Here is a 114,726-nt window from a genome sequence, read left to right as displayed (position 1 = left end):
TTTTTCAACTATTCCAACCATTATTTTTTCAGCCGCAATGTCTCGGCGACAGCGTTGGACCGCGAAAAACTGATCGCGCTGTGCAAGGCATGCCGGCAAATCGAACGGGGCAGCCGATGAGTCTGGGCGTGGAATCGCCGTGGCTGCTGACCGCTTTGCCGCTGGCCCTGCTGCCGCTGATCAATAAGGGCATGCGCGACCATGCGCATCCGGGCTTGCTGCTGCTGCCGTCGGACCCGCTGTCGGACCTGTTGTCCTGGCTGCTGCGTGTTTTCGCGATGCTGGCGATGGCCGGGCTGATATCGGGCATGGCGGGGCTCCACCTGCAAGGACAAAGCGTCGAACGCATCGGCCACGGCGCCGAAATCGTCCTGCTCCTGGACCGCAGCAACAGCATGGACAACAGCTTCGCCGGGCGCGCGCCGAACGGCAATAACGGCGAAGAATCCAAAGCCGCCGCCGCACGGCGTTTGCTGACCGATTTCGTGAACCAGCGCGAACACGATCTGATCGGCGTTGCCGAATACAGCACCGCGCCGTTGTATGTGATGCCGATGACCGAAAACAAGGCGGCGGTCAAATCCGCGATAGCGGCGACCTCGACGCCGGCGCTGGCCTATACCCATGTCAGCAAGGGCTTAGGCATGGCGCTGTCTTTTTTTCAGCAACCTGTCGTCACAGGATCGCGGCTGATCGTCCTGGTCTCCGACGGCGCGGCGGCGATCGATCATGACAGCGAGCAGAAGCTCAGGCAGTGGTTCAAGGAAAAACAGGTGCGTCTATACTGGCTGTTTTTGCGCACGGCCAACAGCCCGGGCATTTACGACCCGCCGGCCGATCCGCGCGACGACAACGCGCAGGCGATGCCGGAACGCTATCTGCACCAGTTCTTCACCAGCCTGAACATCCCTTATCAGGCCTATCAGGCGGAGAGCCCCGACGCGATGAAGCAGGCCATCGCCGACATCAGCCGGCTCGAAAATCTGCCGATCCATTATTTCGAACGGATCCCCCGGCGGGACCTTACCGGCACCTGCTATCTGGCGTCCGCTATCCTGCTGCTGTTGCTGCTGGCCGCCAAAGGCGCCGAAGTAAAACCGGAAGCATAACCATGAACACGAGACCCTTATTGCATCCCCTGCTCTGGCTGACATTGGCGTCAGGCCTCTCTGCCACGCTGTACGGCGCAGCCGATTGGTACCGGATTCATGCCGGCAATGCGTTGATCGCCAAGCTCGTCTCGGGCCGCGATGTCGAGCTCGATCGGGTGATCGGCGGCCCCTTCGAGCTGCGGCTGGCAAGAGCCTATTATCTGAAGAACAAGCATCGCTATGACGAGGCGCTGGCGACCTTGAGCCTGGTCATCGACCAGGGCGACACCGCGCGGCAGGCCAGAAACCGCTACAACCTCGGCAATCTGTATCTCGAACAGGCGATAGCCCAGGCCGAAGCGATGAACATCAATGCGGCCATGCCGCTGGCCGGCCTGGCCAAACAGGCGTACCGGCAGTCGCTGGCATTGGACAGCAACCAATGGGACGCCAAATACAATCTCGAAGCCGCGATGCGCCTGTTGCCGGAAATGGACCGGATTTCGCCCGAGGACGAAGAGGAACCCGTGCAGCAAAAGACCCAATTATGGACGACCGTGCCGGGATTTCCGCGCGGTTTGCCTTAGGCCCGGTGAAATGATGCGCTTTTCGTTGCAAGACTACCGAACCGTGTGCCTGCTGCTGGCGGTTTCAGCGATGGCCGTATTGTTCATACGGCCTGTCGAACAGCAAAAACAGCCAGTTTACAACCTGACCTTCATCGTCGATATCACTCGCAGCATGAATGTGGCGGACTACGCCGAAGGCGACCGCGCCGTCAGCCGGCTGGAATTCGTCAAACGGACCTTGCGCGAATTGCTGGTCAGGCTGCCCTGCCAATCCAAAGTCGGCCTGGGCCTGTTCACCGAGCGCCGCTCGACCTTGCTGTTCGAACCGCTGGAGGTGTGCGGTTCCTATGCGGAGATCGACGCCGCGATCAGTCAAATCGATTGGCGCATGGCCTGGGCGGCCGACAGCAATATCGCCCAGGGCCTTAAGAGCACGCTGGAAATGCTGCAAAACCGGGACGGCGCCGTCGTTTTCATGACCGACGGCCATGAAGCGCCGCCGCCGAATCCGCGCTACCGGAGCGATTTTTCCGCGCTGAAGGACAAGGTCAAGGGCATCATCGTCGGCGTCGGCGGCTTGACGGCCATGCCGATTCCGAAGTTCGACAACCGCGGCGAACCTGCCGGCTATTATTCGGCGGACGATGTGCCGCAGCGCTCCTCGTTCGGCGAATCGAATCTGGACCCGTCGCAGATCGAAGGCTACAACGCGCGCAATGCCCCGTTCGGCAGCGCCAAAGCCGGCGGCAGCGAGCACCTGAGCGCGCTGCACGAGAGCTACCTGGAAGAACTGGCGCTCGAGGCGGGACTGAAGTACGCGCGCTTGAGCGATGCCGAGACCCTGGCTGCGGCGGTTCAGCGTCCCGAACTCGCGCTGACGAAAAAGGTTGCCGCCGACGTGCGCTGGCAACCGGCCTGGCTGGCGTTGCTGATGACGGCTGCCGTGTACTGGCCGTTTAGCCTGAGCCGGGTCAAAAGTGCTTTAGGGTTTTTGCGGAAAAAGCCGTGAGCAAAGTTATCTTTTAATCAACCCCTTCGAGATGAGACATGATCAAAAACATCCCACTGACCCCGCATCGTTTATTTGCCGGATTGCTGGCGTTGTCGCTACTGGGCGCTTACATCACCCACAACGCCCAGAAAAACTGCCACTATTACTGGCTGTTCATGTTGCTTATTCTGGGCCTTGCCTCGATTGCGCCGATCTACCTGCAAACCCCAAGCGATCGCAAAAGTCTGCAAAACCGCTTGCTGCACTGGGCCGGCTGCGTGTTCGCGACCGTGGTGATCTATGCCTACCATAATGCCGGCAGGCTGTATCATGAGGAAACCGGCCTGTTGATCCTGCTGGTGCTGGCCATCGGCGCTTACACCGACGGCCTGAAAAACAGCCTCCGATTCATGCTGCTCGGCATCTTTCTGGGCCTGATCGCGATGTCCGCCGCCTACGTCGATGCCTACCTGTGGCCGCTGGCGATACTCGCAAGCGCTGCCGGGGCATGGAGTTATTATGAAGAGGTTTCGGCGGCTTAGACGGACACTAAAAAGACCTGGCGCCGGCTTCGATAAAAAATTTCCCATTTTGTTTTGGGATAATTTCTTGCCGCACGCTTTAACATTTTTCCTGCCTTTCGTGTTTTTCGTGGACAATGCGTAAAACAGCCAAAAGCAAGCTCGGGCAATGCCAAAGCGCACAATTTAGGAATTTTTCCTATGGATTTTGCCGCCGATAACCGACATCATGCGCGCTTCATTGGGAGGGCGAGCATGTCCAAAAGAATCAACGTGTTATTGGTCGATGATCATGCGGTCGTCAGGGCCGGTTATAAAGCCTATCTCTCCCTGTGCGAGAGCATCGGCACGGTCCATGAAGCCGACCGCGGCGAAAGCGCCTGTCAGCTGTATGACCGGGAGCGGCCGGACGTGGTGGTGCTGGATATTTCGATGCCCGGCATCGGCGGTTTCGAAACGATCCGCCGGCTGATCCTGCGCGATCCGCGCTGCAAGATCCTGGTATTCAGCATCCATGACGAGCCGATCTACGCCACGCGCGCGCTGAAGGCCGGGGCGAAGGGCTACATCATCAAATCCAACGTTCCGGACACTCTGGTCACCGCGGTCTTTACGCTCGCGGAAGGCGGGACCTTCATCGCCCCGGAACTGGCGCAAAGAGTCGCGATGTCGATGCTATACGCGCAGGACGAAGCCAACGTGATCAAGCAATTGTCGCCGCGCGAATTCGACATTTTCTGTTTGCTCGCGAACGGCCTGGCGCCGCGTGAAATCGCCGAAAAGCTGTGCCTGAGTTACAAGACGGTGTGCAATCACAGCACCGCGATCAAGGACAAGCTCGAAGTAAAGACGATGGCCGAAATGACCCTGCTGGCCAGCCGCCACGGCTTGATTCAATCGCCTTATGCAGGGATTGCGGAGCATTTGCAGCCGATCGGTCGCCTTGGTAAAACTATGGTGCGCCTCATCGACCACCACACCGATTCGAAAACCGGCGTCGCGCAGTTCCGGGATGAACTCGTCCAGCGCCAGCGATAAATCGCCGCTGCTGCGCAGTTTGCGGGTTTCCGCATTGCGCGCCCAGGTTGTGACAAACACATCCCCTCTCTCGGCCGAATACGCCTTGCGGTCAGAGCTCAAATCGCGGATTTTCAGACCGTTAAAATCCCGCTTTAACGCACTTTTGGCTTGCTCCACCAGCCCAGCAAACGGCGTAAACCAGAACCAAACGATCTTGGCATTATCACGGTGATCGGTCCGGGCAAAACTTTCGGCAATCAAGCCTGCCATCAGGGTTTTACCAGCTCCGGTCGGTGCTTCCAACAATACGCAGCCGTTATAGGCGCTAATCGCCCGTTGGCTGTCACTATCATCAACCTGCTGTAATTGATTTTCCGCATAACGAAAAATCTCCAAGGCGTTTTTGACCGCTTCGTCCTGATACGGCTTCGGCGCGATTGTGCTCATTTATCTGGCATCCTCATTGATAAATCTCCCCCGACCCTTCTTTTGCAAAGAGGGGGTAGACATGCTGGTCATTTTTCTAGGTTTCATCGACTGGAGAAGACCCATTCCCCCTTTGAAAAAGGGGAAATGGGTGATTTTTCAAATACTCGAAGGGAGAAAATCCATCCCTTCTTTGAAACTGGCATAAATCTCCCCCGGCCCCTCTTTTGCAAAGAGGGGTGACGTTTTGTTCATTTTTCTAGGTTTCATCGTCTGGAGAAGACCCATCCCCCCTTTGAAAAAGGGGGTTAGGGGGATTTTTCAAATACTCTAAACGCTCCCGGACCACAACAAAAATCTTCTCCATCACACCGTCGATATTCTGCAATACATCCAAATTAGTAAAACGCAGCACCATCAATCCTTGCTGCTGTAAAAACTCGGTTCGCCGCTGATCATAATCTTGTTGCTCCGCTTCAAAATGTTGTCCTCCATCCAATTCGATTACCAGAGAGGCTTTTGGCGCATAAAAATCCACGATGTAACCGCCAAGCGGCTTTTGCCGATAAAACTGCACGTCCAATATCTGCTTGCGCCGCACCCGCGTCCAAAGCCGCTGTTCGGCATCGGTCATGTTGCTGCGTAGAGTTCGAGCTTTGGGTTTTAGTTTGGCGTCGTAATTTAGCATGGATCAATGACCATTATTGATAAATCCCCAGCCCCTCGGCAACCGCTCCCGGCGACGCTCTATCTCCTGCATCCATGCAGTCGCCTTTTTCAAAGGGAGAGAGACCTCTGTTATTTTTCAGCATTTATCAGTAATCGATCTCGTACCGGCATCCCTATAACAAAGCGAGAAGCCTACTTCCCCCTTTGAAAAAAGGGGATTGAGGGGGACTTTAAAAATGACTCCCACCAAACCGATCCACCAGAAATTGAGGAATCGGCAAAAAACTCAACCGTTCATCCTGAAAATGCTGCCGCAACAAGCCCGGTTGCCAAGCGTAGACTATCAGTGTCAAATCGGCGGCAATCAGCGTATTCAATGCCTGCAATACCGCCTCGTTGATTTTCGGCAAGTACAGCACCTTGCTGTTCTCCAACTCGGTTTGCTGAATCAGCGCATCGGCTGCAAATGGCGACAAGCTTTCGCCATGAATCAACTGCAACGCTGTCCAGATGGCTTCATGTTGAATGCTGCTAAACAAGGTTTCGGCGGGCAAGCGGTGGGTGCGCAGATAGGCAAAACTGCCGCCCAATCCGGCAACGGCTTCACCTTTTTTATTGCTATAACTTTGCATCACCCGTCGTACCCGTTCGGCGCAAACATCGCGGCAGAGATTTTTATCGGAAATCCCCCCCGTCCCCCCTTTTTCAAAGGGGGGGGGAATCAACTTCGACTGCTGCAAGAGCAACGCCGGGAGCGGTTGCCGAGGGGCTGGGGGAGATTTGCGCTTCGGTGCTGGACACCAGAATAAAACGGCGATTGCCGCCATCTTCGGCGTTCAGTTTCATTACCGCATGGGCGGTGGTGCCACTGCCGGCGAAGAAATCCAGCACGATGTCGTCGGGTTTGGTCGCGATGCGGAGAATGCGTTCGATCAGACGAATAGGTTTTGGTGTAGAAAATACTGAAGCAGCATCTTCAAATTGCATGACTTCCTGCACTTCTTTCTTTGCATCCTGTGTATGCCCAACTTCTTCATATTTCCAAAGAGTTTGAGGGACCACACCTTGTTTAACTTCTGAAAGAAATCTTTTTAGCCGAGGAACTCCATTTCCATCTTTACCCCACCAAATTCGACCATCTTCATTAAGTTCATCAAATCTCTTCTTTGAGAAACGCCAATAATTGCCTGGAGGTGGACCCGCAATAATACGCCCCGAAGGGCTAGTTATCGAATATGTGCCTTCACTATAAAAATTTCTTGCCGAACAATCGCCAGATGTCCAAACGCCACGAGGATCGTTATCCGGGTTTTTATATGCCTTATCTTGAGCCGCCGATCGGGGTATCGCGTTTGGTCTCCAAACATCGCGGTTGATTGCATAAACCAGCACATATTCGTGGTCGTCAGAAAAGTGCATTGCAGTGTTTTTAGGTGAAAACACTTTCTGCCAAATCACCGTGGCAATAAAATTTCGCTCGCCAAACACCTGATTCATCAACGGCGCAAGATTAAACACCTCATTATCGTCAATCGATACAAAAATCACCCCGTCCTCGGCCAGTAATTCCCGCGCCAATTGCAGGCGCCTGTACATGAATTCCAGCCACTTGGAATGCCGGTATGCATCATCCTTATCGACAAAACGGTCGTTGTAGATGAAGTCGCGATTGCCGGTATTATAAGGGGGATCGATATAGATGCATTTGATCTTGCCGGCATGGGTCATGCGCAGGTAGCGCAAGGCATCGAAGTTGTCGCCTTCGATGATCAGGTTACGGTAGGGCGCTTCGCCACAGGACAGCGCGGGATCGAAATCCAGGGCGACGAAATCGTCGTTCACCGCTTTTTCGTGCTCGACTTCCTTGCGTTCCCACACCAAACCAAAGCGGGGCCGCCTGTCGCGCAAGCGGAGCTCGCGAATCAATTCTTCGCGGCTGTAATCGTCGTAATTGTCGGCCATGTTTATGCTGTTAATGCGTAGAAACGCAGTATTTTCGGGGTCGTAGCGGCGATTTCTGCAAGCCGTCGCCATCCTTTGCACCAGTGGATGATCCATTATTTCATGCGGTATCAAGTGGCCTGATTTTACGCCGCGAAGCAACACTTCAGCGGGTTCTTTTTCTCGTTCTCACGAGGCTAGCGGGAACCATATTAAGAGGGGCATTGTAGCTTAAGCGGCTTAAATTAGCACCGGGCTTTATCGCTGCCATGGTAGGATTCCGCCCTTAGCGCAAATTTCTATTACAAGGCGAACACAAGGCGAAAAGGTTTCCTTTGCGCATACTTGCCTGTAAAATCTCCATCTTTTTGTTTTCAATGGAGCAACGACCCAATGGGTAGAGCCTATCAAAACCGTAAAGTGTCCATGGCCAAAACGGCTGACGCCAAGACCAAGGTCTACAGCAAATACGGGCGCGAAATTTACGTATGCGCTAAATCGGGGGGCATCGACCCGTCTGGAAACCTGACCTTACGGGGGTTGATTGATCGTGCCAAGAAAGATCAAGTACCCGGCCACGTGATTGAAAAAGCCCTCGACAAAGCGAAAGGCGGCGGCGGCGAAGATTTCGCGCCGGCGCGCTATGAAGGCTTTGGCCCCGGCGGCTGCATGGTGATTGTCGATTGTCTGACCGACAACCCTAACCGGACTTTCGGCGATGTCCGTCTGTGTTTTACCAAGACAAAATGCAAGATCGGCACCCCCGGCACGGTCAGCCACATGTTCGACCATGCCGCCATCCTGGCATTCAAGAGCGCTGACGAGGACGCCGTTCTCGAAGCCTTGCTGACGGCCGATGTGGATGTGACCGATATTGAAAACGAAGAGGGTAAAATCACCGTGTTCGCGCCGCAGGCCGACTACGCCAAGGCCAAGCAAGCCTTGACCGATTTGTTGGGTGAGATTGATTTCGAGGCGGACGAAATTCAATTCGTGCCAAGAGGCGCCACGAAGATCAGCGGCGACGATATTGCTTTATTTGAAAAGTTTTTGGATATGTTGAACGAGCTGGACGATGTGCAGAACGTTTTTCATGATGCCGAGTATTGAAGCCGGCCGATAGGGAGGCTGAGCGGGATGGGTCCGCGCAGCCCCTAGAAACTGCGATAGGCGGCGAAAACCAACATCGAGTGATCATCGCAACAGGTATGCAAGCGATATTGTCTGCATACCTTGCATGAATGCGAAATGCCATCCGCCAGCCAAGCTTTAGATCTTCTTCACAAATTCCGACTTCAGCTTCATCGCGCCAATGCCGTCGATTTTGCAGTCGATGTCATGATCGCCGTCAACCAGACGGATGTTTTTGACCTTGGTGCCGACCTTCACGACCAGCGACGAACCTTTGACTTTGAGGTCCTTGATCACAGTCACGCTGTCGCCGTCCTGCAATACGTTGCCGTTTGCATCCTTGATCACGCGAACATCGCCGCTGTCTTCGGTCGTTGCGGCGGCTGACCATTCATGCGCGCATTCGGGGCAAATGAAGAGACCGTTGTCTTCGTAGGTGAATTCAGAGCCGCATGCCGGGCATGGGGGAAGATTACTCATTGCTTTTCCTTCAGGGTGATTGATCAGAGCCTTGACATACAAGGCAAATTGGGCGTTCATCATGCCAGATTTGGGCGCGATTTGTCCAATATCTAACCCATAAAATAGTCTGCTTATCGAGCCGCCGTTCGCCTCGCCGCCTGATCAATTGCCTGTGCCCTCCCCTTCATCCAAGCGGAGTATGCTAGAATCCCCATATTTAATCCGCTGCGGGAGTCTATGTTACCGCCAAACGAAAAGACAGTCGGCTGGATCGAAGCGGCGCATGGGCCGGTGGTCGACGTGCACTGCAATTATTTGCCGCCAATCGGCCAGGCGCTCGATGTGGTCGACGGCGGCGGACGCTATGTGCTGGTCGTCTATCAGCACCTCACCCCCGAATTGATCCGCGCGATTGCGTTGCATCCGGTGTCCGGCCTGTACCGGGGCATGCCGGTATTCGACCGCGGCGCGCCGCTGCATGTGCCGGTCGATCCCTCCTGCCTCGGGCGCATGCTGAACGTGTTCGGCGAAGCCTTGGACGGCGGCCCTGCCCTGCCTTCTGCGACCTACCGCAATATCCTGTCCTCGCCGCCCTTGCTCTCGGAGACCCTGCCGGCCAGCCGTATCCTGGAAACCGGCATCAAGGTGATCGACCTCTTGTGCCCGTTCGTGCGCGGCGGCAAAACCGGCCTGTTCGGCGGCGCCGGCGTCGGCAAGACCGTCTTGATGATGGAGTTCATGCATGCGGTCAGCAGCGCGATGCAGGGCGTCTCGGTCTATGCCGGCGTCGGCGAGCGCATGCGCGAGGGCCATGAACTCTGGAAGGAGATGGGCGAGGCCGGTGTGCTGGAGCGGGCCTTACTGGTCTTCGGCCAGATGGACGAGTCGCCCGGCGTGCGCTTCCATGTCGGCTATACCGCGCTCGCCTATGCCGAATACCTGCGCGATACGCTGGAGACGGAGGTGCTATTCCTGATGGACAATATCTTCCGCTTCGTGCAGGCCGGCAGCGAAATTTCGGGGCTTCTCGGGCGCATGCCGGCGACCGTCGGCTATCAGCCGACCCTGTTGACTGAAGTCGCCTCGCTCGAAGAACGCATCGTCTCGACCCGGTCCGGTTCGATCACCTCGGTACAGGCGGTGTATGTGCCGGCCGATGACATGTCAGACCCGGCCGTCGCGACGATTTTGGGCCACTTGGATAGCGTGGTGATCCTGTCCCGCCAGCAGGCCGCCAAGGGCATTTATCCCGCGGTCGACCCGTTGCGCTCGAGCAGCCGGATGATGGATCACCGGATTCTCGGCGACCGCCATTATCAGGTCGCCCGCGCGGTACGCGAACACTTGTCGCGCTATCACGAACTCGAAGACATCATCGCGATGCTCGGCATCGAGGAGTTGTCCAAGGAAGACCGCCTGATCGTCGAGCGCGCCCGGCGCTTGCAGCGCTACCTGACGCAGCCTTTCAACACGGTTGCCGACCATACCGGCATCCCCGGCGTGCGCGTGCCGCTCGAACAGACAATCGGCGATTGCGAGGCCTTCATCGATGGCAAATTCGATCATTTCAGCGAGGCCAACTGTTATATGAAAGGCGCGATGCCGGCATGAAGACGTTTGCTCTGACTTTGATCGACACCCTGGAGCTGACCCGCTTCGAGAAGGTCGGCCAGTTCATCGCAGCCGATGAAGGCGGCAGTTTCGGCATCCTGGCCGGCCATGCGCATACGGTCGCGCTGTTGCGTTACGGACTCGCGCGCTTCTGTGACGACAGCGGCGTCTGGCGTTATCTCGCGATGCCGGGTGGCGTCTTGCGTTTTGCCGACAACCGCTTGACGGTCACGACGGTGCGCTACTTTCTCGGCATCGACCCGGACGCGATTTGCGCCGATCTGGAAGCGGCGATGCAGCAGACCGACTCCGAAGTGCACCGCTCGCGCGCCGCGCTCTCCGAAATCGAACATTCGCTGGTCAAACGGCTGGCCGAGTTAAGCAATCAACGCCGCGGGAGTTAAGCCTGATGCCCTATCGAGACAAATTGTCCAAACACACCCGGCGCGACATCGAGCGCCTGAAAAACAAGGCCTTCAGGCCCGCAACCTGGATCGGCATTCTGCTGTACGGCGGGACCTTGGGTTTGTTGTTCGTCGTGCCGATCGTGGCCGGCGCCTATCTCGGCCGCTGGCTCGATACCCTGGCTTCCGGCTATTCGGTACGCTGGACCGTCAGCCTGATCGTGCTCGGCATCACGGTCGGCGGCTATAACGTCTTCCGCTTTTTGAGGGACCGCACATGAATCATTCGGAACTCGGCGCCGAGATCGTCTGGCAAATCGGTCCCTTCGGCATCACCAGCACGGTCGTGACGACCTGGGGCATCATGCTGGTGTTTACGCTGCTGGCGCTCCTCGGGCATCTGACCTTGCGCGCCGCCCCCGGCCGCCTGCAAACCGCGATCGAGGCGGTTCTGATCGCGATCGAGGGCGCGCTGACGGAAGTGTTGCCGCCAACTGCTGTGCGCCAGGTGTTGCCTTTTGTCGGCACGTTGTGGCTGTTCGTGCTGGCCGCGAATCTGACCGGGCTGATTCCGGGCCTGCATGCGCCGACCCGTGATCTGTCCGCAACCGCGGCGCTGGCAGTGTTGGTGTTTCTGGCAAGCCACTGGTACGGCATTCGCGGACGCGGCCTCAAAAACCACTTGCGGCATTACACCGAACCGAGCGTGATCCTGCTGCCCTTCCATATCATCAGCGAAATCACCCGCACCCTGGCGCTGGCGATCCGTCTGTTCGGCAACATGATGAGCCTGGAGATGGCGGCCCTCCTGGTGCTGTTGATCGCGGGCTTCCTGGTGCCGGTGCCGCTGTTGATGCTGCATGTGATCGAGGCGGTCGTGCAGGCCTACATTTTCGGCATGCTGGCCCTGATCTATATTGCCGGCGCGCTGGAGCCCGGCGAATCCGAAACGAATTCACCATCTTCCGAGGAAAAATCATGAACGACCTGCATTTATTCAGCACGCTGTCGACCGCCGTCGCCGGCATCGTCATCGCGCTCGGCACCATGCTGCCCGCGATTGCGATGGGCCGTGCGATCGCCAGCGCGCTGGAAGCCCTGGCGCGCCAGCCCGAAGCCGAAAAAACGATCACCCGCACCCTGTTCATCGGCCTCGCGATGATCGAATCGCTGGCGATCTACTGTCTGGTCATTGCGCTGATCATCCTGTTCCGCAATCCTTTGCTCGAATATTTCCTGAAATAAGCGGCTGGGACTGACGATGCAACTCGACTGGACGACATTCATCCTCGAAATCCTGAACTTCCTGGTCTTGATTTGGATTCTGCAACGTTTCCTCTATCGGCCGGTGCTGGACTTGCTCGTCGCCCGTCAGCAAAAAATCGGCGAGCAAAGCGCGCAAGCCCAGGCGATGCGCGACGAAGCCGAGACGCTGCGCCGGCAATATGAATCGCGTCTGGCCGACTGGCGTCAGGAATGCGAAAACAGCCGCCGGCAATTGACCGAAGAATTGGCGCTGCTGAAAACCCAGGAAATGGCCAACATCAAACAAGCCTTGGCCGGCGAAGAAGAAAAAATGCAGGTGCGCAATGCGACCTTGCTGGCCGCGCGTGAAGCGGAATTACTGCGCTCGGCGACCGGCCAGGCCTACGACGAGGCGGCGGCGATGCTGAAGCGCCTGGCATCTAAAGAGCTGACCGAGCGCATCGCCGGCTTGTTTCTGGAAGATTTGGCGGCGCTGCCGGAAAACGAGCGCGGCGCGCTGAGCAAAGCCGGCAAAGCGCTGCCGGAAAACGCTTCGATGACGGTCGTTTCGGCGCATCCTTTAGATCCAACGCTCCGCGCCGCGATCGAAACCGGACTGAGCGCGGCCGCAGGGAAAACCTTACAGGCGGCCTTTACGGAAGATCCTATGTTGATCGCGGGCCTGTGCGCGATCGTCGGCGAATGCCAGCTGCATGTGAATCTGGCCGATGAACTGGCGTTTTTTAAACGGCAAACCGATCATGCCCGATAAATTAGCCGCCGTGAACTTACAGGATTACCGCTTCGGCCTGAGGCTCAGCGAAAGAGGCAGCGTTGCCGGCATCGGCGACGGCATCGCCTTGATTCGCGGCCTGCCGACCGCGCGGCTCGACGAGCTGATCAGCTTCGACGACGGCAGCACCGGCCTGGTGTTCCAACTCGCCAAGGACATGCTCGGCGCGATTCTGCTGTCGCAGTCGCAGGGCGTCACCGCCGGCATGTCGGTACAGCATACGGGCCGAAAGCTCGAAATCGGCGTCGGCGAAGTCTTATTGGGCCGTGTGGTCGATCCCTTGGGGAAACCGTTGGACGGCTTGCCCGATCCCGACTTCAGTCAGTTCAATCCGCTCGAAGCCGCCGCCCCGCCGATCATCGAACGCGATTTCGTAAAAGACCCTTTATATACCGGCAACAAAATCGTCGATGCGCTGATACCGATCGGCAAAGGCCAGCGCCAGCTGATCATCGGCGACGACGGCACCGGCAAAAGCACGCTCGCGCTCGATGCGGTGATCAATCAGAAGGGCCGCGACGTACGCTGCATATTCGTGCTGATCGGGCAGCCCCGCTCCTCGGTCGCCGGCACGATCGAGACCCTGCGCGCGGCCGGCGCGCTCGACTATACCGTCGTGGTGGTCGCCGAAGCGAACGCGCTGCCCGGTTTCCGCTATTTGGCCCCGTTCGCCGGTTGCGCGATCGCCGAACACTGGATGCGCCTCGGCCGCGATACGCTGGTCGTTTACGACGATCTGACCCGCCATGCGCAATCGTACCGCGAACTGTCGCTGCTGCTGCAACGGCCGCCCGGACGCGAGGCCTATCCCGGCGATATTTTTTACCTGCATTCGCGCCTGCTCGAACGCTCGACCGTGCTGGGCCTGTCTTCCGGCGGCGGCAGCATGACCGCGCTGCCGATCATCGAAACCCGGCAGGGGGAACTGTCCGCCTACATTCCGACCAATTTAATTTCGATCACCGACGGCCAGATTTATTTCGAAAGCAAACTGTTCGCAGCCGGCTTCCTGCCCGCGATCGACATCGGCCGCTCGGTGTCGCGGATCGGCGGCAAAGCGCAGCATGAGGCGATCAAGGCGGCATCCGCGCGGATTCGCCTGGATTATCTGCAATTTCTGGAACTCGAATTGTTTGCCCGTTTCGGTGCCAGACTCGAAGCCGGCGTCGAGGAAAAACTCCGGCACGGACGCCTGCTGCGCGAAATATTGAAACAGGACCGGCTCGAACCGTTGTCCGAACAGGCGCATCTGGCCTGGCTGTTGGCCTACGGCGAAGGCTTGCTGAATGGGATCCCGCCGGAACAGGCCGCCAAACGCTTGCATCGGGTCTTCGAACAATTGCCGGATTCCGGTCTGAAGCTCGAAACCCCCAAACCGAAATGGCTGGTCAAACTGAAATCCTGGTTGAGCGAAGCGCATGAGCCAGCGGCGTGAAATAGAAACCCGCCTGGCCTTGTATGAAGACCTGTCGGGTATCCTCGGCGCGATGCGCAGTTTTGCGCTGGCCGAATTGCGCAAGGTCGGCAAACGCGAGGCCACCCAGCAGCAGCTCGTGCAAAATCTGAGCGCAGCGCTGAACGATGTCACGTTCGCCCTGCCCCCGCGTGAAAAACCTGATTACGACGTCTGGCTGCTGTTCGGTTCGGTGCGGGGATTTTGCGGCAGTTTCAACGAAGATGTGCTGCGCTGCTGGCAGGAAAACGCGGATCAACAGCAGCCCGTGATCCTGATCGGCGAACGTCTCTACGATTTGCTGCCGGTAAACCCGATGATCGAACGCGTGGCAGGTGCGAATGGCGGGCTCGATGCCGCCGCCACGATCGAGAGGATACTGCCGGCGATCGCCGAGTTGCGGCAACAACACCGAGGCGCGCCGGGATTGATCGCCTGTTTTCGCGACGAACACGGCGCGCGCAGCCAGCGCCTGTTGCCGGCGGCAAACGAGCGTCCTGCCGCAGCCGGCTACCCGCCCGATATTTTCGCCTCGCCCGTCGAAACTGCCGCCGGCATCGCCGAGCATTATTTATTCCACCAGCTGCTGGCGATCTTGTTGCGCTCGATCCGTGTCGAAAATCACATGCGTCTGATGCAAATGGAGAATGCGCTCAGCCATCTCGACGAAGGCGGCGACGAATTGATGCGGCAGCGCAACCGCTTGCGCCAGGAAGAAATCGTCGAAGAGATTGAATTGATGACCAGCGGCAAAACGATAGCCCTATGACCGTTGTCCCCTTTGGCGAGCCGGCTTTTCGCCAAGCTCGCTAAAAGGGCCAGTGACAAGCAAAGGGTTCCAAACAGTCACCACTAAAACCACCCCGGCTTTACACCTGCTGCATCAGTTTCCGATACGTCGTGGCATGATGCTGCAGCAGAAAATCGACTTCTCCCGGCTGCGCCGGGGGATAAAGATCGCCGCCATCGAAAACACCGAAGAGCGGAACCAAAGTCCCGCACACCGAATAATTCAACGAATTGACCGGCGTATCGGCAATCGGCGGCAAATCATCGAAATAATGCGTATCGATCTGGTCCATCTCGTGTTGATGGTACAGTTTCGCAGTCTTGTTTCCGACCCATTCGGCAATTTGATTGCGCGTCTTGAAGATGACACGCGAGAGGCCTCCCAGCCCTTTGATCACCGCCCTCTTGGCGCCCATCCCCTGCATCGCGCTTTCTGCGAGCGTATCATAAACCGCCTCGGCTAAGGTCTGGTTCGTTAACGGCACCTTCGTGACCGGATCGAGATGGTTGTTGATCACGAAAGCCGCGCCCCGGCTGCCTGCGATACGCGCAAAGTCGATCCCGAATTGGGCATTGCCCGGCTTGGGCTGAGCGAAAAGATACGATTTCAGTTGCAGCGCTTTCGCATTCAGACCGTACCTGTCGCTAGGGTCGGTGAGCGCGTAATGCAAAAACGCGTGCACCAGGGTTGCGATCGCCGCGCCCTGGCTGTGTCCGGTTATCGTCAAGTGCACGCCCGCCGGCACGTTGTCCGACAACTGCTTCAGGATGCCTCTTTGCTTGTCGAACAGCAGCGTGAATGCCGCATAGGCGAAACCCAGATGCACTTCCGCGCCCGGCGTCGCCGCGAAAGTGACCGGCAATATCCTGTTTTTAGGAAACTCGATGCCGGCATTGGCCGCTATCGTCGTCGCCAAGACATCGTCCAGAATGCTCTTGGCCTGGCCTATCGTGCCGCGAATCGCCAGCACATAATGCCCCGGATTCGCCGTGTATTTATACAAAAGCCAGGCATTCTCGAAAACCCCGAAGCCGTTGTCGTTCGGATTCTCGCCGAGGCCGTCGCGGCTGTCATAGACCTTTGCGCAACCGTCAAGGTTGGCGATGAACTCGGGGTTACCGGCATTTCTGGGATCGATTCTGCTGTCCTGATCGTTCAGTTCGATGCAGAATTCGATCATCTTTTTTGCCTCCTCGTCATTAAAGCCGCTGTTCGCGGGTTGATGGGTCAAGCTGTCGCGTTGTTTTGCCAGGATAGGATGGATTTGAGTCATGATGGGCGCCTTATCGTTATGTTTGTTGAACCCTGCTCGATTGAAAACCTTCACCGGCACGTATTTGGCGCGCTCGGCACTCCGGAAGGTCTGTGTATGCACACAGGACTAGAGCTTATCATTCGCTGCCTGAGGCCGCAAGTATTCGCCGTCGCCGAAATTGACGGCACCCGTTATACTACCGTGAACAACCGGAATACGCCTGACTGACGCCGATGAAGTCCCTGTTTTTACTGCTGACTTGCTTGAGCCTTTCTAGCACCGCCGCCGAGGTCGCACTCGACATCGGTCATTCAAGAAGCCACCCCGGCACGATCAGCGCCGGCGGCGTGCCCGAGTGGGAACTGAACCGGCGGCTCGCGGAAGCAGTCGCCGCTCACCTTCGACGGCTCGGCATCGGTTATCGCCTGATCGGCGCGGACGGCGAGATGGAGGTTCTGACCGAACGTACGGCGCTGGCCGCAAAAGACAGGCTGTTTATTTCGCTGCATCACGACTCGGTACAGCCGGACTGGTTCGCCCAGGCTGAACACTACCGCGGCTATTCGCTGTTTGTTTCGCGAAAAAATCAGCGAATCGATCAAAGCCTGGCCTGCGCGAAGCTAATCGGCGACCGGCTGATCGGCGCCGGCTTTCAGCCTTCGCTCTATCATGCCACACCGGTCAAGGGTGAAAATCGGCCGTTTGCGGATCAAGGCCGCGGCATCCATTACTATGACGGGCTGGCAGTGCTGCGTACCGCCCGGCAGGCGGCCGTCCTGGTCGAGGCCGGCGTGGTCGCCAATCCTCGGGACGAAATGAACGTGACCGGCAAGGAAGGCCGAGACCGGGTGGCCCGGGCCATCGCCGAGGCCGTTGTGGACTGTTTACAGGCGATGCAGCCGTATTCCTTGCACTAGAGCGATCAACGACGGGCAATCCTCAGCGCACCGCTGCCTGCATCTTCGCCAGCAACGCGGCTTTCTTCTCCCGCGCCCGCGCCGCTTTTTCGGCTTCATCGCGCGCCTTGCGAAGGCCCCGCAGCTCATAGCGGCTTTTGGCCAGTTCCGCGCGCAGCGGTTTCAGCGCCCCGGCCAGCGCCGGACTCTCGGCCGGCGTTTCCTGCATCACGATGCAATCGACCGGACACGGCGCGATGCACAGCTCGCAGCCGGTGCACTCCGAGGCGATCACCGTATGCATCTGCTTCGCCGAACCGATGATCGCATCGACAGGACAGGCCGAGAGGCACTTCACGCAGCCGATACAGTCGGCCTCGATAATCACCGCAACGGCCCTGGCTTTATGCTCGCCGCACCCGGGATCAAGCGGCTTCGGCTCGACGCCCATAAAATTCGCCAGCGCCAGTATGCCTTCCTCGCCGCCAGGCGGACAGCGGTTGATGTCGGCGGCGCCCGCCGCCATCGCCTCCGCATAAGGCCTACAGCCCTGATAGCCGCATTTGCCGCACTGGGTCTGCGGCAGCAAGGCATTGATTTGATCGATCACTTTCGGTCCTGAACTGAATTTGCAAAAGGCAAATTATACTCCAGAGCGCCGCACTCCGATCAAAACACGAAAATTGGAACCGATCGTTTATGATTGATTTGCCGGCAGCGCTCGGCTAATATCGGCTCCTCTATGCACAAGCCACCTCCCCTTCGATGAATCACCAACCCGATCAATGCCTGACGCTATAAACCTGCCGAACCACTGGCTCGAAGGGCTCGACAGCCGCTCGTCCTTTGCGGCCCTGCTCGAAATTTGTCAATCCCTCGCGTTTTACATCGTCGACCGGGAGCAGAACTTGCTGTATTGGAGCCCCGGCGCGGAACGGCTCACCGGCAGCCATCCGGGGGAAACCTGTCCGCCGGAATTCAGGATTCATGCGGACGCGATGCGAACCATCCATACGCCGCCGCAGGACGGGGTCATGATGGCCCTGCACCAATCCGCCCGCCTGCTCTATGACCGGCATGGCGCTCCTTCAGGCGGCATCGCTCTCTTAACCCCGGCCGATGCGGTCGAAAAGCCGCGAACGGCTTCGGAGCGCGAGCAAAACTTTCAAGGCATCATCAGCCGTTCGCCGGCGATGCGCAATGTCTTTCAGATCATCCGGAATGCGGCCGAGACCGAAGCGACCGTGCTGGTCCGGGGCGAGAGCGGCTCGGGTAAGGAGCTGGTCGCAAAAGCGATTCACGATCTCAGCGCGCGCCGAAACGCGCCGTTTCTGGCGATCAATTGCGCGGCGCTGTCCGCCAACTTGCTCGAAAGCGAATTGTTCGGGCATGTGCGCGGGGCGTTTACCGGCGCGATCAAGGATCATAAAGGCGTGTTTCAACGCGCCGAGGGCGGCACGCTGTTTCTGGACGAGGTGGCCGAACTGCCGCTGGAATTGCAGGCCAAACTGCTCAGGGTGATTCAGGAAAGAAATTTCATGCCGGTCGGCGGCGACCGCCTGCTCGACGCGGATGTGCGCATCGTTGCGGCGACGCACCGCTCGCTCAGGGAAGAGGTCAAAACCGGCCATTTTCGCGAAGATTTGATGTACCGGCTGCGCGTCGTGCCGATTTTCATTCCGCCGCTCAGGGAGCGGCGCGAGGACATCAGCCTGTTGATCTGGCATTTCATCGCCCGGCACAATGCGCGCAAATTCAGAAAAATCGACAAGATCGACCCACAGGCAATGCGCCTGTTGCTCGATTATCACTGGCCCGGCAATGTCCGGGAATTGCAGAATGTGATCGAGTATGCGTTCGCGGTCGGACGCGGCGCGACCTTACGCCAATCGGAACTGCCGCCCGAATTCAGCGAACCGAAAACGATCGCGCCTGCCGCCAATGCCCTGCCGCTGCAGAGCCCTGAGCAGGAAAAACAGGCGATCGGCGAGGCGCTGCGGCAAAGCCACGGCCGAGTCACCGAAGCGGCCCGGCTCGCCGGCATGAGCCGCGCGACGTTCTGGCGCAAACGCAAGCATTATGGCCTGTGAGCGTTGATCATTGGCCCGTCTCGGGGTGAGCATGATTGTGCTGATGGCTAGGGTCATGAGCATGGTCATGATTATGCGTATGTTCAGCACTAGGGGCATGCGTATGCGCGGGCTCGGCTTCATGGTCATGAGTTGGCTCTGACACGGGCGCCGGCTCATGATTATGGCCATGCGTTTCCTCGGGCACTGTCCCGAGCTCATGCTCATGCTCATGCTCATGGTCATGAAGTTCCTCCCCGTCATGGTGGTGCATCAAGGCCTCTTCGCTGACCGGCACCGCCGACACCGCCACGCCGTAATGGTAAACCATCAAACCGCCCAAATCGGCGCCTAATACCATTAGGCCGCACATGACCGCGGCCAGGATCAGAAACAGCGTGTTCGCGACGCCTTCAATCACGCCGCCTTTCAGCGCGCGCCAGCCGGCCAGCGACAGCGCGAAAATGACCACCGCGATGCCGAAGTGCTCATGATTCTCCATGACTTGATGCACGTTTCCGCCGTGCGGGACCGAATCGGCCGCGATAAAGCCGGCGGTCGCGGTAAAAATCGAAGCGACGGCGCCGAGGTACAACAAGCCGCTCGCGACCGCGCGCCAGTTCGGTTTTTTGGCCAGGCTTCCGATCAGATCGAGCGCGAAAAAGGCCGACAAGAACGCGATCGGAAAATGCACCAGCAGCGGATGGATGTTCTGCATCGTGGCGATGCCGGGCAGCACAGTCGAAAATATTTCCGGCGGTCCCATGCCCGCCAGTTTTTCAAGAAAACTGAGCAGGCCGCCAATCGCCGCCGCTATCCCGCCGCCGTGATCGGCGCCGCCATGGACCATGAAAGTTAAAGAGTTGAACATAGTGATGATGATGGATTGATATTGAAGTCCGAACAATCTGCCCGATACGGGCAAAAAGCCAATTATCCCCCAAAGGCGTTAGGAGGAGCAGAAAAACCTATTTCTTACAAAGTGTCGCCGGATCAAACAGCAGAGAAGGCTTGCCGACATAATAGCCCTGCGCATAATCGACACCCAAAGCCTTCAATTTCTCCAATTGCTCGGCATTTTCGACATACTCGGCGATCGTTTCCTTATTGAACAACTTGGCCGCTGTGCTAATAAAGTTGACCACCAGTTCGGAATAAGGGCACTGCAGGATATTTTGCATGAACAGACCGTCGATCTTGAAATAATCGACATTGAATTTGGACAGATTCGCCAGATTGCTCGAGCCGATGCCGATGTCGTCCAGCGACAGCAAACACCCCAAATTGTCTTTCAACAGGCGCATGAACTCGCTGGCCTGCTGATAGTCATGATCGGCGACCGTTTCGGTGATTTCGAAACAGACTCGGCTCGAATCGACCCCGTAATATTTGAAATTCTTTTCGACTTTCTCGACAAAGCCCGGATAACGGATCGTGCTGCCGGAAATATTCAGCGAATACATCACAGACTGCGGATATTCGGCGAGATAGCGGCATAACTGCTGCACCACATAGAGGTCGACTTCCCGGCTGATATGGAACAGTTCGGCGGCCCTGAGCAAGCGTCTTTGCGTCTGGCTGTCGCCGCAGTCGTTTTTATAACGCAACAGCACTTCGGCCTTTTTTTCGACATTCGCGGCGTTGATCGGCAAGATCGGCTGCGCAAACAACACGAACGCATGATTGGTCAAGCCTTCCCTGAGTTCCGGCAACAGCTTCAACAGGTCATAATACTCATGCAAGACCGGATCGTCGTGTTCGATCAGCTTGACCACGCTGTTGCCGGCGCGTTTGGCCTGAAACAACGCTTCGTCGACCGCGGCCAGAATGCGTTCAGGGGTTTTGTATTCGGGCGACAGCGAGGTTACGCCGATGATCAGCTTCGGATAATACGCAATGTCGGCCACGATGATGCATTGCTGATCGATCAGATTCGCCAGTTGTTCGGCAAATTCCAGGCTTTCCGGCACCGGCAATTTCAGCAGGATGCCGAAGCGGTTGCGCTCCAGTTTGCCGATGCTCGCGCCCGCGATCGATGCGACTTTGCCGATGATCAGCGCCTGAATCCGGGTAAAAAGCTCTTCCGCCGCCGCGGTGCCTTGAGTCAGACTGGCGATTTGCAGGGTATGATTGATCTCCGCATACAGCAACGTATGTTGCTGGTGGCTGGTTTCGGCAATTCGCCCAATTTCTTCGATAAAAGCAATCCGGCTCAACAAATTCATCAGTCGATCGCAGCCCTGCCCTGGAAATCAAAGAGAGATCGGAAAACCGCTACCGCACAATGAACGGCCCACACGATGAACTTTATGTTTCTCATCGCTATCAACGCCTATATACACAACGGCATTGCCGTTTCACCAACGCCAGCCGGAGGGGGGTGCTGGATTTTGTCTGCAGGATACGGCGGCATCCATCGAGGGGAAGCAGGGAAAACGGCATGAATAAAGCAAACAGGGTTAACATGAGCGCATTGTACAATAAAACACTGTCAGGATTCTTCCGGTTATTCGACCGATCCTTGATCAATTTGAGGGAATAAAACGATGACGACCTTACAAATCCGGCTGCTTGCGATCATCGCCATCGCAATCGGCGCCTTTTTTCTTTTCGATCTCGATCAATGGCTGACGCTCGAACGCGTCAAGGCCGAATCCGCCCGCCTGGCGGCCTACCGCGACGCCCATCCGCTGCTGGCTACGCTGGCCTACGCGGCAGTTTATATCGCGGTGACCGGCTTGTCGCTGCCCGGCGCGACGGTGCTGACGCTGGCCGGCGGCGCCCTGTTCGGGCTGCTGTGGGGCACGCTGATCGTGTCGTTTGCATCGAGCATCGGCGCGACGCTGGCCTTTCTGGCCGCCCGCTTCCTGTTCCGGGACACGGTCGCGGCCAGATTCGGCGACCGTCTTGCCGCGATCGACGCGGGCCTCGCGAAGGACGGCCCCTATTATCTGTTCACGCTGCGCCTGGTGCCGCTGTTTCCGTTCTTCGTGATTAATCTCGCGATGGGACTAACTTCGATCAAGACCGTGACCTTTTACTGGGTCAGTCAGGCCGGCATGCTGGCCGGAACGTTGGTTTATGTGAATGCAGGCACGCAATTGACCAAGATCGATTCGTTGTCCGGCATTCTCTCGCCGCCCCTGGTCGGCGCCTTTGCGTTATTGGGTCTGTTTCCGCTGGCCGCGAAAAAATTGGTGGAGATACTGCCCCGATGAAACCGGAATCTGCCCGCAAAATGAAGCCTCCGAAAAAATTCGACTACAACCTCGCGGTGATCGGCGCTGGCTCGGCCGGCCTCGTCACTTCGTATATCGCCGCCGCGGTCAAGGCCAAGGTGCTCCTGATCGAAAAACACAAGATGGGCGGCGACTGCCTGAACACCGGCTGCGTGCCGTCCAAGGCTCTGATCCGCACGACCCGCCTGCTCGCGCTCGGCAGGCGTGCCGCCGAATTCGGCATTAAACAAATGCAGGCCGAATTCACTTTCGGCGAGATCATGGAGCGCGTGCAAACGGTCGTTAAAACGGTCGCTCCGCACGACTCGATCGAGCGCTACACCGGCCTCGGCGTCGAGGTCGCGACCGGCAGCGCCCGCTTGACCTCGCCCTGGACCATCGAGATTGCCGGCGCAACCGGCACACGCACCCTCAGCGCGCGCGCTATCGTGATCGCCGCCGGCGCCCGCCCCCTGGTGCCGCCGATTCCGGGCCTCGACCAGATCGGCTATCTAACCTCGGACAGCGTCTGGAACCTCCGCACCGCGCCGAAGCACCTATTGGTGCTCGGCGGCGGCCCGATCGGCTGCGAACTGGCGCAATGCTTTGCGCGCCTCAATATTCAGGTCACCCTGATCGAAATGGCGCCGCGCCTGTTGCTGCGCGAAGATCCGGAGGTCTCGGCGCTGGTCGAGGAGAGGTTTCGGAGCGAAGGCATCGACTTGAAACTGGGCCATACCGCCAAACAGTTCAAAAACGAAAACGGCGAAAAAATGCTGGTCGCCGAACACGCGGGCAGCACCGTCACGATCGCTTTCGACGAAGTCTTGGTCGCGTTGGGGCGCGCGGCCAATGTCAAAGGCTACGGGCTCGAAGAACTCGGCGTGGAACTGTCGCCGAACAAGACGATTCGGATCGATGCGTTTCAGGCGACCAACTACCCGCACCTCTTCGCCTGCGGCGACGTCTCCGGCCCCTATCAATTCACCCACACCGCCGCGCACCAGGCCTGGTATGCGGCGGTCAACGCGCTGTTCGGCGGCATCAAAAAATTCCGCACCGACTATTCGGTGATTCCCTGGGCCACCTTTACCGAACCGGAAGTCGCGCGCGTCGGATTGAACGAACAGGATGCGAAAGCCCAAGGCATTCCCTATGAAACCAGTTTTTACGATCTGGCCGACCTGGACCGGGCGATCACGGACGGCGAAGCGCACGGCTTCGTAAAAGTTTTAACCGTGCCGGGCAAGGACAAGATACTCGGCGTCACGATCGCGGGCGAACACGCCGGCGACCTGCTCGCCGAATTCATCCTCGCGATGAAACACCATATCGGCCTGAACAAAATCCTCGGCACGATTCATATCTACCCGACGCTGGCCGAAGCGAACAAATATGCGGCAGGCGTCTGGAAACGCGCTCATCAGCCGGAGACCTTGCTGAAATGGCTGGCGAGGTTTCATGCCTGGCGGCGGGGGTAATCGCCATCCTTATCCGCAAAATTTTATGCACAAAATCTGTGGATAACTTTGTGGATAGATTGTTTTTGAGAGCGCAAAAGTACCGTTTTTATTACAGTTTGGTTAATTTGTATAAAAACGAACCAATCCGCTGACACAATAAAAAATCAATGACTTACATGCGATTTCGCGGTTTTGCAAAGCGCCTATTGACACGCTGTAAGTCATTGATTTGTGCTGTGCATAAACGCGGTTGCTACGAAAGAATTTGTCAACACCCCAAGGCGTTTTTTCCAATTCATGGCGCCGCCTGGATGACCCGGCACCGAGCAGTTTTTTCATTCATGCAAATTTTTGTGTGCGCCGTATTCGCTCGAAATCAAAATTACCTGAAAGCGACGGGAATGCGCTTGGGTTTGTAGTCAACTTGGGTCGCTATCCGAAAGCAACGGTTGAACGGATTGGGCTATGAAATTTTTCGTGCCTTTCGTGTTTTTCGTGGAAAATGCATCACATCAGTTATTCACAAATCCTGTGGATAACTTTGTGGATAGCTTGTTTTTGAGCGTCCAAAAGTACCGTTTTTATTACACTTAAGTCAGTTTGTATAAAAACGAATCAATCCCCTCATGCATTAAAAAATCAATGACTTACGCGCGTTTTTAAGTTTTTTTCCGGTAGCGCTTGACACGCGGTAAGTCATTGATTTGTGCTGTGCATAAATGCTATTGAATCAAAATCATTTGGCTCGGCTAATCAAATTTCAGATCAGCTTCTTTCATCCCAGGCTTTCTCCAAGCGTTTCGCGGACACAGGATAGGCGGTCTTCAATTGCTGCGCATACTGCGACACCCTGAACTCTTCGAGCGCCCAGCGGAAAGGGTCCTGCTCGGGGATGATCGCTTCCTTTTTCGATTTTTTCTCGATGTCCTGCCAGAAGCGGATCGAATAGCGCTGAATTTCCTGATTTTTTTGCGGGTCGTTGCCGAGCTTGTCGAGCCGGTACAGAGCCGCTTTCAGATAGCGCGGGATCGCCTTGAGCTGGTCGTGCGGGGTATGCCGGATGAAGCCTGCGTATATCAACAGATTGAGTTGCTGGTTGACATCCTTGGCCAAGGGATCGTTAGCATTCAGGCGTTGCAAGCGGGTTTTGATCTCCGCATACTGCTGCATGATTTCCAAAACGATCTTGCCGGTCTCGTTCGCGGCGGAGATCAGGTTCGGCTTCGACTGCTGCAAATTGCGTTCGAACGCCTCCTTGCCGCGGATCGTCCGTCCGTCGATAAACACATGACTCAGAACGCAGAACAGCAGATCCTCCTTGAACGAGCCGGACGGCTGATACTGGATGATCGGATGCTTCGGCAGGCGTTGATAGGCCAGCTCGGCCGCAGCCGACTGCGGCGCGTTTTTCTGGATATAGGTGCATTCCTTGCGCAGCTGCAACTGATACAGGCGCATCAAGCCGGCCTGATGCTGCTGCGCGGCCTTGCGTTCGGTGTCGAACAGGCGCACGCCGACCGCGTCGCCCTCATCGACGATCGCCGGATAGCCGATAAACGCCTGACCGCGCTGCATGAACTGCCGGGTGTCCGGCAGATCGTCGAAAGCCCATTGGATGCAGCCGGTGTAATTCAGTTCGTCCGCCGCGAGCTGGTCGAAGCTGTCGCCGGCCACGACCCCATGCTTGGCCTGGAGTTTTTTCAGATCGCGTCCGTAATCGAGCAGCTTGCCCTGGTCGTCGATGACCCGGAAATTCATTTTCAAATGCTCGGGCAATTGCTCGGCATTCCAGGCATTCAACGGGATCGCCTCGCCGGTCAGCTTGCGCAGCCGGTTGCCGAGCCATTCATACAAGGAGCCCTTGAACTCCGGCTCGATTTCGAGACACTGTTTGACCGTCTCCGGCACCGGCACGAAATGCTTACGGATCGGCTTCGGCAGCGACTTGATCAAGGCGATGCATTTCTCTTCGAGCAGCCCCGGCACCAGCCAGTCGAACGGAATTTGCGAGACCTGGTTCAACTGATGCACCGGGATAATCGCGGTCACACCGTCCTCGTCGTGACCGGGCTCGAAACGGTATTGCAATGCAATCGTCAGATTGCCGATTTTCTTGCTGTCCGGATAATCCCATTCGTTGACCACATGATCCTGCTCGCGGGTCAGGTCTTCCTTGGTCAGAAACAGGATTTTCGGATTGTCGCGCTCGGTTTTTTTACGCCATTGGTCGAGTGCGATACCACTGACGATTTCGGCCGGCAATTTCTTATCGTAGAACTGATACAGCCATTCCTCGTCCTCGACCAGATCGACACGGCGGCCCTTGTGCTGAATGTAGCCGACCTCTTCGAGCAGTTTCTGGTTTGCAACGTAGAACGGCGCGTTGCTGTGATAGTCGTGATCGACCAGCGCGGAGCGGATGAAGATTTCGCGCGCGGCCTTCGGATCGACGTGTTCATACGGTACTTTACGGCCCGCCTGCAAGGTCAGGCCATAAAGCAAGGTGCGTTCGTACACCGCGCTGCGCCCGGCTTTCTTTTCCCAGTGCGGATCGTAATAGTTGCGCTTGACCAGATGCTCGGCGCATTGCTCGATCCATTCCGGTTCGATCTTCGCGACCGTGCGCGCATAGACCTTGCTGGTCTCGACCTGCTCGCCCGCCATGATCCATTTCGGCCGCGCCTTGTGCTGGCCGGAGCCCGGAAAAATGAAGAATTTCAGCCCGCGCGCGCCGAGATATTCGTATGGCTCGTGCCGGAAGCCGATATTCGACAGCAGGCCCGGCAGCAACGCCCGATGGATTTCCACATAACTGGCTTCGACCATATTCATCTTCAGGTTCAGGTCACCCTTGATCACCTGCATGATCTGCGCATGGATGTCATACCATTCGCGCATCCGGATATAGGACAGGAAATGGTCGCTGCAATATTTACGTAGCTTGCTGTTCGACAGATGCTTCTTCTGCTCCTCGAACTGATTCCAGAGATTCAGCAAGGTCAGAAAATCCGAATCCTCATGCCGGAATACCGCCTGTTTCGCCTCGGCCTGCGCCAGCTTGTCGGACGGCTTCTCGCGCGGGTCCTGAATGCTCAGCGCGGCGACGATGATCGCGACCTCGGTCAGGCAATGCTGCTTTTCTGCCGCGATCAGCATCCGCGCCAGTTTCGGATCGGTCGGAAATTTGACCAGTTGCTTGCCGATGTCGGTCAGCTTGCCCTGCTTGTCGAGCGCATTGACTTCCTGCAGGACCGTCTTGCCGTCGCGGATCATCTTGTCCTCGGGCGGCTCGATGAACGGAAAATCCTCGATGTCGCCGAGATTCAGCGCGGTCATCTGCAAGATGACCGCCGACAGGTTCGTGCGCAGGATTTCCGGTTCGGTAAACTCGGGCCGGGCCTGATAATCTTCCGGCGAATACAGCCGGATGCAGATGCCTTCGGCGACCCGGCCGCAGCGCCCTGCCCGCTGGTTTGCGCTCGACTGCGAGATGCGCTCGATCGGCAGCCGCTGAATCTTGCTGCGGTGGCTGTAACGGCTGATCCGGGCATGGCCGGTGTCGATCACGCCGCGGATGCCGGGCACGGTCAACGAGGTTTCGGCGACGTTGGTCGCGAGCACGATCCGAATCTTGCCGCCTTTCGGCTTGAAAACACGCTCCTGCTCGCTCGCACTCAGCTTCGCGTACAAGGGCAGGATCTCGTATTGGGACGGATGATGTTTTTTCAGCGACTCGGTGGTTTCCTTGATCTCGCGCTCGCCGCTCATGAAGATCAGGATGTCGCCGCGCAAATCGCGCGTCAGTTCGTCGACCGCCTCCAGAATCGCCTGTTGCAGGTTGTCGCTGGTTTCGTCGTTGGCCGCGTTCTTGCCGTCCTCGTCTTTCTCCGGTTCCTCGACCGGCCGGTAGCGAACCTCGACCGGATAGGTGCGGCCCGACACTTCGATGATCGGCGCGTCGAAGAAATGCCGCGAAAAGCGCTCCGGATCGATCGTCGCGGAGGTGATGATCAGCTTCAGATCGGGCCGCTTCGGCAGCAGCCATCTCAGGTAGCCGAGCAAAAAGTCGATGTTCAGGCTGCGCTCGTGCGCCTCGTCGATGATGATCGTATCGTATTGATTCAGGTAAGGATCGTTCTGCGTCTCGGCGAGCAGGATGCCGTCGGTCATCAGTTTGACCAGCGAGCCGGCATGAGTCTTGTCGCTGAAACGCACCTTGAAACCGACCGACTTGCCGAGCGGCTCGCCGAGTTCCTCCGCGATCCGGTCCGCGACCGTGCGCGCGGCGATCCGCCGCGGCTGGGTGTGGCCGATGAAGCCGGCGGAGCCTAGGCCGATCGACAGGCAGATCTTCGGCAACTGCGTGGTCTTGCCGGAGCCGGTCTCGCCGCAGACGATAACCACTTGATTATTCCTGATCAGTTCGCCGATCTCGTCCTTTTTGCCGGTGACCGGCAAATCGGGAAAGTTCAGCGCCGGCACACTGGCCAGGCGTTGATTGCGCTTCGCAACGGATTGTTCGATGCGGTTTTGCAGCGTAGCAACCTGAGCGTCCGGCTGCTTGCCTTTCTGATAATCGCTGCGCAAGCGGTCGAGTTGGCGTTTAAAGCCGTTCCGGTCCTGGTTTAAACACTGCGGTAATTGGCGGGAGAGTTGCTTGAGGGTTTCGCTAAGGGACATCAAAACAGCCGGTAAAATGCGGCTATTATACGACAAACCGAGGGCATTCCGGCATTGCCCGGAAAACCTGGCAGGTCTCTAAGTTAGAATCAATAATCGGTCGGCAGGCGCGCGGCCAAGTCGTCCCATTGGATCACGATCTCCGGCAGGATGCCGACCGCGGTTTCACCTTTCAATTCGGATATGTCCGGCTTGCCGTATTCGCCCCCCTGCAAGCGGTAAACCGTCAGTACGCGATCGATCGGATGCACCAGCCAATATTCGCGGACGCCGTGGCGTTCATAAAGCTGGCGTTTCTTGATTTGATCATGCCCCGCGGTCGATGGCGACAACACTTCGACGATCCAGTCCGGCGCGCCGCGGATACCGCGGCGATCGAGTTTGTTGGAATCGCAGACAACCAGCACGTCGGGCTGAACGACAGTGTCGATTTTGTCGTCCGCTTCAGAATGCTTGGGAAGACGCACATCCACCGGCGCAATGAAAGCACGGCAGGATTTCCCCTGTAATGCCTGCCGTGCCTGAAAATAAATTTCCCCCGCCACGTCTTGATGGGGCAAATCCGGCGCCGGAGCCATCCTATAAGCCACGCCATCGATCAACTCATAGCGCACATCGTCAGGCCAGGTCAGATAATCGCCGTAGCAATGGAATAAAGTATCTTTTAAAGCCAGCCCCATGACTTGCTCCTCTTTGTTTAGGCTAATCTACGGCAGAATTCGAGCTATATTTTTAAGCGCTCGACGATCCGGTCATTGAGCAAATGCTCCTGGATGATCTGATCAATATCCTGCTGATTCTGAAACGTGTACCAGACCGCTTCGGGGTAGACCACCAGCACCGGCCCCTTGTTGCAGCGGTCCATGCAACCGGCGTTATTGATCCGGCATTTGCCGGGCCCGTTCAGTTTGAGCTTTTTGACCTGCTCCTTGGCATAATCGCATAAGGACTGCGCGTCACGATCCGCGCAGCAACTTCTGCCGTCTTCGCGCTGGTTGGTGCAAATAAAGACATGGTGCTTGTAATAACTCATCACAAAAATTAAGCTGGTTTCGATGTGCGAGATTATACCCGAAAGCGCAAACCCATCACCTTACCGATCCGGCTAACTTTTAGCCTAAGCCTGATTGGCTTTCCATGCGCCGGAACTTTCCGAGCCCATTTACTGTCTTTTAAAACGTTCATTTCAATTGATCTTCACAACACACCCAAGGACATCGACATGAAACCCATAAAAATAACATCCGCCGCGCTTTTTCTCCTACTGCCTCTCAGCATGGCAAGCCACGCCGAAACCCCGGCGGAGTCGCCGGCTGCCCCCGGTGAACCGATGGACATGCCTGGAGGCATGCCCATGCATCGCGGCATGGGTATGCGGGGCCATATGTCCGAGGCAGAGCGGGACCAGCACATGCGTATGTATCAAGACCATATGCTCAAGATGCATGATCTTTCTAACCGGATTTTGGCCGAACCCGACGCCAAGAAAAAAGAACAACTGAAAAACGAACAATTCGAACTGATGAAGGCGCATCAGGCGCAAATGATGACGCATCGAATGGAAAAGATGCAAAAACTTCAAAAAACCGAAAAACCAGCCCCCGCCCCCAAGACCACCAAATAAGCTTCGGCCCCATTTCTCTTCCGTTGCATCATTTCCGGACCTTTCGCTAAGAAAGGCCGGAAATTTGTCTTTTTTGAATGCTCTCGGTTTATGCATGGCATGCATTGCTTGAATATCAAAAAAAATACTGTCTATAATGAAGGCAGTTATTTTTCATGAATCAGCTAATGAAATGCCAAAACTGACCGTTTATTTTAAAGATAAAGAAATCGAATCCTTCTCGTTTGGTGAAGGCATGATACGCATCGGCCGGGACGAAACCAACGATGTCACGATAGACAGTCTGGCGATTGCACCGGTTCACGCCGTGATTACGCTGCGTAACGGCATCGCCACGATCAGGCCGTTACAGGATGAATTTCCGATTACGATCAACGGCGAAAAGACCCAGGAAGGCGTTCTGAACAATAACGACATGCTTGCCCTGGGCAAACATCATGTGCTTTTCAGCGATAGCGTTGCGGACGGCATGTTCAAGCCGTTTGCCGAAGCTTTAAACGGCGAACCCTCGCCAGCCGCGCCGCTGTTCGGCATCGAACCCGAGTTGCCGAACGGTAATTTTCAGATCATGGATGGCGAAAATATCGGCAAAATCATCCCGATCAAAAAAAATATGGTGCAATTGGGACGCCCAGGCCAAGGCATTGTGGTAGTGACCCGGAAAAAAGATGGCTATTTTGTCTCGACGCTCGAAAACAAAGGCTCGCTGACCGTCAACGGCGAAGCGATCGATAATAAAATCATCAAGTTGACCAATAACGACGTGCTCAGCATCAATGACAAGTCGCTGCAATTTTTTCTGAGCTGATCATCAGAAGCGCGGCTTACAAATCGGCCAGAATATCCAGCGCATCCGCCAGCGTCGCGACCGGATACACGGTCAAGCCGTCGATCGCTTTCTTGGGCGCATTCGCTTTCGGTATCACCGCCTTTTTAAAGCCATGCTTGGCCGCATCGTTCAGCCGGGCGTAACCATTCGCCACCGGCCTGATTTCGCCGCTCAAGCCCAACTCCCCGAAAAAAAACGCGTCATGCGGGACAATTCGATCCCGTAAACTCGATACGATGCCGATGATGATCGCCAGATCCGAACTGGTTTCGGTCACCTTGATACCGCCGACCACGTTCGCGTAAATCTCGTCGTTCGCGGTAAAAATGCCGCCATGCCGCGACAACACCGCAAGCAGCATCGCGAGCCGGTTTTGATCGAAGCCGACCGCCAGCCGTCTCGGATTGCCGTATTGGCATTCGGTCACCAAGGCCTGAATTTCGACCAGCAAGGGCCTCGTGCCTTCCCACAGCACCGTCACCACGCTGCCCGAAGACGGCTTGTCAGGCCGGTTCAAAAACATCGCGGACGGATTTTTGACTTCCTTCAGACCCGCGCTGTCCATTGCAAAAAACCCAAGTTCGCCGACGCTGCCGAAGCGGTTTTTATCGGCCCTGAGCACGCGAAAGCGGGCATCATCGGTCGCCGCCAAAATCACCTGACTATCGACGATATGACTCAGGGTCATCGGGCCTGCCAAAGACTGATCCTTGGTCACATGGCCGACCAAAAACAGCGCGACGTTATTTTTTTTCGCATACTGGGTCAGATAGCTGGCCGACTCCCTGACCTGGGACACCGAACCGGGCGCCGATTCGGACTGTTCGCTATAAACGACCTGGATCGAATCGATCACCGCGACTTGCGGCTTGACCTCATCCATCACATCGGCAATGCGCTGAACCGACGTTTCGGCCAGCATCAGAATTTTGTCCGAAGGCAGCTTCAGCCGGCGCGCCCGGTCGGCAATTTGGCGCAGCGATTCCTCGCCGGAAACGTACAGCACATCGACGCCCTGCTGCGCGATATGCGCAATGATCTGCAGCAGAATCGTGCTTTTGCCGGCGCCCGGCGCGCCGCCGATCAGCACCACGCTGCCTTTGACCAGGCCGCCGCCGAGCACGCGATCGAACTCCGCCATGCCGGTCTGGATTCTTTCCTCGCGCACCAGCGCGACATCGGATAACAGTTGGACCTCGGATTTGCCGCCCGCATAGCCGTCCCGGCGCTGAATGCGGCCGGCAGAAGCCGCCCCCAGGCGCACCTCCTTGATCGTATTCCACGCGCCGCAACTGGTGCATTGGCCGTTCCAGCGCGGATAATCGGCACCGCATTCCGCGCACACAAAGGCGGTTTTGTCTTTTTTGCTCATTGTAAAAAAATCGTATCTTCCTTGCGGATCGAGTTGTTCGATGTCGACTGTGTTAGCGGCCGTGATGGCCAAGTTGCCCCTTCTCCGACTTGATGTCGGCATCGATGTTCACTTTTCGTTGACGGTGCGCAGCAGGACATCCGCCGGCTTGTGTTTTTCCAGCCTAAAGGGGCGGACGCTCCGGGCAGTATTTATATATTCAGGGCATGCCTTGCTCAGTTCTTTATTATTGATCTGCACAAATAGCATAGGCTTGCAAAGAAAAACTCTCATCAACCATATTATCTTGTGTTCTAAGCTTTCCACTGGCGATCCAGGTAGTGTCGCTACTTGGATAGCTTGATGTGATGATAATCTTCGCAACATCACTCACGTTTAATGTCGCATACCCTCCGCTAACAATCTGTTTTCCTTCCGGACAAGACGCAGTAACCGATTTATCACTCTCATTATCAGGCGATGAAGCCCCCACAACCCGCTCCCAACCTATCAGTCCTGCAGCTCCGGTAGCACCGACTGGCCCGACGGCGCCGGTAGGTCCGATTGGTCCGATTGGTCCGATTGGTCCGATTGGTCCGATTGGTCCGATTGGTCCGGTGGCTCCTATAGGTCCAATTGGCCCGATTGGTCCAACGGCTCCTGTAGGTCCGATTGGCCCTGCGGCCCCTGTAGCGCCCACTTGTCCGGCGGCTCCTACAGTCCCCCCCCATACGATGTCCAATGTCGGTTCATGCCCGGTGGTTTTGTTTTCTTTACTATCGATTTTAATGTTCAAACCATTACTACCGCGCAAAGCAAATCCAATAGCCTTAGAATTGGCAGCTAGTGCCTCCGAAACATAATTGGTTACGTCAAATTCTACCCAATTGTTCGAAGTAGAGTTGGCCGATCCGATAACATCTCCAACAACAGGGGCGGCAGAAGCGGTAATTTGAAGTTCATTCCAATCCGCCGTTGTCTCGTGGATATTTAAATTCCCGCCTAACCCTTTCTTTTGAGATACATAGACTCTTAATGTGGCATGTGTAATAGTGCCTGGGACTGAAGATGATGCATTTAAGTCAAATTTCAGATAACCCTCCCGCATGGACTGGACTACATGAATCGTAGTTTGTTTACCAAAATTTTTTGTCGGCGACGATAAAGATACAAAACTATCGCCTAGCAATGTCACATCGGCGAATGCAGCCGGTGCTAAAGTTAACGCAGCCAATGAGCTGATTAAGGCTAATGAATGAATTGCATGGTGGCTCGCCTGGGGTATCATTGGGAATTTATTTTTTTTCATATTGGCATCCAAATTAGTCAGGTGTATTTTGCGCCTCTATGCACGACTAAACATTGAACTATCGCCTAAGTCATTAATTTTAATATCAATAATTATATAACCCGATAACATATAATTAAATTGCTTACGGCATAATTTTAAAAATTGACGTATACAGAGATTTCGAGCGCTAAAAATTTAAGAAATCCATGTCAGCTTAAGCTCCCTCCTAGTCGAAAAGAATACCACAGCACCAACATAAAACAAGCCTCAAGACATCCTTACCATCAATTTATCATAACCCTAATAATTACTTAAGGATATGACTAAAAATAACTCCCTAAAATGCAACTTGATAATCCACATTCAGAGCAAGGGAGTTATCAGAGAAGTTATTATTTGCCAATCTATTAACAACAAATCGCCCACTATATAAAATTTAAAGATATTACAAGATAACTAAGAATTAAGGAATGAGATTTGCACAGCTCGAATTGAGCGAAACATCTTTCCGAAGCCATTTTTTATGTCTCATCAATCGGCTGATTTTCGGCTCTGCCGGATTGCCCAGGCGACATCGGCCGCCTGCCGGTTTTCCTTCACATCGTGCACGCGAAACAGTTTGACGCCGGCCATCACGCCGAGCGCGGTCGTGACTGCGGTTGCAGTGACTAGTTCGGCCGGCTCTTCGACATGGCACAACGAGCCCATGAAACGCTTGCGGCTGGTGCCCAGCAGCACCGGAAATCCGAGGCCGGCAAAGGCATCGAGATGCGCGAGCAAATCGATATTATCCTGTCTGCGCTTGCCGAAGCCGATGCCCGGGTCGATGATGATCCTTTCTTTTTTGATGCCCGCCGCTAAAGCCGCCTCGACGCGCTCCCGCAAAACCGCTACGACCTCGCCGACCACATCGTCATAATACGGATTGTCCTGCATCGTTTTCGGCGTGCCCTGGTTGTGCATCAGCACGATCGGCACGTCCAGACGCGCGGCCAGCGTCAGCATCTTTGCATCCCCGGTGCCGCCCGAAACGTCATTGATTAGATCGGCGCCCGCTCCTATGGCGGCTTCGGCGACTTCGGCCAGGGTTGTATCAATGCTGACCAAGAGGCTGGATGACAAGCCTTTGATCGCCTCGATCACCGGCACGACCCGGCGGATTTGCTCCAAAGCCGGCACCGGCTCCGAACCCGGACGCGTCGACTCGCCGCCGATGTCGATGATGTCGGCGCCGTCGGCCAGCATCTTCTCGGCCTGGGTCACCGCCGCCTTCACCGTGCTATATTTTCCGCCGTCGGAAAAACTGTCCGGCGTCACGTTCAATATTCCCATGATCAGCGGTTTCTCGAAAGCTCTAAACAAAATCCAAACTCCTCTGTACAAACTGCGGTCAAAGCTTCGAGTATAATACCGGGACCTACTCCACCCCAAACAAATAATTGATGGATAAACCGCGCTTAGCCTGGGCCATTACCGGCTCCGGCCACTATATCAAAGAGTGTCTGGATTTTTTGTTGACCCTCGATCATGTCGATTTATACATCAGCCAGGCCGGCGAAGAGGTGCTTAGAATGTACGGCTATGACCTGAAAGAAATCCGCGAGAAGATGCCGGTTTACCGCGACAAGGCCGCCTCGTCGCCGCCGGTCGGCCTGTTCTACAAGGGCTACTACCATACCTTCGTGATGGCCCCGGCCACCTCGAACACGGTCGCCAAATGCGTGCTCGGCATCGCCGACTCGCTGGTCACCAATCTGTATGCGCAGGCCGGCAAATGCAAGGTGCAAAGCATCGTCTTCGCCTGCGATACCGCGCCGGAAATGGAAACGACCGCGCCGGGCGGCATGGTGATGGTGTATCCGCGCAGAATCGATCTCGAAGGCACCGAAAAACTGCGCGAATTCGAATACACGACCGTCGTCGACACGGTCGAAGACTTGATCGTGAAGGTCAAAGAGCGCTTAAAGGCGGTCGGATGAGCGAACACATTCTGTTTCTGACCGGCAAGCTGGCGGAAAAACAGCTGCGGGCGATCCTCGAAAAGATGCAGCCGAAGTTCCGCTATACGGTGCATCAGCTCGGCATTAAGGTCGCAGCCCTCATGACCGCGGACATGATCGGACGCCGGCTGACCGACACCTTCGGCGCCGACCGCATCATCGTGCCGGGCCGCTGCCGGGGCGACCTCGACAAGCTGTCCGAGGACAAGGGCCTGCCGATCGAACGCGGCCCCGACGAACTGAAGGATTTGCCGCAGTTTTTCGGCCAGGCCGCGCACAAGCCCGATCTGAGCCAGTATCAGGTCAAGATCTTTGCCGAGATCGTCGATGCGCCGAATCTAAGCATCGAGGCGGCGGTCGAGCGCGCGCGCTATTACCAAAGAAACGGCGCCGATGTGATCGACATCGGCTGCCTGCCGAGCACGCCGTTCCCGCTAATGGAAGAGATGATCCGCACGCTGAAGCAGGAAGGCTTCAAGGTCAGCATCGACTCGTTGAATGCGGACGACCTGCTCAAAGGCGCAAAGGCCGGCGCCGATTTCATGCTCAGCCTGCACGAAAGCACCCTGTGGATTGCGGATGAGGTCGAGGCGACGCCGATCCTGATCCCGGAAACACATGAAGACCTCGCCTCGCTCGACCGCAGCATCGCGGCGCTGCAGGCCAAAAACCGCGCCTTCATCGTCGATCCGATCCTCGACCCGCTGCATTTCGGCTTCACCGAATCGATCGTGCGCTATCACGAAGTCAGGAAGCGCCATCCCGACATCGAGATCATGATGGGCGTCGGCAATATCACCGAACTGACGCATGCGGACACTGTGGGGATGAACACGCTGCTGCTCGGCATCTGCTCGGAACTGAACATCAACCACATCTTGGCCACCGAAGTCAGCAAACACGCCTGCCGCGCGATCAAGGAAGCCGACCTGGCCCGGCGCATCATGCACGCGGCCAAGGAGCACAACACCCTGCCGAAGCATATCGATCCGGGCCTGATGGCGCTGCACGAAACCTCTCCTTTCCCCTATTCTTTCGCCGAGATCAGCGAACTGGCCGGCGAAATCAAGGACCCGAGCTACCGGGTTCAGATCAGCCCCGAAGGCGTGCATATTTTCAACCGGGACGGCCTCTACAGCGCCGCCGATCCGTTCGACCTGTTTCCGAAACTCGGCGTCGAAACCGACGGCGGCCATGCCTTCTACCTCGGCGTCGAACTGGCCCGCGCCGAGATCGCCTGGCGGCTCGGCAAGCGCTACAACCAGGACGAGGCGTTATCCTGGGGCTGCGCGACCGATCAGGGCGAATCAACGGTCGATCTGCACACCTTCAAGCCCGCCGGCACGACGCTGCAAAAGAAAGAACCCCATTAAGCTAGGTACGGCTTGTCCGCTCATTGTATAATTACGGAGTTTAAGATTTACAGCGTTCCCATGCTTTGCGCCGGGAATGCAAACCGAACCGCCCGGCGGTTCGGGACGCAGAGCGTGGAAACCCTAAGCCAAATTTTTATTGCCAACATTTAAAGTATCAATCCAACAATGACTGTCGAAAAACCTTCCATACGCCGCCGCGGTATCTATTTGTTACCCAACTTGTTTACGACGGGAGCGCTGTTTTCGGGTTTTTACGCGATCACTTCCGCGATGAACGGACACTTCGAAACCGCGGTGATCGCTATCTTCATCGCGATGGTGCTGGACGGGCTCGACGGCCGCGTCGCGCGCCTGACCAATACGCAAAGCGAATTCGGCGTGCAGTACGACAGCCTGTCTGACATGGTGTCATTCGGTGTCGCGCCGGCGTTGGTGATGTATCTGTGGGCGTTTTCCGGCCTCGGCAAATTGGGCCTGTTCGCGGCCTTCGTACACACGGCCGGCGGCGCCCTGCGCCTGGCGCGCTTCAACACCCAGGTCGAAACCGCCGACAAGCGCTATTTCCAAGGCTTGGCGAGCCCTGCCGCCGCCGCGATTCTGGCCGGCTTCATCTGGTTTGCGCTCGAATACCAATACGATGTGGACTATCTGAAATATCCCGCGCTGATTTTGACCACCGCGACCGGCCTCTTGATGGTCAGCAATTTCCGCTATCTCAGCTTCAAGGGCATCGACTGGAAAGGCAAGGTGCCGTTCGTGGTTGCGATCGTCGCGATGCTGATCATTGGCTTCGTGATGACACAACCGCAATCGATGCTGTTCTTTTTGTCGCTGATCTATGCGGCATCCGGTCCGGTTCTGACGCTGGTGTTGCTGAAACGCCGCCGGCTGCACGCAAGAAAATCAGAAAAATCCGCTTGAGGCTGCCCATTCATTAGCGTATAGTCGCATTATGTCCACACCATACACCTTCATTCATGACTCTGCACCGGCCGCTCGCGGGGCCGCTTCCTTGCTGTTGCCTGCACTTTCTCTGCTGCTGAGACTACTGCCCTAAGGGGCACATAACTCAACTCTCACAGAATCGCTTTATACACCCATTTTTTAAATCCTCGGCAAGGCACGCGTGGATGGTTCTCCATGCAGGGAATTTTTTATGAAAGACAAATTAATCATTTTTGATACGACGATGCGCGACGGCGAGCAGAGCCCCGGCGCCTCGATGACCCGCGAAGAAAAAATCCGCATCGGCCGGGCGCTGGAGCGCCTCAGAGTCGATGTGATCGAAGCCGGCTTCCCGGCCGCCAGCCCCGGCGATTTCGAATCGGTGCAGGCGGTTGCGAATGTGATCAAGGACAGCACCGTTTGCGGCTTGGCGCGCGCCTTGGACAAGGACATCGACCGCGCCGGCGAAGCGTTGAAAGGCGCAAGCCGCGCCCGTATCCATACCTTCATCGCGACCTCGCCGATTCATATGCAAATGAAATTGCAGATGACGCCGGAACAGGTGATCGAATACGCGGTGCGCGCGGTCAAACGCGCCCGCCAATATACCGACGATGTCGAATTTTCGCCCGAAGATGCGGGCCGTTCGGAAGAAGACTTTTTGTGCCGGATTCTCGAAGCGGTGATCGATGCAGGCGCCCGCACGCTGAATATTCCGGATACGGTCGGTTACTCGATCCCGCAGCAATTCGGCACGACGATCGCGAATCTGATCCAGCGCATCCCGAATTCCGATAAAGCCGTCTTCTCGGTGCATTGCCATAACGATCTGGGCCTCGCGGTCGCGAACTCCTTATCGGCGGTCATGAACGGCGCCCGCCAGATCGAGTGCACGATCAACGGTCTCGGCGAACGCGCCGGCAACGCCTCGCTCGAAGAAGTCGTGATGGCGGTACGCACGCGCCAGGACGTCTTCACCTGCGATACCGGCATCGACACCCGCGAAATTTTGACCTGTTCGAAACTGGTGTCATCGATTACCGGCTTCCCGGTGCAGCCGAACAAGGCGATCGTCGGCGCGAACGCGTTCGCGCATGAAGCCGGCATCCATCAGGACGGCGTGCTGAAGAGCCGCGAAACCTACGAAATCATGCGTGCCGAGGACGTCGGCTGGAGCGCGAACCGGATGGTGCTCGGCAAGCATTCGGGCCGCAACGCCTTCAAGAGCCGGATGACCGAATTGGGGCTGGTGTTCGAATCGGAAGAAGAGCTGAATGATGTGTTCATGCGCTTCAAGCAACTGGCCGACAAGAAGCACGACATTTTCGACGAAGATTTGCAGGCCCTGGTCTCCGAGGCGAGCTTCGAAGCCGAAGACGAATTCATCAAGCTGATTGCGCTGAAAGTCTGCTCCGAAACCGGCGAAGTGCCGGTCGCGAAGGTGACCCTGCGCATCGACAATCAGGAAGTGACCGGCGAAGCGACCGGCGGCGGCGCGGTCGACGCCAGTCTGAAGGCGATCGAAGACCTGGTGCAATCGAAATCCAGCCTGGAGTTGTATTCGGTCAACAGCATCACGACCGGCACCGACTCGCAGGGCGAAGTGACCGTGCGTCTCGAAAAAGCCGGCCGCATCGTGAACGGCATGGGCGCCGACACCGACATCGTGATCGCTTCCGCGAAGGCTTATGTGAATGCGGTAAACAAATTGCAGACCGGCGACCTGCGCCAGCATCCGCAAAAAGGAAATGTCTAACCGCGACACCCTTCATTACGGGCAAGGCGCGGGGCAATCCGCCCTGCCCTTGCCTTCGATTGACGGCGCCTGATCGTGGATAACGCCACCCGCCTGCTTTATCTCGAAGCGATGGGCATCACCGTATGGCGCCCCAAATCGCCAGGCGTATCCACGCCCACGGCAGGCGACCCTACGGCGTCAGAGCCGCTCGGTCTAGCCCACGAAAACAATTCCCTCGACACGCATTCCCACGCGCTGCGTGGGAATGCGGTCAGCACCGCGCCAGCGGTGCGTGGCGATGAATTCAGCAGCGGTGCAGAGCTATCTCACCTGACATCAATCGACGCAGAAACACGCGATAGCGAATCCTATCGCGAAGACGACTCCCCCACCCCAGCCAACCCCGCAATGCACAGCGAGGCCGCAAGCCCCTCCGCCGTCGATCAACTCGACTGGGGCACACTGCAAGCCACCGTCGCCGCCTGCACCCAATGCGACCTCTGCAAGACCCGCACCCAAACCGTCTTCGGCAGCGGCAACCCACATGCCGACTGGATGCTGATCGGCGAAGCCCCCGGCCAGCAGGAAGACTTACAGGGCGCGCCCTTCGTCGGCCCGGCCGGACAACTCTTAACCGAAATGTTGCGCGCGATCTGTCTCAGCCGCGATGAAGTCTATATTGCGAATATCCTGAAATGCCGGCCACCCGGCAACCGGGACCCGCAGCCCGAAGAGGCGGAAAATTGCCGCCCCTATCTGGAACGCCAGATCGCGCTGATTCAGCCGAAAATCATTCTGGCGGTCGGACGCATCGCCGCGCAAACTCTCTTGGGCACCGATGCGCCGGTCTCCAAACTGCGCGGCAAGGTTCACACTTTAAATCAGACGCCGCTTGTTGTAGTCTATCACCCTTCCTATTTGTTACGCTCGATGCTCGAAAAGAAAAAAGCCTGGCTCGATTTACAACTGGCACTCAACACCTATCAAAATAACAAGAATAAAGGTTAACCATGCGCGGACTCCTGGACAAAATCAAAAACTATGTCGTTTATGACGCCGATAAGGAATTCTATGCGAAAGTGTTTCCGGACTCGGTCCCGCGCATCGACCTGCTTAGAATGCGCACGATGACGCATGGCGATCTGCCCAGCGTGCTCGCGATCGAAACGCAAAATTACGAGTTTCCCTGGGGCGAGGATATCTTCATCGACTGCTTCAAGGCAGACTACGAGTGCCATGTCTGCGAAGAAATGGACAAGGTGCTGGGCTACTGCATTCTCTCGTACGGCCCCGGCGAGGCGCACGTCTTGAATATCAGCGTCGATCCGAACGCGCAGAAACAAGGCATCGGCCGCAAGATGCTCGAATTCCTGATCGAACTGGCCAGAGACAGGGCCGAGACGATTTTTCTGGAAGTGCGGCCGAGCAATACCATTGCGCTCGGGCTGTACAAAAAAATCGGTTTCAATGAGATCGGCATCCGCAAGGGTTATTACCCTGCCGCGGAAGGGCGGGAAGATGCGTTGATGTTGGCTATGGAGTTGTTCTGATTTACAGATTATCGAGCGGACTCTTCACGCCTCTGCCGCCCTTGTTGAGCACATGCGTATAGATCATCGTCGTCGACACATCCGCATGGCCTAGCAACTCCTGCACCGTGCGGATGTCGTAGCCGCCCTCCAGCAAATGTGTCGCAAAGGAATGCCGGAAGGTATGCGGCGTCGCCGCCTTGGTCAAATCCGCGGCTCGCACCGCCTGCTTCACCGCGCGCTGAATCGCCTGTTCCTGCACATGATGACGGCGGACTGCTCCGCTCCTGGGATCGGTCGATAATTTACCAGCAGGAAATACATACTGCCAACACCATTCCCTCGCCGCGTTCGGATATTTCCGCTCCAGCGCATGCGGCAAATACACAGCGCCATAACCCGCCGCCAAATCGCTCTCGTGCAATTCGCGCACATTGGTCAAATGCGCCTGCAACGGCTGAACCAAAGCAATCGGCAGCATCGTCACCCTGTCTTTCGCGCCCTTGCCGTCGCGTATCAAAATCTCCTTCCGTTTCATATCCACGTCCTGCACCCTGAGTCGCAAGCATTCCATGATCCGCATGCCAGTGCCATATAAAAGGCTGGCGATCAGCCAATGCGTCCCAGTCAGCCGCGACAAAATTGCCTGCATTTCATCCCGATTCAACACCACCGGCAAACGTTTGGGCGCCTTCGCCTGCCCCACATTGTCCAGCCACGGCAGTTCCACGCCGAGCACTTCCTTGTAGAGAAACAGCAAGGCGCAACGCGCCTGATTTTGCGTAGAAGCCGCCACTTGACCGTTGACCGCCAAATGTGTCAAAAACCGCTCGACCTCGGGCGCGCCCATCTCGCGGGGATGTTTCTTGCCGAAATACAGAATGAAGCGCTTGATCCAGTCCGTATAAGCCTGCTCGGTGCGGATGCTGTAATGCTTCAGGCGAATTTTGTCCCTGACCTGATCGAGCAACTTGGGCGGCTTACCAGAAAAATTTGCTGACGGGGATTGCATTTTATTTAGGATGTGATAATTTCGCACACATCAATGAATATAAAACAATTTTATGATTTTACAAATATTTAGGCAGCCTTATGACGCAATTTTTTACGTCTGTTAGGATGCCTAATTGTAGTTAGGCGTTCTATGCATCCAGACATTCAAAAATTGGTGGCGTTACTGGAGGCAGCTCAATCATTATTAGCTCAATACGGCGAAAAACACTGGAGTAGCTGGTTGGAAAAGGACGCGCGCTTAATTAGAAACCTAGACCTATATGGTGTGGAGCATTTACTCACTGCATATGGCGGCATGGGCAGCATAAATGATTTAGTAATTCACCCGACAAACGGGCACAAAATTAAAGATTCTGATGTTGCTTCTGCCAATGAAAAGTTTGAGATATTGCGTACCAAAATTTATTCACTAGCTAAAAGGTTGGCTATGGAGGAAGCAAATGTACGTCGTAACGCCTAACCCTGCGCTCGAGAGGGACGCGGTGAACGACGTGGTTTTCTCTTCCACGTTTTGCGCGCCGCGCCCCTCAGCTTCACGTTAGGGTCGAAATCAACACGTCTTCTACCCAACCAACTTAAAAAACCGTTGTTAATAACGAACCATAAAATAAATCTGTGGAACATCTCGTATGGATCAGTCATCGTTGCCTCCTGTAATATCGTGGTTATTTGAAAGTGTAGGATCTATACCAACATGGCTATTCAGTATTCTTGCCGCCCTGATAACCGTATGTGGCAATCTATACGCTAACAAGCGTAACAGAATCGCCCAGGCCGCAGTTCCTTTTCGATCTGCCATAGACCCTAACGCGATTGACGGCTTGCAAGGCCATACCTTGCACGGAGCGCTTCTCGGCGTAGCTGCCGGGAATGGGCAGCGTATCGAAGGCGTATTCCACAAACATAAAAGGGCATACGTTGAGTTTCGGCGTTATCTTTACGGTAGCGACCTTAATCGCCTAGATACCGCTTGGTACGAATACGTTGGGAATAACGAAGAAAGCCCCGATTTCTTTGTTATGTATTGCGGTTCCGAGGATAAATCTCGCTCTCTTAAAAACAGGCTCGAAACCTTGCGGGATGCTGGTAGCCATACATAACGAACGTCTCAGCCTAACGGATAAGGTTAGATTGTGTGAGCGAAGCGAACCACAATCTGAACCGGTTGTTGGACAAGCCCGGTAATCACGGATCTGACTTTAATATAAGAAAATATCTTTTTGGCGTTTGTGGGAGGCGATGGCTTGTCTGACGCGTAAGGTTCAAAAACAAGCCGGACGGATCGGCAGGACGGCACCACAATCCGGAAATGGGCAATTTTCGACGCATTATGCTCCGGATTTGGACCGAGCATAACCCTCGGCGCAAAAGTGCCGATTCAGGCTGGGCCGGAATGACTGATGGGTTTACATAATCTGTTCCTTTCCGGTTGCGTTATCCTGTTGTTGGCACTGCCAGCCTTAGGGAGGACGGCGGCATCTGTGTTTTGATAATGCGCATGTCACCGCCGCAGCACCGGCACTTGAGAGGTGGCCGTTTTCTCAGCCAGGCCAGCGCCCGGTTCGGATTCACGCCGAGCAGGACTTGCAGCAGTTGAATCAGCCGTTTGCTGTTGGGGTGCAAAAAGCCGAAATTGCGCGCGCGCCGGAAGCCCTTGGGCAAGACATGACGGAGGATCAGCCATAGGAATTGGGCGCCGGGCAGCGTTCGGGTGCGCATCTGTCGGGTTTTGCTGTCCTGATAACGAAAAGTCACCTGACCGTCCCGGCAGGCGACAATGTCCTTTTCCTGGATGACGCCTTTATAAAGATAACGCCCAAGATAAACCAGCGCCTTGTCGCCGCGGCCGACCGACTTGACGTCGACGACCCATTTTTCGGGGTAACGGCCCGGAAGTGCCAGTTCTTCTTGTGTCATCGCCTCGAGCAGTTTGGCGCGAAAGACTTTGGCGAGCGCCTTGTGATTGAACAGGTAGCCGGTTGGGTTCTTGCTGCCGCGCTTGGTGCGCCACAGGCGTTTGTCCGCATCGATGGCCGCCGCCGGCATCACCAGATGCACATGCGGGTGATAATCGAGGCGGCGGGAATGGGTGTGCAGCACCGTGATGGCGCCGGCTTTTCCCTGAAGTTGTCGGTCGTTTTGCGCAAAGGTTTTGACCGTCTCCCAGCTACAACGAATCATCAGGTCATACAGCGTGCGTTGCTGCTGCCAGGCCAGCGCTCTGAGCTCTTTAGGCAGCGTGAAGGTCAACAGAAAATACGCGGCGGGCACCTGCCTTTGCAGTTGCCGCTCCAGCCATTGCTGACTTTCGTGTTGTTGGCAGTGGGGACAGTTGCGATGGCCGCAGGAATGCGGCACGAAACTTTGGCTATCGCAGTCAGCGCATTGCGCCAGCATCACAGGACTTTGCGAAGTGCGGCAGTGCTTCATGGCGGCCAGCGCTTGGCGCTGGCTGGGCAGAAGCCGGCTCTGATACGCCGCCAGAAATTCGGTTTCGAAGGTTTGAATGATAGCGGAGAGCAGGATCATTTGACCTTCCCCCAGTCCAGGGCAAAGCCATTCATCAAGGCATTGATCACCTGGTTGGCATTCTGATTCGTGCCGTCAGTCAGATGGGTATAGCGGGCGGTGGTGAGGATACTGTGGTGGCCGAGGATTTTCTGCACTTCCAGCAGATCGACACCGGCTTCGATCAGATGGGTGGCGTAGCTATGCCGCAGACTGTGTGGGGAAATCTTTTTTTTAGGCCGCAGTCTTGGGCCACCTGGCGCAGAGTCGTTTGTACGCCGCCGCGATCCAGCGGCGTAGTCGCATGCTGCGCTCCTTTTAAGCCACCGTGACGATTGGGAAACAGCAGTACCGGATTGCGGTGAACCTGCCAGAAGCGACGCAGCAAGGCCAATGTTGCCGCCGGCAGGGGCACCAGGCGATCCTTGTTGCCTTTCGCATCGCGAATATGCACGCGCTGGCGTTCGGCATCGATATCGCCCACCTGCAATCGCAAGCCTTCACCGAGACGCAGACCCAGACTATAGAGGGTGAAAAAGAAGACCCGATAACTGAGGGTGTGGGTTGCCAGGAATAAACGCTGGGCTTCATCCACGCTGACAATATCCGGCAAGCGTTGCGCCTTGGGCGGCTTGATCAGATGGGGCGCCACCCAGGGTTTGCGCAACACATGGGTATAATAGAACTTGAGGCCGTACAGATCGAGTTTGACTGAACTCCAGGAGTGAGACGCCAGCAAATCAGTGAAATAATCGGTCAACTGCGCTTCGGACAGGTCCTCGATGCGTTCGTCGAAATACGCGCCAACGCGGCGAATGGCACGGGCGTAAGCCTCTATCGTCTTGGGCTGGAGCCCTTTGAGTTTAAGGTGTTTAAGATGGGTTTGATAATTTTGCTTGAAAGTGGATTTAGATGATGATGTCATTGTCGCGTAACCTCATGATTCGTAGTGGAATGCTCCCTCGCAGTGAGGGCTTGAGGTTACATTTTATAAACAATCGGGCGATGGGGCTGTTTCTCCGCGTAGCGGCTTCGTCCAACCCAACGCTCAACCAGACCCGCCGAAGCGAGGCGGTTCTGCTTCTTGGCTGTCTTGCGGCGGGCTGGTTAGCTTTGCGTTAGATCTCATAGGAGAGTGGATCATGAATCCAATTCAGAGCGCAGCCTTCGACAATGAGATCGCGCGGGCGAAAGAGTTCATAGCAACAGGCGACACTGAAGCGGGCTTTACTCATCTGGAGCGCGCTCACGTCATTGGCCAGGCTTTTGTCGTGCCCCACGTCAGATCGCATTGGCTGATGCTCAAGGTGGAATTGCTGCGACGGCGGCCCGTAGCGGCCTTCGGGCAAGTCATACGCATCGCTCTAGGCGTCTTGGGTTCCGCTGTTGGGGTTGTCCCGGTCGGGAACACAGGTGGCAGTAACGTTAGTATGTTCAAACGCATGCCCATCGCACCGGAATTGCAGAGTATTATTGATGGTGACGCGCCACCTGACGCGCGGACGTAGCAGAAATCCGGAGGAACAGGTATGGCGTTTTTGATTGGAGCGGTCTTGGCATTTTCGGTGGGGCTCTTAATGACGTACATTGGCCTGGATCGAAATCGGGCTTTCTACCCTACGGTGATGATTGTCATCGCTTCGTACTATGCGTTGTTTTCGGTCATGGGCGCTTCCACTCAGGTGCTGATGGTTGAGTCAATGGTCATCGTTGCGTTTTTGGGCGCATCCATTGCCGGTTTCAAATACTCGCTGTGGATAGTCGTCGCAGCACTTGCGGCGCATGGCGTGTTTGATCTTGTCCATGGTCATTTGATCGATAATCCGGGAGTGCCCGCGTGGTGGCCGATCTTCTGTCTAGCCTACGATGTCGCCGCCGCTGTCTACCTTGCATGGCTCCTGTTGCGTTCGAAGGTGCCGGCGTCTGCGACCTAACCCGGCGCTCAAGAGGGACGGTCGCTATCGCGCCCGCCCCTTAGCTCTGCGTTAGCCGCCATGCAATTCGGTGACCCATCATCGTTCGCAATTCAATGCGTTCACGAGCCAATCCCAAACGAGAAGGGCTGGGTGTTTGGTCGCATGTGCGTGTGGGCAAGAGGGCAGCGTCTCGGTGACCTGGAAGAGCCAGCCTGCATGCTGAACGTCACGGCTAACCACCTGTCGGGAGTTGTCAAACGCTTGCCGTCGCTGCACGAGCCGGCCTTTGCGTCACTGAGTGACACCGAGCTATTCGAACTGTTGGATCGCGCGCTGTATGAGGACGATGACAGAACGTCCGAGGAAGTGGCGGCTGACGCTGCCAAGTTCTTCAAGTTTGATTTTCTTACGAACGGCGGTGAATCATTTGATCGCTCCAAATCGTTCATCGCTGCATCGAACGGGGAGCTTCGCCTGTTGTTCAAGGACTCACCAAAGGGTCTTGTCTCTGCGCGAGTCAGCGTCACGGAGTTTGCTAACACGGTTGCCGCCTTCGTGGCCTGGGTCCAGTCAGAGGGCGAGAATGGCGGCTAACCCTTCCATCGAGCGGACCTCCACAAGCGGGCTTCGCCCGCTTGTGGAGGTCGCTCATGTCAAACGTTATACGTCGCAGGAAACGAAGTGGATAAAGTAGAATTTATTAAGCGTGTCAAGCAAGTAGTCGCTACTGGAGCGATAAAAGGTACGTTAGATAATCTGAATAACCCACCTGGCCGTAAGCCTGACAGCCAGTTGCTCATACAATCTTCGTGGTTCAAAGAGCTAAACGATACTGATCGAGAAATTGTTTCCAAGCTGATTTCAGAGGCAGTACACGAGGCAGTTTTTGGATTTTTATGCGTCCTTGATGATGTTCGTTCAATTAATGGTAGTGGTGAATCAAATAACTTGCAGCTCTTACATAATGGGATGGCATTGAATGACACAAACGGAGAATTTCTGCATGACATATACAAAAACGTATAACACATCGCTCCAGCCGACGTCAGGCCGCGATGCGGCCTGACGTCGGCTGAGCTAGGCGTTATACGTATGGCTGACCTTATTGATACGACAGTGGATAAGCTAATAGGGCGAGGTTTTGACCCCATGCGGTCACCGTTTGCGCATAAAGTTGCGGTGATGCTCGTGACGGCTCAGGGAATCATTGACAACGGAGGTTTCGAATACCTGTTCGGGAACCCTTTCCACCAAGAAACTCGCTTGGAGGATTTCATCGCAGTATATGAGGCTGTTGGGGCTGCAAAATCTGCCGAGGCGTTTCAGGTCGCCTTGGCGCGCTGGAGGGAAGGTTTGTCCGACTTTGAGTCTTTAGATGCTGTGCTCTGGGCAAACAGCGAAGCCAATTACAAGAAGCTAGAGGAGTACATAGCCAACCATAAGCCCGAATACGTATAACCCTCATATCAACTTGACCCCAAAAAGCTCCGCTCCTATCGTCGCTACACTTTTTGGGTCAAGTTATACTTAGCGTTATACATAAATTCAAACGAGGCTAACATGAGAAAATATGGTGAAAACGTTACAGTGTCATTGACAGGCATCTCAACGAGCGCTGAATTAGGAAGAAAAAAAGGGTCAGGTCTTGCAATCACGCATCCAGCCTAACACGACTGTCAAAGATACCGTCTTAAAAGTCAAGCTTTAACGCCATAGTCAGATCGGTAAGGCTCTCTGGTCTTAAGAACGCCAAAGCACAAATGCACCAGTTTTCGCATTACCGCACATAGAGCGGACATTTTCGATTTACCCCGTTCCTGTAGCCGTTGATAAAGTGCTTTAAGGTGGAGGTTATAACGGGTTGCTACGATAGCTGCCATATAAAGGATAGCCCGCATCTGTGCAGGGCCCGCTTTAGACAAGCGAGGTCGACCTAAAACAGATGAGCCAGATTGCCTCTCCACCGGCACTAGCCCGAGATAAGCTGCCAATTGCTCAGCCGATTGGAAGTGGTGGGTATGAATAATGGACAGCAAGTGATTACTGACTTGCGGCCCGACTGCTGGAATGCTGAGCAACAGATCACGGTCGGCTTTTAAGTTGGGATGCCTGTCAATGTGGTTGTCTATGTCTTGTTGGAGCTTGCTGAGTTGTTGCTCCAGAAAGGCAACAGAATCGACAATGGACTGATGGACGCGGGATGGCGTATCGATAACATCGGCTTTTTCCAACCGGTTGCGCTCGCGTTGCAGGTCTTGGGCAATCGCTTCACGGCGGGACAATAAGACTTGTAAGGTTCGAGCCTCTCTGGACGGCGGGGTCCAAATCTTGGGCTTGAGCAAGGCGCCGTAGCGGGCTAAGATCAAACTATCGATGCCATCGGTTTTAGTGCGAACACCGAGACTACGGCCAAAGTCTTTGACTTGAGCCGGATTGACAATCGAGACGGTGACTCCGGCATCGGCTAAAGCCAGCGCCGCCTGTTCGTGATAGACTCCCGTGCCTTCCAGGATAGCGTGAAGTTCTTGAGTCATGGCGTGCTGTTTCGCACACCAGGACAGGAGTTCGCCGACGCCGGCTTTAGAATTGGCAACCGATTTGGCCCGGCGTTTACTGCTAGAGACATCCACTAACAGGCTGCAATCCAGCTTGGCTTTGGAAACATCAATGCCTATGAAAAACATAAAGTTACTCCGAATGGCTAAAGTAAACCAACTGAGCTCACTTGCCTTGTGCATTCAGGGTCGAGGCCCTTGGCTACCGTTCAGTGTTCAGATTGGCATCAGCAGCGAGACAGAAGGTTTTCTCTTTGACACAAGGTTAACCCTAGGGACGCGCACAAACTCATTCTGCCTCAGGTTATGGTAGCTAATCATAACCGCTGTTAAGATACAAGGGACGCGCACAAACTCATTCTGCCTCAGGTTATGGTAGCTAATCATAACCGCTGTTAAGATACAAGGGACGTGTGCCCTAAGGTGGTTTTGAAGGTTTGCACTTTAATCAGGTTCGGTAGCTTCGCTGAACGTCCATTGGCGACGCAAAGCAGCAAGCCTTCCACTCAACCAGCAGTTCAATTTTTCGGCTCCACCTCTATCTTGACCGAAACCCTGGCTTTAATCGATCGGCGCAGGCTCCGAAACAATCGCGGGTTGGACCTCAACCGGCACATCATCCTCCGGCGCTTGCCATTCTACAAATCCCGTTTGCTCGAAATTTACCAAATCCTGGCTCTGAATTCTGGACTCGGAAAGGGTATACAACTGATCGTCGATGGTCAGTAAGCGATCGATGTAATTACGGTACTTCCATTGACTGGGGTTGCTTTGATGCGTGATCGCTGCTTTTTGCACAAAACCGTCTTCCGGCGTGAGCTGATAAACATAAGCGCCCTCAAAGACTGATTTGATAGACCACCAATTGTTTGGCTCAGCCGTATCAGACTGTTCGGATATCTGTACCGGAAAACCTAATAATTGCCGCTCTTTGTCGAACCACAGAGCTTTATGATTGTTCAGCAGTGGTGAATAACTCCCTAAGCCGCCGAGGATAACTTTGTGTTTCAATTGGGGATTGTTGACATCACTGACATCGAACAAAGCCAGTTTCAAACCTTGGCTAAAACCGGTATTTTCGTCGGCCTCATGCCCAAAACCGATGATGTGATCGCTGTCATAAGGATGCAAATAAGTGCTAAATCCGGGGATTTTCAACTCACCCAGGACTGTCGGCGCATCCGGCTTCGCCAAGTCGATCACGAACAAGGGGTCCGTCTGTCTGAAAGTGACCAGATAACAACGCTCTCCAATGAAGCGGGCGGCGTAAATCCGCTCGCCAGGCGCCAATTTTTCCACCGCGCCCACCCGATTCATATCGCTATCGAGCACATAAAGATTGCTCCAACTGGAGCCTTGCGCAGTCGAGCCATCCCAGCTCCAGCGATTGATGGTTGTGGCGATGCGGAAAAAGCCGTTGCTTTCATCCATCGAAAATTGATTCAACACCGTGCCCGGTACTTCACCCTGCCGCAGGAAACGGGTTTCACCATTCTGCAAGGCAAACTTGTAGATATGGGTAAAAGGTTTGCTGACCTCGAGGCCTTTGCTGTTTATCTTCGCCTTATAATCCGCCGCCGATAAATAGAGGTTGTCATGGGAAGCGTAAATCACATCGCCGCTGCCATAATACGCTTTGACATCCGCCGGGTTGTCCGGTTGACTCAGGCGAAAGCCGGCGACCACCACATAATCGGGGTCGACAAAACCAGGAAAATAATACAGCTTGCTAACCGGCAGCATTTGTTCCGTGCCGCCATTGACTGCGGTATCCGAAACATGCGGAATCAGATTGTCCAACGAATTTAACGTTTTTTTCCGTTCCTGCCGCAGCTCCGGCATCGGCAAATAGAGGTAATCGCGCGAGTAATTTTTACTGATGACATAAACGCTGTCGCCAATTTTACGAGAAGATAAAAGATCGCCTTCCAGCATCAACGCCCGCTCCAGGCGGGGATTTGCCTTATCGCTGATGTCATAAATTTTGGCTGCGGCCTGATTGGCGCCTCTTGGCCACCCTATCAGCGGCATCGACGCTGGAACACCATTAGCAGGACCCGCTGCCTGTGCCCCATCCGCGCTCTGCCAGGCATTGCCCAATACCACCAAACGATCGCCATCGACATACAACTCGCTGGGGCGAAAATCATCATCGAAAACCAGCTCCGCCACTTGCGCCAGCGCCTGTGACGGATAGGCTTTCACCAACCGCACATGATTTTCGGCGATCTGATAAATGTAGCCGTCGCTGGTCTTGACGATGTCGCCCTCATCGACCCCCGCCACCTGTACGTTGGTCTCGGAATGAGACACCGGCGCGATCATCGAGCCCGAGTCAGAACTCACACTGGCTCCAGGCATAGCAATCGGCCCGCCGACGTCGAATGTAATATTGCGGAATGCCTTCGGTTGACGCTGAGACAACATTTGTTTCAGCGCCTTGTATGATTTGACACGCTGCGGCTTGAGCGACTTGGCGGCATCAACTTCGTTTGTCATCACCATGAGCAACAGCGGTAGAAAACAGAAGAGGCTTAATGTTCGCATAATATGTCTCAGGGCAGTGTAAAAAGTGCCATTATCATAACATTCCCATGATGTTTATTGCATGGACTAATACCGTGAAAACTCTGTCGCATTGCTCGTAGCGAATAGATTTCGCGCGGCTTACGGCATCTAAAATGCAAAAAAGCAGGGCATCACGCGGACCGCAGAGGAAAAGCAGGGGAATAGAGGAAGGACAGTCGCATGGCTTCAGCGGGCGCGTCGCGGATACTGGAGCCGGGGAAGCCAAAGAGGATCAGACTCGATTGCGACTCTATCGAGTCTGAGCCTTAGGGGGCTTTTGTGATGCTCTTAAAGATCTTATGAATTGCAGCTCAAATCTGCTTAACTTTGTGTCCGGAAATGTATTGACACTTCATACAGCTAATGATGGTGATGCCCTTCTGCCGCCATCACTTTCTTCACAAAAGGGTCGTTTTCCATATCACCGAAATCGGCTGCGTCAATATGCCGGTAATTGGCGATGACTTCCAAATCTACCGGCTTTCGAGGAGCCTTTGACAACGATAAGATTTCCGCTAGCCGCAGTTCCATGCTACCGTTTTTGTCTTTTCTGATGATCTTGGCCGGTAGTTTTTCGTCCGGCAACCATAGCACTTCTATATTCTGATCATCCGTTTTCCCTTTGCGTAACTCCGCGTTACGGCCCAAAACGTGGGTTTTTTTTACCAACTTCAACGCGTCAAGCTCCTCGCGGCTAAGCATACTGGAGAGTTTGTACCAGTCGAAACTCATCTGATTGGTCGGCCTATCTGCCGGCATGTATTCGACGGCGGTTTTATCGGTATGATAAAGCTTGCGGTATTGAATAGTGCCATTATCCGTTCTCTCCCAAATTTCTCCGTAATCGCCGTCGGCATCTTGCGTTTGGATCATGTTGGCTTGCCGCCAGAAAAACCAGGCACGATGATCGGTCAGCGCCTTGTTATTTGCATGGGACATCACTTTCATTTCATAACGGCAAGCGACTTGTTCGCTAGGGTTTTCGCTATCGGCAAAACCCAATGCAGAAGCGCAGAGAAAACCGAGTCCGAGTACGCTTGTTAAAATATCAAATACTTTCATAAATACATTTAAACCGGGTTCAAACAAGAAAAGGGATACGAGTATCCCTTTTCTTCATCAGCGTCTTTTCGTCAAGACGACTTTAATCAATCGGCTTGCCTCATTTTCCGGCGCCCTTTCCCGAGCCATGTTTGTCAAATCCCAAGGCTCTTGCCATCACATGATAAATCACGTTTTGCTCCATCACGCCGTGAAACAAATGCGCCTTGGGGCCTCTGGCAAAAATCGCGACGTCTTCGGCGGCGTGCGTTTCCGCGGCAAGCGGGATAATCGCTTCCTGCAGATAATTCGAATTTTGTACCAGGTCATTGGTGAGCGTAGGACGTCCGGTGGCCGGCTCAAAAGATTTTGGATTGTGGCCTTCGCTACCCGATGACCATGATCCGTCTGTCGCGTTGAATGATTTTGAGCCTTCCGGTTGCAGGTCTGACTTGCCGGTATAGCCGGTGCCGTTGGCATAATTCAACGTGGTGTACGGCAAACCGAGCAAATCAACGTCAGGAAGATCCGAGCCTACGCCTTGAGTCAAGCCCAAGATAGGATTGCCGCGTTGCGGGTAACCTCCGATCGTGAAGACATGACTATGGTCGGCGGTTACGATGATCAAGGTATCCTTGGCACTGGTTTTCTCTGCCGCAGTCTGTACCGCGGCGGCCAATTGTTGGGTATCGGTCAGTGCCCGATAGGCATTGCCGGAATGATGGGCATGATCGATACGGCCGCCTTCAACCATCAGGAAGTAACCTTTTTTATTCTTTTTGAGAATATCGAGAGCTTTGACCGTCATTTCCGTCAGCGAGGGTTCGCCCGCCTTGTCGTGTGCGACACGATCGGCTTCATAATGGACGTGGGAAGGCTCGAAAAGCCCCAGCAGGTGATCGGTGGTTTTCGGATCGATCGCATTGAACTGGTCTTTATTCCAGACATACTGAGCATTCTGGTGTTTACTGACCCATTCGGCCGTCAGGTCGCGTCCGTCCTTACGCTTGCCGGCAACGCCGTATTCTGGATCGGTCGCGGTTTTGGGAATAAAACGCGTCCGCCCACCACCGAGCGCTACGTTAATACCGCCGTCGATGTCAAAATCAACCAATTGCGATGCAATGTCGGGAACCGTCGCGCCGGCCGGTTTATCCGAATCGCCTTCCCAGTCGCGGTTAGAAGTGTGCGCGTAGGTCGCGGCGGGCGTCGCATGCGTAATACGCGCGGTAGACACGACGCCGACCGATAACCCCTGCTCCTTGGCCTTTTCCAGAATGGTTTTGAGCGCATTCGCATTAATTTTGTTGGCATCGGGCTCGCTATGCTCGACATCTTGATCGACCGAAATCGAATCGCCGATGGTTTTAACGCCGGTCACCATCGCAGTCATCGTCGGCGCTGAGTCTGGCGTTTGCTGGTCGACGCTGTAGGTCTTGGACAGAGCCAGATAAGGGAATTTTTCAAAGCTCAAAGAATTTTCTTCGCCGTGGCCGCCTTTTTGCTGGCCATCGTAAATCCGTGAAGCCGTGATCGTGGAAACGCCCATGCCGTCGCCGACAAACAGGATCACATTTTTCGCCCGTCTTTCGTTAGGATTGAGATGTTCGGCATCGATAACGGTTTGACGCCCGGCGTCGAACCAATCCTCCGGGGTAGGTTCTGCCGCCTGCACGACACCGGTAGTTAAAATCGAACTCACGGCCGCTATGCTGAGTTTCTTGAAACATTTCATGATGGAATTTCCTTGTTACGTGTTCGAATCGATGAAAAAACGTCTGCTACGTCAATAACGCCTGATAAGCTAAGCTGCAGGAATACTATCCAAAAAATATGACAGGATGACGACAGGTTTCTGCATAAACAGGCGCTAGAAATCTTTGCTATCGGCGCCAATAAAGGGATCTCTGTACACGACAAAAATTTTAGGTTTAAACTACTCCACCTACAGCGCTCCGCAGCTTACCTTCACGTTGCCCCCCTTCTTTTCAACTAAATTTTCTTAGCGTGGCTGATACTCTTGCAATCCCGCAACAAAACTGGCGCCGAGCATGTTGATGATGCGGTTGGCGAGCGCAGAAACACCTATTTCTCAAGCGCTGGATGAAGGCCGACGGCTGGATCAACGGCTCGCCTTTCTACAATGCCAAGTGGACTTCCACCGGGATTGAATGAGAACAATGATAAAATCACGATGATCGACAAAAAATTCGCAGAACACTTCGCGCACGACTGGATCGATTCCTGGAACAGTCACGACATTGACCGCATCCTCGCTCATTATTCGGATCGGTTCGAGATGTCTTCACCGATCATCGCTCAGATTGCCGGCGAACCCTCCGGCACGCTAAAGGGCAAGGAGGCTGTCGGCGCGTACTGGAGGAAGGCGCTAGCGCTGATTCCCGATCTTCGCTTTGAATTGCTCGCGATTCTGACGGGGGTTGACAGCATCACCCTTTATTACAGGAGTCCGCGAGGCTTGGCTGCCGAGGTACTGCATTTCGGCCCGGACCACAACGTCATAAAAGCTTACGCGCATTATGCGCACTGACATTTTGCCCATCATACAACGTCAACTTGCAAGGAAATCGTAGCAATGCAACATACGCCGGTACCCGCTAAATCCATTCCGTCACCGGAGAAGAAAACAATCTACCCCCAGCCCTTCGCCGCGTTAGTGGAAGGGCGCGTGAAAAGAAAACTGGGCGATCACTTCGGCCTGACACATTTTGGCGTCAATCTGACCGAACTCGCTCCTGGCGCTATCTCTGCACTCCTGCATCATCATTCAAAGCAGGATGAATTTATCTATATTCTCCAGGGCACCCCTACCCTGCTGCTCGATGAAAAGGAATACCCGCTCAGTCCCGGAGACTGCATGGGACTCAAGGCAGGCGCGGGAGTCGGCCATCAGCTCGTGAATCGGTCTAGCGATCCGGTCATTTATATCGAAATCGGGGATCGCACCGAAGGCGACGAAGTCGATTACCCCAACGACGACCTGAAAGCCATCCAATTGGCGAATGGCGTATGGTCATTAACGCACAAAGACGGCCGGCCATATTAAACACTGCCTACCCAAAAGACAGGCTAAAGGCCGCGCTTTCGGCCTGTTCTTGAGTTTCACCGTTAACGCTATGAATCAACGGAGCTTACATGCAACACGTTTTAATCATTCATGAGGTCGAGGCTTATACGGCATGGAAAGCGGTTTTTGACCAAGCCGCAGACATTAGAAAACGCGCAGGAGAAATCAGCTACCAATTGCTGCGCTACGACAATGACGCAAACAACATCGTCCACTTCTCCGCGTGGTCCTCGCTGGACGATGCCCGGCGCTTCTTCGAGTCGCCAGAGCTGGTCGAAATCAGAAAAAAGGCTGGAGTAAAAGCGCCTGAATTCATCTATCTGCATGAGATAGAGCGTGGCTTGCTATAGCCCTGGTATGGCGTTCGTAAGAGATGCCCTCCTTACCTTTGCGTTCGCCCTCATCCACTTTTCATCATCCAGATCCCGCATTTCGAGTAAGAAATCCGGTCATTGATCCCTACAGCCCTCTCAAAGCCCCCAATTATCAAGATAATCGTAACCCGTCAATGCCTATCAGGCGATTCTGATCCCTGTACGACTCGGTTAGGTTCAATTCATGCTTTTTAGGTACAGCTAAAAGGTTTAGGGCTTAACATAATTTGTTGATAACCTTGAACCGACTCACTATCCCGGTGCAAAAGCCCCGCCCAAGCAAAGATTAATATTAAGGACATGCCAATGACGCCGCACGCGCATCACCATGAACAAAAACCCAATCGCCAGACCTTGTATGTCGCGGTCGCTCTAATTCTCGGCATCGTGACCGGCGAGCTTTTGAATCTGGCCTTTGCCGGCCCCCAGCCAAATCCTGCCTTGCAGCAGGTCGTGACGGTATTGACCGTGCTGACCGATATTTTTCTGCGCCTGATCAAGATGATCATCGCGCCGCTGGTGTTCGCGACCCTGGTGGTCGGCATGGCAAAAATGGGCGACATCCAGGTGATCGGGCGCATCGGCATCAAAGCGGTGCTGTGGTTTTTTTCGGCGTCGATCTTGAGCCTGATGCTCGGCATGTTGTTGGTGAATCTTTTCCAGCCCGGACTTTCGCTGCACATTCCGTTTCCGCCGGAAGGCGCCGCCACCGGCCTGCCGGAGGTCGAGCCGACCTTACAGAATTTCGTGGCGCACGTGTTTCCGAAAAGCATCTTCGAGGCGATGGCCGCCAATGAAATTTTGCAAATCGTCGTATTTTCGATCTTCTTCGGCGTGGCTTCGGCCGCATTGGGCGACCTGGCGCATCCGATGGTGCTGCTGCTCGACTCGCTGGCGCACATCATGCTGAAAATCACCAGCTATGTGATGCATTACGCGCCGGTGGCGGTGTTCTCGGCGATCGCGTCGGTGGTCGCGCAAAACGGCATTACGGTGCTGCTCTCTTACGGCAAATTCATCGGCGAGTTTTATTTTGCGTTGTTGCTGCTCTGCGGCCTGCTGGCCGGTATCGGTTTCGTGTTTTTGGGACGCCGCTTGCCGTCGCTGCTTCGCCACATCCGCGAACCGATGCTGCTCGCTTTCGGCACCGCCAGCAGCGAGAGCGCCTACCCCAAACTGTTGCAGCAACTCGAACGTTTCGGTTGCGACGAAAAGCTCTGCGGCTTGGTGTTGCCCTTGGGCTACTCGTTCAACCTCGACGGCAGCATGATGTACATGACCTTTGCCTCGCTGTTCATTGCCCAGGCCTACGGCATCGACATGCCGCTCGGCGAACAGCTGCTGATGTTGCTGGTGCTGTTGTTCACCAGCAAAGGCGTGGCCGGCGTACCGCGCGCGTCGCTGATCATCATCGCCGCGACCTTGTCGATGTTCCACATTCCCGAGGCCGGCCTGTTGCTGTTGCTCGGCATCGATCAGGTACTGGACATGGGGCGCAGCGCGACGAACGTGCTGGGCAACAGCATCGCGGCGGCCGTGGTAAGCCGCTGGGAAAAGGCGCTGCGCTAAAAGGGAAAACGGATAGCGTAGAAAGCCGGCAGCGAAGCGTTATTAACTGATGTGACGCATTTGTCCACGAAAAGCACGAAAGGCACGAAAATTTCACCGCACAATCCGTGCAGCCGATGCTTTCGGATAACGACCTAAGTTGACCGGCAAACCCAAGCGTATTCCGTCGCGTGGGTAATTCAGTTCGCGCGCCTTATGCACTCCCGTCGTAGCGGAAAACACTTTTATTTCATCGTAACAAATAAAGTCAGGAATATAGGTCTGCCGTAAAATCGTTCAGATCGAACTTAAGCGCTTGCGTCCGACCTGACTGATGCTACGCAGGAATCGATCCTTCAGACGCACTGATCGATCAAGAGATTTCTGTTGGGCAATATCGACGAGGTGATTTTTTTATTCCAAAAATTGGCTTACTAGAAAGTAACACGCACAAAAAAAGGGTTTAGACCTTTCGATCTAAACCCTTCATATGTATGGTAGCGGGGGCAGGATTTGAACCTACGACCTTCGGGTTATGAGCCCGAAAGTTTTACAATTAACTTGTGTTGATCAACATTCCGAAATTATATTAAATAACTTATATATCAACATCTTAATAAAATATCACTTTCGTCAAATATTCCGAATTATTCCTGACTGTTGATATAATCTGCTTACTATTTGCTTACTGTAATTTCAATAAGCGCTTTCTGGGGAAGCAAAAATGCGTATCAAGTTTATAGTAGGAAGGATTGCGGCTTTTAATTGTGCCGCCGGTAAATCAGCTGATTTCATTTGGGATAGTGAGACTCCGGGACTGGGTATAAAAGCATCTCCCGGTGGTTCGAAATTTCCCCTGATCTACGGGAGAGATTTTTGGCAATAAATTTTCAATAGTGAACCTTCGACAAATCGACAGAAAAACCATCATAATTGATTGATTTATATAGATATAAAAATTTTACGCAATGGGGATTTATTATTTTTTGAGTCAACAGATTTGGCTTCTTTTTTCTCTCTCGAAGAAAAAAATTGCTTCTCGGGTAAAAAATTTCAACTTTTTTACCCAAAAAGCAATTTAAAGCTGATTTTGGGCGCAAAACTTGCCGGAATTTTCTCCGATCTTTGCCATGGGTGCTTACAGTTAAGAACTTCTCAACAAATAGACTGGTGAGATGTTGTCCTTGGAATTGATAAGAGAAGGACAATTATTGGTACTGGACTAAGACTCCAGTTGGGTCTCGGCGAAGCCTCGGAAATACCCCGCATGCAAGGGTGGATTGTTGACACCTCGATCGAATACGATCACAAATTCTTCTCGAGATTCAGAAAGGTATCCTTGGAAGAGATCCTGATCGCGTTACGAGACGACAGGCATTTGCTGAACGATCCTCTCGACTTGTCCAGCGGTAACTTCTTGGACCCAGACAATCTTGATTGCTCAGAGACTCTGGTTTGCTTGACACTTTATCCTTCTGGTTTTACAAGTGCTGGTTTTATCAAAGGCCATCGAACAGCAGGCTGTCTGGGAGCGAGTTTAAAAATGCTGAACAATAGCTAACACTTTGTCTATAAATTTAATGACTAAAACTCAGCCCCCAATGCCTTAAACACCGCATCAACCGGATCAGAATAAAAACTGGTTTGGAATTTAGCGAATAATTCGCCCCGGACCGTGGGAATGTCGCTCACACTGGCCATCGGCAACAATATTCGCTTAGCGCCCGAGTCAAACGCCATTTGCAGGGTTTCCGCCAAATTTTCGACCGGAATGATGTTTCCGCCTAGCGTCATGGTGCCTAAAACAACCATCTGGCTTTGGATCGGTTTATTGAGAATGACCGAGCAAAACGCAATAAAGCCGGCCATCGTCAAGGTCTGCGAGGGGCCGCTATTGTGCAATTCAATTAAATGCAGATGATAGTCATGGTCTGCCGCTTTAGCCGAGCCGCTGACTCGTGAAATATTGCCTTTATAATAATCAAATCCGACTTTAATCGCTTCTTTCGCCTGGGTCACGCTACCGAAGCCTGAAAGGTTCAGTTTGCCGCTACCGGCCGTCATTTGCGTTTCGATTCTGAACAAGCCTAAATGGCCTTTTACCCCTTGAGAAAGGGTATGCAAAACGCCCGGTTTTAAAGCTCCCTCCGGAATCAGCTTATCGCCCCCCTGCTCCGGGACGGTCACAAATTTTTCTTCTAGGGTGTCCTGGTCGATATAGCTGAAATGCACATCGAAAAACTCCATCCCACCGATCTTTTTCAATTGTTCCTTCATGCGGCGCCGGGTTTCCAGGGCATACTCAAGGCATTGCGCAACGGCTGCCTTGTCGTATTCGCCATGTGGATAGAGCAGCTTCAACAAACCCGATACCGTGCGCCGGACGGCAATCGTATCGCGTTGATTCAGGTTATTGCCCAGCTTGAAATATTTATCGATCGCATCGGAAAAACTGCGCTTGCGCATTTCGCGCATAAACTCGGCCAGATAATCGACAATCAGGCCATATTGATTGGTAAAAAATTCCGGCCGCATTTTGGGAATCTCCCAGCCGGGAATGTAAGCATGAAAGCGGTCGAAAAACGCGGTATCGATCATCACATCCGGAAAGGGCGTCAATAAGTGACTGGTTTTAACCAGCGTGTCGACCGATTGATTGATGTTACCGACAAACACCATACTGGCGGAGGCTACAATCGAATCGCGGCCCCTGGCGAAGGAACCCGAAGCCATAAAATCCTTCATGATCTGGATGCCGTCCCTATCCTTAAACGAGATGCCGGCCACTTCATCGAAAGCCACGACATCCCATAAACCGACCAGACCGATCGATTGCCTGCCCAGGTTATAAAAAAGATTGGCTACCGTCGTCTGGCCGCCGGAAATCAAAATGCTATTGGGGCTGACTTCCTTATAGATATGGCTTTTCCCCGTGCCGCGGGGCCCCAATTCACAGACATTATAATTATTCTCAACGAACGGAATCATTCGTCCCAGCAGGTGCCATTTGGCTCGCTCATTGAAATGCATCGGTTCCATGCCGGTGGAGCGCAGCAACACGTCCCGCCATTGCATCGCATCAAACGCCTTGCGCCCTTCAAATAGCGCTTCCATATCCATGTTGGGCATTTGGATAGGCTTTAATTCGGTGATTTGAAAAGGCGATCCCGCCTGCCCTTCTTCAAACACATAGTGCAGCGTAATCACGCACCAGATGCCGCCGGCCAACAGCTTTTCGTAATCCTTGACGGTGCGATCGGGAATTTCAACGCCTTTGACACCCAGATTCGACAATAGGGCTTCATAGACGTCGCGCCTTTCGTTCAGTTTAACGGTGACTTTGTCGATGACTTTGTAACTGCCGCTTTCCCGGATCTTGGATTTAACCTTCTCGGCTTCGTCCGGCCTGACATAGTTATCCGCCAGAATGTGCTTAACAGTTTTCAGTCCCGCCTGAATGGTTTCTTCATCGTCGCTTGCGCAATACATGCCAAGCAGATATTCCAGAACATAGACCGGAACATTGGCGCCTTCCTTGATTAACTTGGTCAAATCCTTGCGCACTACCTTGCCGGCAAAATTTTCGTTTAACAGGCGATCCAGGCTTTTGTCCATTTCGGGAGAGATTACTGCTTCGTTCATGTCCGTCCTAAAAATCGTTGCTGAATGCCAGATCAACTTTCAGCGGTGCCCGCAGCACTTCTACCTTGGTCGCGGCATCGCGGGCGACCAGGAAATAGTCTTTGTTACGGTCATAAGAACCCGATAGCACCGTCAGCAGCAGCGAGCGTTTGCGTTCGTCAAGCAGTTGCGAGGTGCTGTCGAAGGTGACGGTTTGTTCGTTACTGATTGGCTTATCGCCATCGCGCAAAGAGACGACTACGGACCGGGCTAATACCCGTTCGGAAACCGCTTCATTCTGAATGAATTCGAAACGTTGCGTATTGGTGACGACCTTGTTGGAGGCGCCGAGCAAGCTGATGCTGACGACCTTGGTTTTGGCCAATTCCGATTCGCTTTCACGGACCGTGATAATAGGAACCACAATCTCTTGCGGCATCGCGCTGCCGTGTACAAATCGGGCGCCGCCTGCAAAATGAAAGCGGTTCGCGCCCTTGGGTACCCAAAAATCAAGACTGCCTTCCGGTTCGGTGCCGGCCGTCAACGCCGTATTTCCATACCATGCCTTGTCATTAACGCCGATGCCCTGCCCCAATAGATAGCGTTTTTTCGCGCGTAGCGTTCCCTCGGGCTTTTCACTCAGCGCCGATTTGTCGGCCTCTTCCAATGGCGACTCCTGATAGATAAAGCCATGATCGGCTGTCAGCAGAACATTCGAGCCATTCAGGCTGTTGACGATGAAACTGACCAATTGGGCAAGTTCAACGACCGTGTCCGCAGCGGCTTCGAACGTTTTGGTCTCAGAAGACTGCTTATCGCCAATCAAGTCGATGCGATCATGATAGATATAGACCAGTCGGCGGTCGCGAACGAATTCCCGGCCTTTATCCTTTCCCATCGCCAACAAGTCTTCGGCCTTAACGGCAACGCCGGAATACGATCCCAAATAAGCGTTGCGTTGCTCCATCGTCGATACCGGCTTGCCATCGGCCAGCAGATCCAGGTTGCTGTTAATTTTATAAGCCAAGGTTTGATGCGGTAAGAGAGAGACCATTCCCAGGCCGGTATAACTGGGCAATACCCCCAATAAGCTCGATAAACTGGCCTTCAGCCGGCTTTTGCCGTTGATCGTCTGAACCAGCTCATCCGCCACTTCGAAACGAAAGGCGTCGGAGATGACCACAAAAATCCGTTTTGCGCCGCCGTCAGACAACGGCATGACGACCTGATTGAAAAAGTCCTGTTGATTGATGATGCCGGGTATCCGCCAGGAAGCGAGTAACCCCGTCTCGCCTTCGAGTAGCTTGCCCCAGGCAGAACTTAATTGGGGAATAAACCAGCCTGAATAAATGGATTCGATACGCTCCCTCAATCCATGAAGTACGGCCCAGCCCATCGGCTCGACCGCTTCGGCGGCACGGTTGAAGTGCCGGTAGAGTTGATCGAAACGAAACAGCTCCGTTTGATAACGGGAAAATCCGGCTTCGTTTGAAGCAAAACTGAAACCGTCATGGTACTGAGCCTTTAGCGTCAAAAAGTGCGCGGCCGCCTCCAAGGCATCGTAACTCGCCGCCAAGGCGCGGCTCAACTCATTCGTATTGGCCAAAATCGGGTTTGCCCAATGCCCGTCCCTGCGCCGTGCAATCAGCGCAAGTACCGAATCCATGGCGGCTCCCGCCCCGCTCAGTATTCTATCCTTCAAATCGCTAATGATGCGGCGTTCAACGGCCTCGAACGTCATCACTTCACTCAGGTCATCCGCAGAAAAAGCACTCAGCACGCGTCCCAATTCCAAATCTTGCGCAACCGCTGCCGTAAGCAGGTTATAGCTCGTAAAGTGGGTTAAATCGGAACGCCATCGTGAAGCAAAGACCGACGCATTGGCGGCGAGCTTGCGCTCGGGAAGAATAAAATGTTTCAGTGCTTCGGCCGGGTCGCCGGTCATGGAACGGCAACAATCGGTCACCAGGATGCGGAACAGCAAATCGCGCAAACTGGGCTCATTTTCGGCGTAACCGAATTGCGCCTTGGCAAGCCGCCAAAATGCATCGCCTAGATCATTGGACAGGATGTCTTGCCAGATTTTGGGCTGAGCGTTCAGATCGACTTCGCCCTCGCACACCAGGGCTGCAAACAAGCGTTGCAGGATTGAGAACAGCTCGGGCTGATCGGCGCGTGTCAGCACGGCCAGCATTTTGCGATCAAGGTCGTCGGCATTATCGGTGGCAACTACGAGACGCTTCAACCGTTCAACACGGTCCTTGGAACGCAGAAACTTGGCCCGCTCTTTCAAATAGCCACGTAGCGTTTGAGAGGCCAATCCCAAGTCATCCAGCAAAATCGATGTGGAATCAGCCTTAAAGGATTTACTGCGCAGCCGAATATCCAGCAGCCAATCTATCTTTGGATCGGGCTCCGGGTTCGAGCTATAAAGGAGCCAACGCTGCTCGGGATGGCGTTCAATATCGATTTTGATTTGTAGCGCGGGTGTCTCATGCAAACGGATGAGCTTGACGTTTTCCAGTGAAAGATTTTCCACGACTGATGAAAACTCGCCTTCCACGTCATGCCAAAACACAATGGAGTGAGAAGCAAACAAGACATTTAGTGAATCGGTGATGCGTTGCAGACTCAACTTTTTACCTTATGTTTTAGAATAAATTCAAAAGATTATTCGGCGCATTAAACGAGAATACTTTTTACAGTCCCGGGCGTGCGGGGATCACCACACGCAAATAGTCATCGGTAAGGTCAAAATCTGCATCTTTTCCGGCAAATTCACGTGTCAGGGGAACGATTTTTCTACGAACTCCCATGCCACGTGAATCAACGTATCCGTAATCACGCATAATTTCAACAATGATCGGATTTCGGGCAGAACGCTGGCCAGCCAGCATTTTGTCTATAGTCATGGAATTTTGCAGGGTACCTGGACTAATAACCTCCAAACGGTTTGAGTAATTAACCACTTCAACCTCACTTGAGCGCGTCCAGTCGCGATGCACAAATGCGTTTAAAACGGCTTCTCGAACTGCATCAAGAGGATAACGGTAATAAGAGTCTCGCCGGAGATCTTGATTGCTTTGCGAGCTTTCCTCGGATATGAAAGGCCGCATTCGATCAGCCAAGCGCTCAACCAATCCATCTTCGATGAGTATCCTCCCTTCACCCTCTCGTACCTCCCATAAGGCAACCATGGGGCCATCCAATACCGTATCGTCTTGCGCTTGATAATCCTTCTCGTCGCCTGTAAACGACATCCATCGAACGCCGGCATGTCGAAGGCTTCGTCGCGGGCTACGTCCAAACAATACCAGGCCAGCAATCGTGCAAACGGCAGAGTCGCCATCTTGACGCCCCACCATTAATCCTAGCCCTTTTAAGCGTTGTTCCCATTCCTCATGGGTTTGCGGAACTGTTAAATCACCCGCGATATTCGTCAAATAATCAGTTAACCGCCCCTGATCGAGGTCTTCGAAACAACTGCCTGAAACCGGCAATACCTCGCTATGCAGCATGCCGCCACTTTCGAATAGCCTGGCTTGTTGCTCACGCGTTGCCAAACGGGAGGTGCTGCCGACGCGAACGAAAATTTCTTCTCGATTATTATTTCTAACCACATAGGGCTTTGAAGCGCCTTGGGTCAAAGAAATAACGGCAACTCGTTTGCCATCGTCGAATTCCACCTCTTCGTAATAAGGGAGAATCATGGGATGAATATAGCGGCCAAACACGGTATCCATAACCCAGGTTTCCAAGTCATTTCGTTGGATGCCGCTAATAGTTCCGTCGTCTTCAACGCCTAAAAGCAGCTTGCCTCCCTGAAAATTCGCCAGAGCGACGATCTCTTTAGCTAATTGCTCCGGTCGTAAGTCATCTCTTTTGAATTCCACACCGGAATTCTCGCCATTGGCGATAATTTCCAACAATTCAGACTTCAACATTAAAACTGCCTCTAAAATTCATACTTTTCTTTTCGCTGGATAAACGCTGCTCTTCCCCCTTCCAGGATATTAGCTACCTGATCGCGAATTGCAGGCACATCGATTGATCCCTGCGCATCGACTTCCAGTGAACCGTGATTATCCTCCGAAGTAAATACACCAATCCATTCAGCATCACCAAAAACAGGAATATTAGCGTTATGGGTAGCAAATAAAAATTGCCGACTGGTTTTTGCGGCGCGCAACTCATGGACGATTCGCTCGGCAATAAATGCATTATCCAAATTGTCTTCGGGTTGATCCATAATCAATGGATCAACATTTTCCAGCAATAACATGTGTAAAATGGCAGTGCATTGCTGTCCGGTCGAGAGTTTATCCAAAGGTTTGTAGATCGCCTCGGATTCACCGTGCGAAATGTTAAGAAAAATATCGACGCGGTGACCCAGTTCCAATGCTTCCAACTCCATTAACTGCGAGACCGAGAGATTAGCCAAGGCATCAGCGACCATTGGCGTAATGCCCAACTCGACCTGAACCATACCTTGCCCTTGGCGTATACAGTTCGCTAACGCCAATGGTTTTATCGTTTCCAACTCATCAATCCAGGCTAACCGTTTTTCACCCACTCCCTCAAGTCGACAACCCAGCAAGAAATTTTTTAACGGGGTGCGGTCAGCTTCAATGACAACATCAACCTTCAACTTGCCTTTCAGATGGCTATTCAATTTCTTTGCCGCGAGGCGAAGGCTCTTGGTGTGTTGATCCCGAAGATCGGACAATTCCGCAAGCAGATTACGACGTTCCTGTTCCTGAGATGTCCTTAATTTGTCGAGGTTGGCGACTCTGGATTTCAAAGGTTTGATTCTTTCGATTTCCTGCAGCAAGCGTTGATAGGCGGTACCAACTTCCTGGCCGCTCTTTCCCGACATGGTCGGAAGACTACGTAATGCTTTTTCCAACTCCGCTTCGCCTTGTTGTAGGGATTGTTCCCATACCTTAAGGTAGGTAGCCAGTTGTTGTTCACCTTGGGCAAGTTCCACTTGCAATTCGCTGACATGACGATCAAAGCTTTTTTGCATATCTTGCAACGTTTCACGGATAGGAATTAGCAATGCCGCATTGGGCAAACCTTCCAAAGCTTTGTCGCTAATAAACACCAAATCCGGAAGATTGTCGCGTAACGCAATCAGGCCGGCTTGCAAATGCTGGATCTCTTCGTTCGTACGCTCGACGATTTGTCGTTCCCGGGCGAATAAAGGCGTCCTCGACAGTTTTTCCTGAACGCCCAGAGAATTAAATCCTTGTACCTGTTCTTCCAATTTAGGTAAACGCGCAACCTGTGTTTGCAGGTCATCGACTTCGCTTAAGGTTTTAAGGAATTTCTGTTGATTATCATGCAGTCGCTTCCGCAAATTGGCATTAGTTTGCTCATAGTCGCCATCATTCGGCAGAAATCGATCCAAAAGCCGAAGCCGGCTCTGTTCATCCTGAGCCAATTCATAGATTTCATTTTGGCCGTAGATGTCGATGCCTGGCAACAAATCGCGGGGATGTAAAGTGGAAGCATTGCCTTCAGCATCGCGCACGATCGGCATTTCGCCATAACGCCGAGAAACCCGGTAAAGACGGCCATGTTGGGCCGATGAAATAATTTCCAGTTCAATCCGGCCAGAGTCTTTGCCTAAATTTTCCTTGATAATCTCCAAATGCAATTTTTGCGCCTGTTTGCCTTTTGGCTGGATATCGAGTGCGTAGCGCAAACATTCCAACAGAGTCGATTTACCGGCGCCACGCCCGCCGATCACGGTATTGAGATGAGAAGAAAACTTAATATTTAGGCCGTCCAAATAACCGCCGGAAATAGCCATCGATACGATCTCGCCTGTGGGTTTCTCTTCGCGTTGGGAATTCAGCCGGATACGTGACTCAGGATCAAGAAAAGCCACCTTGAATGCATCGAAGCAAGGCTTGGTCATTTTGATCCAGCATGTGGCGCTGCTCTCATCCAGGTCAGCGGGTTTTGCGACATCCTTGGCATTGATAATGGCAATCGGACGTTCGCGTTTCCAGTTAGCATCTTCGTTTTCAACAATGCGCTTGAACTGGAGCGGCAGATCTGAAACAGGTCCTGGTATTTGCCCGGCACGAACTAGAGCATGATCTTTCCAAATATGAACCAAACCACCGCCATCTTGGTTTAGACGAAGCAAGCCGTTTTTTCCGGTCATATGTGCGGCATACCAGAAGCCGCCGATATCGCTAACCACTCTGGCTAACGCCAAACAACCAAGCTTAGATGGCCACACTTTTTCTTCAGGATTGGTCAAGTCGAGCCTTCCCAGATAACGGTTCAACTGATCTTTGCTCGTCCCTTCCGGGAACAAACAGACCATGTGGATTTTTTCGGTCGAAGCGATCTCGAAACCGGGAAAAACCACAATACCATGGGGTTCCAGAAACATGCGCAAGGCATCGATACTGTCCACGCTGCCATGATCGGCCAGTCCGACAACCTTAATATCGTGCTCCAGGCATTTTTCCAATAATTGCTGGTTATAGTCTGCCTCGCTCAATCCGTGCTCGTCACCTCGGTAAGCACTGTTATAACCTACTGGATTCACTTGCAAAGCGCAGCGCCAATATCGTGCATAAGTGTACTGTTCGCTCATAGGTGTGCCTGATTTTGTTGAGAACGAATCCAAAGTTGGGTCTTAATCATCGCTAGCACCTCCCGTTACAGCCTTAACTTCTGCTAACAGATCACCAAACTTGCCGTAGTTGACCTTTACGCCGTCATCCAGATCGAGCTGGATGCGCAGGTCGGCGTAGTGGCGGAGTTTTTCGTCGTAGGCGAGCAGTTCGACGTGTTTTTTCTTGAGCTTTTCGATGTCCTTGTTCAGCTTGTTGCGGGCCGCGTTGGACGGGGCGGCTGCGGCATCTTTTTCCAGCATTTCGATGCGGGACTGGATTTTGCCGGTGAGCGGCACGACGTATTCGGCGCGCATGCGGGCCAATGTACCTTCGTGGTAGCGGTGCAGGTAGACCAGTGCCTGGAAGGCGCTTTGTTTACCGCTGGAGAACAGCCAGTAAATCGGGCGTTTTTTGTAGGTTTGCAGATGATCCTTGAAGAAACTGCCGGCCAGATAGCGGCGGATAGCTTCTTGCGGGGTTTCATTGGCTTTTTGCCCCAAGCTTTCCGCCAGCCAGGCCAGGTTTTCGTTCAGGGTTTCCGCGCCCCAGACCGCCAGCAAGAATTCGCGAATGCGATTGGCAGCATCGTCCTCGAACCAGAGTTCGTCGGTGATCGGCACGATGCCGTCGGCATCGGGAGCAAAAATCCCCCCCTTTGAAAAAGGGGGGTTAGGGGGGATTTGCTCTTGACTTTCTGCCTGCGCGAATTGGGAAATCCCCCCCGCCCCCCCTTTTTCAAAGGGGGGAGTGTCAATGCCATAGTAGATTTTGTCGAAATCGATATTCCCCGCATGCGCATAAATCAACCCCGGCCTGTCCAGCCGGTAACGCCCCATCATGCAGCCGATGGCGTAGGAAATCAGCCGTTGGCAGTCTTTTTCGCGGTCTGCGCGGGTCAGGGTGATTTGTTCTTCGGGGACTTCGGGGGAAAGTTCGTCTTGCAGGCCGTAGGCTTCGATGAAGAGGCGGTTGTTTTCTTCTTCCAGGCGTTGCATTTCGTTAATGTCGGCCCGGTTTTGCGTTTGCCAATGCTCAAAAGCCTGTTCTAAGGTGTTTTGTTTTTGGCGAATCAGTAGATTTTTGGTGAAATTCCAAGAGGTTTCGTAATTGTCCCAGTCGTTTTTTGATCTTTCAATTGCAGATTGACAGATTTTGCTTATTTCATTTTTAAAAGGCAGTATTTTTTCTTTATTAAATGGCAGAGCTGCAACACTCCCAGACACAAAATGCATAGTAGGATTTGTTATGCCAATTAAAAACTGACAAACTTTTGAACAAAGAAAAGGGAGAAAAATTTCGTTTTCCACATCAAACAACGAAGGAGCTTCAACGTTAAATATTGTGCCAGTTTCCATTATCCGAGCACTAAAGAAAGAGCTAGTTGTATGCGACCAAGTAATGCCATTTTGAAAATATCGCTCTGTATTTTTAATTATCCTAGTTGGCGAACCATATAAACCAGTTGCAAATTCAAATAATTCCTGACCGTCATTTTCCCAATTTAGAACGAAATCATCATTGCCATACCATTTTTTAAAAGCCCCACCTTTTTTATGAGGAAACCATTTTTTTTCAGAGTTTTTTGCTTCAATTCTTGATCTGTAGCCATAGCCAAATTTTGAATAACAAATTTCAAACCACTGCCTGAGAAATCTGTCGTTATCGCTTGTTTGTAAGCCTGAACCAGTGCTGCCGTAATCTCCTATCTTTTGGCAATTTTCAAAGACATTGAAAACAGATGATCCAACAAAGAAAACTATAGGACTACCCGGAATTTTCTTGAAATCATCCTGCACTGTAGTATCGAATCGATTTTGACCTGCAAGCAAAGCCATGTTCTTTTGTTCCTCTTGCCCATCCACCAAGCGAAAAAACACTGGTTTGTAGCCATTGAAATGTTTACCTTGCAACACAAAAGCCGTCGTCTGCACCACTTCGCCGGAAATCTCGCCAAACGCCCGCGCGCCCAAATGCGCCATCGTGGCAATGGTGCGCTCCGTCAGCAACTTCTCCCGCATGGTCTCGAAAGAAGACAAAAACATCCAGCTCTGCATCGTCACCATGCTGTTAAAACCGGATGGTTTGCACCACTCAAAGCCTCTCTCGATGAACATCGCAAACAAATCCGACTTACTATCGGGAAACGTACGCTTGGCATAATCCTTCAACGCCGCATTCATGCCTTTGCCGCCCATATACGGAGGATTCGCCACCACCGCATCGAACTGCATGCCCAAAATCCGCGCCTGCCGCACCAACGGCAACAAATCGAGCGCCGCCGCTTGCGCAAGCAGATCGCCGCTTTGCACGGCCTGTTGCAAAGCAACCTCCATTGCCGGCAGTTGCGCATTCAAGTCTGCCGCAATTTGAATCAACGAGCCGAAGGTAAGGGCATGCGTGAAAGTCTCTAGCAACGAGGCAATCGTAGGTTGGGCTGAGTTTACGAAGCCCAACGCTTTCGGCGGCAATGTTGGGCTTCCTGCGTCAGCCCAACCTACGAAACCCGCTAAATGGGCGGTCAACTCATCGGCATCCAGACCTTTGCTTTCCTGCAATGCCAGCACATTGAGCTTGGGCGGATTGTCAAGCAGTCGCCGATCATCAGCGCGTGCTTTCATCAACAAAGCAAATCCTGCCAGTTGCGCGGCACGGTCATCGATGTCCAGACCAAAGAGGTTTTTTTCCAAAATTAGGCGCGGAATGCTGCGGGGCTGGTAACCGCGTTCCAGATAAATCGCCTTCAATACCTCGTAGGCTTCCACTAGGATATGTCCGGAACCGCATGCAGGATCGAGGACGGTCAGGGATTCCGGATTCAGACTCCCCCTCACCCCCGGCCCCTCTCCCTCAGGGAGAGGGGAGTCCTCGTCGATGCGCGTTTGAATCAACGCATCCAGCTGGGTTTGTACTTCAGGCGTCTGTTCGGCGGGTTCGATGTAATACGGCCACTGGCTTTTCAGCGTGGATGCTGGATTAGCCATCAGCCACAGCCGGCCGATGCTGTTCTGCACCAGATATTGGACGATCCAATTAGGGGTAAACAGCTGAGTGGCGGCAGGAATGTCTTCGGATTTAACCATCTTGCCGATGACCTGATCCTTTTTCTCGCTGATGTAGAATTGATACAGCCAGCCGATGATTTCGACCTGGCTCCAGTCTTCTTCCGGAATCGCCTCGACCAGTTTGGCGACGACCGAATCGGTCAGCAACAAATTGTCCGGGAGCAGCAGTTCGGTTTCGTCGTCGATATGTTCGAAGAGAAACGGCATTGCATTGGATAGCGCGTTGCATTGCGCGATCAGGGTCAGCCGGTAAAGTTCGCCGTCCTGGTCGCCGGCCAGTTTGAGTTCGATCGCGCGCTCAGGATTCAGGCCGGGAAGGTCGCCGTGTTGCGCCAGTTCCGGCGCAGACCCAAGAATTTCCGGCAGGCCGCCCGCGCGGTTGGACAGCACCCGATAGCCGTGATTTAGGTAGTCGTGGATTTCCATGTAACGCAACGCGGCAAAGCGGTTGAACCAGGTATAGGCCACGTTTTCCATGGTTTGAGCAAAGCCGTGCTTCTGGATCAGCCTAATCAGGTTGTCGCGTTGACGGCTGATTTTGGCCGGCCAGGACTGGCCGGCAATGATCACCCAATCCCCACTTTTTTCGGCAGGCGCAATCTGCAATTGGCCGTTGTTATCGGCCAAGCCCAGCCGATGCGCGCGGGCAGTGACGGCGGCGATGAAGTCTTTGCGGGCTTGCGGGGCGTAGGTTTTGAGTTTGGCTTTGTTCATGCACAATCATCCCTGGGATGTTTCTTTAGTGGGCGAATTTGAAATCGGGTAGCAGGGTAATCCGGCCGAAACCCAAAGCTTTCTCGTAATAACGGCGATCGGCGGTCACCAGTATGGCGCCGGGGGTATTCAGAGCCACCGCGTGGTATAGGGTATCGAACAAGTGATGCCGGCAACGGATTGCAAGATCCATGGCCGTGGCATAAATCTCCGGCTCCTCGGAAAAACGGCTTTCGATGGCCAATAAATCGAACAAATCATCCTGGGCTTCTTCCGGTTTTTCGCGGGCCAGCACCGCCGTGACCTCGGCAATAAAATGCGGAGGTTGCAGCATTTGTATACGGCCTTCATCGATGCCTGACAGGATGGCTAACGCCAGGTCGCAATCGGCTTCATCTTCCCGGCTCTGAAAAAACCATTTCAGGGCGACGCTGGCGTCCACCACAACAATCATGGGCGGCCTTCTTCCCGTGCTGTCTGTAGCTCTTCATCGGTCATGGCCGGGGCATGCTTACGCCGTTCCAAGATTCTTGCAATCGCTTTATGACTGCGTTGTTTACGCTGCGCACGTTCGACGGCCTCGCGCATCAAATCGGCGATAACGGCGCTCTTGTTCTGGCCTTTGTAGGCTTCATTAAACGCATCTTTAACGTCATCCGGCACACTGAAATTTACGGTAGCCATCATAGCCTCCTGAATTGTTGAAATTTTCAACAAATTATCTGCGCTTGCCGAAAGAATAGCAATGCGTCAGAAAACATAAGCCGCTTTATTGAATCCGAACTCTTTTGCCTTCCCGAACCGTGGCCGATAATTTATCTTTCAATTTAGCGAGATAGGCTTCGATATCGCTTTCGTTTTCCAAATAGGTTTTAATGCTACACTCAGAGGCGCGAACGACGACTGTCGGCGCAATCGGCTGAGTGCCTGCTCCGGACACCGGAGCACTAGTGCCCCCCGGTTCCTTGATTCCAGCCGGTTCCGGCTTCTGCGCAGAGGCGATCAGATCCATGGCCTCATCCAGTCGACTTCCTGCCTGCTCTTTGAGATAGCGTATCCTGGGAATGCTGTTTAATGCAGCCACAGTAGTTTTCAACTGCTGCAAAGGATACAAAGCTCTATTTCGCAGATCGACTTCTGCTTGCGCTTGGTTCAGTGCAGCCTCGATTTCGCCCAGTTTTTCGTCAATTGACATCAGTGCCGTTTCCCGTTCACTGCCGGCAATTCGATCATTGGCGACGGCAACCGTGCTCAGTAACGGATCGATGCGGTTGATTTGGGCATAAGGGGCAGGATTGTCGCGAATGGTTTCCAGTTCTTTCAAGGCGTTGGCGGCGGCCAAATCTTGCTGCAATGCCTCGCGGTTATCCGCAAACTCGCCCAAGGCTTCGAGCATTTTCCGCCAGGTGGTCACCTGGGTTTTATAGAAACTGGTCACATCGTGAATGTCTTCGCTCAGATCCAGCCAGTCATCCTTGCCTTTCAGCAGGGTTTCAATGAATTCATAACTGTCGCGAATTGCCAGTTGCTTGCCGATGCGCGCTGCGGCTTGTTCGATCACCATTTTGCCGGGATAGAATTTGCCGGTGGCGATATGGCCGTAGCTTTTCAGTTCGTCCTGCCAATTCTTAAAACTTTCGCGCGTATCGGCGACCAAACCGTCTTCATCTTCACGAGGAAGTTTGGCGAACAGCTCGCGGTGCAGATCGCGTGCGCGTTTGATCGTAACGCTATCGGCCGATTTACGCTTCAGAATCGAGACCTGTCTAAACCGGACGGATTTGGTCAATGGGTCTATCGCCGAGCGCGGATCAAGATCAGCGCCTTCGAGCATCAATTTAATCTCGCCGGCCATGTAAAGCCGGGCAATGAGCAAAACAATTTCCCATTCTGGCTTCCATCCCCAGGGAATACCGGTAAACCGATCGACAATATCGGAAAGCAACACGCGGTTTTCCGATGCCGTGAGCAACAGATATTGCCTGAGTTCGTTGAGCGCCAAAGGGTTAAGCTCTTCGATATTGCTATCCAGCGACAGTTGTTTGACGTCATCGGCGGAGAGTACGGCCTTGATTTCGGCGACAGGGTCGGCGCAGCGGTATTTCAGATAGGGCAGCTTGCTGTAGGTGTTGGCGATCAAATAGTTGATCACTTCATCCAGCAGGCTGGTCGGATGCAGTCCGGCTTTAATGCTGGGTTTTTGCCCCAAGACATAAAAATCACCGAGGGCCATCAGATTGCCGAGTTGCTCGACCAAGCGCAGCCGGCGTTCCCGGTTTTCTTCCTTACGATCGGATAGGATACGCTTCAATGACGGCGTGGCTTGATCCGCCTTCGGGCTGATGATGTATTTTTCGATTTGCAGGTAAAGCGTCAGTTCTTCGTAAAGCCGTTGGCCTTCTGCCATGCGAATGATCGCGCGGCCTGTCCCTTCGGCGCTGCGCATAGTACAAGTCGCTTCATGCATTTTTTCGTAGTCATCGCCCAAAGGAGTGAGGACTTCCAGCGTGAGCGTGTGGCCGGCGGTTTTCCAGGGGGCACCGTCCAGCAGACGATTAAATTCGTAATCGCCTTTGGTGTCGCGATGCCGTACTTTGTTTTGGCTTCTCAGGATGTCTTCGAAAATCAACTCTGACAGCAGACGGGTTCTCTCCGCCGATGAAATTTCGACATGGCCAAGTTCGCGGGCGACATCGCGTTCTTCATTGGTCAGGAAAAACCAGAGATCGCCGTTACGGCTGACCAACTGCTGTTGTTCCAACCTGGCAAGAGATTCTTGAATGCGGCGCTTGAGGCTCAGTTTGTCGGCATCGACTTCATCAACGCAGAGCGTGGCTAAATTGTCGATGTTCGGCTTGACCGTTTCCGGAATGTAGCGGATCAGGAACAATGCCTTGAGCAATTGAGTGTCATAGGGCTCCAATGACGGATTATCAGGCGCTTGATCGATCGATCTTTTAGCGATGCTATCGATGAAGCTTTCGATCGAAGGATAAAAATCGTAAAGCGGAATCAAGGCATCGATAGGCTTACCGGCATTTTGCACGGCGGCCGACTGGAATGCATCCAAAAGGGAACGCTCTCCACGTGAAAGATGCTTGCCGGTGGCCCCGACTTTGCGAATCGACTCGAAGATTTTTTGCAGCAATTGGAATTGATACGGCGCAAACGGATAATAGGCTACAAATTCCACCGCATCCCGGTAACCCCGGAGATTGACGCCATTGCCCAGAAAGGACAGTTGGTTGTTGATGATGTCGCCTTTTTGAGCAAAAACGTCCCGCAGCGTGACATGGGCCGGTTCGGTTTTAGCCAGTAAGCGCTCGCCGATGACTTCGTCCGTATTGGAACTGGCCAGAGACAGCCGGGTATGGAAGCGTGCCTGAATTTTGGAAAAATCCTGGGATTTGGCCTTGTTGGCCTCGCCGATCGCCGCATCGATATCTTCCTGGCTGGTCACAATCACCCAGGCGCGGCCTTTGCAGAGTGTCCCCAGTTGCTCGATGATGGTTTGCAGGCTCAGCATCAGCTGCGTGTTATCGCCGATAAACTGTCCGACTTCATCGACCAGAAATATCACGCGATGGTCGGCAGGCTGGGTATCCAAGTAGTCATTGACCAGTTTGGCGAAGCCTTCGATGTTGATGCGGTAACCCTCGCGGGCATTGTCGAACCAACGGCCGGCCGACTCTTCCGTCATATTGAGCGATTGGGCCAATGCGGCAATCACATCATCGCGGAGAAAGTCGACCGCATCGCGTTCTTGATGCCAGGCATTGCCGTTGCGATCCTGAAATATTGTTTTGAAAGTTTCGTAGGCGCCTTTGGAGATCAGGTAGCGCTCCATTTCGGCGATATGAGGCGCGTCGCCGCAAAGGCCGAGCTTTTCATTGAATACGCGCAGAAAAACCTGAACAATCGCATCGCGTTCGGATTTTGCATCGGCCTTCGCATCGATATTGAACAGCATGACATCGGCCGTGCCCTTAATGGCGCGGTGAATGTCCGCCAACAGCATCGGATCCTTGATTTTGTGCTCATCAAAAAACTCAACGGCTCTTTTATGTTTGCCTGTTTTGGGGTCGACGGCTTCAATGTTTTCCAGTAAATAGGACAGGATTTTGATGTAGTGCGATTTCCCAGATCCGAAAAACCCCGAGACCCAAACGCCCATCCGTGCGGTAATGGTCGGATCTTTGGCTTTTTCGGCCGCGGCCAGGTAGGCATCGAAAAAGCGCCGAAAATATTCGGTGAGCTGTTTGGTGACAACGTATTCTTCCAATTCCTGCCAAATGCTTTCCGCATCCAACTGGTCGGCCTTGATGACGCCATTTATGGGGCGATCGATCGGCTTGGTGAATAACTCCCTTATTTCCATGTGGTAATCTCGATAAGCAGTTGGATTATTGCGCTTCAGGAACCAACCTGAAGGCGCGGTAGTAATGATCTTCGGATAACTTATTGAACAAGCGCAGCGAGTAGCCGTCATAGCGGCCAGGGTAAAACATCAGCAATGGTGTTCTCCTCATCAAAGGATGCAACGCCGAGAGCAAGGTATGGGTTCTGAGCATCGGATAAGCACTACCGACACCCCAAAGGATCAATACATCGATCTGATCGAGATCGACGAGGGAAACGATTTTTTGAGCCAGCTTGTCTTCCTTCAGAACCGGGCGCAAGGCGGCCATGACAGCCTCGTCGCCTTTGGTGCGCTGCATTTCGATCGCTTTATCGAGCAGTCTGCGTTCCTCCAGCAGTTGGATGACCAGGTCAAATAGGTTGATCACGCCGGCTCGAATGGGCGGCTGTGATTTATGGAGGCTCGTGAGAACGGTCCGGGTCAGAAAGTCTCGCATCTCCATTTCCCGCTCCGGCGGGTAATCAAAAATCCAGAAGCCGATTTCATTACCGAGGCCTTTGCTGCTCAGAAACTCGGCAGAGCTAATTTTGGGCAGAATCTGATTGAGTCGTTCTTCGAAGGTGAGCGCCATTAGGCTCGCCCCAAGAGTTCCACTATCGAGTGATCTCCTTGCGCCGATAGGTAGCGTCTAATATCAGGATGCAACGATTGCGGTGTAATTTTCATGCTGCGTGTGTTTTCAAGATACTTGGCTTCGGTAAGGATACGGACGATGACCTGGAACAGTTTAGCTTGTGTTGAAGCCGACCAATGTTTCACTGATGAATCCCTGTGGGCGCATTCGGTGAAAAATCCTTCCCAGTCGCCGGAAGAAATTGACAAGTTTAATCGGCGCTGATGATCGATGTAAACATTCGCAATAAAATCTGCGAGCAGCCGGCTATGTTTAACTGCCGCCACCAGTAACAGCTGAATTGCAACTTCTTGTTCACGATGGGCAATCATTTCCCACGCGGAAGTATCAAGGGTATTCAGACGATTCCTGATCAATTTTGCTTGGCGTAAAGCGGTAGACGGGGCTTTTTTCTGCAGCAGATTATCCTCGACCAGCGCCCGTCTCCAGGCATTCTCATTGGGGTGAGTCAGCAAGAAAGCCGCAATGCGGCGACTCTCTAAGGGCATCAGAGAGCCTGCAGAAATTTCTGCGTTATAAGAAATAGTCATGGTTTAGCTATTGTTTGCTCGTGTGGCAGGGCTATTTTTTATTTCATAGCCAATTCCCAGCCTTTTAGGAGCGGATTGCCGGCGTTTGAGGGACTTTTGCACATATTTGAGTGCTTCGTCTTCATTGTTGACGACAGTCACGAGGGTTCGTCCTTTGCCACCAATCCGCCCGTAAGTGGTTTCCACGATCCAATTACCGAAGAGGTCCTGACCATAAGCCAGCGAATAGGCTCGGTGAATATTGCGGGCGGGATCTCGCGCTGCGAGATAAGCAATCGGTATCAGCATGAATCGGCTTCCTTAATCACTCCTCTTCCTCCCGGCATATGTCATTTTATTCTTGCAAGCTTAGATAAAGCGTTGACCGTGCCACGTTGAGCTGCTTCGCCACAAGTGCGGGGCTTTCCCCTTCTTCTATCAGCTTGCGGGCGTGTTTGATTTGTTGCGGTGTCAATTTGGGTTTCCGCCCCATTTTTACCCCCCGCGCTTGCGCCGCTGCCCTTCCCGCCTGGGTGCGCTCCTGAATTAAAGAGCGTTCCAGTTCTGCCAGTATTCCGATCATTTGCCATATCGCCCGACCGGTCGGGGTTTTGGTGTCGATGGATTCGGTCAGCGATTGAAATTGAATCTTGCGCTCTTTCAGATCGTCAAGGAAGGCGATGAGATCATGCAGCGATCGCCCGATCCCGTCGAGCTTCCATACAATCAAGACGTCATCGGCATCCAGCGCGGCGAGGCATTTGTTCAATTCAGGACGTTGCCGCTTTGCGCCACTCGCCTTATCGACATAGATTTTTTGGCACCCTGCCCTTTTCAGAGCGTCGAGCTGCAAATCGGGGTTCTGGTCATCGGTCGAGACACGCGCATAGCCTATTTTCATGCGCTCATTTTCGGACAGATTTATCGGACATGCAAGCCTTTGATTTTATAAAGGCAAACAATTGTCCGAAAAATCCAGAATTTCCGGACAAATCCACAGATCTGAGAAAGAGGCGAGCAATAAGACTGCCAACAACAATATCCGGCAAGCGTGAGGCGAGCAGATAGCTACCAGCAGCGGCTAGCAAGACACTCACGTTCGCGATCAGGTCATTTCTGGAACATAGCCATGTGGAACTCATGTTGAGGTTGTCGCTCCGGTGACGATAGAGCAGCAATTTCTCTTTCCTCCGCCTCCCGCACAGGTATCTTTACATGGTAAGCGGTTGTGTAAATTTCAGCGCCACTTCTGTTTGTCATGTCATAACTAAACTGTTTGTATGGTTTATATCCACCAAGATTATGGGTTTATTTTTACCTATTAGCCCTTAATTAACTTGTAAATTAGAAAGTTATTCTTAAAAAATACAAGTAATTTCAAATAAATAGCCAACAAAAATCCAGATGGCATGATTAATGTATGTCTTATATGTCGGGAAATCATTTTCGACATCAGCCGCAAAATCGATAACAGATCTTGAGGTCGGTAACCTTTATCTTGCAATATTCAGGAGTCATCTATGTTAAAGATCATAGGCGCATTACTCGTAGCATCCGTGATGTCTTTTTCTGCATTTGCGGCTACGGAACAAGCCGCTGTAAAACACGAAGAAGCGGCCAAAGCCCATGAGGATGTCGTAAAACACCATCAAGCAGCCGCCAAACAGCACAAGGCCGGTAAACATGCGGAAGCGAAAACACATGCTGAGAATGCCAGCAAAGCCTCAGAAACTGCAAACATGAAAACGGAGGAAGCTGCTGAGCATTCTACCAAATAAATGATACCCCCCAGCTTCACGACATGGTCGCGGGGGGTATTTTTTTTAAATACTGGCACGCTGTTTAACTTTGGTTGCTCATGCCTGTCCATCGAACAGGCTGCTAACCACTGGTCGAGGCCAATTCGAGATTGGAAACCCGAGCTAAACCTGTTTATGAATTTTTGTCAGGATCGATTAGCAGATATATTCTAACGTTCATGAAGGCTCAGCATCGCCCCGGCAGATGAAAATCCCCCATGGGAGCGACTTTCACAGTAACAGAGCTGTTTACTATACCCTCGATTAAATACAGTCAACAATAATCAAAGATAGCCATGACCAAATTGGAACTCATTGCCATGATTGATAGCAAACAGTCGCATTTAAATCAAAAGGATGTTGAGCTTGCAGTAAACAACATTATTGATGTCATGATCTCCACTTTAGCCAATGGTGAAAGAATTGAGATTCGTGGCTTTGGGAGTTTTTCGACAATTCAACGTGACGCTCGCATTGGTCGAAATCCCAAAACAGGTGATGTGGTCAGCGTTCCACAAAGGCAGTCTCCGCATTTTAAATCGGGACTCGATTTACGAAGAAAAGTGAATGCTTCACGTCTTGTTTACCCAAAAATTAGAGACACCTAAATTTGTTATCAACACGTGGATAACTGCTATGTGTCAATACTTTTACTGGGATATCACTATGATTGACCAATGATTAGCCAGGCCATTGCGGGTGGGGAGCAATGGAACGGAAAACAGAGTTAGCGGTCCATCTAATGCGCTTTTACGATGGCATCAGAGAGTAGCGGAATTTTTCTCAGCCAACTGGCAAAAACCGGCGCGCAAGTGACATTCACTACTACGGACATCAATCATCCTGTTTACGCAAGCCTTCGTCATAAAAAATATTTATCATAGCGCTGCTTTTAGCAGCAAAGTTGATGGGTTGTTTGTTTATCTCATCGTGTTCAAGTCATTTTTTGGAGAACAATCATGTTACGTTCATCATTCTTATTCGTTTCAAGTGTGCTTATCTTTGGTTTTATTGGCAATGTTCAGGCTGCCGATGCATCAGCCGGCGTGGAAGTGTTTGCCAACAATTGTACGTCATGCCATTCCGGCGGAAACAATTTAATAGTTCAAGCCAAATCGCTAAGCATAAAGGATTTAAAAGACAACAAAATGGATTCTGAAGCTGCAATTATTACACTGGTTACCAACGGCAAACCCCCTATGCCGGCATTTGGCACAACCCTGTCAACGGAGCAAATTAAAAATGTTGCCGCTTATGTGATGCAGCAGGCGAATGCAGGTTGGAAATAATCACACGTCAATAAACCGTGTGGCCGAACAGGTTTGGAGGCCGATGGAGGGAGAAGCGGCAGTAACCCGATTAGGTCGGGATTTTACTAAAAACGAAGTTAAGCACCTTTAACCCTAAAATGGCTAAGGGGAGCGATAAGGCTATCAAGGCGGCGACACCTGCGATGGCTTGATAGATTTCTTTTCTCACGGCTTTTGGGGACATAAAGATGTGAATTCACGGGATTGGAATTGACCTTTTACCGCCCGAAGTTAAATTCAGCCTTAAAAACACCTCAACCAAGGAGCATCGGCGGAAAAGGTGTCAGGATTTGGGGACCAGTCCGAGAAAACAGCGCAAAGCGAAATCCGCCTGCGCGGCCATGAACCATCGTGGTCATACCCACACCAGACCAGATGATCAGCCTGAAAAGAGTCATATTCCTTTGGGTTGTTTAAATAAACCGTTGGTTCTGTTGATTTCAACCGCTGATCATGAATGAAATAGCCAAAAACCCCGCCGATTGCACAATTAAGTATTGGCGCAATACTTGCTTATTTCCGTATTGTTTAACCTAGTTTATTTTACTGAATAAGGGTTTCGTATGTTACGAATTGTTGAAAAATGGATGGATGCCGAGCTGGTATATGAAAAAAACGGCTATTTTTTACGCGTGTTATTGGGAGATCAGATAAAATCTGTTATTAAACTTATGGCTGAAAACGATGATGACGCCAGAAAAAAAGCTCGGCGTGCGATTTATCTTTTTCTAGCTTAAGAACAAAAGTCCGGGGAACAGGTCTACAGAAATGGCATTTCACTTATAGACATCCTCGCTTGTACGCAATATAGGCCGATTACTTGACGCACTGTTAATCAACTTTATGTAGAAGAACAGAAAATATTTCCACATGAAGATCGGCTACGATGATGACAGCCATCGACTAAGCAATAGAGATTTCAGCTAAAAATGGTCTATGCCATTGAAAACCAGGTACCAGTCAATTTGTGACTATGTTTCCAGATCGAATGCGTAATTAAATTTAACGGCGGTTTACACAGATTTTTCTCATTCTCAATAGGTTTTCAACTGAAGGTTTTAAAATGGTTAAGTCAGCCCTCCTTCTTTTATTGTTCAGCTCTTTACCCATTGTCTCTTTTGCAGAATATGACGACAACCAAAGAACTATACCTTTACAAACATTTAAGGATAGGTTTACTACGGGAGAGCTTATCGGCATATCTACCGCTTACGCAGAAGATGCCTATATTCGTACCGCAGTATCGAAATTAGCGAGTATGGATATTGTGGATTTGGATAGTGACGTTATCAAAAAAGAGATCGAATATTTAACATCAAAATCAATCCTTTCAGAAAATAGAGCGCGAGATATTTTAAAATAAAGATGCCATTTCTGTATCACGTTATTTTGTAATTTCTTTTTGAACGACTGTAAGTACAGAGGATATCTCTTTTGGGTTCAGTTAGGATTCCGTCAAAAATAACTTCCGTAAATGCTGTCACCGGTTCGTGCTGAGTTCGTCGAAGCATGAACGGGTGACAGCATGAGCCGGGAATTTTCCGTCCATCCTTCGACAAGCTCAGGACGAACGGAAAATTTTATCGGGAAGTTGTTTATGACCATATCCTTACCCTGTTAAGGCCGGTAAGCGGCTTTTGATCATTCAGGTTGTCATGCATTCGTTTGCTAATCCGAATTTCGCTTTTCTAAAACTGTTAACATTTCGAGCTTTTATTGTATTTGCCTATCAAATCATGGCGATCGTCGTGGGTTGGCACATCTTTGAGCTGACCCATGACACACTTGCGCTAGGTTTGGTTGGACTGGCGGAGGTCATTCCGTACTTCTGCTGTGCATTGTTTGCTGGTTATGCGGTGGATCACTATTCCCGTCGCCTGTTCGGTAAGCGTTCAACCGTACCGCCTATAAAATAATTTTCGTCTGTTGCATCCTGTCCTTTTTTTGTCAGGAGTTTTGGCATGGCTATCACAGCGAAATGGCGTCAGCATATTGAAGCGTGGCAACGTAGCGGGCTATCACAAGCCGCGTATTGCGCCGAGCGGCAACTCAATGTCCGTACCTTCACGGCGCGTTTGAGCGACTATCGCAAATTGCCCCAGCCAGAGTCGGCAGCCTTAATACCGGTGCATGTTCAGCCGTCTGCGCCTGCCGCGATTGTCTTCACGCATGCCCAAGGTCACCGCCTGGAGTTGTCCGCTACCGTATCAGCGCGCTGGGTGGCTGAGTTGTTGCGATGCCTGGCTTGATTGCGAGTCCGGCACAGATCTGGCTGGCGGTGGCGCCGGTCGATATGCGGCGCGGCCTGGATGGCTTAACCGCAATCGTCCAGCAAAGCCTGGGGCACCCGCCTGGCTGCGGATCGGCCTTTATCTTCCGCAACCGTGCCGGCAACCGCTTGCGCCTGTTGCTGTGGGACGGCAATGGGGTTTGGCTGTGCCAGCGGCGGTTGCATCGAGGCAGTTTTGTTTGGCCCAAAGCCTCTGACCCGGTCTTTGCGCTCAGTCAGGCCCAGTGGCAGTGGCTTGTGGCTGGTGTCGATTGGCAACGGCTATCGGCACAACCGTCAACAGAATGGCGGGTGTAAGGTACGGTATTGAAACCTAGTAAAATCAAGGCGTTCAGTGGGTTTATGCAGTATAATAACGGCCATGAATCCCCTCGCCAAACTCGATCAGTTGAACCTGGAGCCTTCGGCAAAAACCGAAGTAGCCGCATTGATTCAAGCGCTGATCGAGCAGGCTGAGCGGGATGCCAAAGCCATTCAGAGCAAAGACGTCAAAATCGCCGCGCTGACCCACGAGTTGGCGTATTACAAGCGCATCCGTTTCAGCACCAAGAGCGAAGCCTTGGCCCCGCTGCAGCGGGATGTGTTCGAGGAAACCTGGAACACGGATATTTCGGCCATCGACGCGGAAGTCGAGCAACTGCAAGATGCCAGTCCTTGTACCACGGTGGTCCGCCCCAAACGCCTGCGCGCCGGCCGGCAACCGTTACCGTCTCACTTGCCGCGCATCGAACACCGCCACGAACCCGAATCCTGCACCTGCGGGCACTGCGGCCGGGAGTTGGTCAAGATCGGCGAAGATGTGACCGAGCAACTGGATGTCGAGCCGGCGAAGTTCTTCGTCCATCGCCATATCCGCCCGCAATATGCCTGCCGGAGCTGCGAGACCGTGACGGCGGCGTCGATTCCGCCGGCGGTGATCGATGGCGGTCTGGCGGCGGTCGGCTTGTTGAGCTGGGTGATGATCAGCAAATTCCAGGACCATCTGCCGCTCTACCGCTTGGAGCAGATCGCCGCCCGCGACGGCGTGATCTTGTCCCGTTCCACCCTGGCCGACTGGGTCGGACGTCTCGGCGTCGCCTTGGAACCTTTGGCGGATCGCCTGGCCTGGCATCTTCAACAACGGTCGAGTCTTCATGCCGATGAAACGCCGGTGCCGCAACTGGATCCCGGCAACGGCAAAACCAAGAAAGCCTACCTGTGGGCCTACCGCAGCAATGACCTACAACCGGGGCCCAAGATCATCGTCTTCGACTATCAAGCCGGTCGCAGCGGCCGGCATGCCGGGCAGTTTCTAGGCGATTGGCAAGGCCACCTCGTGGTCGACGACTACGCCGGCTATAAAGCCTTGTTTGCGGCCGCCCGCGCCCATCCCGAAACTCGACTTCGGCTTGAGCCATGTATCGAACTGGCGTGTTGGGCGCATGCGCGGCGGAAATTCTTCGACCTGTTCCAGGCCAGCCAGAGCCCGATTGCGCAAGAAGCCTTACAGCGCATCGCGGTGCTGTATGCGATTGAAGCCGAAGGCCAAAGCCTGAGTTCAGCGGAACGCCAACGCCTGCGTGCCGAGAAAAGCCGGCCGGCACTGGCCGGCCTGCACGACTGGCTGCAACGCACCCGAACCCACGTCGCGCCCAATACCGCGACCGCTAAAGCCATCGACTACAGCTTGAAACGCTGGATCGCTCTCACACGCTATGCTGAAACCGGCGATCTGCCAATCGACAACAACCCGATTGAAAACAGCATCCGACCTATCGCTTTGGGTAAAAAGAACTGGCTCTTTGCCGGCTCGGAACGCGCCGGAAAACGCGCGGCTGTGATTCAAACCTTGCTCGGCACGGCCAAGCTCAACGGCCTCGATCCTTTGGCCTGGCTAAAAGACACCCTCGAAAAACTGCCTACCTGGCCTAACAGCCGTATCGACGAACTACTGCCTTTCGGCAAATCACATTAAATCACGCCCCCATCAACCTCGCTATGTGGTAGGGTTGGACGCTTACCCTGTTCGGGGTGCTTGCTTGCCTTCTACTATGTTTCAACGGGTTGGCACTGGTTGCAGTGGCAGAAGGTAGAATTGTTGGAAATCCGGCCTTATGGATCTATGGCACTATCGCACTCACGGGGATAGCTCGCGCCTTTATCGGCCCCTCGTATAGCGCGATGTTTGCTCTGGTTTTGCCGCGCGAGCAATATGCTCGCGCGGCGGGAATCGGCAGTTCGGTATTCCAATTTGGGCTTGTCGTTGGTCCGGCTTTCGGAGGTGTCATGGTCGGATGGGCGGGTAAGACGGCCGCCTATGGCGTTGCAGCCGGCCTGTGCATTATGGCAGCTGTGGCATTGCTGTCTCTTCGAATCAAGGAACCCTTATCAGCAGAAAGCCCCCCCATTTTTACCAGCATCGCCGAAGGGTTACGATTTGTATTCAGCAACCAGATCATCCTTGGCGCACAATCTTTAGATATGTTCGCTGTTCTGTTTGGCGGCGCAGTGGCCATGCTGCCGGCTTTCATTCATGACGTTTTTCATTATGGCCCTGAGGGTCTTGGCATTCTTCGGGCCGCTCCGGCCATCGGCGCCGTGATAACGGGATTATTGCTCATACGCTACCCTATTAATTTGCATGCAGGACGATGGCTTCTGGCTGCTGTAGCCGGATTCGGTGTCTGCATCATCGGCTTTGCTTTATCCGTGAACTTTTGGTTTGGCGCAGTGTTCTTGGGCCTCTCTGGCGTTTGCGATGGGGTATCGGTGGTGATGCGCACGACCATCATGCAATTGGCGACGCCTGATGCGATGCGCGGACGGGTTTCCGCGATTAACGGCATCTTTATTGGATCGTCGAACGAACTTGGGGCTTTTGAATCGGGTATTGCGTCACGCCTGATGGGATTAGTGCCATCAGTTATTTTCGGTGGCTTGGTGACATTGGTTGTTGTGGGGGCAACGGCAAAGCTGGCACCCCAATTACGCCGACTAGAACTCCACCAACTGACTTTCCGCTAGGCGCTTATGCGGTTCTTAGCCATGATAAAATCAAGATGGGGTACATAAAGCAGATCAGCTAATTTTCGGATTAGATATTCTTCTTGTGGATCTAATTTGCAATCGACCAAGGCAATTCTCCACAACGATTCGATTAACTGGATCTTTTGCTCCAAAGTGCATTGTTTGTTGATCAGCGAGGTAAATTGAAAATAATCCGTCGCTTGCTTGCTTTTCTGTTCGGCTGTTGCAATTAAAGCGGCGGCTTGTTCCTGGTTTAAAGAGAAGCTCTTTTGAACCAGAGATAAAATCAACTCTCGCTCTTTAGCTTCACCTTTATCATCCATCTCTATCATTTCCAAGTACAAAGCGACGCTCGCGAGTCGCAGTTGTTCCGCCGCAGATAATTCGGGCCCCAATAAGGCAAGGTGTTGCTCTAAAAATTGTTTAATCTGATTAAGCATTTGAAAGGAGTTCTAAGTTATCTATCGTCTTGCTGAATTTTTGTCTTAAACATCATATTCTCATTTTTTGCGGATATTATTTTTTATCTCCGGCAAGAGATTATAGCAAGTCCGCATGGTATTTTACGCTCTCAATCAAATTCCAGTTTTTCCGGTGAAGAGAGCCCAATTTTGATTTTATACATTTTTAACTAATTTGATTTAATGTTTTGAGGTTAACTTTATGACAAATAAATACAATATCATGCTGATAACGAAAGCTCTTATAATCGGTGCAGTGATAGCCGTTCTCAGCTATCTGTTTCATCCCGATGTGGGGCAGTTAAGCGTTATGATCAATGGTCAACCGGTCGCAGAACCACTGGTCCGCATTGCCGCCATCCCGACATTTTTGGCGATTATAGGACTTGCCGCCATCCTGACGATAATGCTGTTTTTAGGTATCGGGGCGTTCATGTTTCTAGGCGCCCTATTTATGGCATTAATTGTTTGTATAATATTGGCTCCTTATTTCTGGCCGGTTCTGGTGATGATTTTTCTGTTAATCGCGGTGATGTCCATTAGTCATGACAAGTGACTATGCGTTGTCAGCCCTATGACAGCTTAAGTCATCCCGTTATGCACAAGTTGCTCGTTCTTTGTGCATCAAGCACTTGGAACGACGCTCAATAGCGCTTGCCTATGTTGTCATGGACTAAAAATCAATGCGTTGTAGCCAACGAGCCATCTGACGCACCGAGATGTGTATAACAATATGTACTTTAGGGAGCCTCGAAATACTGGCAAAATTGCCCAAAAGGGGGATTCCAGTTCAATGCCACCACAGAAATCCGATCTGGGGCCGCATGCTTGCCCTGTCATAGGCTGTTTCTTATCCTGAAATCGCCATTGATGACGATTTCAGGCGCACTTTGCCTGTCAAAAGGCAAAAATACAACAGGTCTTTAAACTGCAAAGACGGCGCAAATTATAGGTAGCCGCCTTGAAATTCAATTGCAGAGTGGCCCGATCCAGTCCGATACAACGCAAGCCTTTACCGCCCATCTGTTCCAGGCTGGCAAACACATGCTCAACCCTGGCCCGTGTTTTGGCGATTCGAGTATTGCGCCTCTTTTGGCAGGCTGACAGCGGTTTGCCTTTGGCGGCTTTACGTTGGATATGAACCCGCAAAACCGTGGCCTTGAGTCGTGTTTCGCGCTCTTTGTCCACATAGCCACCTCTCACCGAGCTATTCCCATGTTAAACCGCTGACATCAAATTGAAAGGTTTGGGAAGGCTCATCAAAAAAATCGGCTGTGATAGTAAGAACATTGGCCTCTTCCGTAAACTGGATAAAGATGTCCGCATTGCTCAGATAAAGCCCCGGCGTCTTGTCGTTTGCCGGTGGCCATGACTCGAAATATTGTGTCAGACCGTTGTCAAATCGCGCGCTAATGCCGCAGGCTCGGGAATTGCAATCGAACTGCCCCTCTAGAAGGCCCAAATAGGCATCATGTGAATTGTCGGGGTATTGGCGCAAAATCAGGACTGCGCGCTGTTTGCCCTTGTAAGGCGGGCCAAATTCGATTTCATTCAGAGAATAGGTTGTGGCAATTGCACTTGTGCCTAGCCCCATACGGTCTTTTTCCTTTGCATATGTCCAGTGCGTTTCCTGCTTCGTCTGTTGCACTGCCGGTTGATCGGTAACTTTTGCGGCTTCGGCTTGCGCTCCAGTCAACAGAGTTAAATAAACTTGATAGACGCCGACAGCAACCGAAGAAAAGAGTAGAAAAAAGATAATGATGTAGCCGATGTTGCTTTCGGCAGGCAATCCATAATCACGGGCAATTCGATTGCGTCGTTGGGTATTGCGAACGCTGACCGCCAGCCAGATAACGAGCCATAAGCCGACAGTGACGATGCTCAAACCCAAATGAAGGAGATGATGCGTTCTATGCTGTTCCATCTCGGCATAGGCAAACATCAATTGTGCTTCGCTGGGCTGCTTATGAACTGACATAGTGCGTTGTATGCTGGTGGCCCTATTTGGGACTCCAAATTGCATCAAACAAAATCCCCGCCCTTTCTTCGGATGGATGGGTGCTAGTTTAGAAAAAATAAAGCGAATATCGCTGGTGTTCTTTTAGTGATGATATGCTCAATATGGAGCGATTCTATAAGTACCCACGCATATCTATCCAACAAGAAAAAGCAAACAAAATATTGTTTTTATTAGAAAATTTTACAATGCGCCCTGAAAAAATACCGGTTTTATTTTGCATGGGTACTTAGCGTATCATACCGCACTGCCTAAAGCATCGCCATAATTAAAACCAGAAACATACATGTTAAGGTAATATCTTGTAATTGCATCATTTCTCACCTGCAAGAATAAAGTAACTGAAAATTTTTTAAGATGACTATTAGCAGGCCTAAAATTGCAGCTATAGCATTCATAATTGAAAGCATGATTCATGCCAACCTTTTACATCCTCGGATTTTGTTACTTCCATCTGCGGCTTTGTTACATCAATTAGTAAGTGATTGATTTGCACAGATTATTTTTACCGTCAAAACATGTTGTTATCCAATTAACTCAATAGGTTAGTCTTTGTTTATGCAACAAAGCCGGCGCAGTTGATACCGTATTTGGTTTCATTGTTGACCTCAGGTTTAGAGATTTCTCTCTTAGCCGAGTGCCCGCTAGATCGGGGCAAGACCATATTCGTACACTGAGTTTTTGAGACATCTCAGCTTTATGTCTGGTTGATTAGCACCAAAATAACCGATTGGAACTGGTTGATTCCCCCCTAGTCTCCGGGTTTTAGGACTGCCCGGAAAATCAGACTGAGGCAGAGCAGAGAAGTGAACTTAGTTTTAGATGTGTCGTAAGCGTCCAACCCTACCACATAGCGAGGTTGATGGGGGCGTGATTTAATGTGATTTGCCGAATGGCAGTAGTTCGTCGATACGGCTGTTAGGCCAGGTAGGCAGTTTTTCGAGGGTGTCTTTTAGCCAGGCCGAAGGATCGAGGCCGTTGAGCTTGGCCGTGCCGAGCAAGGTTTGAATCACAGCCGCGCGTTTTCCGGCGCGTTCCGAGCCGGCAAAGAGCCAGTTCTTTTTACCCAAAGCGATAGGTCGGATGCTGTTTTCAATCGGGTTGTTGTCGATTGGCAGATCGCCGGTTTCAGCATAGCGTGTGAGAGCGATCCAGCGTTTCAAGCTGTAGTCGATGGCTTTAGCGGTCGCGGTATTGGGCGCGACGTGGGTTCGGGTGCGTTGCAGCCAGTCGTGCAGGCCGGCCAGTGCCGGCCGGCTTTTCTCGGCACGCAGGCGTTGGCGTTCCGCTGAACTCAGGCTTTGGCCTTCGGCTTCAATCGCATACAGCACCGCGATGCGCTGTAAGGCTTCTTGCGCAATCGGGCTCTGGCTGGCCTGGAACAGGTCGAAGAATTTCCGCCGCGCATGCGCCCAACACGCCAGTTCGATACATGGCTCAAGCCGAAGTCGAGTTTCGGGATGGGCGCGGGCGGCCGCAAACAAGGCTTTATAGCCGGCGTAGTCGTCGACCACGAGATGGCCTTGCCAATCGCCTAGAAACTGCCCGGCATGCCGGCCGCTGCGACCGGCTTGATAGTCGAAGACGATGATCTTGGGCCCCGGTTGTAGGTCATTGCTGCGGTAGGCCCACAGGTAGGCTTTCTTGGTTTTGCCGTTGCCGGGATCCAGTTGCGGCACCGGCGTTTCATCGGCATGAAGACTCGGCCGTTGTTGAAGATGCCAGGCCAGGCGATCCGCCAAAGGTTCCAAGGCGACGCCGAGACGTCCGACCCAGTCGGCCAGGGTGGAACGGGACAAGATCACGCCGTCGCGGGCGGCGATCTGCTCCAAGCGGTAGAGCGGCAGATGGTCCTGGAATTTGCTGATCATCACCCAGCTCAACAAGCCGACCGCCGCCAGACCGCCATCGATCACCGCCGGCGGAATCGACGCCGCCGTCACGGTCTCGCAGCTCCGGCAGGCATATTGCGGGCGGATATGGCGATGGACGAAGAACTTCGCCGGCTCGACATCCAGTTGCTCGGTCACATCTTCGCCGATCTTGACCAACTCCCGGCCGCAGTGCCCGCAGGTGCAGGATTCGGGTTCGTGGCGGTGTTCGATGCGCGGCAAGTGAGACGGTAACGGTTGCCGGCCGGCGCGCAGGCGTTTGGGGCGGACCACCGTGGTACAAGGACTGGCATCTTGCAGTTGCTCGACTTCCGCGTCGATGGCCGAAATATCCGTGTTCCAGGTTTCCTCGAACACATCCCGCTGCAGCGGGGCCAAGGCTTCGCTCTTGGTGCTGAAACGGATGCGCTTGTAATACGCCAACTCGTGGGTCAGCGCGGCGATTTTGACGTCTTTGCTCTGAATGGCTTTGGCATCCCGCTCAGCCTGCTCGATCAGCGCTTGAATCAATGCGGCTACTTCGGTTTTTGCCGAAGGCTCCAGGTTCAACTGATCGAGTTTGGCGAGGGGATTCATGGCCGTTATTATACTGCATAAACCCACTGAACGCCTTGATTTTACTAGGTTTCAATACCGTACCTTACACCCGCCATTCTGTTGACGGTTGTGCCGATAGCCGTTGCCAATCGACACCAGCCACAAGCCACTGCCACTGGGCCTGACTGAGCGCAAAGACCGGGTCAGAGGCTTTGGGCCAAACAAAACTGCCTCGATGCAACCGCCGCTGGCACAGCCAAACCCCATTGCCGTCCCACAGCAACAGGCGCAAGCGGTTGCCGGCACGGTTGCGGAAGATAAAGGCCGATCCGCAGCCAGGCGGGTGCCCCAGGCTTTGCTGGACGATTGCGGTTAAGCCATCCAGGCCGCGCCGCATATCGACCGGCGCCACCGCCAGCCAGATCTGTGCCGGACTCGCAATCAAGCCAGGCATCGCAACAACTCAGCCACCCAGCGCGCTGATACGGTAGCGGACAACTCCAGGCGGTGACCTTGGGCATGCGTGAAGACAATCGCGGCAGGCGCAGACGGCTGAACATGCACCGGTATTAAGGCTGCCGACTCTGGCTGGGGCAATTTGCGATAGTCGCTCAAACGCGCCGTGAAGGTACGGACATTGAGTTGCCGCTCGGCGCAATACGCGGCTTGTGATAGCCCGCTACGTTGCCACGCTTCAATATGCTGACGCCATTTCGCTGTGATAGCCATGCCAAAACTCCTGACAAAAAAAGGACAGGATGCAACAGACGAAAATTATTTTATAGGCGGTACGGTTGAACGCTTACGAGGAATCCCCCAATCTTTCAGGGCTACATCAAAGATTTGTGACAGGTAGCTAAGTTCATGAAGGACGGTAGTCCCTGATTTACCGTCTTTCAATCGAACATTTCGATAGGTGACGATGTGCTTGCTCTGGATCGAAGCCACAATGAGATGGCCTAGAGCTTTCTTGAGGGACTGAAGACGATAAGTCTCTTGTTTTATCCCTTTCTTGGAAGTGTGGGGAGGTGATTGATTTGGCACAGGGAAAATTTTCGCATTTTTTCCTGGAGGGCGCGTGTAGTGCGGGGTTGCGGGGTTTTTAGGGAATTTTTCGTTTTGCGAATTTTGCGCTGGGAGTTATTGGATTTTGCGCATTTTTTGGCACTGGTCGGTTATTGATTGATCGGGAGTTAAACGGGAGTGATTCGCGGAGCTTTGGGGTGTTAAATTCAGGCCGCGTTAACGGTGCTGCATGATCCATTTGTAAATTTCCTCGATGTCGGCGTCTGACAGCATGGTCAGGGAGTTGACGCCGTAGGTTTGTTGCAGGTATTTGATTTTTTCTTCTTCGATGCCTAGGCCGAAGCAGCGTTCGCGGATCGCGGCGATGTGGGAGCCGCGCCAGGCGGTTGATCTTGCAGTTGCCGGCTTTTCTATCTTTATATAGGTGTTCGCCAGGGTATGGGCGTCGCCAGTTATCTCTATCGTCAGCTTTTTGTGCTTTTTTTCTGACACAAAGTGGTTGATTATCTTGTTCATTTCTTTCGTTTTTCGTTTTTCCTTTTTTCTTCATTTCCCAATCAGGTCAAAAAATCTTTTGGTTGTGTCATCTTTATTGAGGTGGGCATCCAGATTGTGTTCGTAAAGCAATTGTATTAAAAGCGCTTTTTTTTTCGGCGCCAGCTCCAGGTCGCGCTCCATGAGGTTCGTTTCTACCGCGACAATCACTTCATACAGCACATCGGGATTCATCGGCAGGTCGGCTGTCGTGGCTGGTTTTTTCTTTGTGCTTTTCGTCACCTCCGCGCTGATGGAGGCTTCTTTGGCTGGGCTTCCTCCGCTTGAATAGGTCCGGGTGACTTCAGCGGTAATGCCTGATTCATTGTCATCAGATGTTGATTGTCGCAACATTTCGCCTTCCCCTGTCAATACCCAATGCACGTTTACCCCGGCTAATGCCATATCTCTTAGAGCGCCGGCTCCTGGTTCGCTGGGTCCTTTCTCGTAACTCTTCCATGATGGGAGGGGAATATGAAATTTCATGGCTATTGCTGGCTGAGTCAACCCTAGGTGATCTCTTAAAAGCCGAAGCCTATCGCTAATTTTCATTTCGTAATTATTTATAGTCATTGCGAAATTTCCTTAAAAACAATTGCGAAACGTTTCGCAATTCCAAGCGTTTGATTTTTCATAAAAAACATAATTTCATAAGTGAAACAAAATTTCATCCTTTGCGAAATGAAATTTTATTTGTTTGCCTCGTTGACAGGTATAAAATTTCATCTTATTATGTTCATGTCTTAACAATAACCATAGCGAACAAACAATGAACAGAGAGCACGAAAAAAAGGCCAGTCTTAACGCGGATGCGCCCGCCCAAGACTGGCATCCCGCCGACGTGACGGCGGCCCTCCATAAATCCGGATGGTCGATGCACAAACTCGCCCGTCATCACGGCCTCACCACCTCGGGGACCTTTTCCAAAGCGTTGAGGTCCAGCTATCCCATTGCAGAAAGACGCATTGCCGATGCTCTTGGCATACACCCTAAAGAGATATGGCCAAGCCGGTATTACGAAAATGGCGAGCCGAAGCCACGCGGTTATCGGGCCTTCTACTATAGCCCTTCGGGCGATAGTGTCAATGGCAAAGAAAATGCCGGAAATCGTCATGAAGGCGCGTGATCCGTTGACTGTCGACCTGTTTGACGTGCCTGTCGAGCGTGTCGCAAAACCCGGCGCGTTAGATATAGGGATGCAATTTCGTCATCTGCTCAGCGAGCAGGTGAAGGCGTCGCCCTTGTCGCGGCACCAAATTGCGGCCCGCATGAGCGAACTGGTCGGTCATGAAATTACCAAGCACCAGTTAGATAGCTGGACGGCTGAAAGTCGCGAAGGCTGGCGATTTCCATTGGAGTATCTGCCGGCGCTGGAAGTGGCGCTGGACACGCACGAGCTTTTAGCCTGGCTGGCCGATCTGCGCGGCGCGCGGCTATCGGTCGGACGGGAGGCGTTAGAAGCCAAGCTAGGCAAGATCGAGTCCATGAAGGATGAACTGCGCAAACAGGAAATGGTGCTGAAGAAGCTGCTGGGAGGCATGCATGAGTGACATTAATCGCCCCGCCACATTAAAAGAAATTGCCGAGACAATAGGGAAAAGCAAGCGATCGATTGAAATTGCAGCCAACAAAGGCCCGCGTCCGTGGAAATACACGGAAATAAAGACGCAAGGAAAGCACAAAAAGCGTCTTTACGCGCTGGTTGATTTGCCGGAAGACATTCGTTTAGCGCTGGTGAGAGTGCGCATTGATGAGAGTCCAATTGAGGAGTGTGAGCATGATCATAAAGGGCCGCATGTACATAGTCGGTCGCCTGTTTATCACGCAGAAGGATGTCGATCTGTATTACAGCCTATGGGAGATAGACATCAAGCACCTGCATCTGATTCTTTATGCGGGAACAGTGCCAGTTCCGAATTTCATCGTCAATCCAGTGCCGGAACCGGAATGGCTCAGGGAATGGGAAGCGGAAGATCGTCAAAAGATAGTTCAGAGCATCAATCGGCTGCGCAAAGCAGGCTTGATCAAAATTCGAAAAAGCCGTCTGTGGCTGAAGATGGAGGCGATTTATCTGCTGGCGCTTTGGCTGGAGTATTCGCCGGCACAGGAAGCGAAACGGTGCTTGAAACAGAAGGGAATCACGCCCTTAAAGCATCGGATTCAGTGGGGTCAAATGGAAAATCTGTGGTGGCGCGGGGAGAAACTCAAGTCGCTTCCGCAAAAGTGGCTGGATCACTCACTACTTTGCCTTCCCTAAACAAGGATCAGATACAGACCAATCAAGCGATCAGAAATATCGTGAAGTATGTAGAAAACAGCGGATTGAGTGTTAGCAAGGCGCTGGATCGGCTCAATGCGGATTATCAGGCAGGGCTGGTGAACAAAACCTTGAAATGGTCGTTTGAAAACGCTTGGGAAAAACGTCGCGATGAATGCAGGTTAACCCTCAGCACCTATAACAAGTGGCAGAAAAATTACAAAGATCGTGGGCATTACGCACCTTTTAAACGAGAACAGGATTTTACCATTCTGCCTTGGCACGCCGCCGTCGTGGCTTTATTGAAGCGCCCGCAAGGCAGTCCGCTGACATGGGTGCATGCGGGACCGCGAAACCCGCGACGGCTTGACCCAGGTACTGCGCGATGCGATCCGCCAGGGCAAAAGCGCCAATCAGACCATTTACGACATGCAGCGCCAAATCGAGCGCGCGGCCGGCGGCGAGAAATTCAAGATCGTCGAAAAATACCGCGAAGACTGGGTGACTGAATTGTGGCAGTCGGCGCAGACCCTCATTCATGATCCGAAAGCCAAGACGCAATGGGCGGCGACGGTCGCCGACATCAAAAAGCACATCGATCAGCTTGAAGTGGCCGGCACCCGCCGCGCTGCTGAACGCTTGTTCGATAAAATGCGCGAGGCGGTAAAGCAAGGCAACGCCGACATGGCCGCCAAGGCGGTGCATTGGTGGATCTACGACAAGCAGCTCTATCATTTAAAGCGCATCGCCCGCACCGAAATGGCGACCGCCGGCCACCGGGCCGTGATCGACGACACGCAGAACAACGACGGGATCATCGGCTACCAATGGCGATTATCCGCCAGCCATCCGCGCCCGGACATTTGCGATTATTACGCTAACATTGAGATGGGCTTGGGCAAGGGCGTGTTCACGAAAGAATCCGTGCCGCGCCACAAGGCCCATCCGCACTGCATGTGCTTGTTGATCCCGCGCGCGACCCCGATCCCGCGCAAAGGCTCGCAAAATTACGCGGAATTTATCCGAGGTGTTGCGCCGGAGCGGCGGGAGCAGTTGTTGCCGAAATGGGCGCAGGAAGCCATGTCGTCCGGGGTGCCGATGGAGCGGCTGATGCGGGCGGACGGCATGGGGTTGTTGACCAAGGCTGCCGCGATCGATTTATTGAACCGAAATACCATCGAAAATATCGTTGAAAAATTGGCGGAAAGAGCGAACAATAACCCGGCGCTCGTCGATTTGTGGACCAATACATCGAGCCACAGCAAACACATTGCGAAGCGGATCGAAAAAGGCCACGTGCTCAATGAGCAGGATTATTTCGACAAAATAAAGGGCGCCTTGGCAGCGTCCACCCGGCTGCATTTGGTCAACGGCAAGCATCCATCAATGGAATTGATCGCCGGCGATTGGTCGGTGATCTTGAATCATGACGGCTTGATCAAAACAGCCTATCAGCACGAGGCGAACGCGGAGACGTTTAAATCGATACAAACCCGATTGGGACATACTGTGTATGAATACGACATCGAGCCAGGCATTGGCGGACAGTTTAAAAAGTTATTCGATTGATGTGCAATACTGGGAGCCCGGCGCCGGCGATTCGCATATCTTTTTGGGACACCGCGAATTTTTGCGGGCGCACATCGACAGCTTGACGGTGGCTCAGCGCGCGCTGTTGGCGGAGGCGGATCGCCGCGTCTTGGAGTTCGCCGCCGCGCGTTACGAGGACGAGCAGGACGACGATGTGCTTATTCTGCGGCTGTGCGCCAATGTGATCGAAAAGTCGAAGGCGCAACATGCAGCGTAACTGGGACGTCATCCGAAAAATTTTAATCGCCGTCGAAGCGCTGCCGACCGAAGACAGCACCTTCAATTCGGCCGAGCTGGCCGGCACGGATGCCGAAACCGTCGCTTACCACATGCGCCTGATGCTGGAAGCGCAATTGATCGTCGGCGGTTGCCGCGACGCCTTGGGTCCGCCGTTTTGCCACGCCAACCGCTTGACGTGGGAAGGGCATGAGTTTTTGGATAAGATCAAAAACGATTCGATCTGGCGGCAGGTCAAGGCGACCGCGCAAACGCGGGGCGTGGATTTGTCGTTTTCGGTGATCAAGGACCTGGCGAAGGCGGTGATCGCCAGCGTGCTGTTATAGGTCGGTTCGCTCAATTTTCCGTTGAGCTATTCTTAGGCGATTTGAGTCGCGTTTTTAAAAATTCGCGCCTACGCCACGTCTAAAAAATTTAACGCCCGGTTAACGGGTGTCGTAGTTCGTATTTATGCCGCTCCTCGTCGCCATTCCAAGCGAAAGTGTCGCGAAAATAAAAGCTCCTTGATTCTGCCCCCGGAATCGGAGCCGCCGTGTTTTAAAAATCCCCCTCCCTTATCCTGTGCCGGACTTTTCGATTAACCGGCAACAGGAGCCTTCGATGGCCGATCCAAACGCAGATCCAACTTCAAACCCTCCGGCGAATACCAATCCCGCGCCGGCAAACAACCCTCCGGCCGTCGATGTGCAGGCCGCCATCAAAAAAGCCCTGGCCGATCAGCAGGCCGAGTTTTCCAGGCAGCTGAAGGAAGCCACCGGCCACGACGACATCAAGTCGCTGACCGAGGCGACCCTGAAGGCGCAAGGCAAGCTGCAAGAGCTGGCCGACGCCAAAACCAAGGAAGCGCAAACCTACAAGCAGCGCTTCGAACAATCCCAAATCAACGCCGCGCTGCTGTCGGCCTCGACCGATGCGGTCGATCCGGGCGTGGTCCGCGATCTGTTGGCGGCGCGCGCGTCCTGCGACGAAGACGGCAATGTCGCCATCGACGGCAAGCCGGCGATCGAGGCGGTCAAGAAGCTGCTTGAAGACAAGCCGTTTCTGGCCAAGGCCCAGGGCGGCACCGGCTCGGGCGCGCCGCAACAGACCGGCGGCGCCGCCAAGAACCCGTGGTCGAAAGAGCATTTCAACCTGACCGAACAGATCCGCATCGAGCGCGAAAATTCCGCGCTGGCGGCCAAGCTCAAAGCCGAAGCCGGCAAATAACCTTAAGGAGATTTTATGTCCGCCACAAAAATTGCCGATATTCTCAAGCCGTCAATCTGGAACGCCTACGGCGTCCAGCGCACCGCGGAACTGTCCGCGCTGTTTCAGTCCGGCATCGTCGCCGCCGTGCCAGGGATTAGCCTGCCCAAAGGCGGCGGCACGATCAATCTGCCGTTTTTCAACGATTTGACCGGGGATGCGGAAAACCTGAGCGATGCATCGCCGCTGACCGTCGGTAATATCGGCGCCGCGCAGGACATTGCGGCGGTGATCGGCCGGGGCCGCGCCTTCGGCGTCAACGATTTAGCCGGCGTGTTTTCCGGCGCTGATCCGGCCGCCGCGATCATGGATCTGTTGGCCGGCTATTGGGCGCGGCAGTTGCAGGCCGAGCTGATCAAGGTGTTGACCGGCGCCTTCGCCGCCACCTCGATGTCCGGCAACGTCAGCGATATTTCCGCCGGCGCGTCCGAAGCTGTGCGCGCGATCAACCAGGGCACGTTTATCGACGCGACCCAGTTATTGGGCGACGCCAAGGACAGCGTGACCGCGATCGCGATGCATTCGGCGGTCGAGGCGTATCTGGCCAAGCAGCAAATGATCGTCTACGAGACCACGGCCGACAAGGGCGAACGCATCGCCACCTATCTCGGCAAGCGCGTGATCGTCGATGACGGCATGCCGGTTACGACCGGCACCTATACGACCTATATCTTCGGCCCCGGCGCGATCGGCTTTGCCGAGGACACGATCGGCGAGGAAGACCTGGAAACCGATCGCGACATTCTGGCCGGCGATACGGTCATGACGATGCGTCGCCGCTTCCTGCTGCATCCGCGCGGCATCAAATGGGGCGGCACGCCGGCCGGCGCGTTTCCGTCGCGCACGGAACTGGCGACCGGCACCAACTGGACGCGGGTCTACGAGAACAAGCAGATCCGTATCGTGCAGTTCAAGCACAAGATCGCGTAAGGAGCGGCCACATGGGATTAACGGCATTCAATCGGGCACGCAGACTGCGGGAGCAGGAAGCGGCGCAGGCCGGCGAGAACAACCCCCTGCCGACAGACACGGAGGATACGCCAGAACCCGAGACGGGCGAGCCTGCCGCCGGAGATCCGGCGGCAGGAGCGGCGGCAGTCAGGCCGGCCAAGGGCAAAAAGCCGGCACAGGGCGGAGCCGAGGCGTGATTCGCGTCGAAATCGATCTGGGCCGCATCCCGTCCGTGCTGCAAGCACTGGCCGATCCGGCGCTGGTGGACAAGGCGGTGAATGCGGCGGCTGAATCGTTTAATGATGACATCCACGACTGGATCAATTCGGGCCGGGCGTTTACGCCCAGGTCGCGGGGCGGCGGGCTGGAGCAGAATATCAACTGGCGGCCCGCCGGTTCCGGCGTTGCCGAGGTTTACGCAAAAAAGGATTACGCCGAATATGTCGAGAAGGGAACAGGCATTCATGTCGGGCACAGGTCGTGGATTATCGGCCCCAAGCCTGGGCGCAAAGGCGTTGCTTACGATGTGCCTGGAGGGTATGTTGTGCGTCGGCCAGTCGAGCATCCGGGGTCGCGGCCTTATCCTTATATGTTCGCCGATCTGGACAACCGCAAGGAGCGCATGAGCGCGCGGGTATTGTCGGTGCTGGCGGCGCACGCCGGAGGCGAGCATGGCTAAATACGTGAACGCGGTCGACCTGAGCGACCCATCGCTGACGATCACCGAGGCGCATGCCGACATGGCCGACGTGGATGTTGACGCGGCCCTGCGCGAGCGCGGCATCGATCCTGCCGCCTTGACCCTGCCGATCGCGCTGTTGACGCAAATCGCCGGCAATTTCGCCAAGCGACACGCGGCGATCGAGGGCGCGATCGGCGACGATTCGCCATTGATCGCCAAGGCGCGGGAATTCAACGGCAATGCCGTGCGCCTGCTCGGCGGCATCAATCGCGCGGCGCTCGGGCTGGCCGTGCCGGCCGGCGCGGGTTACGGCAATGTGGTTTTGGGGCGCAGCTAATGAGCATCGAAGCGGTCAAGGCGCTGAAAACCAAGCTGAAAGCCAATGCCGCGTTGACCGGCTTTTTTGTCGGGCGCTACGGCAAGGATGCCAAGCACATTGTCGGCTACAAACGCAGCGGCAACGCCAACGATTATCCGTTTATCGCCTATGTCGAGCCGCAGGCGGATCTGGGCGATCCGAGCGGCGAGCGCGTCATCGTATCGGTGGTGATCGGCATCAACGATGCCGGCGTTACCGATGAGATTTATGACGGTGTCGCCAGCGCGGATGCGGCGGCGCGCCTGATCATGGCCGCGATCGACGTCGGCACGATCGACAGCAAAACCGTTTGGCTGGGGCAGGCGCGCGTGGTCACCGACCTGGGCGCGCGGCACCCGTATTACGAAACCGAAATCATTTTGCCGCTTTTATATCGAGGCTAATCATGCAAGATCCATACACAGGACAGGCCGGCACGTTCGTCGTCGATCCCGACAAGGGCGAACGCGTGCCGATCGAACAATGGCAGGCCGAACAGGCCGCGAAAGCGCAGGCGGCCAAGCCGAAAGCGAAAACCGAAACCCAAGCGGAGACTAACTAATGGCACTGGCACAACGTAAACGCGTCATCCTGGTCAAGCTCGAAGCCACCTATGGCACCGACTCTACGCCCGCCGCGGGCGATGCGATCCTGTGTCGCAACCTGGACATCAACCCGCTCGAAGGCAGCCAGGTCGAGCGCGATTTCATTCGCCCGTATTTCGGCGCCTCCGGAGCGATCCGGGTCGAGAATTACGTGACGATGAATTTCGAGACCGAGCTGGCGGGCTCCGGCGCGGCGGCGACGCCGCCGGAATGGGGGGCGCTGCTGAAGGCCTGCAATTTCAGCGAGACGATCACGGCGGCCGCGATCACCGGCACCGCGCAGGCGGGCGGCACCACGACCACGATCAAGTTGGCCGCCGCCGCCTCGGCGATCGATGACTTCTATACCGGCATGACCGTCTCGATCACCAGCGGCGCCGGCAGCGGCCAGGCTGGCGAGATCATCGGCTACAACGGCACGACCAAGGTCGCGACGATCGCGAAGGCCTGGGCATTGGCGTCGGATGCGACCAGCCAATATTCCATCGGCGCCAACGTGATGTACACGCCGAACAGCAATTTCGGCACCAGCATCGCAAGCACGTCGGCGACGATTTATTTCAACGTCGACGGCGTTCGGCATGTTTTGCTCGGCGCGCGCGGCAGTTTTTCCTCGGATCTGTCGGCCAAGCAATTGCCGGTGCTCAAGTGGTCGTTTACCGGCTTGCTCGGCACGGTCTCCGATGCCGCGCTGCCGTCCGTCGACTTTACCGGCTGGCAAGTGCCGGTTGCCGTGTCGACCGCCAACACGACCGACCTGAATCTGCTTGGATTTAATGGCGCGGTGCTGCAAACGCTGAATTTCGACATGGCCAATCAGGTCGTCTATCGCCAATTGGTTGGCGGCGAATCGGTGCTGATCACCGACCGCAAGCCGACCGGCAACATTTCGATAGAGGCGACGACTGTCGCCACGAAGGATTGGTGGGCGCTGGCGAAGAATGCGACGACCGGACCGTTCTGCGTCAAACACGGCCAGGCTGCCGGCAATATCGTTGCTGTCGTCGCGCCGAAGGTGCAGCTGATGCAGCCGAAATACTCGGACAGCGACGGCGTGGCGATGTTCGACGCGCAACTGGCGTTCATTCCATCGGGCGCGTCCGGCAACGACGAAATCCGCATCTGCTGCAAATAAGTTGCAATATCGCCCCTAAATCGCCATCATAAGGCGGTAAATACCCCCCACTCAAAACCCGCGGAACACAGCCCCGCGGGTTTTTTTTTGCCCCGCGTTTTACCATGCGCCCAACATCAACGCAATCTTGAGGCAGCATGTTCAAGCTAGACAACTCCGACACCTACGAATGGCCGGTTAAATTCGGCACCATCGACGCCAAGGGCCGCAAGCAAGCCCACACCATCACGCTGATTTTCAAGCGCGTCGAGCGCGAGGAATTCATCGACATCATTCGCCCCGATGGCGAGCCCGAACTGCGCACCGGCGCCGAGGTGATCGAGTCCGATTTGGATTATCTGTTGCGGTTCGTGCTCGGTTGGCGCGATGTCGAGATCGGCGGCGATAGCGTGTTCAACCGCGACAACCTGCGCGCGCTGCTGAATGGTGTGCCGTCGATTCACCGCTTGATTACCGAGGCGTTCGTCGAATCGGTCAACGGCGGCCAGCAAAGAAAAAACTGATTGCCGCCGCCGAGTATTGGGCGCGCGGCGGCAAGGATGACGGCGGGCAATTGATCGAGGATGCGGCGCTGCTCGGGATCGAGCTGCCGGCGATCGGAGAGGACGATCCGGATTTTGCGGTCGATCCGGCCAACTGGGACGCGGTTTTGGTATTTCTCCGTTGCGCGTCCCAGTGGCGCCACGGCCCGATGGGCGGCGTGCTCGGCATGGACTATCAGGGTGTTAAATCGGTCATCGATTTAACGCAGCCGAGGCGGCAACATAATGCAATATTCGCGGCGGTGCAGGTCATGGAACAGGCGGCGCTGCCGATTCTAAACAGCAAATCGAAATAGCATCATGGCCAACGACATTACACTGGGCATCAAGATCAAGCTGGACGGCCGCGAGGTTGACGGGCAGGTGCGTTTGCTGGCCGAGGATATGAACCGGCTATCCCAGGCAACGCAAAATCAGGGGAATGTAGCCCAGCAAAGCGCGGCGCAAAATAGTCGCGCACTCGGCTCGATTCGCGCCGGTCTGAACGAGGTCAAGCAGACTTTGCTAGGCCTTGCATCTCTCGCGGCCCTGACTGGACTGGTGAAGGGCATTGTCGCCACCAACGTCGCCATGGAGTCTTTGCGCGGCCAGCTCAACGCCTTGACGGGGTCCGCCCAACTCGGCGCCAAGGCATTTCAGTTCATCCAGGACTTCGCGACGAATACCCCGTTCGAGGTCGAGGGGCTGACCAAAACCTTTGTGACCCTGCAAAACTTCGGCATTAAACCGACTGCGGAGGTGATGAACGCGCTGACCAATCAGGCGGCAAAGCTGGGAGGCGAGCAGGAAACCCTGGAGGGTATTACCCTTGCGCTCGGGCAGGCATACGCCAAGGGGCGGTTGCAAGCCGAGGAAATGAATCAACTGACCGAGCGCGGCGTGCCGATTTACGATCTTCTGGCTCAGGCGACAGGACGCAATGCCGCGCAACTGCAAGAAATGGCGGAAAAAGGCGAGCTGACCCGCGAGGTGATCGATCGTGTGATTGTATCGATGGGGCAGCTTGCCAATGGGGCGAACGCTCAGGCAATGGATACGGTAAAAGGCAGGATCAGCAATCTAACGGATGCCTGGCATCAGTTCGAGGACGCTCTAATCAACGGAAAAATGGAGGCGTTTTTCCGCGGCATGATCGGCTCCGTCACGGACCTGCTGAATCTGCTTAAGAAATTTATCAGTACCGATGTCGACCAACAGATCGCGCATGCCGAATCGCGCATCCAGCAGTTCGACAGTCTCGGGTCGGTCGGCAGAGCCCTTGCTGATTACACCGGCTATGACATCAATGTGGAAAAAAACAAGCGCGATGCTCTGCTGCGCGTCAAGGCAAAGCAAGACGAAGCGGCCAAGACATTGCAGATCGCTCGCGATAGCGCGGCCGCGATTGCGCAAACAACCCAGTGGATGGCTGAGATCGATGCGGAGGATGCCAAGAAAAGAGAATCCGCCGCAAAGACCAGAAAAAAGGCGGCAGATCATGCACTATCGAGCGTGAATCAGCAAGCCAAGGCCGAAGCGAGTCGCCGCGACGAAATCGCCAAAACCATCGAGCAAATCCAGTTTGAAACCTCGCTGATCGGCCTTAACGACAAGGCCCGCCAGCGCGCGGTCGAGTTGACGCAGGCGTTGACCAAGGCCAAGGGCGCCGAGGCCGAGTCGATCAAATCGGCGTTGCAGGCCAAGTGGGCGGAGATTGACGCCGACGCGCGGCGGACCGCTCAGCAAGAACAATCGTTGAAAGATGCTATGGCGCTGAAGGGATTGCAGGACTCTGCGGCCGATGCGCAGCATCTGGTGGCGTTGGCGAAGCAATTGAAGGTGCAAGGGCTCTCGAATGAGGCCATCCGCGAAGCTATCGATCTGGAAAAAGAGCTGGCCGCCGCCCGCAAAACCTATATGAGTCAAGAGCACGATCTTGACCCCAAGGAGTTCGAGAAACATATCACCGCGCGCAAAGCCGCTGAAGCCGAGTTGTCGAAGATCATCGACAACGGCAGCCAGAAGTCAGCCGATTTCATGGAGGCGGCCTGGAAGCGCGCGGCCGAGAACATCCAGGATGCGCTGGCGAATATGTTCGAGAACCTGCTGAACGGCGATGCGCTGGGCAGCTTCGAGGATTTCTTCGACAACATCAAGCGCTCGCTCAACAAGGTGTTTGCGCAGAACTTTGCCCAGGGCATTCAGAACATGCTGCAAAGCGCGTTCACCTCCGGCGGGTCCGGTGGATCGTCAGGCGGCATCGGCGGTCTGTTCAGCGGCCTGTTCGGCGGTTCATCGAGCGGTGGCGGCAATTGGTTCAGCAGTCTGTTTGGTGGCTCATCTTCCGGCGGCAATTATTTCAAGGGCAACGGGCCGCTGCTTAATTATCAAAACCCGGCCAGCGGCGGCGGCCTTGGCGGGCTTTTCAGCCAATTCTTCAGCAGCGGCTCGGGCGGCGGTTTCAGTTTCAGCAGTGCGGGCGGCGGCGGTTCCGGCTGGGCGGCTCTTGGAGGGCTGGCAAAGCTGATCCCAGGCGCGGGCAGCTATGCCCTGAAAGGCCCGCAGCGCGATTCGTCGTTGCAATCTTATTTCGGCATTTCAAACACGATTACCGATATGGTCGGAAATTTTTTCCCGATTGCAAAGTTGATTGCGCCGATCAAAAATTTGATGCTTAATTTAGGCGGCAAGCTATTCCCAAATCGCCGCCCGACGCTCATGTCGTATGGTCTTGGCTCTTTGGTCGGTTTGCTGACCCATACGGGGCCTCTGGGTCATTTGCTGACAACATTCTTGATGGGTGAGAAGATCCCCCAGCCGACCGAGTGGACCAAGGGCCGCTACAGCAACGGCAAAATCTCGATCGGCAAGTCTGGTACCGAGGACGGCGGCAACAAGCAAAACACGATAGATTTTACCAACTCGTTCGGCGACATGGTGACAAGTCTCGGTCATCAACTGAACATGTCGTTCCGCGACTTCAACACGACGTTTTGGCATCAACTGGATAAAACCGGAACCGACCAGTTCGCGGGCGGCCTGTCCGATAAGGGCGGCAATTTCTGGGTGCGTACCCTGAGCAGCGGCGGCGATTTCAAAACGCTGGCTAACCAGGCCTCGCTTGCGGTGATTAAGCGCAACATCGCCAGTCAGGACGATCTGCATTATCGCGCCGCGATCCGCGACAGCAAGTCGCTGAAGAAGTTGTCAAAAGCGATCGAGGAAATAGACGGCATCGGCTTGTCGATAGGAGAATACGGGCAGGCGCTACAGCAACTGAAAGCGATCAATGGACAGTTCGACGAGCTGGCGATATCGGCGCGCAAATACCGCTTCGCCGAAGCCGACATCGAAGCCGCCCGCCAGCGCGCGATCGACTCCCTGAAAAACGACACGATCACCGCCTTCCGCCAGCTCGCCGGCCTCGGCCCGACGCTGGCCGCGCAATTGGCCGGCCTGAACGATCAATTGCTCGCGCTGGAGGCGAACGCAAGATCGCTGAAAATCGCCGAAAGCGACTTGGTCGGCCTGCGCGAAAAAGCGATCGCCGTGGCGAAAGAGCAATATCTGTCGCCGCTGACCGACGCGACGGCATCGATCGCCGACCAGATCGCCTCGATTACCGGCGTGTTGCCGACGGCGGAGGATACCGCGCCGCTGTTCGAACTGCTGAAAGCATCGACCGATCCGACCGAGCAGGCGCGCTACATCGACCGCATTCAGCGCGCCTTGACCCAGCGCTATAACGGCGAGATCGCGGCGATTAACAAGACCGCCGGCGCGGTCAGCAATCTGAAGGCATTCGTCGACAGCTTGAAACTCAGCGACCTGTCGCCGCTCGATCCGGCGGCCCGGCTGCGCGAGGCGCAAGGCCAGTACGGGCAAACGCTGCTCAAGGCTCAGGCTGGCGATCAAACCGCGCTGGCGAACCTGGCTGGCACCGCGCAAAGCTATTTGCAGGAGGCGAAAAGCTTTTACGCCTCATCGCCCGCCTATGCCGATATTTTCAGCAACGTGACCGACACGCTGGGCAGCTTGGGCGCATCGGTTGGTGGCAATATCGACGCGACCGATGCGGCGACAACCGCCACCGATGCGCTGGCATCCAGCCTGCAAGGCCTGGCCGACCTGATCGCGCAACTGACCGCCACGGCCGGCGGCAATTTCGACAATCAGGCCGGCGGCCTGGGCGGCGCGGCATCGGGCCCGGCGAAAAACTTCCAGGATTTGACCGAGGATCAGAAGCGGGCGAATATCGATGCGCTGTCCGACACGGCGAGCAAGGCCGAGCAGAAGGCGGTCAAGGCAGCGAACAAGCAGCTCGACAGCCAAATCAAGGCATGGCTGTTCGGCGGCGATGCCGAGCTGGCGAAAACCAAGGCCTATCAAGAGCTGACGGCATCGATCGATGACATTAATGAGCAGATCAAGGCGACAGCGGCAAACGACCCGCAGCGCGGCAACCTGAAAGCGCAACTGGCCGGCCTGGTCGCGCAGCGCAAGGCGCTCGGCAAGGTCAAATTTAAAGAGGCCGGCGGCTGGACGCAAGGCCTGACGATCGTCGGCGAAAACGGTCCCGAGCTGATCAACTTTGCCCGGCCGACGCAGGTGCAAAGCAACCGGCAGACGCAATCGATCATCAACAACGGCAATGATGCGATCGTGGCCGAACTGCGTAAGGCCAACGAGGAGCTGGTGGCGCTGGTACGGCTGCAAATGGAGGCGAACCAGCAGCTGCTCGAACGACTGGATCGTATGGCGGCCGGCGTCGGCTCGATCGAGCGCAAAACCCGGCTGAAGGCATCGGCATGATCTACCTGGCGGAACTGACGGCCTACAACCTGGCTACCTCGTCGGTCGAGACGCTGCGCTTCTCCTCCGGCGATGGCTATCTCGACGCGGCGACCGGCAACTATTACGCTCCGCGCATCGAGCAGCCGGCTCTGATGCGCCGCGAGATATTTGCGGACGGCCAGATCGGCGGCGCGGCGTCGGCCAGTGTCGGCGAGCTGACGCTTGTTAACAATGACGGCGAGCTGGACTATTTAACGGGCTATGCGGTCAACGGCCGGCAGTTGATCATCAAGGTCGGCGACGCATCCGCCGCCTATGCGAGTTTTGCCACCGTGTTGAAGGGGTTGATGCAGCAGGCCGCGATGGAGTGGGAGCGGGTTTCGATTCGTCTGCGCGATCGCTATGCCGAGTTCGACAAACCGATCCAGACGCTGGCCTATGCCGGCACCAACAGCCTGCCTGCCGGCCTGGAAGGCTCGACCGATCTGAAAGATGCGGCGAAACCGCTGTTTTACGGCCGTGTCAACAACGTGACGCCGACGCTGATCAACAGCAGCCGCCTGCTCTACCAGATCACTACCGGCGCGCTGGCCGAGATCGTGAACGTGTTCGACGCCGGCGCCTATCTGGGCCGCGAAGCCGACTACACCAATCAAACCGACATGGAAACGAACTCCCCGTCGGCCGGCTGTTTCCGCATTTGGACGGCGGGAGGCATATTCCGGCTGGGCTCGTCGCCCGCGGGCAGCATTACCGCTACCGCCTGGGAATACAATACCATCGAAGGCTCGACTGCCGCACAAATCGCCTACCGGCTAGCGACCGGTCCGGGCGGCGTCAGCGCGGGCGATACCGTCGCCGCCGACTATACGGCGCTCGACGGCCAAAACGCCGGCAGCGTCGGTCTGTGGATCGAGCCCGGCATGACGATCGCCGAGGCGCTGGACCGGATAACCGCGAGCGTCGGCGGCTGGTGGGGATTCGATCAGCTCGGCCGCTTCCGCCTTGCGCGTTTTGATGCGCCGTCCGGCGGTGCCGTGGCGACATTGACCGACGTCGAAATTTTGAGCGTCGACACCGAAGCAGCCACGATCAACGGCGAAGCGGTGCCCGCGTGGAAAATCACCTTGAACCACGACATCAACTATACAACGCAAGCCGGCGGCAATGTCGCCGGCGTGGTAGCGGCCGATCGCCGCGCCTGGCTGGAAAAGCCCAACCGTCAAACCGTGGCGGAGGACGCAACAGTCAAAACCGCGCATCCGTTGGCGCAAGAAATCGTTTACGACACGCTGCTGGCCGGCGCCGGTTATGCCGGCCCGGAGGCCGCGCGGCGGCTCGACTTGCTGAAAACCAGCCGGCTGATCTACAACGCCACGGTCGACGTAGACGCGGCTCTGCTGGCGGCGCTGGACCTGGGCGCCGTCGTCTCGGTCCAGCTGAGCCGGTTCGGGCTGAGTGGCGGCAAGCTGCTGCGCGTGATCGGCATCGAGGGCGATTATCAACGTAATCAACTGAATCTGAGGCTGTGGGGATGAGCAACCTGGTTCTCGGCTACAACAACCTGATCGACAATGCCACGCTCTCCGGAGGCAGCTGGAGCGGAGCGCTGCCGCTATCCAATCTGAAAAGCCGCTATTTGTCGAAAGCCGCGCGGTCGACGAATGCGCTGGCCGCGTCTACCTTGATCGATATCGACCTGGGCAGCGCCAAGGCCGTGCAGGCGTTCGGCGCGATCCGCACGAACATCGGCGCGAGCGGCGCGACCTACCGCCTGCGTGGATCCAGCGTCAGCAATTTTGCGAGCAGCATTTACGATTCGGGCACGGTGTCGGCGAACGCGCAAACGCCGGACCTGATCATCGGCCTGCCGGCATCGGTGACCGCCCGCTATTGGCGCCTTGAAATCACCGACACGGCCAACGCGGCGGGATACGTGCAGATCGGCCGGCTGTTCATCGGCCCGGCCCTCGCGCCGGCGGACAACTACAGCCAGGGCGCCGAGCTGGGCTACCAGTCGCGTACCGGCGTGCAGCAGTCGCTTGGCGGCGTCGATCATTTCGATATCCGTACAGGCCGCCGGCTGTTCGCGTTTGCGCTCGACTGGCTGACCGAGGCCGAAGCGCATAACCAGGCGCTGGAGTTGCAGCGGATCTGCGACATTCACGGCGAGGTGCTGCTGATCCGTGATCCGTCCGATACGACGTACAATCAAAAACGGCATTATCTCGGTCGATTGCAACAATTGTCGCCTATCAAAAATCCGTACCTGACCAATCATCAGGCCGGCTTTGAAGTGTTGGAGATCGTGGCCTGATGGCGCTCTATAAGGATGCCTCCGGTCAGCTCGTCATCGCCGCGTCGCTGCCGCCCGACGGCTCTGCCGTGTCCGGTCCGGCGTCGAGCAATTTAGTGGATGTTGCGCCGTGGCTGCGGGCGCTCGATTCGAACAACGGCACGGACTGGCATCCTGCCAATTATTACGTAGGCACCGGCGAGGCAGTGGATGCGATCGACGGTTATCTGACCCGGCAGAACGTTACCCTGCCGGCGGATGCGTCCGGCGTGGTTGCCGATTTTACCGAGGCGGCCGGCAGTTTTGTCGTGCACATGGCCGGCATCGACATCACAGCGCTCTGCACGTTCAGCAGTTCGGCCGCGGTCAACATCACGGCCAGCATCAATAGCGCCGGCGCGTATTCGGCGACCGCGCTGGCGGCAAATGTCGGCTCGATCACGTTTACGGCGACATACAAGAATCAGTCGATCAATCTGGTCTTTACCGTCGCCACGGCATCGGCCGGCACCAATGCGCGCGCGGTCCAGCTGTCGATTACTGATCAAGCGTTTGCTTACAATACCGCCGGCAGTTCGCCGTCGCCAGCGTCGGCGACCGTCATGGCCACAGCCTACAATACGTCAGGTACCGTCTATTACGAGTTTCTGAAGAATGCTGTCAGCGTTCAGAACACAACCACGAACACCTATACCTACACGCCGCAGGCATCGTTTGCCAACATGCCGGATATGATCGAGGTGGCGATACGCGAAGGCGCATCGACCGGCACGGTATTGGCGACCGATACGATATCGGCGCTGGCAATTCAGGCTGGCGCGGATGCAATCACCGTCGTGCTGAGCAACGCCGCGCACACGATCCCGACCGACAGCGCGGGCGCCAATGGTAATTACACTGGCTCGGGTACGACCGTGCGGGTGTTCGAAGGCGCGACCGAACTGAATTACGACGGCGTCGGCACAGCTGCCGGCAACTGGAACGTCATGGACACCGGCACGAGCATTACGCCAGGCACCAAAACCGACAGCGGCGCCTATGCGACCTATGACAACCACAGCGCGATGACCGCCGATACCGCATCGATCAGCTACGCGATCAGCGGTAAGTGCGCAAACGGTAATATCTTTTCGCAGACTGTACTGCAGACATTCAGCAAATCAAAAACCGGATCGGCGGGCAGCAATGGGCTGAATGCAGCCACTGTTTATTTATTCCAACGCACCGCCAGTGCTACGCCGCCGTCCCTGCCCAGTCTTACGGTCACGTATACTTTTGCGACCGGCGCGGCCAGTAACGTCAATAATGGGTGGTCGCAATCCATGCCGGCCGCGGGCGGCTCATACCGTTGGGTCACCACGGCCACCGCGCTGAGCGCCGGCAGCACGGACACGATCGCAAATACCGAGTGGGCATCGGCGAGCTTGATGTCTCAAGATGGCGCGACTGGAGCTACCGGGGCGACCGGTGCTGCAGGCCCAGCTGGATCAAACGGTATCGATGCGCGCTCGGTCATTCTCTCTATGACGACGCAGGCATTTACTTATGATACCGCTGGGAATATTACACTCCCCACAAATACAACGGTATCTGCAACCGCTTATAACGCCAGCGGCACGGTCTACTATGAGTTTTTGGTTGACGGAGTAAGCCAGCAAAATACGACCACAAATTCATACAACTATTTTGCTAAAACGGCGTTCGCTAACATGCCTGATCTTATCGAATGTAAGATCAGGGAAGGATCGTCGACGGGTGTTGTTGTCGCAACAGATACAATATCTGCATTGGCCATCAAAGCGGGGTCTGATGCAATCAGCGTGGTCTTATCTAATGATGCGCACACTATCCCTACGGATTCTGCGGGAAACGGTGGCAATTATTCAGGTTCCGGAACAACGGTAAAAGTATTCGAGGGGGCTGCTGCCTTAACCTATGATGGCGTTGGAACCAGTGCGAGGGCATGGAATGTCACCGGCACGGGAACGAGTATTACAGTAGGGTCAAAGATCGATTCTGGCAGTTACGCGACTTACAACGACCATTCGGCAATGACCGCCGACACGGCATCGGTAAGTTATGCGGTATCCGGGAGGCGAGCAGATGGCACAAGTTTTGCTCTTACGGTCCTCCAGACATTCAGCAAATCAAAAACTGGGGCTACCGGAGCAACCGGACCGACTGGCGCGGCCGGATCAAATGGCATTGACTCCAGAGCTGTGGCCTTATCTGTCGGTACGCAAGCATTCGCTTATAACAGCGCCGGAACGACTCCGTCCCCCGCTTCGACTACGGTAACGGCCACTGCTTACAACGCGAGCGGCACGGTTTATTATGAGTTTTTGAAAGACGGGGTGAGCCAGCAAAACACGACGACCAATACTTATTCATACACGCCGCAGGCATCGTACTCTAACATGCCTGATAAGATCGACGTCAAGATCAGGGAAGGGTCGTCGACAGGTGTTGTTGTCGCAACAGATGTTATTTCGATTATCGGTATAAAGCCTGGGTCAGATGGAACTAATGGGACAAATGGAACCAATGGGACCGACGGAACTGACTCTATTTATGTGCTGTTATCAAATGCGGCGCATACAGTACCAACGGATAGCACAGGTAATAATGGGGATTATTTCGGGTCTGGCACCATTGTACGAGTTTACGAGGGTGCGACCGAGCTAACCTATGACGGAGTCGGGGCTTCTACCGGAACCTGGAACGCAACAGGAACTGGGACAAGCATTACCGTTGGCAGCAAAACGGACGGCGGTAGTTATTTGATTTTTGGCGCGGCCAGCGCCATGACGGCAAATACCGCATCTATCAGTATCGCAGTCAGTGGCAAGCGTGCAAACGGCACCGCGTTTTCGCAGACCGTCACCCAGACGCTGAGCAAATCCAAGCAGGGATCTACCGGGGCCACTGGCGCGACGGGGCCGGCCGGCGTGAATGGTAGTTCTGGTGCCACCGGAACACCCGGAGATTCCTCCAGAACTTGCTACACGAAAACAACCCTAACGTCGCTGGCTTCAACGCCGACAACGATAACGACGTCCGGATCAACCAGTTTCCCGGCTATTAATTCATGGGGTACAGGCACCTCATGGCAGGGCACGCCGCCGGCCATTGCGGCGGGCGAGTTGCTGTTTCAATCTGACGGCGTTTACAGTGCGGCCACCGGCAATACCGTCTGGAATGTCCCGTATCTGTCGAGCCTGAAGGTCGGCAGCCTGTCAGCGATTACGACCGAAACAGGAACGCTATCAATCGGCGCGGGCGGCTATCTAAAAAGCGGGCAGACGGCGTTTGATACCGGCACCGGGTTTTGGCTGGGAGGCGGCACCACGCCGAAGATGTCGATGGGGAATTCTACCGAGGGTTTCACCTGGAATGGCTCGACATTTACGGTTCGCGGCGATGTGATCGCAACAGGGAATATCAACGCAGGCGCCGTCACTGCACCAGAAAGCGTAACAGGTTCCCCACACAACCCAACGGCAGCAGACACCTACACATCAATAGCGTCATTGACCCCGGTCTCTGTAAGTGTAGCTGTAACCCGTATCGTGACAATAACTGTCGATATAAATTCGGCAGATGCAAATCCGGGCTATATCTCAATCCAGCTTTACAAGGGAGCTACTTGGGTTTATGAATGGACGCTGTCATTAACAGGAATTCTACTCAACAGTGCTGATAGGACGGTATTTACCATGACTCGTTCGGTAAGTTACGCTGCTGCAAATACAGATACCCTGACAGTTAAAGCGGGCGCCTTCAATGGTGGTGGCACCCACGACTGGGCTACAGATCCTGCGGTAGAAATAACCGCTCATATGATTTGTTCAACAGGGAAGCGCTAATGCTTACAGAACTTACTTTCTACGACCCTTCTGGGAAAATATATTTAACCTACTCCGGCCAAAATCCTGGAGGTCAGAAAAACGCGCTCTCTGAGTACGCATGGATTGAAGGTTCTTTCGATGGTGACACCTACTATATAGACGCCGAAACTCCAATTATTCGACCGGCGCAAACAACGACTTTAAGCAAGCAGTCATTAGTCACTGACGGCGTTGATGCGATCACAATATCCGGCGCCCCGGTTGATGCAAAATTCACGGCCATTAACATGGGCACAAAAGAGAGCGTAACAGGCATCATATCTGGGACCGACACGTTCAGCACGACGGTTCGTGGAGCAATCCGACTCAAAGTTGAGAAATTCCCCTATTTGACCTGGGAGGCGACGATCAATGCCGTTTGAAATTACCAGGCCGCTTGAAACTCTCAGGGCGCAGGCGACCGCGCGCATAAACGCAAGAGCCGAAGAAATCATCAAGGCCAGATTGCCGCAGTGGAAACAGGCGAATCTGACAGCGCGTGCGGTTGAGCTGAATCATCGCGCCGTTGGACTGTGGACACAGGCCGAGACGGCGGAATGGGGTGCGATACAAGCAGAATGGGAGTGGGTGAAATCGGTCAGGGCAGCGTCAAATGTCGCCACCGATGCTGTCGCATCCGCCGACTCGCCGGCGGCCGTCTATTCGGCGGTAAAAACGTTTCTTTCGATGGGTTAGTTTTGAATTCTTTTGTGCCAAAAAACGCGCTAAACTGTGCCAAAAAACGCGCAGCCTTACAGGAAGGAGTTATTTCTGATAAGTAACGGTCGATCAGTTCGCCTAATGTCGTGCTCTCAGCTTCGGTACGATCCACATAGGTTCCCTTGTCAATTTGAGATTCGACTGATCGAGCCCACTGTTGGGCTAATGTTTTCGATGGGAATGTTTGAGTTTTTGCGGATTCTCCCTTGCGTCTTACAAGGGCTTGCCATGAACCGCTAGGAAGTTTTCTGATAGTTGCCATAGATGCTTCTCTTAGTGTGCATAAATTGTGCACGAAAAGCATTATTAGCTAGACTCAAGAACTGTAAGTCCTTGTTTTATTTGGTAGCGGGGGCAGGATTTGAACCTACGACCTTCGGGTTATGAGCCCGACGAGCTACCAAGCTGCTCCACCCCGCGATTGATTTGACGTATTATATAGACTTTTAAATATTTGGCAACTAAAATTTTACGCTTATCGCAACATTCGTTTTGATGCGGCAAAAACGCCGCTCCCAAAGTGTTTGCCGACCCTGTATCGAGAGGGCGCTCACTGCCTTGCCAAATGGCGGATCAGTCCCTGCTCTCCCCTTTTCATCACCCGCTGGTGATTCCATATAAACAGCGGCCGCGCCGCGCCCGCCACCCGCTTCATCCACGGCTTGGCGAGCGAAACCTCCCAGACAAAGATCAGCTCGGTCGCCGTCTCATTGTCCTGACAGCTTAGCAAGCAAACGCCGTTGCCGATCAGATCGCCCGAAACCTCGACCGCGATAGACTGGCAAGGCCGCAGCTTTGTCACCCGTAAATCGATCGCCAGATTATAAGGCAGACAGGTGCGCCAGAGATAGCGCCTGACATTGTCGACGCCCGAGGCATTGCCCGCCGCCGTTTCTTCGACCCGCGCGACATACGGCCACCAGGACGGCCAGTTCTCGGTCGCGACCAGGCAATCCCAGACCGCGTCGACCGACGCCGGAATCAA

General features: G+C 54.2%; 113 protein-coding genes, 1 tRNA gene and 3 pseudogenes (2 of these 117 running past the window's edge). 70 read left to right on the top strand and 47 right to left on the bottom strand.

Features of this window, described 5'->3' with window-relative positions; translation table 11 throughout:
* The 6 genes and pseudogenes from METLA_RS0100810 to METLA_RS0100785 form a co-directional block, all read left to right on the top strand.
* Window positions 1–120, top strand: the end of a protein-coding gene (locus METLA_RS0100810) for a hypothetical protein (RefSeq protein ID WP_024296736.1). Its footprint begins 759 nt before the window's first position; only the last 120 of its 879 coding nucleotides appear in the window; its start codon lies off the left edge, out of view; its stop codon occupies window positions 118–120.
* Window positions 117–1,109: a vWA domain-containing protein gene (locus METLA_RS0100805; RefSeq protein WP_024296735.1), complete on the top strand. Its 993-nt coding sequence runs from the start codon at window positions 117–119 to the stop codon at window positions 1,107–1,109. The genes METLA_RS0100810 and METLA_RS0100805 overlap by 4 nt, the downstream gene beginning before the upstream one ends.
* A gap of 2 nt (window positions 1,110–1,111) precedes the next feature.
* Window positions 1,112–1,678: a hypothetical protein gene (locus METLA_RS0100800; protein WP_024296734.1), complete on the top strand. Its 567-nt coding sequence runs from the start codon at window positions 1,112–1,114 to the stop codon at window positions 1,676–1,678.
* A gap of 10 nt (window positions 1,679–1,688) precedes the next feature.
* Entirely contained in the window at window positions 1,689–2,669 is a 981-nt protein-coding gene (locus tag METLA_RS0100795; RefSeq protein ID WP_024296733.1) for a vWA domain-containing protein, read from the top strand.
* A gap of 38 nt (window positions 2,670–2,707) precedes the next feature.
* Window positions 2,708–3,193 (top strand): hypothetical protein, encoded by a 486-nt coding sequence (locus tag METLA_RS0100790; RefSeq protein WP_024296732.1) that lies wholly within the window; start codon window positions 2,708–2,710, stop codon window positions 3,191–3,193.
* Between the two features lie 234 nt (window positions 3,194–3,427).
* A pseudogene (locus METLA_RS0100785) lies at window positions 3,428–4,072 on the top strand (response regulator); the annotation flags it as partial.
* Between the two features lie 90 nt (window positions 4,073–4,162).
* On the opposite strand, the pseudogene METLA_RS21660 reads toward METLA_RS0100785, so the two are convergent.
* From METLA_RS21660 to METLA_RS0100770, 4 genes and pseudogenes are all read right to left on the bottom strand, one after another.
* Window positions 4,163–4,639, bottom strand: a pseudogene (locus METLA_RS21660) (DEAD/DEAH box helicase family protein); the annotation flags it as partial.
* A gap of 238 nt (window positions 4,640–4,877) precedes the next feature.
* Window positions 4,878–5,306, bottom strand: coding sequence for an endonuclease domain-containing protein (locus tag METLA_RS0100780; RefSeq protein ID WP_024296730.1), 429 nt, complete (start codon window positions 5,304–5,306; stop codon window positions 4,878–4,880).
* A gap of 211 nt (window positions 5,307–5,517) precedes the next feature.
* Entirely contained in the window at window positions 5,518–5,919 is a 402-nt protein-coding gene (locus METLA_RS23035) for a hypothetical protein (protein ID WP_029646286.1), read from the bottom strand.
* Window positions 5,920–5,992: 73 nt separating this feature from the next.
* A complete protein-coding gene (locus METLA_RS0100770) occupies window positions 5,993–7,345 on the bottom strand; it encodes a site-specific DNA-methyltransferase (RefSeq protein WP_198408432.1) in 1,353 nt (450 codons plus the stop codon).
* Window positions 7,346–7,654: 309 nt separating this feature from the next.
* On the opposite strand from METLA_RS0100770, the gene METLA_RS0100765 reads away from it, so the two are divergent.
* Window positions 7,655–8,338: a YebC/PmpR family DNA-binding transcriptional regulator gene (locus tag METLA_RS0100765; protein WP_245598708.1), complete on the top strand. Its 684-nt coding sequence runs from the start codon at window positions 7,655–7,657 to the stop codon at window positions 8,336–8,338.
* 159 nt (window positions 8,339–8,497) lie between these two features.
* On the opposite strand, the gene METLA_RS0100760 is transcribed toward METLA_RS0100765, so the two are convergent.
* Entirely contained in the window at window positions 8,498–8,839 is a 342-nt protein-coding gene (locus tag METLA_RS0100760) for a zinc ribbon domain-containing protein YjdM (RefSeq protein ID WP_024296728.1), read from the bottom strand.
* A gap of 219 nt (window positions 8,840–9,058) precedes the next feature.
* Here METLA_RS0100760 and atpD point away from each other — a divergent pair, with 219 nt between their 5' ends.
* Genes atpD through METLA_RS0100720 form a run of 8 tightly spaced genes read left to right on the top strand, consistent with a single transcriptional unit; the run spans window position 9,059 to window position 15,096 of the window.
* Window positions 9,059–10,432 (top strand): F0F1 ATP synthase subunit beta, encoded by a 1,374-nt coding sequence (gene atpD / locus METLA_RS0100755; RefSeq protein WP_029646284.1) that lies wholly within the window; start codon window positions 9,059–9,061, stop codon window positions 10,430–10,432.
* Window positions 10,429–10,836, top strand: a complete 408-nt coding sequence (locus METLA_RS0100750) for a F0F1 ATP synthase subunit delta/epsilon (protein ID WP_024296726.1) — start codon at window positions 10,429–10,431, stop codon at window positions 10,834–10,836. Before atpD ends, METLA_RS0100750 begins: the two co-directional genes overlap by 4 nt.
* Before the next feature lie 5 nt (window positions 10,837–10,841).
* Window positions 10,842–11,117, top strand: a complete 276-nt coding sequence (locus METLA_RS0100745) for an AtpZ/AtpI family protein (protein WP_024296725.1) — start codon at window positions 10,842–10,844, stop codon at window positions 11,115–11,117.
* Entirely contained in the window at window positions 11,114–11,818 is a 705-nt protein-coding gene (locus METLA_RS0100740) for a F0F1 ATP synthase subunit A (protein ID WP_024296724.1), read from the top strand. The genes METLA_RS0100745 and METLA_RS0100740 overlap by 4 nt, the downstream gene beginning before the upstream one ends.
* Window positions 11,815–12,081: an ATP synthase F0 subunit C gene (gene atpE / locus METLA_RS0100735; RefSeq protein WP_024296723.1), complete on the top strand. Its 267-nt coding sequence runs from the start codon at window positions 11,815–11,817 to the stop codon at window positions 12,079–12,081. Before METLA_RS0100740 ends, atpE begins: the two co-directional genes overlap by 4 nt.
* Before the next feature lie 16 nt (window positions 12,082–12,097).
* A complete protein-coding gene (locus METLA_RS0100730; protein ID WP_024296722.1) occupies window positions 12,098–12,853 on the top strand; it encodes a F0F1 ATP synthase subunit delta in 756 nt (251 codons plus the stop codon).
* Complete coding sequence (locus METLA_RS0100725; protein ID WP_024296721.1) at window positions 12,810–14,309, top strand: F0F1 ATP synthase subunit alpha; 1,500 nt, start codon at window positions 12,810–12,812, stop codon at window positions 14,307–14,309. The genes METLA_RS0100730 and METLA_RS0100725 overlap by 44 nt, the downstream gene beginning before the upstream one ends.
* Window positions 14,293–15,096 carry a F0F1 ATP synthase subunit gamma gene (locus METLA_RS0100720; RefSeq protein ID WP_024296720.1) on the top strand — a complete coding sequence of 268 codons (804 nt, stop codon included), beginning with the start codon at window positions 14,293–14,295 and terminating at the stop codon, window positions 15,094–15,096. Before METLA_RS0100725 ends, METLA_RS0100720 begins: the two co-directional genes overlap by 17 nt.
* 100 nt (window positions 15,097–15,196) lie before the next feature.
* On the opposite strand, the gene METLA_RS0100715 is transcribed toward METLA_RS0100720, so the two are convergent.
* Complete coding sequence (locus METLA_RS0100715) at window positions 15,197–16,390, bottom strand: lipase family protein (protein ID WP_152539340.1); 1,194 nt, start codon at window positions 16,388–16,390, stop codon at window positions 15,197–15,199.
* Window positions 16,391–16,605: 215 nt separating this feature from the next.
* On the opposite strand from METLA_RS0100715, the gene METLA_RS0100710 reads away from it, so the two are divergent.
* A complete protein-coding gene (locus METLA_RS0100710) occupies window positions 16,606–17,289 on the top strand; it encodes an N-acetylmuramoyl-L-alanine amidase family protein (protein WP_024296718.1) in 684 nt (227 codons plus the stop codon).
* Between the two features lie 22 nt (window positions 17,290–17,311).
* On the opposite strand, the gene METLA_RS0100705 is transcribed toward METLA_RS0100710, so the two are convergent.
* Complete coding sequence (locus tag METLA_RS0100705) at window positions 17,312–17,878, bottom strand: RnfABCDGE type electron transport complex subunit B (protein WP_024296717.1); 567 nt, start codon at window positions 17,876–17,878, stop codon at window positions 17,312–17,314.
* A gap of 175 nt (window positions 17,879–18,053) precedes the next feature.
* Here METLA_RS0100705 and METLA_RS0100700 point away from each other — a divergent pair, with 175 nt between their 5' ends.
* Entirely contained in the window at window positions 18,054–19,358 is a 1,305-nt protein-coding gene (locus METLA_RS0100700; protein WP_024296716.1) for a sigma-54 interaction domain-containing protein, read from the top strand.
* A gap of 7 nt (window positions 19,359–19,365) precedes the next feature.
* Here METLA_RS0100700 and METLA_RS0100695 read toward each other — a convergent pair whose 3' ends face one another.
* Together METLA_RS0100695 and METLA_RS0100690 are read right to left on the bottom strand one after the other, a co-directional pair.
* Window positions 19,366–20,208 (bottom strand): DUF2231 domain-containing protein, encoded by an 843-nt coding sequence (locus METLA_RS0100695; protein WP_024296715.1) that lies wholly within the window; start codon window positions 20,206–20,208, stop codon window positions 19,366–19,368.
* Between the two features lie 97 nt (window positions 20,209–20,305).
* Window positions 20,306–21,562 carry an EAL domain-containing protein gene (locus METLA_RS0100690; protein WP_024296714.1) on the bottom strand — a complete coding sequence of 419 codons (1,257 nt, stop codon included), beginning with the start codon at window positions 21,560–21,562 and terminating at the stop codon, window positions 20,306–20,308.
* A gap of 321 nt (window positions 21,563–21,883) precedes the next feature.
* Here METLA_RS0100690 and METLA_RS23820 point away from each other — a divergent pair, with 321 nt between their 5' ends.
* Window positions 21,884–22,555, top strand: coding sequence for a TVP38/TMEM64 family protein (locus METLA_RS23820; RefSeq protein WP_342665841.1), 672 nt, complete (start codon window positions 21,884–21,886; stop codon window positions 22,553–22,555).
* Window positions 22,552–24,036 carry a dihydrolipoyl dehydrogenase family protein gene (locus tag METLA_RS20400; protein WP_342665840.1) on the top strand — a complete coding sequence of 495 codons (1,485 nt, stop codon included), beginning with the start codon at window positions 22,552–22,554 and terminating at the stop codon, window positions 24,034–24,036. Before METLA_RS23820 ends, METLA_RS20400 begins: the two co-directional genes overlap by 4 nt.
* Window positions 24,037–24,138: 102 nt before the next feature.
* Here METLA_RS20400 and METLA_RS22340 read toward each other — a convergent pair whose 3' ends face one another.
* From METLA_RS22340 to METLA_RS0100660, 4 genes are all read right to left on the bottom strand, one after another.
* Window positions 24,139–24,357: a hypothetical protein gene (locus tag METLA_RS22340; RefSeq protein WP_024296713.1), complete on the bottom strand. Its 219-nt coding sequence runs from the start codon at window positions 24,355–24,357 to the stop codon at window positions 24,139–24,141.
* A 426-nt stretch (window positions 24,358–24,783) separates the two neighbouring features.
* Window positions 24,784–28,698 (bottom strand): ATP-dependent RNA helicase HrpA, encoded by a 3,915-nt coding sequence (gene hrpA, locus METLA_RS0100670; protein WP_024296712.1) that lies wholly within the window; start codon window positions 28,696–28,698, stop codon window positions 24,784–24,786.
* Between the two features lie 89 nt (window positions 28,699–28,787).
* The gene (locus tag METLA_RS0100665) at window positions 28,788–29,378 is read right to left on the bottom strand and encodes a Uma2 family endonuclease (RefSeq protein WP_024296711.1); all 591 of its coding nucleotides are present in this window, start codon (window positions 29,376–29,378) and stop codon (window positions 28,788–28,790) included.
* Window positions 29,379–29,422: 44 nt separating this feature from the next.
* A complete protein-coding gene (locus METLA_RS0100660) occupies window positions 29,423–29,731 on the bottom strand; it encodes a (2Fe-2S) ferredoxin domain-containing protein (protein WP_024296710.1) in 309 nt (102 codons plus the stop codon).
* Window positions 29,732–29,920: 189 nt separating this feature from the next.
* Between METLA_RS0100660 and METLA_RS20395 the strand changes: the two genes are divergently transcribed.
* The gene (locus tag METLA_RS20395; RefSeq protein WP_036281311.1) at window positions 29,921–30,322 is read left to right on the top strand and encodes a hypothetical protein; all 402 of its coding nucleotides are present in this window, start codon (window positions 29,921–29,923) and stop codon (window positions 30,320–30,322) included.
* A 172-nt stretch (window positions 30,323–30,494) separates the two neighbouring features.
* Entirely contained in the window at window positions 30,495–31,130 is a 636-nt protein-coding gene (locus tag METLA_RS0100650) for an FHA domain-containing protein (protein WP_024296708.1), read from the top strand.
* Window positions 31,131–31,146: 16 nt separating this feature from the next.
* Here the strand turns inward: METLA_RS0100650 and radA are convergent, their stop codons facing one another.
* The 3 genes from radA to folP form a co-directional block, all read right to left on the bottom strand.
* Window positions 31,147–32,523 carry a DNA repair protein RadA gene (gene radA / locus METLA_RS0100645; RefSeq protein WP_024296707.1) on the bottom strand — a complete coding sequence of 459 codons (1,377 nt, stop codon included), beginning with the start codon at window positions 32,521–32,523 and terminating at the stop codon, window positions 31,147–31,149.
* 226 nt (window positions 32,524–32,749) lie between these two features.
* Window positions 32,750–33,811, bottom strand: coding sequence for a CBM96 family carbohydrate-binding protein (locus METLA_RS23030; protein ID WP_152539339.1), 1,062 nt, complete (start codon window positions 33,809–33,811; stop codon window positions 32,750–32,752).
* 513 nt (window positions 33,812–34,324) lie between these two features.
* Window positions 34,325–35,155, bottom strand: a complete 831-nt coding sequence (gene folP, locus METLA_RS0100635; RefSeq protein WP_024296706.1) for a dihydropteroate synthase — start codon at window positions 35,153–35,155, stop codon at window positions 34,325–34,327.
* An 80-nt stretch (window positions 35,156–35,235) separates the two neighbouring features.
* On the opposite strand from folP, the gene METLA_RS0100630 reads away from it, so the two are divergent.
* The 6 genes from METLA_RS0100630 to rimI all read left to right on the top strand — a co-directional run bounded on the left by METLA_RS0100630 (window position 35,236) and on the right by rimI (window position 41,402).
* Window positions 35,236–35,772, top strand: a complete 537-nt coding sequence (locus tag METLA_RS0100630) for a flavoprotein (protein ID WP_024296705.1) — start codon at window positions 35,236–35,238, stop codon at window positions 35,770–35,772.
* Complete coding sequence (locus tag METLA_RS0100625; RefSeq protein WP_024296704.1) at window positions 35,769–37,166, top strand: DUF6513 domain-containing protein; 1,398 nt, start codon at window positions 35,769–35,771, stop codon at window positions 37,164–37,166. Before METLA_RS0100630 ends, METLA_RS0100625 begins: the two co-directional genes overlap by 4 nt.
* Before the next feature lie 168 nt (window positions 37,167–37,334).
* Window positions 37,335–38,090 carry a CDP-diacylglycerol--serine O-phosphatidyltransferase gene (gene pssA / locus METLA_RS0100620; protein ID WP_024296703.1) on the top strand — a complete coding sequence of 252 codons (756 nt, stop codon included), beginning with the start codon at window positions 37,335–37,337 and terminating at the stop codon, window positions 38,088–38,090.
* Window positions 38,091–38,325: 235 nt separating this feature from the next.
* The gene (locus METLA_RS0100615) at window positions 38,326–39,870 is read left to right on the top strand and encodes a 2-isopropylmalate synthase (protein ID WP_024296702.1); all 1,545 of its coding nucleotides are present in this window, start codon (window positions 38,326–38,328) and stop codon (window positions 39,868–39,870) included.
* A 75-nt stretch (window positions 39,871–39,945) separates the two neighbouring features.
* Window positions 39,946–40,860 carry a uracil-DNA glycosylase family protein gene (locus METLA_RS0100610; protein WP_024296701.1) on the top strand — a complete coding sequence of 305 codons (915 nt, stop codon included), beginning with the start codon at window positions 39,946–39,948 and terminating at the stop codon, window positions 40,858–40,860.
* A 2-nt stretch (window positions 40,861–40,862) separates the two neighbouring features.
* Window positions 40,863–41,402 (top strand): ribosomal protein S18-alanine N-acetyltransferase, encoded by a 540-nt coding sequence (gene rimI / locus METLA_RS0100605; RefSeq protein ID WP_024296700.1) that lies wholly within the window; start codon window positions 40,863–40,865, stop codon window positions 41,400–41,402.
* Between the two features lies 1 nt (window position 41,403).
* Here the strand turns inward: rimI and METLA_RS0100600 are convergent, their stop codons facing one another.
* Window positions 41,404–42,393, bottom strand: coding sequence for an integron integrase (locus METLA_RS0100600; RefSeq protein WP_024296699.1), 990 nt, complete (start codon window positions 42,391–42,393; stop codon window positions 41,404–41,406).
* A 132-nt stretch (window positions 42,394–42,525) separates the two neighbouring features.
* Here METLA_RS0100600 and METLA_RS21210 point away from each other — a divergent pair, with 132 nt between their 5' ends.
* Together METLA_RS21210 and METLA_RS0100590 are read left to right on the top strand one after the other, a co-directional pair.
* Entirely contained in the window at window positions 42,526–42,855 is a 330-nt protein-coding gene (locus METLA_RS21210) for a DUF6966 domain-containing protein (RefSeq protein ID WP_024296698.1), read from the top strand.
* Window positions 42,856–43,024: 169 nt separating this feature from the next.
* Window positions 43,025–43,495: a hypothetical protein gene (locus tag METLA_RS0100590; protein ID WP_024296697.1), complete on the top strand. Its 471-nt coding sequence runs from the start codon at window positions 43,025–43,027 to the stop codon at window positions 43,493–43,495.
* A gap of 334 nt (window positions 43,496–43,829) precedes the next feature.
* Here METLA_RS0100590 and METLA_RS0100585 read toward each other — a convergent pair whose 3' ends face one another.
* Window positions 43,830–44,924 carry an IS91 family transposase gene (locus tag METLA_RS0100585; RefSeq protein WP_024296696.1) on the bottom strand — a complete coding sequence of 365 codons (1,095 nt, stop codon included), beginning with the start codon at window positions 44,922–44,924 and terminating at the stop codon, window positions 43,830–43,832.
* Window positions 44,921–45,828, bottom strand: a pseudogene (locus METLA_RS0100575) (tyrosine-type recombinase/integrase). Before METLA_RS0100575 ends, METLA_RS0100585 begins: the two are co-directional and overlap by 4 nt.
* Window positions 45,829–46,045: 217 nt before the next feature.
* On the opposite strand from METLA_RS0100575, the gene METLA_RS0100570 reads away from it, so the two are divergent.
* The 5 genes from METLA_RS0100570 (at window position 46,046) to METLA_RS0100550 (ending at window position 48,277) form a co-directional block, all read left to right on the top strand.
* Entirely contained in the window at window positions 46,046–46,411 is a 366-nt protein-coding gene (locus METLA_RS0100570; protein WP_024296694.1) for a DUF3703 domain-containing protein, read from the top strand.
* 21 nt (window positions 46,412–46,432) lie between these two features.
* Window positions 46,433–46,837, top strand: a complete 405-nt coding sequence (locus tag METLA_RS0100565) for a hypothetical protein (protein WP_024296693.1) — start codon at window positions 46,433–46,435, stop codon at window positions 46,835–46,837.
* Between the two features lie 60 nt (window positions 46,838–46,897).
* Window positions 46,898–47,413 (top strand): Imm42 family immunity protein, encoded by a 516-nt coding sequence (locus METLA_RS0100560; RefSeq protein ID WP_024296692.1) that lies wholly within the window; start codon window positions 46,898–46,900, stop codon window positions 47,411–47,413.
* An 87-nt stretch (window positions 47,414–47,500) separates the two neighbouring features.
* A complete protein-coding gene (locus METLA_RS0100555) occupies window positions 47,501–47,845 on the top strand; it encodes a hypothetical protein (RefSeq protein ID WP_024296691.1) in 345 nt (114 codons plus the stop codon).
* A gap of 66 nt (window positions 47,846–47,911) precedes the next feature.
* Window positions 47,912–48,277: a DMP19 family protein gene (locus METLA_RS0100550; protein ID WP_024296690.1), complete on the top strand. Its 366-nt coding sequence runs from the start codon at window positions 47,912–47,914 to the stop codon at window positions 48,275–48,277.
* A 239-nt stretch (window positions 48,278–48,516) separates the two neighbouring features.
* Here METLA_RS0100550 and METLA_RS0100545 read toward each other — a convergent pair whose 3' ends face one another.
* From METLA_RS0100545 to METLA_RS0100530, 4 genes are all read right to left on the bottom strand, one after another.
* Window positions 48,517–49,503 (bottom strand): IS110 family RNA-guided transposase, encoded by a 987-nt coding sequence (locus METLA_RS0100545; protein WP_024296689.1) that lies wholly within the window; start codon window positions 49,501–49,503, stop codon window positions 48,517–48,519.
* 432 nt (window positions 49,504–49,935) lie between these two features.
* A complete protein-coding gene (locus METLA_RS0100540; RefSeq protein ID WP_084480028.1) occupies window positions 49,936–51,921 on the bottom strand; it encodes a beta-propeller domain-containing protein in 1,986 nt (661 codons plus the stop codon).
* A gap of 381 nt (window positions 51,922–52,302) precedes the next feature.
* Window positions 52,303–53,004: a hypothetical protein gene (locus tag METLA_RS0100535; RefSeq protein WP_024296687.1), complete on the bottom strand. Its 702-nt coding sequence runs from the start codon at window positions 53,002–53,004 to the stop codon at window positions 52,303–52,305.
* Window positions 53,005–53,104: 100 nt separating this feature from the next.
* A complete protein-coding gene (locus METLA_RS0100530; protein WP_342665839.1) occupies window positions 53,105–54,685 on the bottom strand; it encodes an alkaline phosphatase in 1,581 nt (526 codons plus the stop codon).
* Between the two features lie 492 nt (window positions 54,686–55,177).
* On the opposite strand from METLA_RS0100530, the gene METLA_RS0100525 reads away from it, so the two are divergent.
* The 4 genes from METLA_RS0100525 (at window position 55,178) to METLA_RS0100510 (ending at window position 58,014) form a co-directional block, all read left to right on the top strand.
* Entirely contained in the window at window positions 55,178–55,534 is a 357-nt protein-coding gene (locus METLA_RS0100525) for a nuclear transport factor 2 family protein (protein WP_024296685.1), read from the top strand.
* A 138-nt stretch (window positions 55,535–55,672) separates the two neighbouring features.
* Entirely contained in the window at window positions 55,673–56,050 is a 378-nt protein-coding gene (locus METLA_RS0100520; RefSeq protein WP_281171916.1) for a cupin domain-containing protein, read from the top strand.
* 89 nt (window positions 56,051–56,139) lie between these two features.
* Window positions 56,140–56,421 carry an antibiotic biosynthesis monooxygenase gene (locus METLA_RS0100515; protein ID WP_024296683.1) on the top strand — a complete coding sequence of 94 codons (282 nt, stop codon included), beginning with the start codon at window positions 56,140–56,142 and terminating at the stop codon, window positions 56,419–56,421.
* A 330-nt stretch (window positions 56,422–56,751) separates the two neighbouring features.
* Window positions 56,752–58,014, top strand: coding sequence for a dicarboxylate/amino acid:cation symporter (locus tag METLA_RS0100510; protein ID WP_029646271.1), 1,263 nt, complete (start codon window positions 56,752–56,754; stop codon window positions 58,012–58,014).
* 1,563 nt (window positions 58,015–59,577) lie between these two features.
* Here the strand turns inward: METLA_RS0100510 and brxL are convergent.
* From brxL to METLA_RS23020, 13 genes are all read right to left on the bottom strand, one after another.
* Window positions 59,578–61,635 (bottom strand): protease Lon-related BREX system protein BrxL, encoded by a 2,058-nt coding sequence (gene brxL / locus METLA_RS0100495; protein WP_220096013.1) that lies wholly within the window; start codon window positions 61,633–61,635, stop codon window positions 59,578–59,580.
* Between the two features lie 7 nt (window positions 61,636–61,642).
* Window positions 61,643–64,249 (bottom strand): BREX-1 system phosphatase PglZ type A, encoded by a 2,607-nt coding sequence (gene pglZ / locus METLA_RS0100490; RefSeq protein ID WP_024296680.1) that lies wholly within the window; start codon window positions 64,247–64,249, stop codon window positions 61,643–61,645.
* A gap of 64 nt (window positions 64,250–64,313) precedes the next feature.
* The gene (locus tag METLA_RS0100485; RefSeq protein ID WP_024296679.1) at window positions 64,314–65,558 is read right to left on the bottom strand and encodes an RNA-binding domain-containing protein; all 1,245 of its coding nucleotides are present in this window, start codon (window positions 65,556–65,558) and stop codon (window positions 64,314–64,316) included.
* Window positions 65,559–65,569: 11 nt separating this feature from the next.
* Complete coding sequence (locus tag METLA_RS0100480; protein ID WP_024296678.1) at window positions 65,570–68,230, bottom strand: TrlF family AAA-like ATPase; 2,661 nt, start codon at window positions 68,228–68,230, stop codon at window positions 65,570–65,572.
* A gap of 42 nt (window positions 68,231–68,272) precedes the next feature.
* Entirely contained in the window at window positions 68,273–72,028 is a 3,756-nt protein-coding gene (gene pglX, locus METLA_RS0100475; RefSeq protein ID WP_024296677.1) for a BREX-1 system adenine-specific DNA-methyltransferase PglX, read from the bottom strand.
* Window positions 72,029–72,053: 25 nt separating this feature from the next.
* Window positions 72,054–72,482, bottom strand: a complete 429-nt coding sequence (locus METLA_RS0100470) for a type II toxin-antitoxin system VapC family toxin (RefSeq protein ID WP_029646270.1) — start codon at window positions 72,480–72,482, stop codon at window positions 72,054–72,056.
* Entirely contained in the window at window positions 72,479–72,742 is a 264-nt protein-coding gene (locus METLA_RS0100465) for a hypothetical protein (protein ID WP_245598707.1), read from the bottom strand. The genes METLA_RS0100470 and METLA_RS0100465 overlap by 4 nt, the downstream gene beginning before the upstream one ends.
* Window positions 72,743–72,797: 55 nt before the next feature.
* Complete coding sequence (brxC, locus tag METLA_RS0100460) at window positions 72,798–76,406, bottom strand: BREX system P-loop protein BrxC (RefSeq protein WP_024296674.1); 3,609 nt, start codon at window positions 76,404–76,406, stop codon at window positions 72,798–72,800.
* Window positions 76,407–76,431: 25 nt separating this feature from the next.
* Window positions 76,432–77,019 carry a DUF1788 domain-containing protein gene (locus tag METLA_RS0100455; RefSeq protein ID WP_024296673.1) on the bottom strand — a complete coding sequence of 196 codons (588 nt, stop codon included), beginning with the start codon at window positions 77,017–77,019 and terminating at the stop codon, window positions 76,432–76,434.
* Window positions 77,019–77,612: a DUF1819 family protein gene (locus METLA_RS0100450; RefSeq protein WP_024296672.1), complete on the bottom strand. Its 594-nt coding sequence runs from the start codon at window positions 77,610–77,612 to the stop codon at window positions 77,019–77,021. Before METLA_RS0100450 ends, METLA_RS0100455 begins: the two co-directional genes overlap by 1 nt.
* A 3-nt stretch (window positions 77,613–77,615) precedes the next feature.
* Window positions 77,616–77,900, bottom strand: a complete 285-nt coding sequence (locus METLA_RS0100445; RefSeq protein WP_024296671.1) for a WGR domain-containing protein — start codon at window positions 77,898–77,900, stop codon at window positions 77,616–77,618.
* Between the two features lie 46 nt (window positions 77,901–77,946).
* Window positions 77,947–78,492: a recombinase family protein gene (locus METLA_RS0100440; protein ID WP_024296670.1), complete on the bottom strand. Its 546-nt coding sequence runs from the start codon at window positions 78,490–78,492 to the stop codon at window positions 77,947–77,949.
* 4 nt (window positions 78,493–78,496) lie between these two features.
* A complete protein-coding gene (locus METLA_RS23020) occupies window positions 78,497–78,769 on the bottom strand; it encodes a hypothetical protein (RefSeq protein WP_198408431.1) in 273 nt (90 codons plus the stop codon).
* A gap of 342 nt (window positions 78,770–79,111) precedes the next feature.
* On the opposite strand from METLA_RS23020, the gene METLA_RS0100435 reads away from it, so the two are divergent.
* From METLA_RS0100435 to METLA_RS0100395, 10 genes are all read left to right on the top strand, one after another.
* Window positions 79,112–79,369 carry a hypothetical protein gene (locus METLA_RS0100435; RefSeq protein WP_024296669.1) on the top strand — a complete coding sequence of 86 codons (258 nt, stop codon included), beginning with the start codon at window positions 79,112–79,114 and terminating at the stop codon, window positions 79,367–79,369.
* A gap of 317 nt (window positions 79,370–79,686) precedes the next feature.
* Window positions 79,687–79,998, top strand: a complete 312-nt coding sequence (locus tag METLA_RS20390; protein ID WP_036281304.1) for an integration host factor subunit beta — start codon at window positions 79,687–79,689, stop codon at window positions 79,996–79,998.
* 351 nt (window positions 79,999–80,349) lie between these two features.
* A complete protein-coding gene (locus METLA_RS0100425) occupies window positions 80,350–80,679 on the top strand; it encodes a c-type cytochrome (protein ID WP_024296668.1) in 330 nt (109 codons plus the stop codon).
* A gap of 584 nt (window positions 80,680–81,263) precedes the next feature.
* A complete protein-coding gene (locus tag METLA_RS23015; protein ID WP_198408430.1) occupies window positions 81,264–81,437 on the top strand; it encodes a hypothetical protein in 174 nt (57 codons plus the stop codon).
* A 326-nt stretch (window positions 81,438–81,763) separates the two neighbouring features.
* Window positions 81,764–82,063 carry a hypothetical protein gene (locus tag METLA_RS0100415; protein ID WP_024296667.1) on the top strand — a complete coding sequence of 100 codons (300 nt, stop codon included), beginning with the start codon at window positions 81,764–81,766 and terminating at the stop codon, window positions 82,061–82,063.
* 274 nt (window positions 82,064–82,337) lie between these two features.
* Window positions 82,338–82,616, top strand: coding sequence for a hypothetical protein (locus tag METLA_RS0100410; protein WP_024296666.1), 279 nt, complete (start codon window positions 82,338–82,340; stop codon window positions 82,614–82,616).
* Between the two features lie 45 nt (window positions 82,617–82,661).
* Window positions 82,662–82,949, top strand: a complete 288-nt coding sequence (gene tnpA, locus METLA_RS21645) for an IS66 family insertion sequence element accessory protein TnpA (protein ID WP_024297133.1) — start codon at window positions 82,662–82,664, stop codon at window positions 82,947–82,949.
* On the top strand, window positions 82,937–83,287 hold the full coding sequence (gene tnpB, locus METLA_RS0100405) for an IS66 family insertion sequence element accessory protein TnpB (protein ID WP_024296659.1): 351 nt from the start codon (window positions 82,937–82,939) through the stop codon (window positions 83,285–83,287). Before tnpA (METLA_RS21645) ends, tnpB (METLA_RS0100405) begins: the two co-directional genes overlap by 13 nt.
* Before the next feature lie 64 nt (window positions 83,288–83,351).
* On the top strand, window positions 83,352–84,944 hold the full coding sequence (gene tnpC / locus METLA_RS0100400; protein ID WP_024296665.1) for an IS66 family transposase: 1,593 nt from the start codon (window positions 83,352–83,354) through the stop codon (window positions 84,942–84,944).
* 47 nt (window positions 84,945–84,991) lie between these two features.
* Window positions 84,992–85,993, top strand: a complete 1,002-nt coding sequence (locus METLA_RS0100395) for an MFS transporter (protein WP_084480027.1) — start codon at window positions 84,992–84,994, stop codon at window positions 85,991–85,993.
* Here METLA_RS0100395 and METLA_RS0100390 read toward each other — a convergent pair.
* Window positions 85,990–86,436 (bottom strand): tellurite resistance TerB family protein, encoded by a 447-nt coding sequence (locus METLA_RS0100390; RefSeq protein ID WP_024296664.1) that lies wholly within the window; start codon window positions 86,434–86,436, stop codon window positions 85,990–85,992. The two genes, METLA_RS0100395 and METLA_RS0100390, sit on opposite strands and share 4 nt — an antisense overlap.
* A 223-nt stretch (window positions 86,437–86,659) precedes the next feature.
* Here METLA_RS0100390 and METLA_RS0100385 point away from each other — a divergent pair, with 223 nt between their 5' ends.
* A complete protein-coding gene (locus tag METLA_RS0100385; protein WP_024296663.1) occupies window positions 86,660–87,013 on the top strand; it encodes a hypothetical protein in 354 nt (117 codons plus the stop codon).
* Between the two features lie 341 nt (window positions 87,014–87,354).
* Here METLA_RS0100385 and METLA_RS0100380 read toward each other — a convergent pair whose 3' ends face one another.
* The 8 genes from METLA_RS0100380 to METLA_RS21205 all read right to left on the bottom strand — a co-directional run bounded on the left by METLA_RS0100380 (window position 87,355) and on the right by METLA_RS21205 (window position 93,036).
* On the bottom strand, window positions 87,355–87,645 hold the full coding sequence (locus METLA_RS0100380; RefSeq protein WP_024296662.1) for a transposase: 291 nt from the start codon (window positions 87,643–87,645) through the stop codon (window positions 87,355–87,357).
* Between the two features lie 19 nt (window positions 87,646–87,664).
* Window positions 87,665–88,435 carry a DUF4234 domain-containing protein gene (locus tag METLA_RS20385; RefSeq protein WP_024296661.1) on the bottom strand — a complete coding sequence of 257 codons (771 nt, stop codon included), beginning with the start codon at window positions 88,433–88,435 and terminating at the stop codon, window positions 87,665–87,667.
* 914 nt (window positions 88,436–89,349) lie between these two features.
* A complete protein-coding gene (gene tnpC / locus METLA_RS0100370) occupies window positions 89,350–90,942 on the bottom strand; it encodes an IS66 family transposase (RefSeq protein WP_024296660.1) in 1,593 nt (530 codons plus the stop codon).
* A gap of 64 nt (window positions 90,943–91,006) precedes the next feature.
* Window positions 91,007–91,357 carry an IS66 family insertion sequence element accessory protein TnpB gene (gene tnpB, locus METLA_RS0100365; protein ID WP_024296659.1) on the bottom strand — a complete coding sequence of 117 codons (351 nt, stop codon included), beginning with the start codon at window positions 91,355–91,357 and terminating at the stop codon, window positions 91,007–91,009.
* Window positions 91,345–91,632, bottom strand: a complete 288-nt coding sequence (gene tnpA / locus METLA_RS21640) for an IS66 family insertion sequence element accessory protein TnpA (protein ID WP_024297133.1) — start codon at window positions 91,630–91,632, stop codon at window positions 91,345–91,347. Before tnpA (METLA_RS21640) ends, tnpB (METLA_RS0100365) begins: the two co-directional genes overlap by 13 nt.
* Window positions 91,633–91,677: 45 nt before the next feature.
* Complete coding sequence (locus tag METLA_RS23870; protein ID WP_425411732.1) at window positions 91,678–91,947, bottom strand: phage integrase; 270 nt, start codon at window positions 91,945–91,947, stop codon at window positions 91,678–91,680.
* Between the two features lie 198 nt (window positions 91,948–92,145).
* Window positions 92,146–92,421 (bottom strand): hypothetical protein, encoded by a 276-nt coding sequence (locus METLA_RS0100360; RefSeq protein ID WP_206740941.1) that lies wholly within the window; start codon window positions 92,419–92,421, stop codon window positions 92,146–92,148.
* Between the two features lie 54 nt (window positions 92,422–92,475).
* Window positions 92,476–93,036 carry a helix-turn-helix domain-containing protein gene (locus METLA_RS21205; RefSeq protein WP_024296657.1) on the bottom strand — a complete coding sequence of 187 codons (561 nt, stop codon included), beginning with the start codon at window positions 93,034–93,036 and terminating at the stop codon, window positions 92,476–92,478.
* Between the two features lie 196 nt (window positions 93,037–93,232).
* Here METLA_RS21205 and METLA_RS21635 point away from each other — a divergent pair, with 196 nt between their 5' ends.
* From METLA_RS21635 to METLA_RS0100235, 21 genes are all read left to right on the top strand, one after another.
* The gene (locus tag METLA_RS21635; protein ID WP_084480026.1) at window positions 93,233–93,589 is read left to right on the top strand and encodes a helix-turn-helix domain-containing protein; all 357 of its coding nucleotides are present in this window, start codon (window positions 93,233–93,235) and stop codon (window positions 93,587–93,589) included.
* A complete protein-coding gene (locus METLA_RS0100340; protein WP_024296655.1) occupies window positions 93,561–94,013 on the top strand; it encodes a hypothetical protein in 453 nt (150 codons plus the stop codon). The genes METLA_RS21635 and METLA_RS0100340 overlap by 29 nt, the downstream gene beginning before the upstream one ends.
* A gap of 1,046 nt (window positions 94,014–95,059) precedes the next feature.
* Window positions 95,060–96,289, top strand: a complete 1,230-nt coding sequence (locus METLA_RS22835; protein WP_024296653.1) for a hypothetical protein — start codon at window positions 95,060–95,062, stop codon at window positions 96,287–96,289.
* On the top strand, window positions 96,234–96,527 hold the full coding sequence (locus METLA_RS0100325; protein WP_152539336.1) for a hypothetical protein: 294 nt from the start codon (window positions 96,234–96,236) through the stop codon (window positions 96,525–96,527). The genes METLA_RS22835 and METLA_RS0100325 overlap by 56 nt, the downstream gene beginning before the upstream one ends.
* Window positions 96,517–96,873: a DUF2513 domain-containing protein gene (locus METLA_RS0100320; RefSeq protein WP_024296651.1), complete on the top strand. Its 357-nt coding sequence runs from the start codon at window positions 96,517–96,519 to the stop codon at window positions 96,871–96,873. The genes METLA_RS0100325 and METLA_RS0100320 overlap by 11 nt, the downstream gene beginning before the upstream one ends.
* Window positions 96,874–97,147: 274 nt before the next feature.
* Window positions 97,148–97,753, top strand: a complete 606-nt coding sequence (locus tag METLA_RS23010) for a phage scaffolding protein (protein ID WP_198408429.1) — start codon at window positions 97,148–97,150, stop codon at window positions 97,751–97,753.
* 15 nt (window positions 97,754–97,768) lie between these two features.
* The gene (locus METLA_RS0100310; protein WP_024296649.1) at window positions 97,769–98,722 is read left to right on the top strand and encodes a major capsid protein; all 954 of its coding nucleotides are present in this window, start codon (window positions 97,769–97,771) and stop codon (window positions 98,720–98,722) included.
* Between the two features lie 11 nt (window positions 98,723–98,733).
* The gene (locus METLA_RS22830; RefSeq protein WP_024296648.1) at window positions 98,734–98,940 is read left to right on the top strand and encodes a hypothetical protein; all 207 of its coding nucleotides are present in this window, start codon (window positions 98,734–98,736) and stop codon (window positions 98,938–98,940) included.
* Complete coding sequence (locus tag METLA_RS0100300; RefSeq protein ID WP_024296647.1) at window positions 98,937–99,422, top strand: HK97 gp10 family phage protein; 486 nt, start codon at window positions 98,937–98,939, stop codon at window positions 99,420–99,422. Before METLA_RS22830 ends, METLA_RS0100300 begins: the two co-directional genes overlap by 4 nt.
* Entirely contained in the window at window positions 99,415–99,762 is a 348-nt protein-coding gene (locus tag METLA_RS0100295) for a hypothetical protein (protein WP_024296646.1), read from the top strand. The genes METLA_RS0100300 and METLA_RS0100295 overlap by 8 nt, the downstream gene beginning before the upstream one ends.
* Window positions 99,762–100,187 carry a hypothetical protein gene (locus METLA_RS0100290; protein ID WP_024296645.1) on the top strand — a complete coding sequence of 142 codons (426 nt, stop codon included), beginning with the start codon at window positions 99,762–99,764 and terminating at the stop codon, window positions 100,185–100,187. Before METLA_RS0100295 ends, METLA_RS0100290 begins: the two co-directional genes overlap by 1 nt.
* Window positions 100,188–100,189: 2 nt before the next feature.
* Window positions 100,190–100,345, top strand: coding sequence for a hypothetical protein (locus tag METLA_RS22825; RefSeq protein ID WP_161635366.1), 156 nt, complete (start codon window positions 100,190–100,192; stop codon window positions 100,343–100,345).
* Window positions 100,345–101,523: a phage tail tube protein gene (locus METLA_RS21190; RefSeq protein ID WP_024296644.1), complete on the top strand. Its 1,179-nt coding sequence runs from the start codon at window positions 100,345–100,347 to the stop codon at window positions 101,521–101,523. The genes METLA_RS22825 and METLA_RS21190 overlap by 1 nt, the downstream gene beginning before the upstream one ends.
* 137 nt (window positions 101,524–101,660) lie before the next feature.
* Window positions 101,661–102,026, top strand: coding sequence for a phage tail assembly chaperone (locus METLA_RS0100270; RefSeq protein WP_024296643.1), 366 nt, complete (start codon window positions 101,661–101,663; stop codon window positions 102,024–102,026).
* A 50-nt stretch (window positions 102,027–102,076) separates the two neighbouring features.
* Complete coding sequence (locus tag METLA_RS0100265; protein ID WP_024296642.1) at window positions 102,077–102,361, top strand: DUF1799 domain-containing protein; 285 nt, start codon at window positions 102,077–102,079, stop codon at window positions 102,359–102,361.
* Between the two features lie 4 nt (window positions 102,362–102,365).
* Window positions 102,366–106,856: a tape measure protein gene (locus METLA_RS0100260; RefSeq protein WP_024296641.1), complete on the top strand. Its 4,491-nt coding sequence runs from the start codon at window positions 102,366–102,368 to the stop codon at window positions 106,854–106,856.
* Window positions 106,853–108,376 (top strand): hypothetical protein, encoded by a 1,524-nt coding sequence (locus METLA_RS0100255; protein WP_024296640.1) that lies wholly within the window; start codon window positions 106,853–106,855, stop codon window positions 108,374–108,376. Before METLA_RS0100260 ends, METLA_RS0100255 begins: the two co-directional genes overlap by 4 nt.
* A complete protein-coding gene (locus tag METLA_RS0100250; protein ID WP_024296639.1) occupies window positions 108,373–109,155 on the top strand; it encodes a hypothetical protein in 783 nt (260 codons plus the stop codon). Before METLA_RS0100255 ends, METLA_RS0100250 begins: the two co-directional genes overlap by 4 nt.
* A complete protein-coding gene (locus METLA_RS0100245; protein ID WP_024296638.1) occupies window positions 109,155–113,000 on the top strand; it encodes a beta strand repeat-containing protein in 3,846 nt (1,281 codons plus the stop codon). Before METLA_RS0100250 ends, METLA_RS0100245 begins: the two co-directional genes overlap by 1 nt.
* Entirely contained in the window at window positions 113,000–113,404 is a 405-nt protein-coding gene (locus METLA_RS0100240) for a hypothetical protein (RefSeq protein ID WP_024296637.1), read from the top strand. The genes METLA_RS0100245 and METLA_RS0100240 overlap by 1 nt, the downstream gene beginning before the upstream one ends.
* On the top strand, window positions 113,394–113,717 hold the full coding sequence (locus tag METLA_RS0100235; RefSeq protein WP_024296636.1) for a hypothetical protein: 324 nt from the start codon (window positions 113,394–113,396) through the stop codon (window positions 113,715–113,717). Before METLA_RS0100240 ends, METLA_RS0100235 begins: the two co-directional genes overlap by 11 nt.
* A gap of 367 nt (window positions 113,718–114,084) precedes the next feature.
* Here METLA_RS0100235 and METLA_RS0100230 read toward each other — a convergent pair.
* Both METLA_RS0100230 and METLA_RS0100225 read right to left on the bottom strand, forming a co-directional pair.
* Window positions 114,085–114,161 (bottom strand) — tRNA-Met (locus METLA_RS0100230).
* 130 nt (window positions 114,162–114,291) lie between these two features.
* On the bottom strand, window positions 114,292–114,726 hold the 3' portion of the coding sequence (locus tag METLA_RS0100225) for an SRPBCC family protein (protein WP_024296635.1). Its footprint extends 30 nt past the window's final position; only the last 435 of its 465 coding nucleotides appear in the window; the start codon falls outside the window, past its right edge — the gene reads right to left on this strand; the stop codon is at window positions 114,292–114,294.

Source organism: Methylomicrobium lacus LW14, assembly GCF_000527095.1.
Lineage (GTDB): Bacteria > Pseudomonadota > Gammaproteobacteria > Methylococcales > Methylomonadaceae > Methylomicrobium > Methylomicrobium lacus.
This window is presented reverse-complemented; position numbering and strand designations above follow the sequence as displayed.

What these genes read in the sequence shown, in the direction of transcription:
- METLA_RS0100805 (WP_024296735.1), top strand. Translation starts at nt 117, where the DNA reads ATGAGTCTGGGCGTGGAATCGCCGTGGCTGCTGACCGCTTTGCCGCTG.
- METLA_RS0100800 (WP_024296734.1), top strand. Translation starts at nt 1,112, where the DNA reads ATGAACACGAGACCCTTATTGCATCCCCTGCTCTGGCTGACATTGGCG.
- METLA_RS0100795 (WP_024296733.1), top strand. Translation starts at nt 1,689, where the DNA reads ATGATGCGCTTTTCGTTGCAAGACTACCGAACCGTGTGCCTGCTGCTG.
- METLA_RS0100790 (WP_024296732.1), top strand. Translation starts at nt 2,708, where the DNA reads ATGATCAAAAACATCCCACTGACCCCGCATCGTTTATTTGCCGGATTG.
- METLA_RS0100780 (WP_024296730.1), bottom strand. Translation starts at nt 5,306, where the DNA reads ATGCTAAATTACGACGCCAAACTAAAACCCAAAGCTCGAACTCTACGC.
- METLA_RS23035 (WP_029646286.1), bottom strand. Translation starts at nt 5,919, where the DNA reads ATGCAAAGTTATAGCAATAAAAAAGGTGAAGCCGTTGCCGGATTGGGC.
- METLA_RS0100770 (WP_198408432.1), bottom strand. Translation starts at nt 7,345, where the DNA reads ATGGATCATCCACTGGTGCAAAGGATGGCGACGGCTTGCAGAAATCGC.
- METLA_RS0100765 (WP_245598708.1), top strand. Translation starts at nt 7,655, where the DNA reads ATGGCCAAAACGGCTGACGCCAAGACCAAGGTCTACAGCAAATACGGG.
- METLA_RS0100760 (WP_024296728.1), bottom strand. Translation starts at nt 8,839, where the DNA reads ATGAGTAATCTTCCCCCATGCCCGGCATGCGGCTCTGAATTCACCTAC.
- atpD (WP_029646284.1), top strand. Translation starts at nt 9,059, where the DNA reads ATGTTACCGCCAAACGAAAAGACAGTCGGCTGGATCGAAGCGGCGCAT.
- METLA_RS0100750 (WP_024296726.1), top strand. Translation starts at nt 10,429, where the DNA reads ATGAAGACGTTTGCTCTGACTTTGATCGACACCCTGGAGCTGACCCGC.
- METLA_RS0100745 (WP_024296725.1), top strand. Translation starts at nt 10,842, where the DNA reads ATGCCCTATCGAGACAAATTGTCCAAACACACCCGGCGCGACATCGAG.
- METLA_RS0100740 (WP_024296724.1), top strand. Translation starts at nt 11,114, where the DNA reads ATGAATCATTCGGAACTCGGCGCCGAGATCGTCTGGCAAATCGGTCCC.
- atpE (WP_024296723.1), top strand. Translation starts at nt 11,815, where the DNA reads ATGAACGACCTGCATTTATTCAGCACGCTGTCGACCGCCGTCGCCGGC.
- METLA_RS0100730 (WP_024296722.1), top strand. Translation starts at nt 12,098, where the DNA reads ATGCAACTCGACTGGACGACATTCATCCTCGAAATCCTGAACTTCCTG.
- METLA_RS0100725 (WP_024296721.1), top strand. Translation starts at nt 12,810, where the DNA reads ATGAACTGGCGTTTTTTAAACGGCAAACCGATCATGCCCGATAAATTA.
- METLA_RS0100720 (WP_024296720.1), top strand. Translation starts at nt 14,293, where the DNA reads ATGAGCCAGCGGCGTGAAATAGAAACCCGCCTGGCCTTGTATGAAGAC.
- METLA_RS0100715 (WP_152539340.1), bottom strand. Translation starts at nt 16,390, where the DNA reads ATGACTCAAATCCATCCTATCCTGGCAAAACAACGCGACAGCTTGACC.
- METLA_RS0100710 (WP_024296718.1), top strand. Translation starts at nt 16,606, where the DNA reads ATGAAGTCCCTGTTTTTACTGCTGACTTGCTTGAGCCTTTCTAGCACC.
- METLA_RS0100700 (WP_024296716.1), top strand. Translation starts at nt 18,054, where the DNA reads ATGCCTGACGCTATAAACCTGCCGAACCACTGGCTCGAAGGGCTCGAC.
- METLA_RS0100695 (WP_024296715.1), bottom strand. Translation starts at nt 20,208, where the DNA reads ATGTTCAACTCTTTAACTTTCATGGTCCATGGCGGCGCCGATCACGGC.
- METLA_RS0100690 (WP_024296714.1), bottom strand. Translation starts at nt 21,562, where the DNA reads ATGAATTTGTTGAGCCGGATTGCTTTTATCGAAGAAATTGGGCGAATT.
- METLA_RS23820 (WP_342665841.1), top strand. Translation starts at nt 21,884, where the DNA reads ATGACGACCTTACAAATCCGGCTGCTTGCGATCATCGCCATCGCAATC.
- METLA_RS20400 (WP_342665840.1), top strand. Translation starts at nt 22,552, where the DNA reads ATGAAACCGGAATCTGCCCGCAAAATGAAGCCTCCGAAAAAATTCGAC.
- METLA_RS22340 (WP_024296713.1), bottom strand. Translation starts at nt 24,357, where the DNA reads ATGAAAAAACTGCTCGGTGCCGGGTCATCCAGGCGGCGCCATGAATTG.
- hrpA (WP_024296712.1), bottom strand. Translation starts at nt 28,698, where the DNA reads ATGTCCCTTAGCGAAACCCTCAAGCAACTCTCCCGCCAATTACCGCAG.
- METLA_RS0100665 (WP_024296711.1), bottom strand. Translation starts at nt 29,378, where the DNA reads ATGGGGCTGGCTTTAAAAGATACTTTATTCCATTGCTACGGCGATTAT.
- METLA_RS0100660 (WP_024296710.1), bottom strand. Translation starts at nt 29,731, where the DNA reads ATGAGTTATTACAAGCACCATGTCTTTATTTGCACCAACCAGCGCGAA.
- METLA_RS20395 (WP_036281311.1), top strand. Translation starts at nt 29,921, where the DNA reads ATGAAACCCATAAAAATAACATCCGCCGCGCTTTTTCTCCTACTGCCT.
- METLA_RS0100650 (WP_024296708.1), top strand. Translation starts at nt 30,495, where the DNA reads ATGCCAAAACTGACCGTTTATTTTAAAGATAAAGAAATCGAATCCTTC.
- radA (WP_024296707.1), bottom strand. Translation starts at nt 32,523, where the DNA reads ATGAGCAAAAAAGACAAAACCGCCTTTGTGTGCGCGGAATGCGGTGCC.
- METLA_RS23030 (WP_152539339.1), bottom strand. Translation starts at nt 33,811, where the DNA reads ATGAAAAAAAATAAATTCCCAATGATACCCCAGGCGAGCCACCATGCA.
- METLA_RS0100630 (WP_024296705.1), top strand. Translation starts at nt 35,236, where the DNA reads ATGGATAAACCGCGCTTAGCCTGGGCCATTACCGGCTCCGGCCACTAT.
- METLA_RS0100625 (WP_024296704.1), top strand. Translation starts at nt 35,769, where the DNA reads ATGAGCGAACACATTCTGTTTCTGACCGGCAAGCTGGCGGAAAAACAG.
- pssA (WP_024296703.1), top strand. Translation starts at nt 37,335, where the DNA reads ATGACTGTCGAAAAACCTTCCATACGCCGCCGCGGTATCTATTTGTTA.
- METLA_RS0100615 (WP_024296702.1), top strand. Translation starts at nt 38,326, where the DNA reads ATGAAAGACAAATTAATCATTTTTGATACGACGATGCGCGACGGCGAG.
- rimI (WP_024296700.1), top strand. Translation starts at nt 40,863, where the DNA reads ATGCGCGGACTCCTGGACAAAATCAAAAACTATGTCGTTTATGACGCC.
- METLA_RS0100600 (WP_024296699.1), bottom strand. Translation starts at nt 42,393, where the DNA reads ATGCAATCCCCGTCAGCAAATTTTTCTGGTAAGCCGCCCAAGTTGCTC.
- METLA_RS21210 (WP_024296698.1), top strand. Translation starts at nt 42,526, where the DNA reads ATGCATCCAGACATTCAAAAATTGGTGGCGTTACTGGAGGCAGCTCAA.
- METLA_RS0100590 (WP_024296697.1), top strand. Translation starts at nt 43,025, where the DNA reads ATGGATCAGTCATCGTTGCCTCCTGTAATATCGTGGTTATTTGAAAGT.
- METLA_RS0100585 (WP_024296696.1), bottom strand. Translation starts at nt 44,924, where the DNA reads ATGATCCTGCTCTCCGCTATCATTCAAACCTTCGAAACCGAATTTCTG.
- METLA_RS0100570 (WP_024296694.1), top strand. Translation starts at nt 46,046, where the DNA reads ATGAATCCAATTCAGAGCGCAGCCTTCGACAATGAGATCGCGCGGGCG.
- METLA_RS0100565 (WP_024296693.1), top strand. Translation starts at nt 46,433, where the DNA reads ATGGCGTTTTTGATTGGAGCGGTCTTGGCATTTTCGGTGGGGCTCTTA.
- METLA_RS0100560 (WP_024296692.1), top strand. Translation starts at nt 46,898, where the DNA reads ATGCAATTCGGTGACCCATCATCGTTCGCAATTCAATGCGTTCACGAG.
- METLA_RS0100550 (WP_024296690.1), top strand. Translation starts at nt 47,912, where the DNA reads ATGGCTGACCTTATTGATACGACAGTGGATAAGCTAATAGGGCGAGGT.
- METLA_RS0100545 (WP_024296689.1), bottom strand. Translation starts at nt 49,503, where the DNA reads ATGTTTTTCATAGGCATTGATGTTTCCAAAGCCAAGCTGGATTGCAGC.
- METLA_RS0100540 (WP_084480028.1), bottom strand. Translation starts at nt 51,921, where the DNA reads ATGCGAACATTAAGCCTCTTCTGTTTTCTACCGCTGTTGCTCATGGTG.
- METLA_RS0100535 (WP_024296687.1), bottom strand. Translation starts at nt 53,004, where the DNA reads ATGAAAGTATTTGATATTTTAACAAGCGTACTCGGACTCGGTTTTCTC.
- METLA_RS0100525 (WP_024296685.1), top strand. Translation starts at nt 55,178, where the DNA reads ATGATCGACAAAAAATTCGCAGAACACTTCGCGCACGACTGGATCGAT.
- METLA_RS0100515 (WP_024296683.1), top strand. Translation starts at nt 56,140, where the DNA reads ATGCAACACGTTTTAATCATTCATGAGGTCGAGGCTTATACGGCATGG.
- METLA_RS0100510 (WP_029646271.1), top strand. Translation starts at nt 56,752, where the DNA reads ATGACGCCGCACGCGCATCACCATGAACAAAAACCCAATCGCCAGACC.
- brxL (WP_220096013.1), bottom strand. Translation starts at nt 61,635, where the DNA reads ATGAACGAAGCAGTAATCTCTCCCGAAATGGACAAAAGCCTGGATCGC.
- METLA_RS0100485 (WP_024296679.1), bottom strand. Translation starts at nt 65,558, where the DNA reads ATGTTGAAGTCTGAATTGTTGGAAATTATCGCCAATGGCGAGAATTCC.
- METLA_RS0100480 (WP_024296678.1), bottom strand. Translation starts at nt 68,230, where the DNA reads ATGAGCGAACAGTACACTTATGCACGATATTGGCGCTGCGCTTTGCAA.
- pglX (WP_024296677.1), bottom strand. Translation starts at nt 72,028, where the DNA reads ATGAACAAAGCCAAACTCAAAACCTACGCCCCGCAAGCCCGCAAAGAC.
- METLA_RS0100470 (WP_029646270.1), bottom strand. Translation starts at nt 72,482, where the DNA reads ATGATTGTTGTGGTGGACGCCAGCGTCGCCCTGAAATGGTTTTTTCAG.
- brxC (WP_024296674.1), bottom strand. Translation starts at nt 76,406, where the DNA reads ATGGAAATAAGGGAGTTATTCACCAAGCCGATCGATCGCCCCATAAAT.
- METLA_RS0100455 (WP_024296673.1), bottom strand. Translation starts at nt 77,019, where the DNA reads ATGGCGCTCACCTTCGAAGAACGACTCAATCAGATTCTGCCCAAAATT.
- METLA_RS0100450 (WP_024296672.1), bottom strand. Translation starts at nt 77,612, where the DNA reads ATGACTATTTCTTATAACGCAGAAATTTCTGCAGGCTCTCTGATGCCC.
- METLA_RS0100445 (WP_024296671.1), bottom strand. Translation starts at nt 77,900, where the DNA reads ATGCTGATACCGATTGCTTATCTCGCAGCGCGAGATCCCGCCCGCAAT.
- METLA_RS0100440 (WP_024296670.1), bottom strand. Translation starts at nt 78,492, where the DNA reads ATGAAAATAGGCTATGCGCGTGTCTCGACCGATGACCAGAACCCCGAT.
- METLA_RS0100435 (WP_024296669.1), top strand. Translation starts at nt 79,112, where the DNA reads ATGTTAAAGATCATAGGCGCATTACTCGTAGCATCCGTGATGTCTTTT.
- METLA_RS20390 (WP_036281304.1), top strand. Translation starts at nt 79,687, where the DNA reads ATGACCAAATTGGAACTCATTGCCATGATTGATAGCAAACAGTCGCAT.
- METLA_RS0100425 (WP_024296668.1), top strand. Translation starts at nt 80,350, where the DNA reads ATGTTACGTTCATCATTCTTATTCGTTTCAAGTGTGCTTATCTTTGGT.
- METLA_RS23015 (WP_198408430.1), top strand. Translation starts at nt 81,264, where the DNA reads ATGTTACGAATTGTTGAAAAATGGATGGATGCCGAGCTGGTATATGAA.
- METLA_RS0100415 (WP_024296667.1), top strand. Translation starts at nt 81,764, where the DNA reads ATGGTTAAGTCAGCCCTCCTTCTTTTATTGTTCAGCTCTTTACCCATT.
- tnpA (WP_024297133.1), top strand. Translation starts at nt 82,662, where the DNA reads ATGGCTATCACAGCGAAATGGCGTCAGCATATTGAAGCGTGGCAACGT.
- tnpB (WP_024296659.1), top strand. Translation starts at nt 82,937, where the DNA reads ATGCCTGGCTTGATTGCGAGTCCGGCACAGATCTGGCTGGCGGTGGCG.
- tnpC (WP_024296665.1), top strand. Translation starts at nt 83,352, where the DNA reads ATGAATCCCCTCGCCAAACTCGATCAGTTGAACCTGGAGCCTTCGGCA.
- METLA_RS0100390 (WP_024296664.1), bottom strand. Translation starts at nt 86,436, where the DNA reads ATGCTTAATCAGATTAAACAATTTTTAGAGCAACACCTTGCCTTATTG.
- METLA_RS0100385 (WP_024296663.1), top strand. Translation starts at nt 86,660, where the DNA reads ATGACAAATAAATACAATATCATGCTGATAACGAAAGCTCTTATAATC.
- METLA_RS20385 (WP_024296661.1), bottom strand. Translation starts at nt 88,435, where the DNA reads ATGTCAGTTCATAAGCAGCCCAGCGAAGCACAATTGATGTTTGCCTAT.
- tnpC (WP_024296660.1), bottom strand. Translation starts at nt 90,942, where the DNA reads ATGAATCCCCTCGCCAAACTCGATCAGTTGAACCTGGAGCCTTCGGCA.
- tnpB (WP_024296659.1), bottom strand. Translation starts at nt 91,357, where the DNA reads ATGCCTGGCTTGATTGCGAGTCCGGCACAGATCTGGCTGGCGGTGGCG.
- tnpA (WP_024297133.1), bottom strand. Translation starts at nt 91,632, where the DNA reads ATGGCTATCACAGCGAAATGGCGTCAGCATATTGAAGCGTGGCAACGT.
- METLA_RS21205 (WP_024296657.1), bottom strand. Translation starts at nt 93,036, where the DNA reads ATGACTATAAATAATTACGAAATGAAAATTAGCGATAGGCTTCGGCTT.
- METLA_RS21635 (WP_084480026.1), top strand. Translation starts at nt 93,233, where the DNA reads ATGAACAGAGAGCACGAAAAAAAGGCCAGTCTTAACGCGGATGCGCCC.
- METLA_RS0100340 (WP_024296655.1), top strand. Translation starts at nt 93,561, where the DNA reads ATGCCGGAAATCGTCATGAAGGCGCGTGATCCGTTGACTGTCGACCTG.
- METLA_RS22835 (WP_024296653.1), top strand. Translation starts at nt 95,060, where the DNA reads ATGCGGGACCGCGAAACCCGCGACGGCTTGACCCAGGTACTGCGCGAT.
- METLA_RS0100325 (WP_152539336.1), top strand. Translation starts at nt 96,234, where the DNA reads ATGAATACGACATCGAGCCAGGCATTGGCGGACAGTTTAAAAAGTTAT.
- METLA_RS0100320 (WP_024296651.1), top strand. Translation starts at nt 96,517, where the DNA reads ATGCAGCGTAACTGGGACGTCATCCGAAAAATTTTAATCGCCGTCGAA.
- METLA_RS23010 (WP_198408429.1), top strand. Translation starts at nt 97,148, where the DNA reads ATGGCCGATCCAAACGCAGATCCAACTTCAAACCCTCCGGCGAATACC.
- METLA_RS0100310 (WP_024296649.1), top strand. Translation starts at nt 97,769, where the DNA reads ATGTCCGCCACAAAAATTGCCGATATTCTCAAGCCGTCAATCTGGAAC.
- METLA_RS22830 (WP_024296648.1), top strand. Translation starts at nt 98,734, where the DNA reads ATGGGATTAACGGCATTCAATCGGGCACGCAGACTGCGGGAGCAGGAA.
- METLA_RS0100295 (WP_024296646.1), top strand. Translation starts at nt 99,415, where the DNA reads ATGGCTAAATACGTGAACGCGGTCGACCTGAGCGACCCATCGCTGACG.
- METLA_RS0100290 (WP_024296645.1), top strand. Translation starts at nt 99,762, where the DNA reads ATGAGCATCGAAGCGGTCAAGGCGCTGAAAACCAAGCTGAAAGCCAAT.
- METLA_RS22825 (WP_161635366.1), top strand. Translation starts at nt 100,190, where the DNA reads ATGCAAGATCCATACACAGGACAGGCCGGCACGTTCGTCGTCGATCCC.
- METLA_RS21190 (WP_024296644.1), top strand. Translation starts at nt 100,345, where the DNA reads ATGGCACTGGCACAACGTAAACGCGTCATCCTGGTCAAGCTCGAAGCC.
- METLA_RS0100270 (WP_024296643.1), top strand. Translation starts at nt 101,661, where the DNA reads ATGTTCAAGCTAGACAACTCCGACACCTACGAATGGCCGGTTAAATTC.
- METLA_RS0100260 (WP_024296641.1), top strand. Translation starts at nt 102,366, where the DNA reads ATGGCCAACGACATTACACTGGGCATCAAGATCAAGCTGGACGGCCGC.
- METLA_RS0100255 (WP_024296640.1), top strand. Translation starts at nt 106,853, where the DNA reads ATGATCTACCTGGCGGAACTGACGGCCTACAACCTGGCTACCTCGTCG.
- METLA_RS0100250 (WP_024296639.1), top strand. Translation starts at nt 108,373, where the DNA reads ATGAGCAACCTGGTTCTCGGCTACAACAACCTGATCGACAATGCCACG.
- METLA_RS0100245 (WP_024296638.1), top strand. Translation starts at nt 109,155, where the DNA reads ATGGCGCTCTATAAGGATGCCTCCGGTCAGCTCGTCATCGCCGCGTCG.
- METLA_RS0100240 (WP_024296637.1), top strand. Translation starts at nt 113,000, where the DNA reads ATGCTTACAGAACTTACTTTCTACGACCCTTCTGGGAAAATATATTTA.
- METLA_RS0100235 (WP_024296636.1), top strand. Translation starts at nt 113,394, where the DNA reads ATGCCGTTTGAAATTACCAGGCCGCTTGAAACTCTCAGGGCGCAGGCG.